We start from the raw sequence: 115,343 nt of genomic DNA, 5'->3' as shown, positions 1-115,343 counted from the left end.
AGCCGGGATTTTCCTCTACCCGCCGGGAACAACTATTCCCAAGGGTTGTTATAAACGCTGATTTCGAATATATTTTTCACCAAAAACCTTAACTTATGGCAAATATTAAACAAACAGTGAAGCTGGGAGTGTTTACCCTGGCAATCATGAATGTGACGGCTGTAGTATCCCTGCGTGGACTGCCCGCCGAGGCCGTGTACGGAATGAGTTCGGCCTTCTATTATTTATTTGCAGCCATTGTCTTTCTTATCCCTACGTCACTCGTGGCTGCGGAACTGGCTGCAATGTTTCAAGACAAACAAGGCGGTGTGTTCCGCTGGGTGGGTGAAGCCTACGGAAAGAAACTCGGCTTCCTCGCTATCTGGGTGCAGTGGATTGAAAGTACAATCTGGTATCCTACGGTACTGACGTTCGGTGCTGTGTCCATCGCTTTCATCGGCATGAACGACGTACACGACATGTCGCTGGCAAACAACAAGTACTACACGCTGGCCGTGGTGCTCGTTATCTACTGGCTGGCAACTTTCATCTCCCTGAAAGGTATGAGCTGGGTAGGAAAGGTAGCCAAAGTCGGCGGTCTGGTAGGTACAATCATCCCTGCCGGATTACTGATTGTCCTCGGCATTATCTACCTTGCCACAGGCGGACATTCCAATATGGACTTCCACAGCAGCTTTTTCCCCGACCTGACGAACTTTGACAATGTGGTGCTTGCCGCAAGTATCTTCCTCTTTTATGCAGGTATGGAGATGGGCGGTATCCACGTGAAGGATGTAAACAATCCGTCCAAAAACTATCCGAAGGCTGTGTTTATCGGCGCACTGATTACGGTGCTTATCTTCGTGTTGGGCACATTCGCTCTGGGTGTCATTATTCCGGCCAAGGACATCAGCCTTACACAAAGTCTGCTGGTAGGTTTCGACAATTACTTCCGTTACATCCATGCTTCCTGGCTGTCGCCGGTTATAGCCGTTGCACTGGCGTTCGGCGTGCTGGCAGGTGTGCTGACATGGGTTGCCGGTCCGTCCAAAGGTATCTTTGCCGTGGGCAAGGCAGGTTATATGCCTCCGTTCTTCCAGAAAACAAACAAGCTGGGTGTACAAAAGAACATTCTGTTCGTACAAGGTGGCGCTGTAACCGTATTAAGCCTTCTGTTCGTGGTGATGCCTTCGGTACAGAGTTTCTACCAGATTCTTTCACAGTTGACGGTGGTCCTTTACCTCATCATGTATATGCTGATGTTCTCCGGAGCCATCGTATTGCGTTATAAGATGAAGAAACTGAACCGTCCGTTCCGTATCGGTAAAGGCGGTAACGGCCTGATGTGGCTTGTAGGCGGTCTCGGCTTCTGCGGCTCACTGCTTGCATTCGTACTGAGCTTCATCCCGCCCAGCCAGATTTCTACCGGCAGCAATACCGTATGGTTCTCCGGACTTATCATCGGCGCACTTATCGTGGTGATTGCTCCGTTCATCATCTACGCTTCCAAGAAGCCGAGCTGGGTTGACCCTAACAGCACTTTCGAACCGTTCCATTGGGAAGAACAACCGGCTGCACAAGTTGCAGACAAAACCGCCACGGCTACGGCAACTGCCGGAACAACCGCTTCGGCCACTGCAAACGAAAGCGTTGCGTCTCCCACGGGCAATGCTCCGTCAGCAAACAACAGCAACAACAGCGGTAAAGCTCCGAACATTCCCCCTAAAGGATAAAGGCAGGCTTGCTGTCATATAATTTTGCCTATAGTGGAAATCCGGTACAATGTACATCAAAAGGATTTTTCACTATAGGCAAAATCGTTTATATCAACTGTCAAACGTCCCAACGCTCGCAAACATTGGCGGCAAGCGTTTCGCATGCCCGCTGATAACCTGTTACCAGTTCGTCCATCACTTCTGCTACCGTCTGTATTCCTTTCTCATTGAGCAAGGCGGAAGCCTGACCTATTTCAAGTTCGCCCTCTTCAAGGTCTCCTTCAAAAATACCGCGTTTGGCACGTCCTTTAGACAAAAGGATACGTAAATCCTCCTCCGTAGCCCCGACAGCCTCAGCCGCCGCTACTGCCTGCTGAAAATTACCGCGGGCCAGACGTACCGGAGATAGTTTCTTCAATAATAAACGGGTATCCCCCTCTTTCAGATGCAGGCAATATTCTTTAAACACTTCGCTGGCTGAGCTTTCTTCGGTCAAAGCAAACCGCGTACCCACCTGAACACCCTCAGCCCCCAAAGCACGCATGGCAAGAATCGCCTCACCGGTAGCAATGCCGCCGGCAGCAATCAAAGGCAGTGAGGTAACTGCACGTACAGCAGGTATCAGGCAAAGCGTAGTTGTCTCTTCGCGCCCGTTATGCCCACCGGCTTCAAATCCTTCGGCCACAATGGCATCTACACCGGCAGCCTCGGCTTTCATGGCAAAACTCGATGACGAAACAACATGCACCACTGTAATGCCATGCTGCTTCAGCCAACCGGTCCATGTCTTGGGGTTTCCGGCAGAAGTAAACACGATACGCACCCCCTCATCTACCACTATCTGCATGATTTCCTCTATCTGGGGATACATTAAAGGAATGTTCACTCCAAACGAATGATGCGTAGCCGCACGGCACTTCCGTATATGCTCACGTAATGTTTCGGGGTGCATGGAACCTGCTCCCAACAAGCCTAAGCCACCGGCATTACTTACTGCCGACGCCAACCGCCAGCCACTGCACCACACCATACCACCTTGGATGACGGGATATTTTATTCCAAACAAAGAAGTTATTCTATTCATTAATTTATCCTTTAAAGGTTTATTTTTATGAAAACAAGAAGCGGAGAAATAAAGTTCAATACTCAAAGCGGAATATCCCTATTTGATAATCGTCTCTTTACGACGGGCAGTTATGGAATCGCCGTAGGTTCTTAATACTTCCAAAGTACGTGCACGGCGTCTGGCAGCTTTCCTGTTCCAGAAATCTTTTGTAAAAGGACGCATGAAATCACCTGCAATGCCACCGCCGCCGACACTTCGCCAACTCCCCACTGCCATATTGTTGGCACGTTCGGTCACCATATAGCGCAAACCGGTAGCTTCTATCTGTTCGATACTCTCACGCGGCCCGGCATCCAACGGACGCTTTGCCCAGTCTGTATAGATTTTGAGTCTGGTCAGTTCGTAGAACGGATTGCCCCGCCATGTATTCTTGTTCACCGTAATCTTCTTCTGATAGACGGGATCCCAGTTGTATTTGGTGTTTGCGGTATAAGGCCGTAAGGTAAGCACTACCTTTTTCTCCGGCATCCGAGGCATTGCGGGTAAGGAAGCATCAAAGTCCATCCACGTCTTACTTACATCAGCCTTTGGAGAGCCCAAAGGAGCATCAACGCCCATTTCCTTCAATACATCCGGATTCAGCTTCATCTCTTCCCCGCCATTCAGCAACCGGTGCAGGCGCAAAGAGTCCTGCGGCGTCCACTCTTGAGCGTAAAGAGGAAAGGCTACCGCACAAAGCAACCCCAAAAAGAGAATAGAATACTTCACCCGATTGTTTTTTTATACCTTACACTTTATACCTAATCTCACCACCACATATAGCTGCTTCCGCAAAGCGGTTCGTCGTAGCAAGGGTCTATAGTCCACATGGTACGCGGATATTTCCGGCCTTCCCACCAACGACGGTAACGGGCGGCTGCATCGAGCACCTCCTCATCGGTCAGAAAGTAGATGCCTTCATAATTCTCGGCATCGGTATGCACCATCTTACACCCCATCGAAGCATTATGTCCCAAACGAATCGTTTCCACCGTCCACAGGATACATTCGCCTAACCGCAGTTTTCCGCCTGCCGAATAGGATACGGGAGCCAACGGAAAAGAAGGTATTACCGTCAAATCCTCGGCATACTTCAGGAGTTCTTCAATATCTTCTTTGGCAAATTTGGGAACATTACTCAGTCCTTCAGGACTTTGAGTAGAGTATTTGCCGGTTTTCAGTTGTTTTACAAACAAATCTACATCCGGATGATTGTAATCCAGCGATTCTTTACCGCAGGATGCAAGCATAAGGCAAGCTGCCATTGCAAGTATCAGATATCCGTATTTATATAGTTTACAGAGAGCATTCATTTCGTTGTTGTATTTAAGGTTAATAAGTCATACGCACTCCACACAAAAGATTCAGGTTCGTAGGGCGTTCCGTCCGCAAGGTTCCGGTTTCGGAGTCCGTACCGAAATGGTGGGAAACCGAAGGCTCGGCAAACAAAGCAAACCGCTCATTCAATCTGTAACGCACCCCTACTCCTGCCGCTACTGACAGTTGAACGGGTTCCGCATTAAAGCCGTTATCCGCAGCGCCGGCAATGCACTTTTCGGCAGTTCCGCCTACAGTGGCATATAAATCGAGTTTGGGAGTACTTGCCAATGTCATATTCAATTTTACGGGAATCCCTAAAGTATGGAGCGTGCGGTCGGCATGCAAACGATTATACAGAATACCCGTTTCCAACGCGAACCGGCTGTTCAGACTACGTTCCACTGTAACGGCCGCCGTCAGCGGCATATTGTAGTCCCCTTTAGGAAGAGAGGTTCCAAGAGCTGCTTTCAACGCCCACTTACGCGATTTCCGGTATTTTAAAGGAGTAGTTGCCTGCTCTTCTTCCGCAGGAACAGCGGAAAAGGTGTCCGAAGCAGAACTTACCCGACCGGTGGCGTTCTGATAAGAACTGCCGGTTTGTGCAACGGCATTATTGTTGAAGTAACTGTCACCGGCCTGCTGCACCCGCTGCCTGATAGTGATGGAAAGCCGGACGGAAACGGACTCGCCCTCAGTTTCCGATTGGGCAGTCATGCCTGCGGGAATTCCATTGACAGGTTGTTTTGTACCGGAATTCCGTACCATCGGGGTTGCCTGATGGATAGATGGAAAAGATTCCTGCACCACATCTCCGTCCAGACTACCTTCCGGCGTCAAAGCAGCCACTTGCGTAAAAGCTTCCTTTATCTCCTCTTTCGGAGAGAAATACCAGAAAGCGGCCGAAGCGGCTCCCAGCACAAATATAACGGATGCGGCGGCTGCCACCCGATAATATTTAGGAGAAAGAACAGCCGCTCTCTTCCGGCCTGCAGCCGAAGATGCCGCGTCTTCCTGCAACTGCTCCCAAAAGCCATCGCGTACCGTCATCTCTGTACCGGACAGACGGCTGCGGAACAATCCGGTTATTTCATCTTTTTCTCTCATATTCAGTATATTCTTTAATTCTTTTTGCTAACATACACTTGGCACGGTGCAACTGCGAGGTAGACGAATGCTCCTTGATATGAAGCAGTTCCGCAATCTCCTTGTGCGACTTCTCCTCGAACACATACAAGTTGAACACGGTACGGCAGCCGTCGGGAAGTTCCGCCACGAACGCCATCAACACTTCCTCTGAAAGCCGGCTTCCGCTTTCGGCAATACTCGCTTCGTCCTGCACATCGGGAAGTTGTTCTTCGTTTACCACCAGTTGGCTGAAACGATGCTTCCGTCGCAGATAGTCGATAGCTTGTGTCACCATCACCCTCGTTACCCACGTGCCCAATGCACATTCACCGCGAAACGTGAAGCGGGTGAAGATTTTGATAAAGCCATCGTGCAAAACATCGTGCGCCGCATCCATATCGCCCGTATAACGGTAGCATACCGCCAGCATCTGCTTGGAATAGAGAGTGTAAAGTTCCTTTCGTGCGGAATCCTTTCCTGCCCGGCAGCCCTCTATCAGTTCTATCTCATTTTCCAATGTCAGTGCTCGTTTTACGGACGCCTCTTCGCGTCGTTTGTTAGTTAGACGCAGCATCCGGCAGAATGCTGCAATAGAATCTCTAAAAAGAAGTTAAAGAATAAGGTTATCCATATCTTTCCGTTTCATCATTTGCCCTTTATAACATAAGAAAAAAGCCTCTCACAGATCTGCCCTGACGGGCAGCATTCCCTATGAGAGGCTTTCTCCTGTATTATATCGCCTTTATCAGCAGGCTTTGAAGCTCATGTCCAATCCTTTTACGGAATGCGTCAAAGCACCTACCGAGATAAAGTCTACGCCGCATTCGGCATAGTCGCGCAGAGTGTCAAAGGTGATGCCGCCGGAAGATTCCGTTTCATAACGGCCTGCTACCATTTCTACGGCTTTCTTCGTCATTTCGGGTGTAAAGTTATCGAACATGATACGGTCTACGCCACCCAAATCGAGTACCTGTTGCAGTTCGTCGAAGTTGCGTACTTCAATTTCTATCTTGAGGTCCTTGCCCTTCTCCTTGCAATATTCCTTGGCACGGGTAATGGCCTTGTCGATACCGCCGGCGAAGTCAACATGATTGTCTTTCAGCAGAATCATGTCGAACAGACCGATTCGATGGTTTACGCCGCCACCTATCTTCACAGCCATCTTTTCTAGAATACGCATGCCCGGAGTCGTCTTACGGGTATCGAGCACACGGGTATTCGTACCTTTCAGCTTCTCGGCATACTTATGGGTCATGGTAGCGATGCCGCTCATACGCTGCATAATGTTCAGCATCAGGCGTTCGGTCTGCAACAAAGACTGCACCTTGCCTTCCACAACCATAGCCACGTCGCCCGGCTTCACTTCAGTGCCGTCATTGATGAATACTTCCACTTTCATGGTGGGGTCGAAACGACGGAACACTTCTTTAGCAACCTCGATACCGGCAAGAATACCGGCTTCTTTAATCAAAAGCTTGGATTTGCCCATTGCCGTAGCAGGAATGCACGAAAGGGTGGTGTGGTCACCATCGCCTATATCTTCGGCAAAGGCCAGGTCAATCAGCCTGTCAATCAATTCTTCTTCCTTATTCATTTGTCTTATCTATTCTTATTTGGTGTATCACATATTTGCCTGCCACTTTTCTAAAGAAACAATTCACCCGGAAGTTTCCGTTCGCGGTTGTCAACGTACCGACTATGAAACTCGACTCATTGCGCTTTCCCTGGTGATTCACCGTAAAACCGCTCACCCGATTACCGGAAAAGAAAGATGCCATCTTTTTCTCTGCCGCTTGGTTGTCGACATTGATTGAACGACTCTCCAGAATCAGTTCCACTTTATCACTCAGATACCCGTTCAGTTCCTGAGAATTTCCTTTTTTAAAGGCGGCGACCACTCCTGCCGGTACGTCTTGTGCCATAAGCGAAACTGTCCAGACAAAGAAGCAGAGCCATAATATTACTACTCGTTTATTCATTTTCACAAGTATTAATGATAGGCAAAGGTAAGCAAATCTTATAAATAACAAGAAAAGAAAAGCGACATTCTCACAGGAAAGGATTATTTTTGCACGAAAATCAGTAATTCATATGAAAATGACCTTGCTCGTCGTAGGACGAACCGTAGAACAGCACTTTATTACAGCCATCAATGACTACATACAGCGCACGCGACGCTATCTCTCGTTCGATATGGAAGTTATCCCGGAACTGAAAAATACCAAAAGCCTCTCCGCAGACGTACAAAAAGAAAAAGAGGGCGAACTGATACTGAAAGCGCTCCAACCGGGCGATGTGGTGGTGCTGCTGGATGAGGGCGGAAAAGAAATGCGCTCCATAGAGTTCGCAGACTATATGAAGCGCAAGATGAACACCGTAAACAAACGGCTGGTTTTTATTATTGGCGGCCCTTACGGCTTCTCCCCCAAAGTCTATGAAGCGGCACACGAAAAGCTGTCTCTTTCGCGCATGACCTTTTCGCATCAGATGATAAGACTTATCTTTGTGGAGCAGTTATACCGTGCCATGACCATACTGAACGGCGGGCCGTATCACCATGAATAAACCGGAAAGCCTCTCCCTAAACAATCTCCTGCAATAGGGCCGGAATTTCGGGAGTGCTGTTTTTAATGACCGTAATACGGCTCTTCCCTTCCGGCGTCAGCGCAAAGTGCATCTGACGCTTATCCGTTTTTCCCACCAGTCGGGTAATCAGCTTCTTGTCCTCTACCGAGCGGATTACCTTGGAAGTATTGGAAGCTGACAGTCCGAGCGCTTCCGCTATCTCGCTGGAGGTGAGTTTGGGCGTATTGAGCAGGGTACACAACAGCATACCCTCATTCAACGACAAGTCAAACTCCTGCATGAATTTTACTTCAAACTCGGCTATCGCCCGGTAAATATCGCGGATTCTACATAAAGTTTCCATTATTCCGTTTATATAAATAGATTCACATTCGCCTTGTCCGCGCGCTCCATATAGGTCGCCACACCGCCTATGGTAACTTCGTCCAGCAATTCTTCGCGCCGGATGCCCATCATATCCATAGACATCTGACAAGCAATAAACTCAACTCCTTGCGCCAACGCCTGAGAACGCAACGATTCCAAAGAATCTATTCCTTTCCGCTTCATCAGGAAGCGCATCATCCTGCTGCCCAAGCCCATCATATTCATTTTGGACAGTTTCAGCCGCAATGAACTGGACGGAAGCATCATACCGAACATCTTTCCGAAAATATCTTTCTCTGTCCGGGGTTTCTGTATCTTCTTCAAGACATTCAATCCCCAGAAGGTGAAGAATATCGACACTTTCTGTCCGGTTGCCGCTGCGCCGTTAGCGAGTACAAAGGTAGCTAAAGCCTTGTCTAAATCATCGCTAAAAAGAATTAAAGTTTTTCCCCGTCCGCCTGCTGCCGGAAGAGACGACGGGCAGGCACAAGCCTCATCGCCTTTTTCAAGCAATACCGTGTAGCGTCCTTTTTCTTCCTTTTTCTCTATCAGCTTGTTGCCCGTAGTGGCACACCAGGCAGAAGCATCACGTGCGAATCCGGCATCGGTCGCCACAATTTCCACCCGCTCGCCCGGAGCGATGCTGTCCATGGCTTTCTTTACCTGCATGATAGGGCCGGGACATTGCAGGCCGCAGGCATTAACCCTCAAAGGCTCTTTGGCAGAACCGCTCTGTGCCGATTGCGACGGAGCGGATGCAGCAGGCTGAGCCGGCGATGATGCCGTAGGAGCAGGAATGGGCGCCACTGCTGTAGAATAGGTCTTATATCCGCCTATCAAGTTGGCCGTATTGCGATAACCGCGTCCTATCAGAATACGTTGTGCCAAATATCCGCGCAAACCTACGGCACAGAAAAGCACGACGGGCTTATCCGCCGGTATTTCCGACAAACGGTCGCGCATCTCGTCCAGCGGGATATTGACAGCTCCCGGAATCGTTCCGAACGAGAATTCTTCAGGGGTACGGGTATCTATCAGCATTACTTCGTCTTTCTTCTCTGCCAGTTCGCGCCAGGAAATAACCGGCATGGCGCCGCTGATAATATTGGAAGCCACGTATCCGGCTATGGCAATAGGGTCTTTTGCCGATGAGAAAGGCGGTGCATAGGTGTGCTCCGTTTCCATCAAATCGTAAACGGTTCCGCCATGTTTGATAAGTCCCGCTATCTGGTCGATGCGCTTATCCACTCCCTCGTAGCCTACGCATTGCGCACCATAGAGTTTTCCGGTTTTCGGATGGAACGTCAGTTTCAAGGTCAGAGGCAACGCATCGGGATAATAACCTGCATGCGAAGCAGAATGGGTTACCGAGCTTTGATACTCCATACCCCATTGTTTCAGACGCTTGGCGGCAAGTCCGGTAGAAGCTACCGTCATATCAAAGACTTTGGCGATGGATGTACCGATAGCTCCTTCGTAGGATGTGGTATTGCCCAAGGCCATATTATCGGCAACGATGCGTCCCTGACGGTTTGCCGGATTGGCCAGATAGTTGAGCCACGGTTTTCCGGTCAGCGGATGGGGATATTCAATGGCATCGCCCACAGCATAGATGTCTTTTACGGAAGTTTCCAAGTGCTCGTCTACCCGGATACCGCCCGTTTCGCCCAACTCCAAACCTGCCTGTTGCGCCAATGCCGTTGCCGGACGCACACCGATAGAAAGCAATACCATATCGGCAGGAATCGTTTTTCCGCTTTTCAGAAAAACGGTAATTCCCTCTTCAGTACGCCGGAAACGGGTAACGCCCTCTTCCAGATAAAGAGAAACGCCTTTTTCGATCAGATGCCGGTGAATAGGTGCAGCCATGGAGAAGTCGATAGGCGCCATAACCTGATTGCCCATCTCTACAACAGAAACCGTAACGCCCGCATGATGCAGGTTTTCCGCCATCTCAAGTCCGATGAAGCCTGCGCCTACTACAACTGCGCGTTTTACTTGCTTGTCTGTGATATAAGCCTTAATCCGGTCGGTATCTTCTACATTGCGAAGCGTAAAGATACCTTCCGAGTCAATGCCTTCCAAAGGCGGTTTCACCGGATTGGCTCCCGGAGAAAGCAGAAGTTTGTCATAGGTTTCTTCATATTCCTTTCCATCTGCTTTACGGATAGTCAATGTTTTCTTTTCCGGATCGATTGCGATTACTTCGTTCTCTACCCGCACATCGATACGGAAACGTTTACCGAATGATGCGGGAGTCTGAACCAATAGTTTTTCGCGATCGGCGATAACACCGCCTATATAATAAGGTAATCCGCAATTGGCATAGGAAATGTATTTGCCTTTCTCCAATAAAATGATTTCAGCTTGCTCATCTATTCTTCTTAACCGGGCAGCAGCCGTGGCTCCACCTGCAACGCCACCGATAATTACATATTTCATATTTCTTTCTTTTTAGTTTGATACTGCAAAGGAAGTAATAATTTCCAATATAAAATAGTTTCCTTAGGAAAATAATGTTAATATACTATTTAATAATATATTATACCTGTATAACAAGAAGAATAAGCTATTATTAAAAACATGCAGTTTAATCATTGCAAGTTATAAAATATAACGAAAAACATAAAAAAAGAGATGCATCCTCTCGGACGCATCTCCATTATAACCATATCATATTCAAAGTCCTTTCTATTCCTACTACATACTACCAGCCCATATTTTCGAGTCCCGCAGCTTTATACCAAGCCATGGAACGGTAAGCCTCAGCAGCTTTGGAATCAACCGAAAGGGGGATATAATGCGTAATGCCGTTTGTTCCTTCCATTGAAAACATTCTTTTGAACATGGAGTAATTTTTATCTGTAGTATTCCAATAGACAATAGAAGCATCAAACACATTCTTCCAAGCAACATAAGCATCGGCATCCAGCCGCATTTCCATCATCTGCGAGAAATCATAGTAACCGACATGTCCTTCTTCCATATCCCGCTTATCATAATCAAACACCGTATTAAAAGAAGGCACGCTTTCGTTGTCCGCGCGCTCCAAGAGTTGCCCTGTCACATCCGCCAAATCATCCAACGCATCTGTCCTTACAGCGCAAATGGAAGTTCCGCCTGTCCAGTTTGCATTCGAGATACCCTCTCCTGCTTTATAATTATCCTTATAATGATTAAAGTAGGCTTCTGCCATTTGTGCAGCCGCGCCCGGTTTAAACATATAAGGAACAACCTTGTCATAAGGAGCGCCCGGACCCGGATTCTCCGTAGGCGAACCGATATAATAATCGGTATAATTACGCACCTCATAAGCCACTTCTACAGACATCATAAAGCATGCGTCAAACATTATAAAGTCAAAGTGAGGCATCCCGTCATCCAATACATCAACAAAGTCAGATATATTCATACGGTTATCCTGCCCCTCTCCTGTATCCTGCCCTATCCAGCGTGTAGAAGCCGAAGGTACCGGATAAGGAATCCAGCCGTCTGCGTGCGACCAGTAAACCAAACCGTAACTGTCTGCCGGATATTCATAGAAAGCACGGTGCATTACCTCCTTCATCACAGAGGCCTTCGTGGATACCTGCTCTGCATACTCCTTGATTATCTCCTTCTCCAAACGCCCTTTCTTGTTTCTAGAGATCCGGAACAAAACTGGTGCTACCCTGTCATCCTGATATACCAGCAAGTTACTGGATGACAAATCAACGGATTCCATGCCTGCAATCATCTCTTCCACATCTTCCTTCGCAAATGACGACAAGTTATTATCCGCTACAATGTAAACAAGCACGGTTCTACTTCCTACCTCAGGTGGCACCGGATCATCATCTTGATTACAAGCCGTAAACAAAAGGAAAAAAGATATGCACAGCAATGTATAAAGCTTCATTCTCATAGGTATCGTATAATTGTTGCAACGCACCGATTACTCTTCCGGCTTCTTAAAACTGAACTTATCCGACGTAATAGCCTGCAACACCATTGTGCTCTTCTTATACTTCGCCTTTACCTTGACAGCTTCCTTTTCCAGTTTCTTTTTATTCTCACTGAAATAGATCATACACGTATAATCGGGTTTCTTCAAATCGTATTCCAGATAGTTTTTCAATTGATAGCTGTACAAGTCACGCTTGGGCAAAAAACCGTTCTTGTCCAGTGCCGTACTGTCCAATACTTGGATTTCCGTACAATACACTACCGAATCATTGAAAGACGCCGCTACGCCAAAAGCATAAACAGGCTTATGGCTTTTCATTGTAAACGCTGTACACAAAGTAAATACGAGCATCACTGCAAATACTATTTTTATGTGCTTCATAACTTCTTTTTGATTGTTTAATGGGGCAAAGATAATAAAAAAACCGGCCATCCACTCTGGACAGACCGGTTTTCTTAATTTCTTTTATTTGTCAGAAACCGATATTCTTATTTATCCCAAATAAGATTTGAGCAATTTACTACGATTACTTTGTCTTAATCTTCTGATTGCTTTTTCCTTAATCTGGCGGACACGCTCACGTGTGAGACCGAATTTGTCGCCGATTTCCTCTAATGTCATTTCCTGCTGTCCGATACCGAAAAACATCTGTATGATTTCTTTTTCCCTATCGGTTAACGTAGAAAGAGCTCTATCAATTTCCCTCGCAAGAGACTCGTTCACCAAAGAGCGGTCGGCCATAGGAGAGTCGTCGTTGACCAGCACATCGAGCAAGCTGTTGTCTTCTCCTTCAACGAAAGGCGCGTCTACCGAAATATGGCGGCCGGAAACCTTCAGCGTATCGGAGATTTTGTCAACAGGGATTTCCAGTTCATCGGCAAGTTCTTCGGGCGACGGGCGACGTTCGTTTTCCTGCTCGAACTTGGAGAAAGCCTTGCTGATTTTATTCAGCGAGCCTACCTGGTTCAAGGGAAGACGCACAATACGCGACTGCTCTGCCAAAGCCTGCAAAATGGACTGACGTATCCACCATACTGCATAACTGATGAACTTGAAACCACGTGTCTCATCGAACTTTTCGGCAGCCTTAATCAGTCCTAAATTACCCTCGTTAATCAAGTCGGGCAAACTCAAACCCTGGTTCTGGTACTGTTTGGCTACAGATACAACGAAACGCAGATTGGCACGTGTCAATTTCTCCAGTGCAACACGGTCACCCTTGCGGATGCGCTGAGCGAGCTCTACCTCTTCTTCGACTGTAATGAGGTCTTCGCGACCGATTTCCTGCAAATACTTGTCAAGAGAAGCGCTCTCTCTGTTAGTGATACTTTTGGTAATTTTTAGTTGTCTCATTCTTATAATACAGATTTGGGTTGCAAAGTTACGACAAATTATTTATTACAACACTAACATGCCGAAACTTTTTCACCTTATTTATACCTTACTTATACAACAAAAAAGATGTCGGCAAGTATTCGCCGACACCTTTCTTTTCATCTTTCTTTGCTTATATTACAATCTTCTTACCTGATTATCATGTTTTTGTTATTCCTGGCTCAAATCAACAGCATAACTTGCACGCTTGCCCGACGGGAACATACCGGTGATAAACAACACTTGTTCGGGAGATTGGGCGGCAGCTTTCAGTACCTGCTCCAGATCCTCTACCGACTTCATCTGTACATTGTTCGCCTTGAGGATGATGAATCCCTTACGGATACCGGCATCTGCCATTTTACCGTTGGACACTCCGGTTACTTCCAAGCCGTAACCCAAGTTAAGTTGTCTCTTCAATTCGGAAGATACAGGTTTGAAAGCTGCACCCAACAGTTCCATTCCGGCATCTTTCACTACTTTCGTATTGCCTTGAGAGTTCTTCAGCGTCAATACAAATTCCTTCTCTTTCTTGTCACGGATTACCTTCACCTTTACTTTATCGCCCGGACGATGCTTAGCCAGCACTTCCTGCAAATCGGTAAACTTATGCACCTTCTTACCGTCAATACCGACGATAACGTCATCCGACTTCAACACACCGGCAGCAGAACCGCCTTCTACAACTTCGGCAATCAAGACACCTTCCTTCACACCGAGTTCGTCGGCTTTCTTCTTCATTTCCTCAGCCAGTCTTTCGTCCATTTGCAGGTCTGTGCCCAGTGTAGTACCGGTAATACCCAGCAAAGCACGCTGTACCGTACCGAACTGCTTCAAGTCCGCTACAACTTTCGTCATGATGCTGGTGGGGATTGCAAAGCCGTAGCCGGAGTATGCACCTGTCGGTGAATACAACATGGCGTTGATACCTACCAGCTCACCTCTTGCATTAACCAGAGCACCACCACTGTTGCCCTGATTGATGGCAGCATCCGTCTGGATGAAAGACTGGATATTCGCAGCCTGTCCGTTGGACGCCGTTGCACCGATGGCACGAGCCTTTGCACTGACGATACCGGCTGTTACGGTAGAGTTCAGGTTGAACGGGTTACCTACCGCCAACACCCACTCACCTACTTTCAGTTCGTCGGAGTTGCCTACCGGTACTGTGGGGAAATCGTCACCCTCAATCTTAATCAGCGCAAGGTCGGTGCTGGGGTCAGTACCGATGATGCGGCCTTTCAACTCGCGGTCATCGTTCAGTTTCACGGTAATTTCATCAGCACCCTCAACCACGTGGTTGTTGGTTACGATATAGCCGTCTTTGGAAATAATCACGCCGGAGCCGAAACCTACGCGCGGCTGGGTCTGTATCTGACGCTGCTGTCCGCGACCGTCACCGAAGAAGAAGTCAAAAATATCCGGCATGCTCTGCACTGTCTGAGTCTTGCTCAACTGTTTGGCACGTATATGTACTACGGCATGAACCGAACTTTCTGCCGCTTGCGTCAGGTCAACAGGCTGCGCATCCGTCGCGTTATAAGCAGCCAACCGTAAATTATTAGGGTTCTGCTGGAACAATTCGCTGAATGTAGCAGACTTTTCCTTATTCTGCATCTTATAAGTGGTAACACCGGCCACTCCTGCACTCAGAACTACAATGGCTGCAACTCCAAGGATGTTTTTTGTTGTCTGTTTCATATTACTTTCTATTTTCTTTAATTGTTAATATTCAAATCTCATTTAACATTCTGACGTTAAAATAACGACAAAAATCGTTCTGTTATTCCGCTTGTCACTCTTTTTTGTTCTCTTTTAACAGTGAATATTTGGGACTTAACAGCGGTTAACGGCAGAAGCTGACAAATTAGCATTTATGCACGATTACTGTCTGTTAAAAGACTGACAGATAGACAAAACAAAAACGCACCATCCGTTTGCCTGTAACGGATGATGCGTTGAGGTTCAACAGATGATGCGTTTCGCCTCAACACATCATCTGTTTTCAAGCTGTATGCCATACCTTAATAATTAAGGTAATCGATGTCCATATGGTAACTCCATTGCGGAAAATAAAGGTTTCCACCTTCCCACTCTACCTCGCCGCGCTGGAAATCTACGGTTTCGCTACGCGGATACTTCTTTTCGGGCACTAACGGCATGCCGTAATCGGTATTTACAATCATGCGCCAGGAGTCGATACCACCCAGGAAGAAATACTCTTCATCGGCATTGCGGGCAAAAGCCGGGATTCCGAACGATTGGTCTACAGGCACCCACCCTACGCCTTCAAAATATACTTCCGCCCAATCGTGCAGGTTCCAAGCACGGGGATGCATCATGAACCCGCTCTGAAAATGTGCGGGAATGCCGCTGATGCGGCATAAGGTTATGAATAAAAGGCTGACCTGACCGCAATCGCCGTGACGGTTGTCCAATACATATTCCGGAATATTCTCAATCGTGGAATACTCGCGGGCAGATGCCCAGGGGAAGTGATCGTTAATCCAACGGAAGATGCGCTTAGCCTTTAAATAAGGATTGGTTTCACCTGCTGCCAACTTGGCAGCCAACTCACGCAGCCGCGGAGAGAAGACGATGTGTTTCTCCCGCTCGGCGGTATACTCTTTATAAAGAGCGGTAGTCGTATCATAAGGCAGAACATCTTCCGCGCGCAGATTATGCCACTCTCCGCAGGATGTATACTCAAATGTTTCGGAGAACACGGTAGGCTCTCCTTGTACCGCACGCTTTTCCATATAGAGCGTGCTATGCCGGCACTCTTGCGGAGAAAGGACATAGTCCGGCTCACTGGCAGAGATGAATTTCACATCCCGCTGCCGGGACTGGTCGGTACGGGGATAAGGCAACCAGCAGCGAACCAGCTTTCCGGCAGGAACGGCATTGGTGTCTACCGTCAGCGTATAAGTGACACGCATCCGCTTGGGAACGACTATCGCCTTGTTTTCTTTCTTCACGGCGGTAATCACTTCGGGCAGATTCTCTTTGTTCACCTTCTCACTTCCGCTTAGAGCAGTGCCCTCTTTGGCTATCTTTATATCATAGCAGGCAGAATCCACACGAAACAGATTAGGACCGGCATTACGGAAATAGCGTTTTTCACCATCCAGAACCATGCACTCCAAAGCATTGGATGCTTCCCACTGCCGCATCTGTTCGTCCGTTACATCAGGAATATACTTTCTGATATAGTCCTTGACCTGAGATTCCGTCAAACAAAAATCCGTAAGCAGACGCTGGTGCAAATCATCATCCCAGCTGTATGGCCTGTTCTCCGGTTTCGTGCTGCAAGCAGAAACAAAAACAAACAAAAAGACAATATATAGCAGATTCTTCATGGATTATATAAGTAAATCAGTTTATATCAGGAGCTCCTGTCATCGTATAATTTCCGTACTTTTATATCTTCACGACTCCAATACCCGGCAAGTCCGGCAGTGTAATCTTTCCCTTTACAACTTCCATTCCCTTGAAACGGTCGTTGGCTATCAGCAAACTGCCGTCCAAATCGGCAAAATCAACTGCCGGAGAAAATTGTGCAGCCGCAGAAATGGCACACGAAGTTTCGGTCATGCACCCCACCATTACTTTCATGCCCAAAGCACGCGCCAGTGTCACCATCTTCCATGCCTCACGCATACCGGTACATTTCATCAGTTTGATATTGATGCCGGTAAAAGCATCTTTCAGCCCTACTATATCCTTTAAGCGTTGGACGGATTCATCTGCAAATACCGGCAACGGACTCTGCCCGGTTACCCACGCGATATCATCCAACTGCTCTTTAGGCATGGGCTGCTCTATCATCACAATGCCTTTCTCTTTCAGCCAGTGAATCATATCAAGCGCATAGTGTTTGTCTTTCCAACCCTGATTGGCGTCAATGGCGATAGGCAGGTCGGTTACCGAACGAATGGTCTCGATCATCTCCTTATCGTTGTCGCGCCCCAGCTTCACTTTCAGGATATTGAACTTCCCGGCACACTCTTTAGTCTTTTCACGCACCACATCGGGCGTATCAATACCGATGGTAAAGGTGGTAGAAGGCGCTTTCTCCTTATCCAATCCCCAGATTTTATACCAGGGGGCCTGCAACAATTTACCCACCAAATCATGTAAGGCAATATCCACCGCAGTCTTGGCCGCCGAATCTCCTGCAGAGAGACTGTCTATATAACTCAGGATATCTTCCAGCCGGAAAGGGTCGGAGAACTGTCCGATAACATCCTGCACTTTCTTCAAGAAAGCCAGTACGCTGTCCATCGTGCCCAATTCGTGCTGCAGATAGGGCGGCATGGAAGCTTCGCCATAACCGATGATGCCGTCATACTCTATTTCTACCTGCACATCGGGAGTGGTGGTGCGCGAATAAGCAGCCACCGTAAACACATGACGCAACCTCAGTTCATACGGAAAGAAACGCAGCTTCATTTTAGGCGTAACGCCACTCTTATTGATATTGAACAAAGCAGGCGCCGCACCCTCACCTGCCAATACGCTATTGATAGCCATACCCGAACCTAAGGCGGCAAAGGCGGCAGTCTTTAAAAAGTCTCTTCTGTTTTGCATGTCATTTATAGTATTCATTGGTTTCCGTTGTGTTTAATCCCTCTTCCTTATTTATATAAGGTAATACGCGCGTAGCGAACAGTAACCGTCCGAGATTGTACTCATCGAACAATTCATCTGCCGGGTCGAAACTGCTGATATGCACATCGCCCTGCGAATGAATGAAACGCTTGCCGCCAATATACATACCCACGTGTACGACCCGTTCTTTACGTTCCGGAGTTGCCTTGCGGCCGAAGAATATCAAATCGCCCGGTTGCAGGTTGGAAAAATCGGCTGCAATGTCTATATGCTCGCCCACATAAGCCTGCTGGGAAGCATCACGTGGTATAATGATGTCGTGCATAAAAAGTATGGTGCGCATGAATCCGCTGCAATCCACGCCTTTCGATGAAGTTCCCGCCCAAAGATAAGGTATCCCCATCATGGTGTGTGCCGTACGGATAATGCCGGCGGCATCCTGCTGCAAGCCGGAACGCCATTTCTTCTCGGGCATGGCTATGGATTTGGAGATGTATCCCCGGCGACCGTCGGGATAGGTCACCTTGTAGAAAGCTCCCTTGCTCCCTTCCCACTTCAAACGGTTGCCGGCCACAACGTCCGAAACCGTTTGTGAAGTTTGGTTCGGTTCGGAATAGACAAAACCGTAATGAGCAGTCACAACGATCTTTTCCGCCTTGTTCCACGCGGCCATTTCTTCTTCGGTCACCGGATGTACACCTACACGATGCACCCAGGCGATATAATTGTCGGGAGTCTGGATACGCACCCAGCCATCGCGCTGCAATACGCGCACTGGCATCCCCATCAGACTCTGTGTCATCATTTCCGATGAGAAATCCGGAGCGACACGCATATTTGCCACAGACACATTGATAATACCGCAGGTTTTGCCTTCCAGCCCCTTCACATCGGGAAGCAGTTCAAGACAGTCCATCACGGCATAGCCTTTTCTTGCCAGTTCCTTCAACAATGCGTTTTTCGCTTCTGCCGAAGTAGTGACGCCACGCAGCATCACATTCTTATCGGAAAAAGAATAATCTACATCCAGCAATGCCACACGCCTGTCCGGTGCAAACTGTTTTTTCAAACTGTCGGTGAGTTGTGCCACCTCTACCGGTATATTACGGTCTCCGGCTTCCGAAGCGACAGCAAAAAGAGTTATAAAGAGAAATACTGCAAAGAATGAGGCAAACTTTTTCATGGACTATACGCATTTGGGAATTATTAATGTTAGCAAAGCTAACAATTTATTCTAAAAGAGATACATATTTTCAGTGTTTTTAAGAAATTACACAAATAAAACACCGATAACGAACAAATCACCGGTCACCTGACGTCAATCACTAAAAAATTCCTATCTTTGCACCCCAAAGCAGTTGGTCGGTCTGTCGCTTGCGCCTCGTGCGCATGAGGAAAGTCCGGGCAACACAGAGCATCCTACTTCCTAACAGAAAGCTGTCCGCGAGGGTAGAGTAACGTAGAAGAAAATAACCGCCATGCCTTCCGGGGTTGTGGTAAGGGTGAGAAGGTGGGGTAAGAGCCCACCGGCCTTGTGGCGACACAAGGGCCGTACGTCTTAGGAGTTGTAAGGTCATGTAAACCGACGTTATGAGAGTTGCTCGCTCCATGTCGGAGGGTAGACCGCTAAAGCCTGTATGGCAACATACGGCTCAGATAAATGACAGACGCCTTGATTTAATTGCTGAATCAGGGAACAGAACCCGGCTTACAGACCGACTGCTTTTTTAAATTAAAAATTAAAAATTGAGAATTAAGAAATAAAGTCCTTTTGGCATACTATCGTTTTTCAATTCTCGATTCTCATTTTTCAATTTAGCATGAACAAGCGCATTGCCACCCTTTGGAAATTCCTGACATACGACATCTGGCGTATTACAGAAGATGAAGTCACTAAAACGACTTTCTCCTTATATAATATTATCAAGACCATTTATCTCTGCATCAACCGCTTTACCAAAGACAGGCTTGTAAACAAGGCATCGGCATTGACATATAGCACTTTACTGGCTATTGTACCTATCCTGGCCATTGTGTTTGCCATTGCACGCGGGTTCGGCTTCGACAATCTGATGGAGAGTCAAATCGTTCAAGGCTTCGGCGGCCCGTCGGAAACAACGGAAGTTATCTTCCAATTCGTCAACTCCTATCTATCTCAAACCAAAAACGGCATATTCATCGGCGTGGGCCTGATCATGTTATTGTGGACGGTGCTCAACCTGATTAACAACATGGAGATTACCTTCAACCGCATCTGGCAGGTAAAAAAAGCAAGAAGCATGTACCGTAAAATCACGGATTACTTCTCCATGCTCCTACTGATACCCCTTCTGCTGGTAGTTTCGGGCGGTCTTTCCATATTTATGAGCACCATGCTGAAGAATGTGACAGACTTCACCCTGCTCGCTCCCATCGGCAAATTCCTAATCCGCCTCATACCTTTTGTGCTGACATGGGTGATGTTCACGGCACTGTATGTTTTCATGCCCAATACAAAGGTGAAACTCAAGCATGCGCTGATTTCGGGCATTCTGGCAGGTACGGCACACCAGGCATTCCAGTTCCTTTATATCAGCAGCCAGTTGTGGGTATCCCGTTACAACGCCATTTACGGTAGTTTTGCGGCACTTCCCATGTTCCTGCTGTGGTTGCAGATATCGTGGACCATCTGCCTTTTCGGAGCGGAACTGACGTATGCCGGACAAAACATCCGGAACTTCAGTTTCGATAAGGATGCACGCAACATCAGCCGCCGTTACCGCGACTTCATCTCCATCCTCATCATGTCGTTCGTAGCCAAACGCTTTGAAAAGAACGAACCTCCCTATACTGCCGAAGACATATCCGAGGAGTGCCAGATACCCATACGCCTGACCAACCAGACTCTTTATGAATTGCAGGAAATCAACCTTCTGCACGAAGTGGTGACCGATGCCAAAAGCCAGGACATCGCCTACCAGCCTTCCATGGACATCAGCAAGCTGAACGTTGCTCTCCTGCTGGACAAGCTGGACACCCACGGCTCCGAGGACTTCAAGATAGACAAGGACAAAGAATTCCACGGGCAATGGGAAACACTGATGAAAGCACGGGAAGAGTACTACAAGAGTGCAAGCCAAGTGCTGCTGAAAGACCTGTAACGGTAGCTTTAATAATGGTTGTATGAAACAACCTTGTCCTTGGATTTCCTGGACTTCTTCCGTTTGTCTTTTGCCGGATAGCCTATCGTGATGTCGAGCAACAGACGTTTATTGGCAGGAATACCGGTAAGCTTCTTAATCTCCTTTTCATCGAACCAGCCCAGGATGCACGAACCCAGCCCCTCGCTTTCGGCAGCCAGCGTAATATGAGCGGTGGCAATGCCGATATCTATCAGAGGGAAATACTTGTCCTTAATCTTGGCGCCCAAGAAAGAAGTGATATTCATGGATTCTTCCACCACCAGAATATGTACCGGAGCATCTTTGGCAAACTTATTCATCCCCAATCCGGCAGTGGCCTTACCCACTTTTACAGCAAGCTCCGGATCGGTGATCACCACAAAACGCCACGGCTGGGCATTGCATGCCGAAGGCGACAGCCGGGCAGCTTCCAAAATACGTTCCAACTTCTCCGGCTCTACCGCACGGGACATATCATAAGCACGGTCGCTTTGACGTGAAGCGGCCAATTGCAAAAAATCATTCATAATAAGATATGAGTTATGAATTATAAATTATGAGTTATAACTCTATTTATACTGTATCATTCTGCTGATATATTTACCGATAATATCGAATTCGAGATTCACTACGCTACCCACCTTGAAAGCGTGGAAATTGGTATGCTCGAAGGTATAAGGGATAATGGCTACCTGAAAGGTATCGTCCGTAGGGTTGCACACGGTCAGGCTGACACCGTTTACGGTTACCGAGCCTTTATCCACGGTGATATAACCGCGCTTCGCCATTTCCTTATCAAAGGCATACCGGAACGTAAAGTAATAGCTGCCTTCGGCATCCTTTATGTCCACACAGGTTGCCGTTTGGTCCACGTGTCCCTGTACGATGTGTCCGTCCAAGCGGCCGTTCATCATCATGCTGCGCTCCACGTTCACTTCATCGCCTACTTTCAACAAGCCGAGATTGGAACGGTCCAGAGTCTCTTTCATCGCCGTCACCGTATAAGTATCATCCGTCATGCTGACAACCGTAAGGCATACGCCATTATGAGATACGCTCTGGTCTATTTTTAATTCATTTACGAACGAACACTTGAAAGTAAAGTGCACGTTTTCTTGGTCTCTGACCATAGCCACCAGTGTGGCACATTCTTCTACTATTCCGGAAAACATAAGTTTGTTACAATTTAAATTTAGATATTACCCGCATTGCGGATGCGACAAAGATACAAAAAGGGTCTCATATAGAAATGAAAAAAAGGAAGCTTTTCACAAAGCCTCCTTTTTCAGTTTTCAATAGGTATTAGTTTTTTTTAAGGTAAAAAGATTGTTTTCAGGATAACGTTGCAAAGATAGCCGCTTTTCAAGATACCAACCAAATTAAAAAACATGTCTTATAACATCTTTTCTGTAATTCTTTTGATTTTATTATCATTTCAAAGCAAATTTCTACATCTGCAATCGTTTTCAATGGGCAAATATAGGGCTATTTTCCATTAAACACTAAAAATATCCTAAAAAGTTGACTATTTCTTATCGTCTGCATAGTGCTCGTCCGTACGTCCGCTATGTTTCAGCACCTTCGCATCGATAAAAAACACTATTTCCTCGGCGATATTCGTAATATGATCGCCGGAACGTTCCAGCTTACGGAAAACACTAACCAGATTCAGACAAGAGAGTGCGCTTTCGGGATGCTTGCCGATATAATCTGCCAGAACAGCAGTGGCATTTGCATTAATTTCATCCAGCAGGTTATCTTTGGCGAATACCGCGGTTGCCAGTTCCTGACTTTCTTCCTGAAGAGCTCTTTTGGCAAGTTCAAGCATAGCCGAAACTTGATTTATCATCTCCTCCAGGCGCAGTTCCTTCACCAGTCCGCTTGCCAGAATCGGTTCCTTGCAATTCAACGCAAAGCGGGCTATGCCTTCGGCGAAATCGCCCAAACGCTCCAGGTTCGTATTGATTTTGAGCATGGCAAGCACAAAACGCAAGTCGATAGCGACAGGATTATAGAGGGCGATGATGTCTTCTATATCACTGTCTATCTTGAGTTCGAAGGCATTGACACGACGCTCGCGCACCAATACCTGCTGTGCCAGCTCGCGATCCAAAGTCAGTACGGCTTCTCCGGCACGGCCGAGCTGATTATACACTAAAGTCCACATTTCGTCTATTTCTTTTTTCAGCAAGACGAGCTCTGATTCGATAAACTGCACCATAATGTTTTTCTATTTCAAAATTATCAATTGCCTAATCATATCACTTGTTCCAACGCATGAAACTGTCCGTACCAAGGCATGGTATCGCCCGTACCACGGCATGAAACTCACTGTACCAAAGGGTGGTAGTGTCTGTACCAACGCGTGGTACGAGAAGTACCATGCCGTGAAATGCCCCGTACCGGCACGTGGTATTTTTTTCATATTGCCTACGTTTTTCCGCGTACAAAGAAACAAAGGAAATATTAAGGCAGTATGACTATCGTTTGAAGGAAATGTTTCAAACATGTTACAAAACCGTTACAATACACACAAACCCGCCGTGTGTAACAAGTATGTAACATACGTTGCTTTAATTCGCATGCAAAAAACTCCGGCTTTCACAAGCCGGAGTCTACGGTTCGTGTCTGCCGCTTTCCGGACAGGAAATCACTAAAAAAGAGCGGATATATTCCCGTGAAATAACGATATACGAAAAAATAGTCGTATTTTTGCACCACTATACGAATAACAATAGCATTATGGCAGAAATAAAAAGCGAAGAAACAAGCGAAAAGAAGAGCCTGAACTTCATTGAACAAATAGTAGAGAACGACTTGAAAGAGGGTAAAAACGACGGAAAGGTACAGACACGTTTCCCGCCGGAACCTAACGGTTATCTTCACATCGGACATGCCAAGGCCATTTGCCTGGACTTCGGCATTGCCGCCGCACATGGCGGGGTCTGCAACCTGCGTTTCGATGACACCAACCCCACCAAAGAAGATGTGGAATATGTGGAAGCCATCAAGGAAGATATTCAATGGCTGGGTTACCAGTGGGGCAACGAATACTATGCCTCCGACTACTTCCAGCAGTTATGGGACTTCGCCATCCGCCTCATCAAAGAAGGCAAAGCATATATCGACGAGCAGACATCCGAGCAGATTGCCGCTCAAAAAGGCACTCCTACCCAACCCGGTGTGGAAAGCCCTTACCGTAACCGTCCCATCGAGGAAACACTCGAACTGTTCCAAAAGATGAATACCGGCGAGATAGAGGAAGGCGCCATGGTGCTCCGTGCCAAAATTGACATGGCAAGTCCCAACATGCACTTCCGCGACCCGATTATCTATCGCGTGGTGAAACATCCGCACCACCGTACGGGTACTACCTGGAAAGCTTACCCGATGTACGACTTCGCTCACGGACAAAGCGACTACTTCGAAGGTGTAACCCACTCCTTGTGTACATTGGAATTCGTTCCCCACCGTCCGTTGTACGACCTCTTTGTAGATTGGGTAAAAGAAGGCAAGGACCTGAACGACCACCGTCCTCACCAATACGAATTCAACAAGCTCAACCTGAGCTATACGCTCATGAGCAAGCGCAACCTGCTGACTTTGGTGAAAGAAGGCCTTGTCAACGGCTGGGACGACCCCCGTATGCCGACTATCTGCGGTTTCCGCCGTCGCGGCTATTCACCCGAGTCCATTCATAAGTTCATCGATAAAATCGGTTATACCACTTACGATGCCCTCAATGAATTTGCCTTGCTGGAGAGCGCCGTACGCGAAGACTTGAACGCACGCGCCACCCGCATATCCGCAGTATTGAATCCGGTGAAGCTCGTCATCACCAATTATCCGGAAGGACAGGTTGAGGAAATGGAAGCCGTCAACAACCCGGAACGTCCGGAAGAGGGCAGCCACAACATCGAATTCAGCCGCGAACTGTGGATAGAACGCGACGATTTCATGGAAGATGCTCCGAAGAAATATTTCCGCATGACTCCCGGACAGGAAGTTCGCCTGAAAAGCGCGTACATCGTGAAGTGTACCGGCTGCAAGAAGAACGATGCAGGAGAAATCACAGAAGTATACTGCGAATACGACCCCGACAGCAAAAGCGGCATGCCCGGCGCTAACCGCAAAGTAAAAGGCACGATTCACTGGGTGAGCTGCGCACACTGCCTGCAAGCCGAAGTCCGCCTTTACGACCGGTTGTGGAAAGTGGAAAATCCGCGCGACGAACTGGCAGCCATCCGCGAAGAAAAGAATTGCGATGCGCTGACCGCCATGAAGGAAATGATAAATCCGGATTCTCTGAACGTATTGCCATGCTGCTATATCGAGAAATTTGCCGCCGGTATGAAGCCCCTCTCCTACCTGCAGTTCCAGCGCATCGGTTACTTCAATGTAGACCGCGACTCTACACCGGAGAAAATGGTGTTCAACCGTACCGTAGGCTTGAAAGATACTTGGGGGAAAATCAACAAATAATATAACATTAATGAGTAAAAAGAACCTGTTGTCCGGAAGAGACAAGGAATTGCAAGAACTTGCAGAACAATACGAAGCAGCGAAAGCTGAGAACAAACCTATCTATCTGGATGCAGACGATTTAGCCGACCTTGCCGACTGGTATGCCATGCACAGAAAAAACAGCCAGGCTACCGAAGTCGTAGAATACGGGCTGAGCTTACACCCCGGCAGTACGCCTCTGTTGGTAGAGCAGGCTTATCTCTTCATGGACGCCCGGGAAAGGGATAAGGCCAAACAAGTGATAGAGGAAATAACCGAAGATTATTCCTCGGAAGTAAAAGTGCTTAAAGCCAATATTCTCTTAGGCGAAGGCAAAATAGATGAAGCGGAACAACTCCTTGACTCCATAGAAGACAAAGAGGACTTGGCCAACATCGTGGACGTATCCTATATGTATATTGATATGGGGTATCCCGATAAGGCTGTACCATGGCTGACAAGGGGATTGGAAAAATATGCCGAGGAAGAAGAGTATCTGGCCGTAACAGCCGACTGTTTCCTGGCACAAGGTCTGAAGGATAAAGCCGAAATGTTCTATAACAAGCTGATAGACAAGAATCCTTATTCAGCCCCTTATTGGTTCGGACTGGCACGTTGCTATTTCGAACAGCAACTGTTTGACAAAGCCATTGAGGCGTGCGACTATGCAATCGTGTCAGATGAAGAATTTGCCGATGCCTATATGATGAAAGGACATGCTTTCTATCAACTTGGAAATGAAGAAAGCGCGCTTGAGAATTATACCCTGGCAGAAAAATATAAAGCCGTCAGCCCCAATTTCCTCCATATGTTCATCGGATTCAATGAAATATCCAAAGGACACTGGGAAGAAGGGTACCGGTATCTTGAATTGGTCATACACAGTAAAGATACCGACTCAACGATGTTGCCGTCTTTATATGCGCATGTAGCGATTTGCCTCTATAACTTAGGCGAAAAGCGTCAGGCCGACCTGTTTTTCAAGAAAGCCCATGAGATAGGCCCGAAAGATGCAGAGCCTTATCTGATTGAGGGAGGTATGTATATGGAAAAAGGAGATTTCGACAAGGCTGTAAAGAAATGGGCTTTGGCTTTAGAGTGTGCCCCGTGTGCCGATACTTGGAATGAAATCGGCATGAGCAGCATGGAAACGGGCCATATACAATATGCCCAAACGGCTTTTGAGCAGGTTAAGAAACTGGAGCCCGACTTCGAGAATATCAACGAGAAGCTGACCGCCCTTTATCTGTTACTTGACGACATGGAGAACTTCCTAAAGTACAACCAGCTTTGCGCACACCCGTTTCAGGCAAAAGACCTGGAAAACATGCTGGATTTGCTGGACTGTAAAAACCGGGATGAAATGATAAAAAGAGTGAAAGAGATATTTGGCGGGTCAGGTTTATTTTAAAGACATAAACAAATTATTAATCACAAGTATTATATATGGAATCATCTGCAGAACTTATCAAATGGGTTTTAGAAAATCTGAATTATTGGGTAGTTACCATCTTCATGACTATCGAAAGTTCATTTATCCCATTTCCATCGGAAGTTATAGTGCCGCCGGCTGCATGGAAAGCGATGACCGATGACAGTATGAATATCTTCCTTGTCGTTATTTTCGCAACCATCGGCGCAGATCTCGGCGCACTCATAAACTACTATCTTGCACGTTGGCTGGGTCGTCCTATTGTCTATAAATTTGCCAACAGCCGTTTCGGGCATATGTGCCTGATTGACGAAGCGAAAGTACGCCATGCCGAAGAGTACTTCAGGAAGCATGGCGCCGCATCCACATTCTTCGGACGTCTTATCCCCGCAGTACGGCAGCTTATCAGTATTCCGGCCGGACTCGCCGGCATGAAATTAGGCTCGTTCCTGCTTTACACAACGCTCGGTGCGGGAATCTGGAACACGATACTGGCGCTGCTCGGCTATTTTATATACCGGTTCACAGACATCAAGACAACCAACGATGTCTATATATTGGCTACGGAATACAGCCACGAAATCGGTTATATCATTCTGGCAGTTGCGATATTCGTTGTAGGTTTCCTGATTTATAAAGGAATAAAACAGAAAAAATAAGAATAAAAAACGGTGGATAAAGACAGCCCTTCTTCATCCACCGTTTTTTTATTGCATAGTTAAGTCCAAAGAGGTTATTTCCTAACTGCCGCAATCGCCTTTTCATAGTCCGGCTCTTGCGTAATCTCCGGTACGAGTTCCGTATAGGCAATCTTTCCATCTTTACCGACAACAATCACCGCCCGCGCCAGCAAACCGCTTAACGGTCCGTCTGCCATACGCACGCCATAGTTTTCATCAAAATCCGAGCAACGGAAATCGGACAAGGGAATTACGTTCTCAATACCTTCCGTCGTACAAAAACGGGCATGTGCAAAAGGCAGGTCCTTTGAAACAGCCAATACCACCGTATCCGGCAAACCGGCAGCCAATTCATTGAATTTGCGTACGGAAGCAGCACAAACGCCGGTATCCAGACTCGGAAAAATATTAAGAATTACATTCTTCCCGTTCAGTTCTTTCAAAGAGAAAGAAGATAAATCCGTCTTTACCAACTCGAAATCAGGAGCGACTGCTCCTACTTTTATAAACTCACCGATAACTTTTACCGGTTGTCCCTTAAATTTTGTTGTAGCCATAATTTTATCAATTTATACAATAGAGAAACAAACGGGATGCTGAAAAAGTTCAATAAAACTTTTCATACCACAGATTGTTATTCCCCCAACGAACTTATAATAATCACTTTTAAATTAAGATTTACATGAAAACAATTTTTGATGAGCTGAAACAGGAAGTAAAAAACTGGTGGGTTTCACTTATTCTCGGCATCCTGTATGTAGCCGTAGCTCTGGGGCTAATGTTCTTCCCTTTTAACGGATATGCCGCATTGAGTATTTTATTCAGCATCTCGATGCTGGTCAGCGGTTTGCTGGAAATTGCCTTTGCAGTAAGCAACCGCCAAAGGGTATCCAGCTGGGGCTGGTACCTGGCAGGAGGAGTCATTGATATGATTTTGGGACTCTACCTGGTGACTTATCCTGTGCTGAGCATGGAAGTCATTCCGTTTATCATCGCCTTCTGGCTGATGTTCCGGGGATTTTCCTCGGTAGGCTATGCAATGGACTTAAAGAGGTACGGGACAAAAGAGTGGGGCTGGTATACAGCATTCGGCATCCTTGCCATCGTATGCTCGCTTATTATCCTGTGGCAACCGACGGTCGGAGCTATCTACGCCGTTTATATGATTTCGTTTGCATTCCTTATCATAGGATTCTTCCGTATCATGCTCTCTTTCGAACTGAAGAATCTGCACAAACGAAGTTTCCGGAACTCTTAATTCGCCACAGATTACACAGATATGTACAGATTAGATATTCTTGAGTAAGCCTCGGACGCTTAAAATCCGTCTGTAATAATCGGCATAATCCGCAGTGAATCACAGCACATCCCGGTTAGAGACTTCCGGTTTATCTTTTATGATGCAGAAAACGGAACATGGTTGTTCTGGACACTCCCATCCGCCGGGCGAGTTCAGAGCAGGATGTTCCTTTCTTCTGCTCTTTAAGCAATTGTTTCTTATTCTCCGCAAGTATCTTCATCTTAGGCATATCCCCCTTTTTACGCCCCAAGTGCTTTCCTTCCTGCTTTCTACGGGCCAGCGCCTCTTTAGTACGCATTGAAATCAGATTACGCTCTATCTCGGCCATCAGTCCGAATGCAAACCCCAGCACTTTGCTGTTAATGTCATTCTGAAAAACGTATCCCTCTTTGGTGCTATACAATATCACCCCCTTTTTTATACACGAATTGAGAATAGTCATAATCTCAAGCAGCGTACGGCTGAGCCGTGATATCTCCGTAACAATCAAAGAATCGCCTGGACGCATCTTATCCAACACCCCCGACAACTTACGTTCTTTACTGCTGACGCTTCCGCTGACCGTTTCCGTATACCATTTGTCAATGCTCATCCCGTTCCTTTCTGCGAAGCGTACAATTTCCTCTCGCTGGTTTTCCAAAAACTGTTTTTCTGTACTTACTCTTAAATAAGCTACTACTGCCATAAATCTTGTTGTTGTTTTATTGGTTTAACGCCGCCAAAGAACGGTTATTCCAATAAAATAGCCAACCGGTCCGTCATATCCTTTGCCAACTGTTTTCAAAATACGGGTTTGTTCCCAAACAGACGCCAAACAGATAAAAAGTTTTGCATTAACATAATCTTCTTCCGGCTATATCAAACTTTTTTCCCCTTTTTCGTTTATCTTTGTACATCCTTTCATGATAAAAAAGGGAAGGGTTTCTTCTGCAAGCCGCAAAAGGCAGGAAGAGGAAACAATCGTTTACTAATTAAAATACTAACTAAAATCAGAAGATTATGGCAATGCATACATGGTTTGAGTGTAAAATCCGTTATGAAAAAACAATGGAAAACGGAATGAACAAAAAAGTTACCGAACCTTATCTGGTAGATGCACTCAGTTTTACGGAAGCGGAAGCACGTATCATCGAAGAGATGACACCGTTTATTTCAGGAGAATTCACGGTATCGGACATCAAACGTGCCAACTACAGCGAACTGTTTCCATGCGAAGAGGAAGCTGCCGACCGTTGGTTCAAATGCAAGCTGGTTTTCATTACATTGGACGAGAAAAGCGGTGCCGAGAAAAAAACGTCTACCCAGGTATTGGTGCAGGCAGCCGACTTGCGTGATGCGGTAAAGAAGCTGGATGAGGGCATGAAAGGCACAATGGCCGACTACCAAATTGCATCGGTAGCGGAAACCGCCATCATGGATGTATATCCGTACAGCGCAGAACCGGATGATAAGCCGGAAGTATAAGAACCTGAAAATTTCATTTCACAGATTATCATATATACGATGAGTATTGCAGAAAACATAAAACAAGTACTGAGCGAACTACCTGATGGGGTGCGGCTGGTAGCTGTTTCCAAATTTCACCCCAACGAGGCCATAGAGGAAGCTTATAGCGCAGGGCAGCGTGTGTTCGGAGAAAGCAAGGTGCAGGAAATGACTGCCAAATACGAGAGCCTTCCAAAAGATATCGAATGGCATTTCATCGGACATCTGCAAACGAATAAAATCAAATATATCGTACCCTATGTTACTCTGATTCATGGAGTGGATTCCTACAAACTCCTTACCGAAATCAACAGGCAGGCAGCCAAGGCCGGACGAACCGTAAACTGCCTGCTTCAACTGCACATAGCACAAGAAGAGAGCAAATTCGGTTTCAGCTTCGACGAATGCCGGGAGATGCTTGCAGGCGATGAATGGAAAAAGCTCGGCAATGTCCGGATATGCGGACTTATGGGCATGGCTACGAATACAGACAATATCGAACAAATCAAAGCTGAATTCCGTTCATTAAACAATTTCTTCCAAGAGGCTAAAGCCACCTGGTTTTCCAATGCAGAGTGGTTTCGGGAGCTGTCAATGGGAATGTCCCATGATTATCATGAGGCCATTGCCGCCGGCAGTACCCTGGTACGTGTAGGAAGTAAAATATTTGGAGAAAGAATATATTAATACCTAATAACTGTTATTATGGCAACATTAGAAACCACCTTTGCAGGGTTAAAACTTAAAAACCCGATTATTATCAGCAGTTCCGGACTTACCGACAGTGCTGCCAAGAACCAAAAGCTTTACGAAGCCGGAGCAGGAGCCATTGTACTCAAGTCTCTTTTTGAGGAACAAATCATGATGGAAGCCGATTGGCTTGGAGATCCCAATATGTATCCGGAAGGAAGCGATTACCTGGTAGGATACATACGCGAACATAAATTGGGCGAATATTTGAATCTGATTAAAGAAACCAAGAAAGTCTGTGACATTCCTGTCATTGCCAGCATTAACTGCTATCAGGATGCGGACTGGATTGAGTTTGCCAGAAAGATAGAAGAGGCCGGAGCAGATGCTTTGGAAGTCAATATCCTTGCTTTGCAAACCGATATACAATATGCTTACGGTTCTTTTGAACAACGTCATATCGACATCTTGAGCCATATCAGGAAAACAGTCAATATTCCTGTTATCATGAAATTGGGAGACAACCTCACCAATCCGATAGCACTCATCGACCAGCTCTATGCCAATGGTGCGGCGGCAGTAGTAATGTTCAACCGGTTCTACCAGCCGGATATCGATATTGAAAAAATGGCTCAAAGTGCCGGAAGTGTCTTCAGCACAGATGCCGATTTATCCAAATCCTTACGTTGGATAGGTATCGCCTCTGCGGCTGTGAGCAAGCTGGACTATGCGGCATCCGGCGGCATACATGCTCCCGAAGGAGTAGTAAAAGCTATCTTGGCGGGCGCTTCGGCAGTAGAGATATGCAGCGCACTCTATCAGAATTCTTACGCCATCATCGAAGAGTACGTCCGCTTCCTGAGCGCATGGATGGAACGCAAAGGGATGGAGAACATCAGCCAGTTCAAAGGCATGCTGAATGTAAGCGACCTGAACGGTATAAACACTTTCGAACGTACCCAGTTCCTGAAATACTTCTCGGCACGCAAATAATAAAAATATGGTATACTAATAAAAACGGATGGTGCTTACCAGTGGGGCATCATCCGTTTTTTATGTCACATTCTTCGCCTTCACCAAGAAAGGCAAAGCAGCAGATATTACATTAAATTACTTGCCAGTTCGCTCAGCTGGCTACGCTCTCCTTTCACCAGATTGACATGGGCAAACAGGTTCTGGTCTCTCATGCGGTCTATCATATAGACAAGCCCGTTGGACTGGCTGTCCAGATACGGCTGGTCAATCTGTTGGATGTCGCCCGTGAATACCATCTTCGTCCCTTCGCCGGCACGTGTTATAATGGTTTTTATTTCGTGAGGAGTAAGGTTCTGCGCTTCGTCGATGATGCAGTAGGTCTCGCTCAGGCTGCGCCCGCGGATAAAGGCGAGGGCTTCAATGACAAGCTGGTCGCTTTTCTGCATATCTTCCAACCTTTTCACTTCGCTTGAGTTAGATGCGAACTGATGCTTGATTACATTCAGGTTATCAAACAGCGGCTGCATATACGGAGCTACCTTCTCATTGGCATCACCTGGCAAGAAACCTATATCTTTATTGGACAATGCAACGATAGGACGCGCCAGCAGGATTTGCTTATAGTCCGTCAGCTTGCCCAAAGCGGCTGCCAGTGCCAACAGGGTCTTACCCGTTCCTGCCTTGCCGGTGAGGGCCACCAGCTTGATGTTCGGGTCATTCAATACCTCGAAAGCAAAACTCTGTTCGGCATTACGCGGTTCGATGCCGTAATTCTTTGTCTTGTTTACACGGCAAACGGAATGGGTAAAAGGATTGTAGCGGGCAAGCACGCTGCTGCGGTCGCTCTTCAGGATAAAACATTCGTTGGGGTGAATAACATCCTTGAAGTCGAATTCGCTGATGTCCAACCCTTCCTTAGAGGAATAGATGCGGTCTATCAGAGTCGGGTCAACCCCTTCGAACACTTCGTTCGACTTTTCAAATATATCCACGTTAATGACCTTGTCGTTGATATAGTCCTCGCACAGCAGACCGATAGAGCGCGCTTTCATACGAAGGTTGACATCCTTGGTGACAAGAATGGATTTCATATTCGGCTTCTTCACGGTCAGCCAGTCAACGACAGAGAGTATCTGATGGTCGGGAATACGTTCCGGGAAAGAGTCGTGCACGCGGGGCGAATCTACCGAACCCGCCACCACGAACAGGCGTCCCAGACCTTCGCCCAGCGGAGCACCTTTGGTAAAAAGGTTATCATCGGTAATCAAGTCGAGCTCACGGACAAACTCACGGGCATTGAAATTTATCTGCTCGTTGCCCTTCTTGAATTTATCGAGTTCTTCAAGCACTACAATGGGAAGATAAATATCGTTCTCTTGAAAATTCTTCAAACAGTTATAATCGTGAAGGATAACATTGGTATCAATCACAAAGTTTTTCTTAGCTCCCATACTCTTTAGATTTAAATAGTTTATACCTCATACCGACAATATAAAATAAAGCAAGCATACACACTTAAATAAAATTGCCTTATCTTTGCCGTTCCTAAAGATAACACTTTAATAAGGAGAAAGGATTGCTTTCCCGTTAATTTTTATAAAAGATGGACTATCAGAACACTTTAACTTACTTATATAACAGCGTACCCATGTTTCAGCAAGTGGGCGGCTCGGCATACAAAGAAGGTTTGGAAAACACGCGCATATTAGACGAACATTTCGGACACCCCCACCGTTCGTTCCGCACAATCCACGTGGCAGGAACCAACGGCAAAGGCTCCTGTTCCCATACATTGGCTGCCATATTGCAGGAGGCGGGATACCGCGTGGGCCTTTACACCTCTCCCCACCTGGTGGATTTCCGTGAACGTATCCGTATAAACGGCTCTCCCATACCCGAAGAGTACGTAGTGCACTTCGTAGAAAAAGAACGTGACTTTTTCGAGCCTCTGCACCCTTCTTTCTTTGAATTGACCACAGCGATGGCATTCCGCTATTTTGCCGATGAGAAAGTGGATGTAGCCGTTATAGAGGTCGGACTGGGCGGCCGGTTGGACTGTACGAACATCATTCATCCGGATTTGTGCATCATAACCAACATAAGTTTCGACCATACCCAGTTCTTGGGCGACACATTGGCAAAGATAGCGGGAGAAAAGGCAGGTATCATCAAACCCGGCATTCCCGTAGTCATTGGCGAAACCACCCCCGAGACCAAACCGGTTTTCCTGCAAAAGGCCGCGGCAGAGAAAGCCCCTGTCGTATTTGCAGAAGAAAGGATGAACAACGATTATCCCGGACTGAAAACAGAGTTGCAGGGACTTTATCAACTAAAAAACACACGCACCATCCTCACAGCCTTGCCATTGCTGAAAGAGGCCGGATACCGCATTGACGAATGGAGCGTGCGCAACGGCTTCGCCCGTGTCTGCGAACTGACGGGGCTAATGGGACGCTGGCAAAAGCTGCAAGAGGCTCCCACCCTGATATGTGATACCGGTCATAATGTGGGCGGCATTACCTACATCGTAGAACAACTGAAACAGCAAACCTACCGCCAGCTCCATATCATCATAGGAATGGTCAATGACAAAGACATCAGCGGTGTGCTTGCCCTGCTTCCCAAAGATGCTGTATACTACTTCACCAAAGCCAGCGTAAAACGCGCCCTTCCGGAAGAGGAGCTGTGCAGGCTCGCTGCCAAAGCAGGCTTGCAGGGAAACTGTTATCCGGATGTTCCCGCCGCCGTAACCGCCGCACAAGAAAAAAGCCACCCCGAAGATTTTATCTTCGTAGGTGGCAGCAGCTTTATCGTGGCAGATTTATTAGCGAACCGCGATGCACTCAATTTCCACTAAGGCGTCTTTCGGAAGCGCCTTTACGGCAACAGCCGAACGCGCGGGAAAGTCTCCCTCAAAGTAAGTGGCATATACCTTATTCATGTCGGCAAACAAAGACATATCCGCCAGGAAAACGGTAGTCTTCACGATATTCGCCATGCTCAATCCTGCCTCTTCCAGAATGTGCTTTACATTCTCCAACGACTGGCGGGCTTGGGCTTCCGCGCCTTCCGCCATTACTCCGGTAGTAGCATTGATAGGCAACTGACCCGATACGAACACCATTCCGTTTGCTTCAATAGCCTGACTGTAAGGGCCGATTGCCCCCGGAGCTTTTTGACTACAAATCACTTTTTTCATAATTTTACTCTTTTATCTGTTCATTATCAAATATATGGTATCTTTTCCTACTATATTCAAAAAAAAAATCAGGAGACTCGTGCAGTATTTCCCAGAATCGTGCATTTATATATACGAATACACGAAAGAAAATTTCATTCATAACCTGTTAATACCTAGACTTAACTTATATTTTAGCATGGGGAAGTTTCCCAAACAAAGGCTCTGCTTGTGAAAGCGGAGCCTTTATTTTGTTAAGTATACCGTTTATTTACAATGCTTTTCAATCAGTCCGTCCACGTTCGGGTCGCCCAATTCCTTTGCCTTGACAAAACTTTGGCACGCTTCCTGCTTCTTTTTCATCTGCAACTGTGCAATTCCCATAAGCCGATAGGCTTCGGCATATTTAGAATCAATAGCCAAAGCATCCTGCAACACTTTCAAGGCTTCTTCATTACGCCCTACACGGATATTGACCACGGCAAGCTCTGCACGGTAGGTCAGGTCTTTCGGACTCAGCTCAATAGCCTTCTCCATATCATTCAGTGCACGCTGGAACTGTTTGGCCTTCAAGGCAGCCTGCTCACGATAATAATAGAACACATCATTCACCTTGCCGTTTACCGCTTTATAATAAGCATCGTAATCAAGCATGGCGGCACGCGCCTGATTCGCGTTCATGCGGGCTTGGGCACGTTCCAACAAGTAAGGGGCGGCTTCTTCCGTGTATGGTTCGGTGAAACGTACCACGCAACTATCCATAAGTGCCAGCACTTCTTCTGCCGGCGCTTTCATCAGTTCCTTTGTCTTGGCTGCACTGAAAAACGTTGCTGCCGACGCTATATCGGACCGATTAACCTTTTCGTAGCATGCCAAAGCTGCCGCATAATCCTGCTTTGCAAACAAAATATCCCCTTCGGTCTGTACATACACCGGAAGCTCCTGAACGGCAATCGCTTTTCTTATTTCATCCACAGCCTTATCGTAAGACCAGTCCTTATAGGGCTTTTCCGGATTACCCAGCATATAATTGTATATTAGTTTGGCACGGTTGTAATATACGTCGTCTTTCTTTTGAGCCACACTCAGGGCTTTATCCATATCCGCCACGACCTTATCCATCGAGGCATCATCCTTGGAGCGGTATATCCGGTTGGTGGCACGGCGCACATAGCCGTCCGCACTGTTCGGATATTCAGCGATGAAATCGTCCAACAGTTCTTCATACTTCTCCGGAGTAACCTGTGAGGAAGCCATGAAGAGAAACACCAGCGCCTGTTCTTCCGTATCGGGCAGTGCTTTCTTAATCCCGATATTCTTTAAAGTCATATCGCTGAAAGAAAATGCAGAAACATTCTGTTCCATGGCAAAATCGGCATCTACCGCATAACATATTGTAGCGGTATCGGCGCCGGATGACTTCTGTGCAAGCGCAAAGACCTGTCCTTCTTCGGTCATCACGGGACAGCTCACCATCTTGTCCTTCAGGCGCAGATTGAGCGTATAGTAGTGATACTTTCCGGAGAATTCATCCGCAGCTTTCACTTGTCCGGCAGTATAGGAACGGTCTTTCTGTGTGGAATAAGGCAGGATATACACATTGGCGCCCACAGCCGGAGCCGCGGTTGCCGGATGCAATGCCGGGACTTTTTTGGTGGATATACCTACACGGAATTTAATGACATCGTACATGTCATTCGCACCCATAATAGAAACTACCGGCATCTGTACGCCTTCCGAATTCACGACCACCGCCCGTTGCGCTCCTTCGAACAAAGAACAATCGGACAAGGCCACACCGTCTTCCGTCACGAAGAAACCGTTTCCGGTATTCAAAATCTTATCATTCTCGCCATAAGTAATCACCGAGAATACGGCACGTTTGGCTTTATCCACCCATTTGGGAGCTTGTGCCATGCTCCACTGTACCTCCAAAAGGCATAGAGCGGAAAGCAGGAAAATCTTCTTTTTCATATTCAGTTCGTTCTTTGTTTCACAGCTTCATAAATCAGGATACCCGCCGCAACGGATACGTTAAGAGACTCAATCGTACCCAGCATCGGAATCTTTACCCATTCGTCGCAAAGTGCAAGGTTATCGTAAGAAACCCCCTTGTCCTCGGCACCCATGATGATACACATAGGACCTGTGTAATCGGCTTTTGTGTAATCGTAATCACCCTTTTCCGTAGCAGCCACTATATGGAAACCGCTGCTTTTAAGAAACTGCAGGGTATCTTTCAGGTTCTGTTCGCGGCATACGGGCAAGGTATGCAACGCACCTGCCGAAGTCTTTACCGCATCGGCATTCACCGTTACACTGTTCTTGGCGGGAATAATAACGGCATCCACCGCCGCACACTCGCAAGTACGGGCTATCGCTCCGAAATTACGCACATCCGTTATGCCGTCCAGCATCACAAACAACGGATTCTTGCCTTCCTCAAAAAGGAACGGCACAAGGTCTTCCGTTTTCTGATAGGTTACGGCGGAGACAAATGCTATCACCCCCTGATGGTTCTTACGAGTAATGCGGTTGATACGCTCTACCGGCACACGTTGTACGGGAATCAAAGTTCCCTTTAGAGCGGCAAACAATTCTTTGGACAAGTCGCTCTGGATATCTTTCTTCACCAATATCTTGTCAATGTCCTTACCTGCCTGAACAGCTTCTATCACGGCACGAACGCCGAAAATCATTTCACTTTTATCTATCATTGTATCTTATTGTTTTTTTTGTTCTACTTTAGCCGGCTAAAGTACTACACTACGATTGTAAACCTCTACTTTACAACCGTAAAGTACTACATTAGTCAGACGATGCCCAACAGTGCCTTGGCATTGTTCAGCGCGGCATCGGTCAGGGTGGCTCCACTCAGCATATGAGCAATCTCCCCTACCCGTTCCTCATCCGTCAAACGGCGGATGTGGCTGTTGGTTTCCGTTTCATTATCCTGTTTATACACCTTATAATGGGCACGTCCGCGGGCAGCTATCTGCGGCAGATGCGTGATACTGATAACCTGGCGGTCGCTATCGCCCATTTTCTGCATAATATCCGCCATGCGGTCGGCTATCTCACCAGAAACTCCCGTGTCTATTTCATCGAACACGATAGTGGGCAGCTTCACCGCTCCGGCTATCATTGCCTTGACAGACAGCATGACACGAGCTATCTCGCCCCCCGAAGCTACCGAAGAAATATTCTGCAAAGCCCCGTTCTTGTTGGCAGAGAAAAGGAAGTTCACCGTATCCGCCCCATGTGCCCCCGGCTCCTTGCGTGTACCTATTTCCACCTGAAAACGGACATTGGGCATGCCCAGCGGTATCAAGCGGGCTGCCATCTGCTTTTTAACCTCGCGGGCTGCGGCGGTACGCAACCCCGTAAGTACCGCTGCCTGCCGCTTCACCTTATTATATAAGGCTTCGCTACGGGCTTTCAACGTTTCAATCTGTTCATCCGATGAAGTGATGTTGGACAGTTTGGCCGCATAATCATCCGCCAGAGCCAGAAGCTCGTCCACCGTAGAGACGCGATGCTTCTGCTGGAGAGTATAAATCAGGTTCAAACGTCCGTTCACCTCTTCCAGCCGGGCAGGGTTAAATTCTATCTCCTCTTCTTTTCCCGAAATCTCCTGAGAAATATCTTTCAGTTCGATGTAGCTGCTTTCCAGCCGTTCGGCAAGTTCACCGGCGGCAGGATATACTTTCTGCAAGCCCGCCATTGTATTCAGGCACTCTTTCAATACGGATAGCAGACCGCCCTCATCGGAGTTCATCGCCTGACCGGCACGGAACAGTCCGGCTTTTATCTCTTCGGCATGGCTCAGCGTATCGGCTTCCTGCTCCAGTTCTTCCTGTTCTCCGGTAGCCAGATGCGCATCCTCCAACTGCTCCAACTGGAAACGGATGTAATCTTCGTCCGCCTTGTTCTTTTCGGACAATGCGACAAGCTGTTCCAAATCCTGCTGCACCTGCTTCCATTCCCGGTGGAGAGAGCGGTATTTACTTAGCTCGTCTTCGTCATGCGCCAGCAAATCCAGCACGCTCAACTGGAAACCTTCCTTGTTCAGGAGCAGGTTCTGATGTTGCGAGTGCACGTCAATCAGCTGTTCGCCAAGCTCCTTCATCTGTACCAGCGAGGCAGGCGTATCGTTGATAAACGCACGGCTCTTGCCCGAAGCATAGACTTCGCGGCGAAGGATACACTCATCTTCGTATTCCAGTTCGTTTTCCTCAAAGAAAGGCTGCATACCATAACCGGCAATCTCAAAACGGGCTTCAATCACACATTTTGCAGCGCCCCGCCTGATGGATTTCACATCGGCACGCTGCCCCAGCAACAGACCGATAGCTCCCAATATGATGGACTTTCCCGCACCGGTCTCACCGGTAATCACCGAGAAGCCGCTACCGAAGTCTATATCAAGCTTCTTGATAAGCGCATAATTCTGTATGTATAGAGAACGCAACATTTTATTAAACAGATAATTGAAAGTTGACAATCAAAAAATATCATTCACGCTTCATCACTTCCGCCAAATGGTCGACGATGTCCGCAGCCACTTCCGCTTTGGACTTCAACGGGTAGTCCTTTTTACCGTTCCGGTCGATAATGCTGATTTTATTGGTATCGTAACGGAAGCCCGCACCTTTGTCATTCAACGAATTAAGCACGATAAAATCCAGGTTCTTACGGTTCAGTTTATCTTCCGCATTATGCTGTTCGTCATTGGTTTCGAGGGCAAAGCCCACCAGCACCTTGCCGGGATGCTGCTTCTTCATCTCTCCCAAATGGGCGGCGATGTCCCGTGTAGGCTTCAGGTGCAATGACATATCACCTGTCTTTTCGCGCTTTATCTTCCTGTCGGCAACCTGCTCCGGCGTATAGTCGGCAACGGCGGCAGCCATGATAACGGCATCCGCATCGTCAAACAAAGAGGTGGCCGCCTCAAACATCTCTCCGGCAGACTCCACACCGAAATACCGGTATACAGGGTAGTGTGTCCGGAGCTGGACGGGTCCCGAAACCAGAATAACCCTTGCTCCTCTTGCCGCACACTCATCGGCAAGCGCAAAGCCCATCTTTCCCGACGAATAATTGCCGATAAAACGCACCGGATCAATCTTTTCGTATGTCGGTCCGGTAGTAATCATTATTGTTTTCCCCGCCAGATCACCGTCCTTAGCGGCAAAGAACTCTTCCAGCCTGCGGATAATGACATCCGGTTCTTCCATTCTGCCCTTGCCTACCAGATGGCTTGCAAGCTCGCCCGTACCCGGTTCTATGATATGGTTACCATACGAACGCAGTGTCTCCAGATTCTTTTGGGTGGACGGATGGGCATACATATCCAGGTCCATTGCCGGGGCAACAAACACAGGAGCTTTTGCCGACAGGTAAGTGGTTATCAGCATATTATCGGCAATGCCATTCGCCATCTTGCCGATAGTGGAAGCCGTGGCAGGAGCTATCAGCATGGCATCCGCCCACAGACCCAAATCCACATGGCTGTTCCAGGTTCCGTCACGCTGCGCGAAGAACTCGCTGATAACGGGCTTGCTGGTAAGGGCAGACAAAGTAATGGGAGTTATAAATTCTTTGCCCGCAGGCGTTATGACAACCTGCACTTCCGCACCCCGTTTTATAAGTCCGCGAATGATATAACAGGCTTTATAAGCGGCAATACTGCCTGTAATGCCGAGTACTATTTTCTTTCCTTTCAGTGGGTTTGCCATGAAATCAAACTACTAATTACAAATTTACTTCTGGGTAATCTCGCGCAGGCGGATTTTAGTCAGCATAGCCTTGGTGTTCAGTGTAAAATCACTGTTCAGTATCCAGCTGTAATAGCCCGGATCGCGTTTCAGCACATCTGCCACCGGCATGCCTTTGTATTTACCGAAATTAAACACTTCCACACCTTTATCATCGTAAACCATGCGTCCTGCAAAGTCAACATTCTTGTTGAAGCTGGAATAATCCGAGAGGAAAGCCACATCGTTCTGCAATTCGGGATAACGGTCCAGTTGCGACATCAGCACCTCGTAAGTGGCACGCGTATCGGCTTCCGCCGTATGGGCGTCTTCCAGGTTCTTGCCGCAATAGAACTTATAAGCGGCAGACAGTGTGCGCTGCTCCATTTTGTGGAAGATAACCTGTACATCCACAAACTTGCGGCGACTCATATCTATATCCACGTCTGCACGCAGAAATTCTTCTGCCAGTACCGGAATATCAAAGCGGTTGGAATTGAACCCGGCAAGGTCGCACCCTTCAATATCATTGGCTATATTGCGTGCCACTTCCTTGAACGTGGGGCATTCTGCCACATCTTCGTCGTAAATGCCGTGAACGGCGGAAGCCTCTTCCGGTATGTGCATTTCGGGATTGATGCGCATGGTTTTGGTTTCCTCGTTTCCGTTGGGATATACTTTGAGATAACAGATTTCTACTATTCGGTCCGAGTTAATGTTTGTACCGGTGGTCTCCAAGTCAAAAAAGACAATCGGATTTTTAAGATTCAGTTTCATGAAGTTTCGTATTTATTTATCTTTTAGGCACGGACTGCACGGAACGGTGCGGTTTCTCTATAAACCCGAACCGTGAAATCCGCGTAACCCGTGCCTAAATAAAAAAATGACAGATTACTATTTCATTAATCATTCAGCATCATCGGCATCAACAGCATCAGCAGGTCTTCGTTTTCTTCCTGCTCTGCCGGAACAATAACACCGGCACGCGAAGGATCCGCCAGCTCGATAACCACTTCATCCGCCGATATATTATTCAGGATATCAATCAGGAAAGTAGACTTGAAACCGATGCTCATCGGATTACCTGCATACTGGCATGTCTGCGTTTCCTCTGCCGAAGTGGAGAAATCGATGTCCTGTGCCGAAATCACAATTTGGTTCTCCTGCATACGCAGTTTGATAAGGCTGCTTGCCTGTGAGGAGAAGATAGACACGCGACGCAACGCACCAATCAGTTGCAGGCGGTCTACCGTCACTTTATACGGATTGTTCTGCGGAATTACGGAGTTATAGTTCGGGTAGCGTCCCTCAATCAGGCGGCATACCATGCGATAGCTTTCCAATGTAACCACGGCATTGCGTTCGTCAAATTCAATGGTCACCGTGCCCTGCTCCTTCGGTAACAGGTTCTTCATCAGGTTGGCAGGTTTCTTGGGCAGGATGAAAGCCGCACGCTCATTGCCTTTGGCGGCCAGCGTCTTGCAACGCACTAACTTATGTCCGTCGGAAGCCACCATTGTAATGTCTTCGGTAGTAATATCGAAATAGATACCGTTCATCACCGGACGAAGCTCGTCATCAGCGGTTGCAAACACGGCGCGGTTGATACCTCCCAGTAACACCTGTGCATCCATTTCCACACGAACGGCATTCTCGCCCAGCATGGCCGATTGCGGAAATTCGTCCGCATTCTGCCCCATCAGGCTGTATTTACCGTTCTGATACTGAACCGTAATCTCCAGAGAACTCGTATTGATGTCAAACGTCAGCGGCTGTTCGGGAATTTCCTTTAAAGCGTCCAACAAAGTCTTGGCAGTCACTGCAAAACGTCCGTCGGCATCACTGTCATTCACTTCTACTGTGGTAACCATCGTTGTTTCACTGTCGGAAACAGTTACCGACAAGGTTCCGTCTTGTAGTTCAAAAAGGAAACAATCCAAAATAGGCAGCGCATTCTTTGAATTAATCACGCGGCTGATAGCCTGCAAATGGCTGGAGAGCGCAGTACTCGAAACGATAAATTTCATATATTCTATGTATTTAAGTTTTAATTTCAGTTCAGTTGTTAACTAACGGACAAAGTTAAAAAAAGAATTCCCTACGGCAAAGAAAAAACAGCCGTTTATTCGTCGCATATCCCTAAAAAATTGTAACTTCGCCGCATCATTTAAAAAGAGTACAATGGAATTTACAGGAAAAATCATCGCTATACTCCAGCCCAGAGGCGGAGTTTCCAAAGCATCAGGTAACGAGTGGAAAGCGCAGGAATACGTAATCGAAGACCACGGGCAATATCCCCGCAAAATGTGTTTCGACGTATTCGGAGCAGATAAAATAGAACAATTCAATATCCAGATGGGTGAAGAGCTGACGGTATCTTTCGACATCGATGCACGTCAGTGGCAAGACCGCTGGTTCAACAGTATCCGCGCATGGAAAGTGGAACGTGTCAGCGCAGCAACGGCAGCGCCTGCACCGGGAGCACCGGTTCCGCCGCCCGCTCCGTCCGCAGCGCCGGAATTCTTATCCGGAGACGCAAAGGACGACTTGCCTTTCTAATTTGAGAATTAAAAATTGAAAAACAGGAATCAGTAAGTTTTATCCGGTAAGAAAAGGAAGGTGTCAAAATACACTTGACGATTTCTTTTAGGCACGGATTATGCGGAAAACACGGATTTCACAGAAAAAGAATAAAGAAAATCTGTGAAATCCGTGTTTTTCACGTAATCCGTGCCTAATAAAAAATAAATAGTAAGCGGATTTAGTTTTGACAAGCCCTCTTTTCTATTTCTCTTATTTTTCAATTCCCTACTTCTTCAAACTCCCCTATTTTCTCTCCTTTATACAGCAAGACGAGATTCGGATACACCACTCCTTCCGTGCAAGTAAACTGTATGGCTATAGTGAAGTGGCGGAAGAAATCGGAATGACGGAAGAAAAAATTCGGAACCAACCACACATAAGTTTCCGGCTGGCGCATCATCTCTTCCATATCCACCATCATGGCAAAGTTATAATAAGGAGAAAGACTACCTACACCTTCCTCGTACACCGAAGTACCATCCAGCACATCCCCGTTCTCCAAAGCGTCCACATAAGCGGAGAGACTCTGTGCATCGGGCGCCAGCAACAAAGCTCCTTTATAGAAGCAGGCGTAGGTGTGAAGCGCGGATTCCGTAATGCCTGTCAGTTGTGTCAATACGGTATTCCGAGGCAACATATACTGCCGGTACTTCCGTGCACGCGGGTATCGCCTGTAGTTCGGATAGGTCCGCTCCACGGCCGGAGCGCCTTTTTCTTCGGGAGTGGCATACAGCAATTTTTGCAGAGCACGTTCTGCCTGCGCTTCATCTTTTACAGCAACGCTCATTACAGCGCAGGGATGCCGGTCGGTAGTATCCTTGGAATGAAACAGGCAAGACATGACATTCTCTCCCGCATACGTTTTCATAAATTCCATCCACTCGCCATCCCGCTTCTTGATATAATCGGAATAGGCAGCCTTAGCATATTCCTGTTGCGAAGTAAAGCCGAATATGGCTTCCAAATCCGAGATTGCCCACTGGTTGTAGAAGAAGACAGATGCCGGAAGCCGTTCTCCCGAAAAATCCTTTATCGGTTCCTGTCTGCGAAGCGCATTGATAAACGTCCGGGCTGTATCCGCTCCGTGACTGATACCGGAACAATAAACGGCTTCTTCATTGAACTTCATGTCAAACTCTGCCCAACTTCCCAGATGCGTCTGCGGACGAATGCCGTCTGTATTCTTGCCCATGCCCACTTCTTTCATGCGTACATACACTGTTGCCGCCACATTGTTACGCTTACCGGCATACATGGTACGGAAAGATGCCATGTCCATCAATGATTGTCCGGAACGGCAGGCATCGATAACCTGCTCTATCAGACGCTTCTGAAAGCTGACAGCCAGAAAGTCAGGGGTGAAATAAGCCGCAAGGAAACGCCCGTCCGCCGTGGGATAGATGCGTATTTCCTCACCGTTGTAATCAAAATACTTGGAAGGAAAAGTACTGGAACAGTATTTACGCACGAAAGACTCCACCAGCTCGTAATCCCCCGCCCCCAGGCTGCAATACAACACCTGATTCAAAGGAGTATCCGGTTCGTGGAAACTGATAAGCATTTTATTCATCTGCCTGCTCAGTCCATGCGGCGTATCACCTACCAATGTATTGAAATACTTCTTCAGGCATACAAAAAGTTCCGATACATACAGGAAATGCTCATCCTTGCTGCAATGCAAGCCGTCGATATCTTCCATCAAATCCGCCATACGGTCTGTCTCAAGTACAGCCGTGGCATCTTGCGGCACTAACGTAAAGAGATTAAAATCCTGCCGGTTTTCCACTGCATTCATTCGCAGAAACGAGTATACGCCAAAACCTGTACACAGCAATACTATGGACACAATAACGGCTATTCGTATAAGGATTCGAATCTTCATGGCATACATTCGTCAACTGTTGGCAAAAATAAACATTTATACTAATAAAACAAAACAAATGTTTCAAAAAGTTTAGAAATCTATTTCCATACCGTCATACGCAAAGTGCACATGGGGCGGCAGTTGGCGGTCGATTTCGGCATGCAGCCCTGCATGATGACTCATGTGGATGAAATAAGTTTCCCTTGCTCCGATACGTTCCGCTGCCGCCAGCGCTTCCGGTATGCTTTGGTGCGTAGAGTGCGGCTGCGGCCGCAAGGCGTTTATTACCAGAACATCCAGTCCCTGTAATTGTTCATACGAAGCATCCGGCATCGTAAGCATGTCCGTTACATACCCCAGCCGCCTGCCGATACGGTATCCCAGGATAGGCAGCCGCCCGTGCATCACGGTAACCGGCAGTATTTCCGTTTCCCGCACGTAGAAAGGCCTGCCCGCTTCCACTTCCTGCAAATAAATGCGCGGCACACCCGGATATTTCTTATCCACAAAGCAATAAGGCATCCGTGCCCGCAGATGAGCAGCTGTGTAGGCATCCGAATAGACAGGTATTTCCGAGAAACGGCAGAAAGGGCGCAAATCGTCCAATCCGCCCACATGGTCGTAATGCTCGTGGGTTATCAGCACGCCGTCTATCCGCTCGTACACGGAAGCACGCAGCATCTGTGTCCTGAAATCAGGACCGCAGTCTATCAATATCACCGCATCGTCCGTATGCAGCAGGGCAGATGCACGCAAACGGCTGTCCCGCGGGTCGGCAGATGTGCAGACCGGGCATGTGCAGCCAATTTCCGGCACTCCGGTAGATGTTCCGCTTCCTAATATAGTCAGTTTCATAAAACAGTGATTGATGATTATCGGTTAATCATTCTATAAAGTTCACTTCCGGACAAATTTCCACTCCGAATTTCTCCTTTACCGAGGCTCTGACAGCATCTGACAGGGCAACCACATCTTTTCCGGTTGCACCACCCAGATTCACAAGCACCAGAGCCTGCTTGTCGTGCACGGCGGCAGGACCTAAGGCCTTGCCTTTCCAGCCGCATTGGTCTATCATCCATCCGGCGGGTATCTTCACCCGTCCGGCATCCACCTCGTAATGAGGCATGGTGGGATACAAGTCCAGCAACGCTTCAAATTGCGCACGAGGCACGATGGGATTCATAAAGAAACTCCCGGCATTACCCAGCACTTTCGGGTCGGGCAATTTGCTTTCGCGAATATCTATAATCACACGGCGCAAAGTGGCTAAGGTCACTGACGGATACCCGGCAAGCTCCTGACGGATTGTACCATAATCCAATGTATAATGCTCCTTCTTGCTCAGTACGAAATTCACGTAAGTCACAAAGACCGATTTCATTTCAGGCTTTTTGAAAAGGCTTTTCCGATAGGCATATTCACATTCGTCTTTCCGGTAGGTACGCTTCTCGCCGCGGATGTTTATAGTCTCCACAGACTCGATGAGGTCTTTCACCTCTACACCGTAAGCACCAATATTCTGTACGGCAGCCGCTCCTACCTCACCGGGTATCAGTGACAGGTTCTCCGCGCCATACCAGCCCTGCTCCACACAGTAAGCTACAAAATCATCCCATACTACACCCGCACCCACACGTACATGCACCTGCCCGTCATCTTCCGCGGTCACTTCTATGCCCCCGATGCGCGAGTGCAGCACCATGCCTTCATAATCTTTCACAAATAACAGATTACTACCGCATCCTATATGTAAAAAAGGAGAAGTGATGCGCCCTTCGGCTATCCATTTCTCCAATTCCTCTACCGAGTGATATTCTGCATATACGGCAGCTTTTACATCAAATCCGAATGTATTGGGTATTCTCATAAGTCTCAAATGCTCGTATCTTCGTATTTATACATCTTCCACTCACCGCCCCGCCTGCGGAAATAGAAAACGTTGGAATATCCGTTGCCGATACCGTTTACTTTCAGGATTTTCGTATTCGAATTATCCTCGTTCTTCTGTCCGTAGTTGATGTTGGACAACTTGTCTGCGGGCAGCGACGGACGGAAAGCATACCACTGGTTCACGTCGAGAGTGGTTTCCAGTATGGCAAACTCATCGTCGGGGTCGATGGTGACAAACTGCAACGGATTGGCAATATGCTCGCTCTGATACAAGCTGTCCGTCACAAAACGGGTATAGAAATCCACAAAATTCTCGCCTTCACCTTCTTCGATATGACGCAAATTTATGGCTTCGAGCATCCACATGCCTCGCTTACGTTCAAAATAATATTTCTTTACCATACGTGTTTTCAGATAAATCCACTCCACCTGTACGGATTTCAATGCAGTGTCGCCCACCATGTCCATGTCGCTCTCACGGTCGAAAAGCAATGTATAATAATTCTGTTTGGTAAACAGGTAGTCGTGCTTCCAGAAGCGTTCCTCTATCTTCGAAGGAGTGTCCCGGTTGTAATAAGGCAAAGGAAACTCCGTCCTTGCCCGTTGCAAAGCCTCGTCCGAAGCATAGTTGAAGATAAAATCGTCAAACAGTTCGTCCGCTTCCAACGGCTCAGGCTCCTCCTTCACTTCTGTCTGTTGCAGCGTATCGGCTTCATGCCCGGCCGAATCCACCATTTCGGTAATGGTAGCAAAGGGATCCATTTTCGTCTTTCTGTTCCCACACGAGAACAGAAAGACGAGTATAAAAAATCCCGTTAGTAATCGTTTCATCCTTTACCGACCTCTACGGTCATTTATTTAATTTTGCTCTTAGTTTTTCAAGCATGTCCACAGTCATAGACTCCAGGTCAAACTGCGGCATCCAGTCCCATTCTTCACGGGCGCAGGAGTCATCCAGCGAATCGGGCCAACTGTCGGCAATGGACTGCTTCAAAGGATCTATCTGATAGGTCATTTCGAAGTCGGGCACATGTTTCCTGATAGCCGCATAAATCATTTCCGGGTCGAAACTCATGGAAGCGATGTTGAACGCATTCCGGTGCTTCAGCCGTTCCGGATCGGCTTCCATCAGCGAGATAGCCGCATTAATGGCATCGGGCATATACATCATATCCATAAATGTACCCGCCTTTACGGGACATACGAACTTCTCACCTTTTACGGCAGAATAAAAGATGTCTACCGCATAGTCCGTCGTACCGCCGCCCGGAGGTGTCACATTGGAAATGATTCCGGGGAAACGTACCGCACGGGTATCCACCCCGTATTTCGTATGGTAATAATCACTTAACAATTCCGTAGTCACTTTTGTTACGCCGTACATGGTACGCGGACGCTGAATGGTATCCTGCGGTGTCTTTACGTGAGGAGTATTCTCTCCGAACGAACCGATGGAACTCGGCGTAAACACGGCGCAACCGTATTCGCGCGCCACTTCCAGCACATTCCACAGCCCGTCGATGCCAATCTTCCACGCCATGGCGGGACGGCTCTCGGCAACTACCGACAACAGGGCTGCCAGGTTATAAATTGTATCAACCTTGAATTGCCTCACCACCACTTCAATAGACTGGCGGTCTGTCACATCGGCTATGGCCGAAGGACCCGAGGATTTCAATTCACCCTGCGGCATGGCGCTCGGAATATATCCGGCTACAACATGGTCATTACCATAGCGCTTGCGCAACTCCAATGTTAGCTCCGAGCCAATCTGTCCTGTGGCTCCAATTACCAAAATATTTTTCATACAACTTATTTATAAGGTATTCTTTCGTTACTGAGTCGCAAATATACACACTTTTTTTTCATTTTTCTATCAAAAAGATATTGTTTATTCCAAGAAAAATGATGTCCTTTGTAGAGCTTCAAATAACGAAGTATTACCTATTAAAATAAAAAGCTATGTACGGTAAAATGAAAGACCATCTCAGCAAAACGCTTGCTGAAATAAAAGAAGCCGGACTCTATAAAGAGGAACGCCTGATTGAGAGTGCACAACAAGCTGCTATCACCGTGAAAGGCAAGGAAGTACTGAACTTCTGCGCCAACAACTATCTGGGATTATCCAATCATCCCCGCCTGATAGCCGCTGCTCAGAACATGATGGAACGTCGCGGCTACGGCATGTCGTCCGTCCGTTTCATCTGTGGCACACAGGACATCCACAAGGAATTGGAAGCTGCCATTTCCGATTACTTCAAGACAGAAGACACCATTCTTTACGCCGCCTGCTTCGATGCCAACGGCGGTGTGTTCGAACCTCTCTTCACCGAAGAGGACGCCATTATCTCCGATTCCTTGAACCATGCTTCCATCATTGACGGCGTGCGCCTCTGCAAAGCCAAACGTTACCGTTATGCCAATGCCGACATGGCAGAACTTGAAAAATGCCTGCAAGAGGCCCAGGCACAACGTTTCCGCATCATCGTAACGGACGGTGTGTTCTCCATGGACGGCAATGTAGCTCCCATGGACAAGATATGTGACCTTGCCGAAAAGTATGATGCACTGGTAATGGTGGACGAATCCCACTCTGCCGGAGTAGTGGGCGCTACGGGACATGGCGTGAGCGAACTGTACAACACCTACGGACGTGTGGACATCTACACCGGTACATTGGGCAAAGCCTTCGGCGGCGCTTTGGGCGGTTTCACCACGGGTCGCAAAGAGATTATCGACCTGTTGCGCCAACGCAGCCGTCCTTATCTCTTCTCCAACTCCCTGGCTCCGGGCATCATCGGTGCAAGCCTTGAAGTATTCAAGATGCTGAAAGAAAGCGACGCCCTGCACGACAAGTTGGTAGAAAACGTAAATTACTTCCGCGACAAGATGACTGCTGCCGGTTTCGACATCAAGCCTACCCAGAGTGCCATTTGCGCAGTAATGCTGTACGACGCCAAACTATCGCAGGTTTATGCAGCCCGCATGCAGGAAGAAGGTATTTATGTAACCGGTTTCTACTACCCCGTTGTACCGAAAGGGCAGGCACGTATCCGTGTACAAATCTCTGCCGGACACAATAAGGAACATCTGGATAAATGTATTGAAGCGTTTATTAAGGTAGGAAAGGAATTGGGAGTGCTGAAATAACTTGATGTTTTTTTAGGCACGGATTACGCGGAATTACACGGAAGAAAGGATAAAGTAAATCCGTGAAATCCGCGTAATCCGTGCCTGAAAATAATAAATGTTTCCGTGTTGCAACACATTCCTATTCTTGCAACATTACCCTATTTTTCATGCAGGCACGGTCATTAGCTCGCGCCCTATTTCACGTATTGTTTCTATTATTTCATCAAAACGTTGTTTAGACGGCTTCTTTGTTCCACTCACATATTGCGCAAACAGACTTTGTGACAAGCCTAACCGACGAGCTACTGCAGAGGCATTCAGTTCAGGATGAGCTATGAATAAGTCATATAAAAGATTTGATTTCTTTTCCCGAAAAAAGCCCTCAAAGCTTAAATCCTCATCCAATTCTCTCCAATGAATACCATATTCACTCACTTCAAAGTTCGCACGCTGTTCAGAAGTAGCAAATTTTAATCTTTAATAATTTGCAAATTCTTCACAAGCTTCCCTACCGTCAATTATACGTATCCATACAGCTGTATCGGTCAACCATACTTTTTCTATTACGTCTTTCATAACTGCTCATCTGGCTTTGTTAAAGAATTTATTCCAATGCTCTGCTATCACTTCTTGATTTTCTTTTTCTTCTCATTACAAATATAGATAATTATTTTATTACCTACCAGAAGAAACACGAAACAATACAATTTCCGGTTTCTAAAACGATAGCTGACAGATAAAAAACGGGTGATAAAGCCCACGCCTTACCACCCGTTACCTTACCGGTTATATTTCTTACTTATTTTCTTTCGCCCAGCTTCGCATCAATAAAGAAGATTCCGGCTGCACCGGCTTTCTTCACCATATCTACGATACCGGCAGCAGTAGCTTCTTCCTCTACCTGCTCGCGAACGAATCCCCACAAGAAGTCTTGGGAAGCCTTATCTTTTTCAGCGGCAGCCACGTCTACAAGAGCGTCGATCATCTTTGATACGCGGCATTCGTGTTCGTAAACCTGTTCGAATACTTCCAACGGAGTACCGAAGTCGTTGGGAACAACGTCAACCTTATCCAGTTTGGCTTTGCCACCACGCTTGATAATATACGATGCCAGCTCACAAGCATGTGCATGTTCTTCAAACGACTGCTTCTTCAACCAGGAAGCCATACCACAATACCCCTCTTTCTCCATATAGAAAGACATTGCCAAATAAAGGTTGGATGACCACATCTCAGCCGTAATCTGCTCGTTAATTGCATTCTGTAATTTTTCTGTTATCATAATTGTATTTATTAAGTAAATTGAAATGATTACAAATATAACAAGAACACATGAATATTGTTTATCCCAATAACATTATTTAGTAAAAAAAGCATAACATAACCTTTCACATATAACAATCGCATTACAATGAAACCGGATTAGGGGGCAGCGGATCTTGCAGAATGGATACAGCATCAAAACAAGGACACACTTTTATCCATTCTTCGGGTTCTATCTCGCCGTTACGATTGAAGTCGGGACTAAGGTCGCGATACCCGCAGAGACGGCTGCCGGGATAATCACGCAGTAACAGCATAACAAGCATACGCAAAGAGTGTTTCTGAAAATCGGTACGAGTATCGGCAGGGTATCCCCGTTCATCCAGCCCACTCTCGCAGCAAATACCTATGCTGTGAGCGTTATAGCCGCGAGCACGCTCCTCGGAATGTTCCAAAGGACGGAGCATCTTTATATCACCGTTCTTGCAGATATAATAGTGATAACCTGCACCGAAGAAGCCCTGGCTCAGGTGGTCTGTTATCAAATCATGTTCGGTATAGCTACGGTCACAGCGGGTAGCGGAACAGTGGATAATGATGAGGTTGGTAAATCTCACGTAACTTAAGTATAAGGTATAAAATATGAAACATAATTAAGCAGACATTGTTTGTACGCCTAAAGCACAGAGAACGGCAGATGCCACTACGATTACGATTTTAAGGAGCTTGTTCCACCAGTTTGATTTTGTTATCATAAGATTTAAATTAAGGGTTTCATTTTTATAAGTTATATTAAAAAACGGACACAAAGGTATACAAAAAAGCGATGTATAATACGTGTCGAATACTCTTCGGGAACAGGCCGCTATCTGCAAGTAAACAAATTTCAGAAAAATGCAGTATATTTATTGCGTGCGGTAATAGCGCACGCAAAGACTGTAAATATTATAAAGCCAACAGATTATGAAAGATTTAACAACCTTTACGCTTTCAGTCATACAGGAACTGGAAGACGAGGGGCGGTTCGGAACCGCCCATGTATACCGCAGCATGCTACGGGCTTTCCAACGGTACTGGGAAAGCGAACATCCAAAAAACGAAATACGCATGCGGAAAGTGTTTGATATCGCCACGATACACAAATTCGAAAGGCACCTGCTGGAGAGGATGCTCAAGCTGAACACCATGTCCACCTACCTGCGCATGTTGCGGGCTGTATACAACCGCGCGCTGCTGGCAGGCCTCACCGGCTACGTGCCCGGACTGTTCAAACATGTATATACCGGAACCCGTGCCGACGTGAAACGCGCACTCCCACCTGCCGAAATGGGACAAGCACTCGACATCTCCGCTTCCTTGCACCGGGAACTCAAAGAAGCGCAGATATGGTTCGCACTGCTCTTCCTCTTGCGGGGAATGCCGTTTGCAGACCTCGCAAGGCTGCGTAAATGCGATTTCAAGGACGGGGTAATTACCTACCGAAGACAGAAAACGGGAAGGCAGATACGTGTACACGTAACCGAAGAAGCCGCTGAGCTTATCCGCCGATGCGCCGACCGCCGCACGGACTCGCCCTACCTGCTCAACATACTGGGGGACGAAAACTGCCGTTTCCCCCTGGGAAGGCGTGAAGAATACCGACATTACCAACAGGTCCTGCGGAGATTCAACCGGAAACTCAAACTGCTGGCGGCAGCCCTCAGACTGGGCAGAAAGCTGTCGTCCTACACCGCAAGGCACACATGGGCAACAACGGCGTTCCACACCAGAGTCGCCGTGGGAGTAATAAGCAACGCACTGGGGCATTCATCGGTAAAGGTTACGGAAACCTATCTGAAACCCTTCGAAAACGAAATGCTGGACAGGACCAATAAAAAAATTATCGCTTACGTGAAGAAATGCAGTATCCGACAAGGATGACAAGGGAGCATTCCATGTATATAACTATGATACAGATTATTACAAAGGGATTACTTTGTAGGTAACGGAGGATATTCCTACCGCAAAAGTAACTATAAAACTTGAAAAACAAAATAAAAAAGATAAAATCTTATCATATACGGCATAAAAGACCGGCAGCAGACAAAACAGAACAAACCGACTTCAACCAATAAAGCAAAGCCCCCCTTGCCGCCTTCCGGTAGGAAAGCGGGAAAACGTCTGTTATATAACTTTATCGGTTATACAACCCGGATGCATATGCGGCAGACGCTTCTGCAGGGTGCCTAAAGGCAATCTTCCGTTACCTACAAAGTAACGGCCGGATACCAACAATCAAACAAACAAGAAAACTACATGATAACGCCCAAAACACAGACTGCCATTGCAGTACTCAAATGCATCTATGCAAGAGACTACGGTACTTGCATAAAACCATACACACTTACAGAAGGGCAGATGCGGGTATTGCTGACACAGCTCACCAATGCCGGACTTATCATCCTGAAAGAAAAGGAACATCCGCTGGAAATACAGTCCTATATTCCTGCTAAAAAAGCCATGGAAATATCCCTGCTGGATATTCTCGAAGCCACGGGAGGACATCTGAACTGCAACAGCCCCATTACCGAGCGGTTCTATGCACAATACGGAAGAGCCGCACAAAAACTCGGAATAGTAAACCAGATAACCAGGATATACCTGAAGGAGATTACACTGACAGATTTATAACAGGAACAAAGAAATTGAGAAGCAGAAAATACATACCGATGCTGATGCTCCTTGCCCTGCTGTCGTGTGCAGGCAAGGCAGGGGCGCAAACCGTTGCCGTGAAAAGCGACCTGCTTACGGGGGGCATGCTCGCCTCGCCCAACCTCGGTGTGGAACTAAAGCTGTCGGAACGTTTCACGCTGGAGGCCGGGGTTTATTACAACCCCTTTCCGGCAGGAGGAGACAAACGCTGGAAACACTGGTTCGTGCAGCCGGAGCTGCGCTACTGGATGTGCCAGCCCTACGGAGGACATTTCTTCGGGGCAGGCCTGATGTACGGCGTGTACAACGTAGCCAAGGCAAGGCTGCCTTTCGGGCTGTTCAAAGGGGTACGTTCCGAAAGATACGAGGGAGACTTTACGGGAGTGGGAATATCATACGGCTATCACTTCATCCTCTCCCCCCGCTGGGGACTGGAGACAAGCATCGGCGTAGGATTCCTGCACACCCGATACGAACGCTACCGCTGCGCGCACTGCGGAGAAAAGACAGGAAGCGGAAACAGGAATTTCATCGCTCCCACCAAAGCCTCCATATCCTTAGTGTATATGATGCAATAATAACAAGATAAATTACAACAGCAAATTGAAAGTATGAAAAACTTAATCCGTATTCCTATGATAATGGCACTATCGGCGCTCTGCTGCCGGGCAGGTCATGCACAGGAATTCTACCGGGGGGAAATGTTCGTCACCGGACAGCAGTTCTCGCTTGCGGACGGGCGTCTAAACATTGACCTCTCAGTCGATTTCGAAGGACTGAGAATGCTCTCGGACGAATCGCTGACCCTGACGCCCGTACTCATCAGCGGGGAAAACGAGCAAGCCCTGCCGGCGGTACTCATCAACGGCAAGGAAAAGCAGAAAGTGTACCAGCGGCAAAAGGAATTTGCCGGAAACGGGCATCCGGCCCCCATACCCGCAGTAGTGATAAGGAACGACGCCAGGATGGCGCGCTCCTTCCGATACCGGGTGGCAGTGCCCTATAAGGAATGGATGAAGGACGCCCGGCTCCTGATGAGAACGCAGGAATGCGCCTGCCACGGCAAACAGGGCAAGGCCTACGAAGACAGGATTGCCGGCAGGCTGAACCTGCCCGAAAACCGCACTTCAGCCTGGGACATGGATACGGACAGGAAATACCTGGCCTGGGTGAACTTCATCGAGCCTGCACCCGGCAAAGACACACTGCATGCAGTGACGGGGTCCATCCCCTACTTTGGCAAAGGGAAGCAGGAAAAAGGAGAGAAAACGCTGGGAGAATTGTCCGAAAGCAAACAGAACTTAGAAATATACCACCGGCTGCGCAATGCTTTGCAGAACATCCGACGGGAAGAGGGAACGGAACTCCTGAAAGTGAAGGTTACAGGATACGGGGCACCTGCCGGAAACCTGAAAAAGAACGAAATGAATGCACTGGCACGCTCACTGAACCTTAAAGCATACCTGCGGGAAAACCGACTTGCAACTGGCATTCCGCTGGAAGTAACCTGGATTCCGGAAGACTGGGACTCCATTGCCGCACTGACAAGACAAAGCGGCATGATGTTCAGGGAGGCCGCCCTAGACCTGATAGGGAGTGTAGACATGGATAAAGGGCGGGAACGAATGCTGATGAAACTTGCCGACGGAAAGCCCTACAGATACCTGGCGGAAAAGATATTTCCCGAAGTTATGCGGGTCGACTACAGGATAGAGTACACCCGCCAGCAGCCGGATGCGGCGGAGAGCCTGAGGATGTCCCGTACTGGAGAACGTCAGACACTGCGCCTGAACGAGCTCTTTGCGGTAGCGGGCAGTTACCCGAAAGGATCTACGGAATACAACGATGTACTCGACCTCACAGCCCGCCTGTTTCCCGACAGCCCCGAAGCCAATATCAATGCAGCGGCCGTGGCACTCACCAAAGGGGAAACGGCCAAAGCGCGGCGCTATCTGGAGAGATTCGCAACCATGCCAATCGCATACAACAACATGGGCATACTCTGCCTACAGGAAGGAAAACGGGACAAGGCGGAAGTATATCTTACCATGGCAGCGGCAGCCGGCATAGAGCAGGCAGACAGGGTGCTGAAAGAGTTGAAAAACAAATAGGAAAGCAAAATGACCGGGAACACCAAAAGTATATTAACCTATAAAACAGGCATACATGAAAACAAACAGCTATTTATGGAGCATGCTGGCAGCAGCAACCTTTACACTAGCCGGATGCGGCAGTGAAGAAAACGGAATAACGGAACCCATGCCGCAGGGAAAGACGGCACAACTCGAACTGCGCCTGACAGGAAGCGGAGTGAACACCAAGGCAACCGGAAGCGCATTGCCTACACAAAACGAAGAGAATACGGTGAAGCGTTTCACCGTCGCCATCTTCAACAGCGACGAATCGGTGAATGCCATACGGACCGTAACCAATAACACCACTCCGGCAACAACCATCAACTGTACTCCGGCAACGAGCTGTACGGGCATCGTGGTAGCCAACGCCCCTACAGACGGTTATTTTTCAGGCGTCCTGAACAAGACCGACTTCCTGAAGAGGACAATTGCACTGGGCGATGCCCAGACCAAGGATTGTCTGCCCATGAGCGGAGACGTAAAAAACGGTGATGGCAACGCCACCTTCACACTGGACGCAGGCATCAACACCGGTATGACAGCCCGGCTGAGCAGGCTCGTTGCAAGAGTGTCCGTAAGCGGCATCAGAACCGAATTTGACCCCAACGGACAGTACTCGGCGGCATCCTACGAACTGAAAAACATCTTTGTGCGGAATGCCGTGAAAGAAGCTGTACCGGGCACGGGAGGATACAGCACCACCAAAATGAGCACACCGGATTATCTGACCGGAAACTACACCGGCTCCAGCGGAACTGTAGCTTATCTGGCAAACTCGGTCACTCCCCCGGTAAGCGTAGGTATCGAGCATAAAACCGACTACTGGTTCTATATACTCCCCAACGAAGAGGCCACCCGTACGGCATTGGTACTGGAAGGAACGTTCAAGAAAAGTGCAAGTGATGCAGGAACCACCATCTATTATCCGATAATCGTCAACAAGAGCCAGACCGGAACAAATATCACCGGAGCTTCGGGCACGGGTACTTCAAACATTGCCCGCAACACGACCTATGCCATCAAGGCAACTATCAAGAATATAGGAACCGATGACCCCACCGGAGAGATAAACCCTACTTCACTCGAACTGACAGTGAGTGTAGCCGACTGGGCACTGAACATCACGCAGGACGTGACATTCGAATAATTACCCGAAACCATAAACAATAATGAAACCTATCCGCACAGCCATACTTACGGCATCGTATGCCTGCCTTGCCTTTCTGCACGTATCATGCGTGCGGGAAGACACCGGAGACTGCATGCAGTACGAAATACACGTGCGGGTAGTGGATGCGGCAGGTAATGATCTCACCCAAAGCGGTGTACTGGAGAAATCGGAAGTGTATCTTTTCGGAGAAAACGGTTTTGTACGCATGGTTCCTGCAGGAGTGTCATCAGACTATCTTTTCGGAAACCACAAAGAAGCACGGCTTACCCTCGTAGCGTGGGGAAACATCAAGGAAGATACCCTGATTACCGCCAAAATCAAACCGGGGACCCTGCTAGAGGAAGCACGCCTGAAACTGAAACAACATGCCGAAGGAAGCCATTTACCTGTTACTGACCTCTTTTACTGCCGCAAGGAGCTGAACAACACCGCTACAAGGAGCATACAAGAGGAAAAAATCACGCTGGTTATGGAAAAAATGACCGCAGGGTTGAGCATACGGACACGCTATCTTGCAGAACGCTATCCGTATCAGGGAGAAACCTATACCTTCATTGTACGGGGAACGGGTTCCGAAGTGGATTTCATGGGAAAAGTAACCGGAGAAAACGCAAGATACAAACCACCAACCTTTACAGATGAGCAAGGAGATGCCTATGCTCCGCCCTTTCGCATATTTCCAACCCAAGAAGAAGAATGTATCGAAGTGGAAATATACAGAGGGCAGGAAAAACTATGCACCATTACGCAGGATAACGAGCTACACCTCTTACGAGCGGAAGCCGGAAAGCAAACTGACATTGAAATAGATTTCAGAAAGACCGAAATAAGAGTATTCGTAAAAGTACTGCCATGGGGAGAAGTGGAACAGGAAACGGAAATGTAAATTAAAGAAAGTATGACAGGGCTATCGGAATATAGAAGCAAATCCGCCGCATTATTACGCATTGTAACCTGTGCGGTAATCGTCCTTGCTCTGCTGGCTTGCGACAATGGGCAACCTGGCACACTGACCGACAATGGCGAAGTAATGCTCACACTCCGCATTTCGCTACCGACGGCAACGGACGGAAGTACCGCCACCCGCGCCATTACATCCAACGAGGAAAATGCAATAGACATAGCCCAACTGAAAGTATTGGTATTCAAGGCAAACAGTTCCACGGAAACGTTCAGCTATGAGGCGCCGCAAATACAGTTACAGGATGGAAAGTACATAGTGACCCTGAAACAAAGCCTGATAGGCGAGAAATACAGACTTGTAGTCATAGCCAATGCCGGAAAGAAACTACCCGTCATTCCGGATAACACTGCCAAAAACGATGTTCTGAAAATGATAACGTTCGATGCCACCGGAATGTGGAATGCAACCGGAACGACAAACTACAGCCGTTTCCCTATGTGGGGAGAAACGACTGCAACGCAAGCCATCACTCCTGCCACATCTTTGGGAAACATCACGTTGCTGCGTTCGCTGGCACGCATAGATGTGGGATGTATGCTAAATGGAGAAATAGCAGCAGGAATAAGCGGATTTACGTTGAAAACAGTCAGCGTGTACCGCACCAAGAATAAAGGCTACGCAGCTCCTGTAAACGGTGGGACAATTACCGATAACGTGGTTGCGTCCGTATCCATCCCCCCGGATGCCGGAACAAACGATGCGCTGACCTACACCTGCACGGACGGCAAATCACTGATACGGACTATCTACGTAGCGGAAACACCGCAAGGAAATGGCAGGGACAATAATGTATGCCTTGTCGTAGGAGGTACTTATGCGGGAAGCACGCATTATTACAGAGTGGACCTTACCAGCAGGGGAAGTTATATTCCGCTAAAAAGGAACTGCCGCTACATCGTGAATATCAAGGCGGTGAACAATGCGGGATATACCACGGAAGCAGCAGCACTTACGGGCGACAAGACATTGGTGATAGCAACAAGTATATCAGCAGAAGCGTGGAGCGGACAGACATCGGCAGGTTCGGGAACAATAACCATGCCTCAAAGTCCGGATCAATGGTAGCAGGTGCAAAAATGACAAACGGTTCATAAACGATTATTTTACCTTAAAAAAAATGAGACGAATGATAAGAAATATGTTATTCCATATATCGGTTGTCCTGCTGATAATCGGGTGCGGAAAATACGAGGACAGCATAGAGAACCCCTCTCCCAACAACATCCTCGTTGAGGTGGAAGCTCCCCAGACAAACGGCTGGAGCACGGAAGAGATTGCCGGCACACGAAGCGGAATAACAAAAACCGTCAAACAAAAAGGAGAATACGACTTGAATATGGAAGTGAGTACACTGTATTACCCCGCAGGATATGCAACCGATGAAGCCGCCACCCGCTGGGCAAACATGGAAGATAACATAACTTTCCGGGTCATAGCTTATAAATCGGCTACCGCCACCGAAATTTCCACTGCAAACTATGCCGGATATGGAGATTATAAGCTGTCGGGAAGCAGCGTACAAACCACAAAGAGCCTTATTCTCCCTATGGGGACTTATACATTCATCGTTTATTCATACGGCAATTCAAGCGCCATTACCACATTTACCAACAGCTCTACAAGTGTTCCCGTAACAAACGGGCAAAATTTTATGACGTATGTAAAAGCTGGAGTTGTAATTAACAATACAGGCAGCAAATATACGTTGAGTAACATCGTGTTCAAACATCATTGTGCACGATACAGAGTACAAGCCATTGCCCAAGCCGAAAGAATGGGAATAATTACGGCATGTACGGGTACAGTGACTCTGCCCAAACATAATGCTACCTATTCTTTCACAAACAATGCACTGACAGCACAAACCGGATCGGGAACGATAAATATCACTTGGAGCAGTCCGAATGCGATGAGTGTGTATAGCAATTACACGTATCTATTGCCGCAAACTTCTGCAAGCGTAACGATAAAATTGAATCTTACCATCGGCAACAAACCATTTAGCAATAGGAGCACAACATTATCCGGAGTGACTCTTAACGCCAATAACACCTATTACAACAACGTTTCATTCACCACAATAGAAGGGTATATTATCGGGGGAAATATTTGGGCAAACGGAAACTTATATTATACAGCAGAAACAAAAAAATATGGTATCTATCCCAATACACTGACATGCAGCAAAGCAAATAATGCTCCGGACTATTTTGTATTCAATAATCCGTTGCCAAATAATCCGGAACTTGTCACAACTTGGTCCGATTCAAGAGACCCATGTCGAAAAGTTGAACCTAATAGCACTTGGAGAACTCCTACTTTACAAGAGTTCAATAATTTGCTTTCCTATGCAAAAGGAGTACCCAAAGATGGATACACAATATACGGAGATGTATTAAAACTCCCATATAGTAGCTTTATGAGATTTACCGACGGACATCCGCACGAACCTTATTTTGATGCCATAGGATACTATCTATGCACTACGTACAACAGACATCTTCAAAATGAATTCATTGGGGGTGAAGACTCTTCAACAGGTGAAATAATAGCTTTTGTTATCCGGTGTGTACGAAATAAATAGCTTAAAATAATAAGAAATCATTGCTTTGTACAAATGAGAATATAGAATTTACATACACAACTTATATTCAACTTCCACTTCCAAAGCATTAAAACGCTCTAAATACCTAAAACAAAAACGTCTGATAAGAATATCTCTTTATTCAAATCAGAAATGTTTTGTTTGTTTGCTGTGCCTTCCCTGCACTGTGAAGTGCGGGGAGCACTATTTTATACAGACCTATATTTTCAAACCCAAAACAACCGTAACAAAGAACTCTTGGATGTTCATTAAAAGGGTAAATCATAACCGCAAGCAAAGTCCTCTTGTACAGACAACTTCCCCATACTATCCAAAAGAGCAATATCTTTAATTTTATTACGAAATAAAGAAAAGCAAGTATTTGCAAATCTAAAGGATAAATTCAAATGATTGTTTTTCCTGTTCCATTTCGTATTGCTTAACAAGGGCATCATAACTTAAAAATGACACACGTTTGTTCAATCGTAAATCATCGAAAGCATGAAAACGCATCTTAGCTTCAAATTCCGGTTTGCGTTTTATATCGGCAACAATAGCCATTCTTACATAGAAATCTTGCAGGTCGTTGAATTTCAGCAAAGAGTTCTGGATGTCCGTAGAATGCTCTATCTCAAAAAATGAATGAGGCATATTGCGTCCGTTAAACCATATCGTATCAATAGTAGCACTGCGCTTTATCAGTTGAGGATAGGAATAAGGCGGCTGTTCTGCAAGAGTAGAAAGTTCGTGTAACTTGTGCCCATCGTAGAATTTCTTGTTTTTATCTTGTTTGGGTACGAAAGTCTGCATGTTACGGAACTTCCCTATTATTAATAGAATACCTTGATAGTAAGTATGGTTGAACATTATAACATCATTTGAATCTTTGTTCTTCTCGGTTTCTACAATAATCCCCCTATCTTCTATTTGTTTTCTATACTTCTCAAGTCCATATAATCCGGGCTTTATCTTATAGATCCCCTTAGTCTGTTGCACAATGCGGCGGATACTGGCAAATGGAGTTTTTGTTTTCCATTCACAGTCGCTTATTTTAAAAACTTCTCTGTTCAGCTCTCCTAAAGTTGCGACTCCACCCAACTTATCTAAGGTTTCTATGACAGCTTCGTATTGTTTCATAACTACATTATTTTATCAACAGTGCAAATAACAGAAACAATAGAACAAGTTAAATACCTGTTCTATTGTTTATTTAAAATTATTACCTACAAAATTCATAACTACCGGCACTCCCCTCAAAAGTAAGCACTCCATCGGAAGCCTGCACCTCGGTCAACGGAATAAAGATGCAACCGTCCTTCTTTACTTGCCAGTTTCCTGCTTTAAGGTCGGTAATGACAAATTTATATGTACCCGTACCGTTAACTGTAAGGGTAAAATCTTTCTGCAGCGGTTCGCTGCTCCTGGCAAAAGTAACGACACGATCGGCTAACTGAACACCTACTATCCGGTCATCCTCAATACGCTGCACTGCGTTCAACCGATTGCATCGGTTATCGGCAACCTGTATCACATTCAGGAAGTTATCGGTAACGGCAGGGGCAACGGGTGAAACTTCTACCCGCCAGGCTCCGCGCTCGTTGGCATTGTCAAGATAAGGGGCTACGGCATCGTTGGGATAGTTAGTGCCGAACACCCAGTTTTCTTTGCCGGGACCGCCAACCTTATCGATACGAAGATTATCTGCCTGAGGTAAAAGGACGGTGTTGTGCAGCATACCGCTATCACCGTCTTTGGTGCGCCGCACGGTGAAAGTATTACCTTCAAGCGTGGGTTCTTCAATGCTATGCAGCAACCAGTATTTGCGGAAATCGGGACTGGAAGCCGATACTTTATCATATACAATAAGTGCGGCAGGCACTGTTTCGGACTTCAGGTTAAGGAATACAAAAGAACGTTTCGCCTCTTTCACTTTCCGGGTATAGGCTTGTGTTATATCCCCCTTCAAATAAGAATAATCGGGAGCCTGCGCGTCAGGACCAAATCCATGAGCCAACACTTTACCTACCGTATATTCCTCGGACAAAAGGCTGTCGAGCGAATTGCAGGTTTTCCAACCTTCGCCGCACATACGCTGCCCGCCGTCATTGGTTGCAAACCGTGTCTTTCCACCCCCGCCATAGTTCCAACAGCCGAACTTTTCGTCAGGATCGTACACCAGCAATGAATTATGGGCAATGGTGCGTTTGAAGTAATTTTTGTTGTTGGGACTGTTATAACCGCCCGAACTACCGCTATAAGCACCGGCATCGATAGCCAAAGGCCCTTTGTGGTAAATCTGGAAACTGCCGCCGTCCATGTGCTGGTGGTTACCCACAAATTGCTCATTAATTTTCATCTCGGCAATCACGCAGTTGGCATCCCAACCGGTACGGGCAATCATCCAGCCATAGGGAGTACCGGAATAACGTGTCAAAGGAAGGTCGTCGGGGGCCTTGCCTTTCAGGGTGTAGTCACGCCACAACAGTTCGTATATCAAACAATGGTTCATGGACTCGTTGCCCGACTTGTCCAACCGGGGATTACGCTCGAACTCATAAGCCAGATATTCATCTTTATAATAACTGGAAGCCAAAAACATAGGCGTCGGCATAGTAAGCAATGCAGGACGATTTTGCGGATAATCATCACCTGCAGGCATCAACACTCCGTCGGGACGCCGGCGGTAGATAATGTCGTAGAGTACGAACCTCGCCGAAGAGCTGTAAATGCTACCGGCTCCCATCTTATCCAGAATCCATAAAGGAAAGAGGTCACAGGCAAAGCGGACATGTACATAATTCGTGCCCTGGTGATAGTTCTGCCCTTCGTAAAAATAGTTGCGTGCCGGGATATAATCACGATAGAGCATGGTAATGACATGATTGTACATATCGGGATATTCATCATAAATGGCAATGCCTGCCGACAGCATATCGCGCATAATCATCCACTCCGACGGATGCCCCGCTATGGGTTGGTTATTGCGTGGCGGATAACCGCATTCCATACTCTTTGCCAGACGGATAAATTCTTTGATATAAGCCTGCTTCTCGGAACTCTTCATCTGGTCGTAGCACCAGTCATATACCATAGCCCCCGTTATCAGCATGGCTCCGCTGGCCCGCGACAAGTCGGAACGAGTGCCGAAAGAGGCACGCTGCAACGTATCGAGCATGGCTGTAATGGCCTTGCGTGCCAAACGTTTGTCACCTTCCAACAGATAGTCAAGGGCTTGCAACTGCACCCGCGATGTAACGCCGCGCATCTCGTAATAATAGCGGAAACCGCGGTTTGTAACGGCAGCTTCTTCCGCCGGAGTGCGGTCTTTGCTCAGCTCTTTCATAAGAGAGAGTGTCTGCTGTGCCTGAGGAGTTTTCAGACGTTCCTTCAACGCGGGTAAATCGGATGAGCGAACATACAAACGGGGATGCGTATGAGGCGGAATCGGTACATTAACTCCCTCTATCTCTTGCCAGGCCACTTCTTTCGGCAATTCCTGCGCCGAAAGACAAAACGAACTAAATATCAGGCTAAGTGAAAAGAAAATCGACTTGTGTTTCATAATGGATTTATATCAGATATTAATGCTGTAAAAATACAACAAAAAAATCAGGTAGCTATAAAAAACAAGCACAGAAACAAAAAGGATGTTCCCGTGCTTGATAAATCATTTAAATCTTGTACTGCGCTTATACCAGCTCGTCCGATGTATAACCTTGCGGCAACTCACGGCAGTTATAACCTGAAGCCATGATTTCACCATAAGCTCCGGCAGAGCGAAGGGCTATAAGGTCGCCACGCTTCACACCGTTCAAATCGACAGCCTTGCCAAAGACATCGGATGATTCGCAGATAGGCCCCACTACATCATAAGTTTGCTGCGGAGCATCGGAAGTAATGTTCTCTATCTTATGGAATGCCTGATAGAGTGCAGGACGAATCAAGTCCGTCATACCTGCATCAAGAATAGCAAACTGCTTATTAGTGCCTTGCTTTACATATAAAACCTTTGCAATAAGCGAACCGCACTGCCCCACGACCGAACGCCCCAATTCAAAATGAAGTGTCTGATAAGAACGGAGTTTCAGGCAGTTATCGTAGGTTTCGAAATAGCTTTTGAAATCGGGTACAGGCTGACGGTTGGGATGTCCGTAATCAATGCCGAGTCCACCACCCACATTAACGTGTTCGATACGTATCTGACGGGCTTCGAGTTTGTCCAACAATTCGTTGACACGATTACACAAAGCCACAAAATCGCCCATATCCAATATCTGCGAACCGATATGGAAATGAAGCCCGATGAACTTGACGTTTTTCATCTCCTGCGCCACGTCTATCACATGGTCCATATCTTCCATACTGATACCGAACTTGTTTTCCGCCAATCCGGTAGTGATGTTAGCATGCGTATGCGCACCTACATTGGGGTTGATACGGAAAGCAACATTGGCTACCTTGCCTTTGGCTGCGGCCAGTTCGTTGATAATTTCCAGTTCGGGTATGGACTCTACATTAAAGCAGAAGATATTATAATCCAATCCGAGATTTATCTCCCAGTCTGCCTTACCCACTCCGGCAAACACAATCTTGTCGGCAGGGAAACCAGCCTTGATTGCCGCACGGATTTCACCGCCGCTCACACAGTCCGCTCCCAACCCGCTCTCACGGATAATAGTCAGAACCTTAGGATTGGCATTGGCCTTTACCGCATAATGCACCGAATAGTTATCGTATCGTAACGCTTCGGTACGGATGCAGGAAAGGGTATCGCGCAGCACCTTCGTGTCGTAATAATAAAACGGGGTACGTAATTCGCGGAATTTGTCAATAGGAAATGTTCCTTTCATATAATTATTATGGGTTATATCTTCGTTTAGTTAAAAAGAGCGCTTTTATCAAGAAAGTAAAAGCGCTCATATCTACTGTTTTCTTTTATTACTCATTGAACAGCGCATCGCTGAGCGACTGCAAAGCCTGTTTCTTATCACATTCACGGATAAGGAAAGAAATGTTATAGTTACTGCCGCCAAAAGAAATCATACGTACCGGTATGTCGCGCATGGCATCGAGCGCTTTGGCTTCAAAGCCGACGTTCTCCCATTCGAGGTCGCCTACCACGCAGATGATACACATATCCTTGTCCACCGTCACCGTACCGTATTTCTTCAAATCGTCCAGAATCTCGTTGAGATGCTTGGTATTGTCGATAGAAACGGATACGCCTACTTCGGACGTACAAATCATGTCGATAGAAGTCTGGTAACTTTCAAAGATTTCAAACACTTTACGCAAGAAACCATGAGCAAGCAACATACGGCTGGACTTGATTTTGATAGCCGTGATATTATCCTTTGCAGCTACAGCCTTGATTTTGCCTTTCTCCGTATCGTTGGAGATGAGTGTACCCGGAGCCGTGGGATCCATTGTATTGAGCAGACGCACGGGGATGTTAGCATACTTGGCGGGCTGGATACAGGTAGGGTGCAGGATTTTTGCACCGAAGTATGCCAGCTCGGCTGCCTCTTCAAAATGAAGATGGCGCACGGGAGAGGTCTTGTCCACAATACGCGGGTCGTTGTTGTGCATACCGTCGATGTCCGTCCAAATCTGGATTTCGGAAGCATTGACAGCCGCACCTATCAGAGAAGCGGTATAATCGCTGCCGCCACGCTGCAGATTGTCTACCTCGCCATAGGCGTTGCGGCAGATAAAACCTTGTGTAATATAAATGTCGGCATTGGGATGCAACTCAAGCTGAACCTGAAGTTTTTCTTTGATGTAAACAGGATCAGGCTCAGCATTTTTGTCCGTACGCATATATTCTAAAGCCGGAAGCAAAACCGACTTCACACCACATTCCTGCAGATAGTAATTCATCATGGCGGTAGAAATCAACTCACCTTGCGCCAGCACTACCTTCTCCTCGAACAGCGTAAAAAGGTCTTTGGTGTAAGAACGGATATAGTCGAAATGAGATTTGATAAGTTCCAGACCTTTCTGCTTATATTCGGGAGTGGCATAAAGTTCATCAATGTGCTGGCGATATTTCGTTTCCAGTCTGTTGATAATCTCGTTAGCACCTTCCGGATTCTTCTTGTACAGATAGTCCGAAATCTCAACCAATGTGTTTGTGGTACCCGACATGGCAGAGAGAACCACAATCTTACGTTCACCATCGGTAATCAATTTGGCCACTTCCTTAATTCGCTGAGCCGAACCTACTGAAGTACCTCCAAACTTTAAAACTTTCATTTTCGTTTCTGTATTAAAATGTTATATAATCTTGTTTATTTCTCTTCTATTGACGACGCAACGGAATACTGCTCCGTTACGTCCGTTATCAAATGGTCGGCACAACGGTATACGCGCCCCGGATATTCCCAAAGCAACTGCATATTGTGCGTAGTCATAATAACCAGCGAACCCGCCTCACTGATACTATGTAAAAGCTGGGTTATGGCAAATCCCGTCTCCACATCCAGATTTCCGGTTGGCTCATCGGCAAGAATTACTTCCGGAGAGTTCAGTACAGCACGGGCTATCACGATACGCTGTTGTTCGCCTCCCGACAATTCATTGGGGTATTTATAACCTTTATTGCTCATACCCACCAATTGCAATACTTCGTTGATACGGTCTTTTATTTCTCCCTTATTCTTCCACCCGGTGGCACGGAGCACGAACTCAAGATTGTCATACACCGTACGGTCGGTAAGCAACTGGAAATCCTGAAATACGATACCCAACTTACGACGCAACTGCGGAATATGCTTGCGCTTGATATGCAACATATCATATCCCAACACTTCGGCATCGCCCGCCGCCACATCCAGTTCACCGTAAAAGGTTTTGAGCAAACTCGTCTTACCCGAACCGACTTTACCGATGAGGTAGACAAACTCTCCCTTATGTAACTCCAAGTTTACATCGTTCAACACACACAACTCCTGCTGGTGTATCTCCACATCTTTATATCGTATCAGCACTTCATCCATAACAACTTAGTGTTTCTTCCAATCCGCACTGTGACGTTCTTCCAGCTCACGTGCCAAATCTTCTATGCGATAACCTTTAGAGGTCAGCAATACGATAAGATGATACAGTAAATCGGCTCCCTCGTATATCAGACGCTCGTCGGTACCGTTGCATGCTTCAATAACAGTTTCAACTGCTTCTTCACCTACCTTCTGCGCCATTTTATTGACACCCGACCGGAACAGGCTGGTTGTGTAAGAGCCTTCCGGCATTTCAGCATGACGCTTGTCGATAAAGTCCTGAAGAAGTTTCAGGAACATAACGGGCTGTTCGTTCTTCTCTCCCCAGCAAGTATCCGTACCCGTATGACAAACCGGACCGACAGGATGTACCTGAATCAGCAAAGTATCCTTGTCGCAATCCTCTTTCATGGAAACCACGTTCAGGAAATTGCCGCTCTCCTCGCCTTTTGTCCAAAGACGATTCTTGGTACGGCTAAAGAATGTTACTTTACCCGTTTCTACCGTCTTATCATATGCTTCCCGGTTCATAAAACCTAACATAAGCACCTTGGCCGTGTCAGCATCCTGTATAATTGCCGGAACAAGTCCGTTCATTTTGTCAAAGTCCAACATCTTTTTAAGTTATAAGTTATGAGTTATTTTGTTGTGAGTTATTGTTATGAGTCGTTTTCATCCGTGCTTCGTGCAGCAGCGAATAACTTATAACTCATAACTTATAACTCCTTATCATCTTCTCATTGCGACTCCTTGGGCGCAAAGATACGATTTTAAATCGGGAATTTTAATTTCTCCGAAATGAAAAACGCTGGCGGCCAAGGCGGCATCTGCTTTTCCTTCCAGAAAGACATCACGGAAGTGCTCTTTCACGCCTGCTCCGCCCGATGCGATAACGGGTATGGAAAGTCTGTCGGCAAGAGCGGCAAGGGCTTCGTTGGCATATCCGGTCTTTACGCCGTCATGGTTCATACTGGTAAAAAGCACCTCGCCCGCACCGCGCTCCTGCGCTTCCTTTGTCCAGGCAAAGAGTTCTTTGTCGGTCTCCACACGCCCACCATTGAGATAACACCACCAACCCTTTTCCGTCTGCTTGGCATCAACAGCCAATACACAAACCTGCGAACCGAAATGCTTGGCTATCTCGTCAATCAGTCCGGAACGGCGAATAGCCGAGGAATTGACGGATATCTTGTCCGCGCCGGCATTCAGAAGCCGGTCTACATCACTCAGTTCATGGATTCCGCCACCTACGGTGAAAGGTATGCTGATGTTGGCGGCAATACGCTTCACCAGTTCGGCAAATGTCTTGCGCCCCTCAAAACTGGCGGTAATATCCAGAAAGACCAACTCATCGGCCCCCTGCTCACTATAAGCACGCGCCAGTTCAACCGGATCGCCTGCATGACGCAGGTTTACAAAATTAGTCCCTTTTACGGTCTGTCCGTCTTTGATGTCAAGACAGGGGATGATTCTCTTTGCTAACACTCTTCTTTTATTTATGATTTTGGATTTATGACTTGATTTACGTTGAGCAACAATAATGAATGCAATGTTACGCAAATTTATATCATAAACGCTTCCAGTTCTTTAAAAGTTATACGCCCTTCATACAATGCCTTACCGAAAATAACGGCAGGTATACCCGTTGCTTCCAGTTGGCGAATATCCTCGGCACAACTCACTCCGCCACTGGCTATAAGGTAAAGGTCGGGATGCGCTTCCAACATCTCTTTATACAGAGATATGGAAGGGCCTTGCAACATACCGTCGCAATTGATGTCGGTACAGATGACTTTACGAACACCTTTCCCGACATAATCTTTCAAAAACGGGAACAATTCGCAAGCACTCTCATCCTTCCAACCGTTGACGGCAATCTTATGGTCTTTCACATCAGCTCCGAGAATTATTCTCTCCGAGCCGTATGTTTGCAACCAGTGACAGAAACGTTCGGGATTCTTTACGGCAATGCTACCGCCCGTCACCATCTGTGCACCGCTTTCAAATGCAATAACCAAATCTTCATCACTCTTCACCCCGCCACCGAAATCTATAACCAAAGAAGTAAGGGAAGCTATCTGCTCCAGCGTGCGGTAATTTACCACATGGTGGGAAACGGCTCCGTCGAGGTCTACCACATGAAGGCGTCGGATACCATGCGCTTCAAGTTCCTTAGCTACTTCTACGGGGTTCTCATTATACACTTTCTTGCTGTTATAATCACCCTGGGAGAGGCGTACGCACTTTCCGTCGATGATGTCAATAGCGGGAATTAACTCTATCATTTCAATTAATTACGAATTATCAAATATCGGATTCTTTCACTATAAGTCCAAAAAGTTCTGCAAGATACGTTCGCCCACACTTCCACTTTTTTCAGGATGAAACTGGGTGGCATAGTAATTATCCTTATGCAAAGCAGCACTGAACGGAAGTATATAATCCGTTACGGCAGCCGTACAATCGTTAACCGGAACATAAAAACTGTGTACGAAATAAACAAATTCTTCTTTCGCAAAGCCTTTGAAGAGACTGCTACTGGTCTGCAAAATCGTATTCCAGCCCATGTGGGGTACTTTATCCTCATGCTTTTGCGAAACAAAGCGTTTCACGTCAACGTCAAAAATACCGAGACAGTCCACATCTCCTTCCTCCGAATGGCGGCACATCAACTGCATACCCAAACAGATACCCAACACAGGCTGACGCAGTTCTTTTATCAGTCTGCCCATTCCGCCGGCATTCAGGAAATTCATGGTTGTTTCCGCTTCACCCACCCCGGGGAAAATGACTTTATCCGCAGCACGTAGAACCTTTTCATCTGCCGTAATCTCCGCCTCAACACCCAAACGCCTCAAGGCATAATCAACCGAACGGATGTTACCTGCATTATATTTGATAACCGCAACTTTCATCAACCACTAATTAAATATTACTGTCTTATTCTTATACGCCAACACCTTACGCTCGATATGCTTCTGAACGGCACGAGAGAGAACGATTTTTTCCAAATCCTTGCCTTTATTCACCAGGTCCTGCACAGTATCCTTATGAGTGATACGCACCACATCCTGCTCGATGATAGGCCCTGCATCCAATTCCGTAGTAACGTAGTGGCTGGTAGCTCCTATAATCTTCACACCACGCTCAAATGCTGCATGGTAGGGTTTCGCCCCTACAAATGCCGGAAGGAAAGAGTGATGAATATTGATGATGCGGTTGGGATAAGCGCCTATCATCTTCTCGGAAATGACCTGCATATAACGTGCCAGTACGATGAAGTTCACCTTGTGCTTGGCAAGCAGTTCCATTTCTTTCTTTTCCTGCTCTTCTTTTGTCTCCTTAGTAATAGGAAACAGATGAAAAGGTATGCCGAAGCGTTCTGCTACATGCTGCAAATCTGGATGATTGCTTATTATAAGAGGTATCTCCACATTCCATTCACCTGCCGTATAGCGCGCCAGCAGATCGAACAGGCAGTGCGACATCTTCGACACGAAAATAGCCATACGCGGTTTGACATCCGAAAAATAAAGGCGAAAACTCATTCCGTACTTCTGCGCATACAATGTTTCAAAATAGTCCTCTATCTTCTCTTGAGGAACCAGAAAGCTTTCCAATTCCCACTCGATACGCATGAAAAAAATATTCTCCACATGGTCTACATATTGATCCAAATAGATAATATTACCTTTGTTTACCGTTATAAAATCTGTTACTTCTGCCAAAATTCCCGGCTGATCGGGACAGTGAAGTAACAGCTTCGCCGTTTTCATCATCCTAAACTCTATTTTTATTGTTCTCTAATTGCAATATTCTTGTCTTGAGTTCGCAAAAATAACGATTTATTGCAAAATAATGAACTTTTCAAACAAGAAGTTTAAAAGTTAGCGAAAATTGTTTCGTTTTCTCTATATATAGATGTCTAATCGCATACTAAATAACATATAAACAGAACATAAACAAGCTGCAAAGAGCAATTTTAAATATTTGTTAAACATTACATCTCTTATTTTTTACAACTTCCTAAATATGAGAACAAAAAGTAAACACAGACAAGAAGACTTGAAAAAAAGTTTATCACAGCTATTGCAGATTCAAAAAAAACGCCTACCTTTGCAACCGCAATCGAGAGAGATAGCAACGATAAAATGAAATGATGGTGCGTTAGTTCAGTTGGTTAGAATACATGCCTGTCACGCATGGGGTCACGGGTTCGAGTCCCGTACGCACCGCTTCTCAAGAAAGCAAAATTAGAAAAAGCTCTGATTCTTAATAGAATTAGAGTTTTTTTATTTGTTTGAGGTGAAGCAGAATATAGCGTTTCTGAGAAGTATGCCAGGTGCAAATTCAGGCTCAGCGGAAATATCTGGTTGGTAAGTTTTAAAATTAGCTATCTTTGCTTACCTTTGTTTTATGAAACCCGCACAACTCCTTCGTGCCATCCTTCCGGATGTGCTTATAGACAACTTTGATATTGTCAATTTCGACAAGAGTGCTGACCGTTTTGATATTTATCTTGATGAAAAAAAAGTTCAACTAAAAGAAGATAAGATCAATCCGGATATCATATCCTATGGTTTTGGTGAGTATCGTACAATCCAAGACTATCCTATTCGTGGTCGCGCCACTTATCTCCATGTTCGTAAACGTAAATGGCTTGACAAATCTTCCAATGAAATCTTCAGTTATGACTGGGATTTATCCGAATTTGACGGTACACGGCTCAATTCTGAGTTCGTCTCTTTTTTAAAAGAAGGAGATTGAATCTACTCCTGTGAGCATCAGTGTGCTTGCGGAACGTTATGGCGTAAAAGGGCAGACTCTTCGTAAACAATACAAGGAGAAAATCAGTGATTACCGGAACTGGGATCAGCTCGAACATGCGCATGACTATCTCCTTTATCCTGAAAATATTGGAGAAAAGCTTTCTTTGGATGAAACTTGCCTGAGCAATGGAGATGTTTATACGATTCTGACCAATAAAGCAGCTAAAGGTCGTAAGGGTGCTTTAGTTGCAATAGTTCGTGGAGTGGCCACAGATGCGGTAAGCGGAATCTTGCGCAGGCTTCCGCACCGGAAACGGCTGTCTGTCAAGACTGTCACTACAGATTTATCTTCAGCCATGATGCTGACAGTCAGAAAGGTGTTTCCTGCCGCAAAGCTGATCAATGACCGTTTTCATGTACAGCAGCTCATGTCTGAAGCTGTTGACCAGTTAAGAATACGCTATCGGTGGAAAGTACTTGATGCGGAAAATCAGGCTATCAGGGAGCATCGCCAAAAGAAGAAAGAAACAAAGAGTAAGGCGGAAAGGGAAAGAATAGGGAAATGGGAACCTGAAAGAATGGAGAACGGAGAAACCCTGCCACAGATAGTAAGCAGAAGCAAGCACATTATACTGAAACACTGGAGCAAATGGAATGAACAGCAAAAGACCAGGGCTGCCATTCTCTTTGATAAATTCCCCAAGCTTCTGGAAGGATACAGCCTTAGCATGAAACTGACAGACATCTTCAACAAGAAGTCAGGTCTCGATGAAGCAAGGCTAAATCTCGCAAGATGGTACAATGAAGTGGAAAAGTTTGACTATATGGAGTTCAACAAGGTACTTGATACGTTTTCAAACCATAGTACGACCATCATAAATTATTTTGAAGAACGATTGACAAATGCTTCAGCGGAGTCGTTCAATGCTAAAATCAAAGCTTTTCGAAGCCAGTTAAGAGGGGTGGCTGATCTGAAATTCTTCATGTTCAGACTGGCTAGGCTATACGCTTAAAAGAAAGCTTGCCAACCGGGGAAATCCGCTGACCCCAAATTCAGGGTCCTTTTAGGAGCAAGTGAAAAAGCACCTGAAACGCATAATAATCGGAATAGTCCGAGATAACGGATGGGCTGACTTTTACCCCTTGCCGGAAAGCGCAAGAGGCTATTCCGAAAAGAGGAAACCTGCCTGACTTTTCTGACTTCAGATAGAATCTTTTTATCCCCAACACTCATAACAATTCATTTTCTGCTGCTTACCAAAACAATATCGTCCCGATGTTTCACAACACCGGGACAACACTACAACATTTTTACGAGAACACTATCTCTTAAACATTATCAATACTAACTTTACACAACTATAAGCTTGGAATAATTCAGTTAGTCTACATCTTAGGACATAAAATTCCGAACAAATGCTGTGCCAAAATTAGAATTACAAGATAGAAAACTAAATATCAACAAGATAGAAAACAATAGTCTTTCATCTTAATGTGGAATTGTGGAATATTAATGTGGAATTATAGTATAATTTTCCACAATAGCGCAAAAGCCATCAGTATTATATAACTGATATTAAACCACTTACCTTTTTATACCATTTTTGGCACAGCCTTTGTTATACTATCATTGAAACCTACAGTAGATTTGTAAGATAGAAACCAAAGTGTTAATTAGAACGTATTAGTAAAAAAGGTAAAAAGATATTCTGATCTCTCATTCATAAAACTCTTGTAACATTATGCTTTCATTCCGGGCTGTGAAGTACCGGAATGATTTTTTCAATATCCCTGCTTCAAACTTGCGCAACGCTTCAAATGTCATTCGTGTCTTTCTTTTCAAGAGCAACCACTTTATTATAAGAATAGTGCCATACCTGACAGCACAATTGTTAAAATCGCATTTTTCATAATTATTTATTTTTCTGTTGTCTCTTATTTGTCACTTCTTCAGTATAGCCTCCGGTGCATCTTCTTTTAATGAAAGCACGTTCCCGCCATACAGTTTTGAAATTAAAAAAAGAAAGTACACTGTAATACAGAAATCCGAGACATATTGGCACATAAGGCTTTTCAACAAACAATCCTCCGGCACGTACTTCACGGGTATAGGATGCCGATTCGGAAAAAGCTGTTCCTAAGCTGAAAGAAGGAATGACAGATTCTGCACATACCACCGATACCGTCAACACAAAATAAACGGCCAAGGCAATCATCGATTGTCTGACTACCCGCTGCTTGACCGATTTACTGACATTGAAAAAAGCGAAACGCATTCTGTTGAGCACAGTTGCAAGGTAAAGAATGATGATTGTATAATCCCCCTCCCGCATTGAATGCCCAAATGCAAATGCAAAAAGCCCATACAACGGAATAAACAGCCGTATTGAAGCCTTGAGCGGCATAGCTGCCATAAAAAGTCCCGAATGCACCATAACAAATTCAAATGCCATCAGGATTGCCAGCGAATATACCTTATAGGCATCATCCGGTCCGGCAAACAACCATAAATATAAGTATTGGCAGGCAATCAAGGCTGTCTGTGCCACTTCTACATATTCACAAGGTCTGTCTATACGTTCTATGATATTCATAATTCAGCCCTCATTTTACTTATTTTTCTCAAAGCAAATCTATTGAATTCTTTCTTATAGAGTCATACTTTTTCACTAATTTCGTTTTCACTTCTTATCCGCTCTTTCCCTATAATCATCCGGAACAAAGACAAACCTATTTCTCTACCGGATGTAATTCAATTTTAAATATAGTACAAAGTTTTAAACTATAAGCACTTGCTTTAAATTATTTCAAGAAAAAGCATGAAAAGCATCTGTATGATGCTCTGTTTACTATATCATGAGGTTGAAAAGAACCGGATAACGGAAGAATTACTTTTGTGTATGCAACATGAAGAGGGCGCACAGGAAAAGATTGAAGCATATAGTAACGTTCAGAAAAAGGCGCTCGTTGATTGGGCTAATTCTGCAAAAACAGAACAAACTAAAGCAGACCGTATTACCAAAATCATTATCATGGCGATGAATGGAGTTATCGGATATATTTGATAACCTTGGCTGGCACTCCCCCTACGATTGCATCCGCCGGAACATCTTTTGTCACCACCGCCCCGGCTGCCACCACCGCATTATCGCCAATCGTCACGCCTTGCAGAATAGTGGAATTTGAGCCTACCCACACATTCCTGCCAAGTATAATAGGTGCAGGATAAGTCGTATGGCGGTCTTCGGGAGCAAGCCCGTGGTTGAGGGTTGCAAAAACGACGTTATGCCCTATCTGGCAACCGTCTCCCAATGTAACCCCACCGTGATCCTGAAAATGACAGCAGGCATTGATAAATACGTCATTACCGATTTCAATATTCTTTCCGAAATCCGTATAAAACGGCGGGAACACCCGCAGTGAGGGTGGAACGGGCTTTCCAAAGAGTTCGGAGAGCAATGCTCTCACCTCATCCGGAGCATGGAAAGATGCATTCAGTTTGAATGTGATGCGTCTTGCCTCATTGCTCATTTCATCCATAAAACGATGTATATCTTCCGTGTCAAGAGCTTTTCGTGTCTTTACATATTCTAAAAAATTATCAAGTGTCATGGTTCTGAATATTACATAGATTACACTGCAAATGTAAATGAATGGCGGCAGCGCTCGTGTGAATGAATTACGGACATTTGTAACCTATTTACTGTTTCTGTGCGGAGAGGTGTACTACATATGCTTTTATTCTCTACATTTGCGTAGAACTAAAGAACAATACCTTATGAAAGAAGTTATTAAACTGGACACGGTAGACCAATACAACCGACTCTTCGGACTCGAAACACTACACCCGCTGGTAAGTGTGGTAAACCTGTCGGAAGCCACCAGATTTCCAACGCATTTCACGATGAACTACGGGGTGTATGCCCTTTTCCTGAAAAACGTCAAATGCGGAGACATCCGTTATGGCCGGCAGATTTACGATTATCAGGAAGGAACGGTCACCAGCTTTGCCCCGGGACAGGTGGTTGAGGTGGACATGCCGCAAGGAGTACGGCCGAACGCCCACGGCCTGCTGTTTCACCCCGACTTGATTAAAGGAACTTCTTTAGGACAAGACATCAAACATTATTCATTCTTTTCGTACGCCTCGGCCGAAGCCCTGCACCTATCCGAAGAAGAAAAAAGCATATTCACAGATTGTCTGGAGAAAATAAGAATGGAACTCCAACATCCGATCGACAAGCATAGCAAACGTCTGATTTCACGGAACATCGAACTGCTGCTGGATTACTGCATGCGCTTCTACGAAAGACAATTCATTACCCGTTCGGAAAGCAACAAAAGCGTACTGGTAAAATTCGAAGCCTTGCTCGACGATTATTTCCAAAGCGACAAACCGCAAACGGACGGACTGCCTTCCGTAAAATACTTCGCCGACAAAGTGTTCCTGTCACCCAACTACTTCGGTGACCTGATAAAGAAAGAAACCGGAAAAAGCGCACAGGAATACATCCAAACCAGAATGATTGACATAGCCAAAGAGATGATTGCAGGAACGGAAAAGACGGTCAGCCAGATTGCCTATGAACTGGGATTCCAATATTCGCAGCATTTCAATCGCATCTTCAAGAAGAATACGGGATACACACCCGGAGAATACAGAAAGCTGCAAATATAAAGGATACCGATAAGATTATCCTTATGAAAAAAGAAATACTGAATATAGAGACCGTACATCAGTGTAACTGTTGTATGGGCTGCAAGACGCTGCATCCGTTGGTAAGTGTCGTTGACCTATCCGAAGCCAATCTGGAGCAGCGTACCATCCGATGTGATTTCTATACGATTATCCTGATAGAAGGGGAAGCCGGAAAACTTATGTACGGACGCAAATACTACGACTATTCCAACGCCACACTGATATTCCGTACGCCGGGCGAGTCCATTAAGCTGGATATAGACAATATGCTTGCTCCAAAAGGGCGAATGCTGGCTTTTCATCCGGATTTAATGGCGCACACTGCATTGGGGAACCACATCGGAGACTATTCCTTCTTTTTCTACAAACCGAACGAGTCGCTGCATCTTTCATCGCGCGAAAAGATGAAAATCACAGAGTGCATCCACAATATCGAAGAAGAACTTCGGCATGCCATAGACCGCCATAGCAAAACTTTGATATCGCGCCATATCGAGCTATTGCTGGATTATTGTGCGCGCTTCAACGAACGCCAGTTCATTACCCGTTGCGAGGCCAATAAAATAATTCTGCACAAAATCCATTCACTTCTGAACGGATACATCTTGTCCGGCAGGCTGGAAGGCGGTGCGATGCCCACAGAAGAATATTGTGCAGACGCTCTTCACTTGTCACCTTGCTATTTCCGCGACCTGCTCAAGTTCGAGACCGGAAAAAGCATGCACGAATACTTTCAACTGATGCGGCTGGACATGGCTAAGAAGATGTTGCGGAACAAGGATTATACGGTCGGCATGACAGCCAGGAAGCTGGGATATGCAAACTCACAGCACTTCACCTGCCTGTTCAAGAAGATAACGGGAATGACACCGACGGAATATAAATATGCCCAGAATTAAAAAGGATTATCTTGCCGGCATTGGCACAAAACAAACGCCACAAACGGTTAAATCGCACGAATATACTGCAAACATTCCCGAATATTTTAAAATACTCCAAACCAAGTGCCTTTACCGATTGTTGTCCCCCACATAACTCTAAAACTTAACTGATATGATTAATTATGTGGATAAAATGGCGGATGCCCTGGTGGATGTGCTAAAGTATTCGAACCAGGATGTGGAATGGGTGGAGCCCGATGACATGAAACCCAATGACGGCGTACAGCCCGAATGGTTCTATCCTGCCATAGAAAATGCGGAGTATTCCGAAATTACCGCTATCCTGCAATATACCCAGCAGGAAGCCGTCTTTGAAGATGAAATCGGCGAACTGATGCTGGGCATCGCCTTGGTGGAAATGAAGCATTACGCACACATACGGGACGCCATCGTAGCACTGGGCGGTACACTTCCCAAACCGTATGACAGCAAGAACGTCAATATAGGCGAAACACCCGTCGAAGCGCTCATCCTCGCCGCGCATTCGGAAGTGGCCACTATCGGGTTCTACAAGTCGGTGAAGGAACGAATTACCGCAAGTACACCAACCGCAGACATTGCCCGCAAGCTGCTGACAAAACTGATTGCGGACGAAAGCCTTCACCTCAAACTGCTTACCCGGCAACTGAAGGTCATGGCAGGTAACGACAAGAAGTATGACGAACTCATGAAGAAGATACTGGACTGACAAAGTATTACCGTTTTTCTCAATAATTCATTACCTTTGCAGCAAAATTACAAATAAACGAATCAAAACAATAGGGAACAATGAGTGTACACGATTTATGCTGCATCGGTTATATTACACAAGACAAGATAGTTACCACCAAGAACACGATATACATGCCGGGCGGCACTTCCTTTTACTTTGCGCATGCCATCAAGCATCTCGACCCGAACGGCTTTTTATTGGTCACATCCCTTGCCCACACGGAGATGAACGTTGTGGAAGACATACGGAAAGAAGGCATTGAGGTAAAGGCTCTGCCCAGTGCCCGTTCCGTCTGCTTTGAAAACATATACGGAGAAAACCAGAACGAACGTACGCAACGCGTCACGGCAAAGGCCGACCCGTTTACAATGGAAGGCCTGCAGGACGTCAATGCACGGATTATCCACCTGGGCAGTCTGCTTGCCGACGACTTTTCATTGGACGTCATCAAATACCTGTCGGGCAAAGGCCTGCTATCGGTAGACGTTCAGGGGTTCCTGCGCAAGGTGGACAATGAAAAGGTGCTGCCCGTAGACTGGCCGGAAAAGAGAGAAGCCCTGAAGCACATCCATATCTTAAAGGCCAACGAAACCGAAATGGAAGTCCTTACCGGCTGCAAAGAGCCTCACGAAGCCGCCCTGCTCATTGTAGACTGGGGTGTGAAAGAAGTGCTGCTGACGTTGGGAGACAAAGGTTCGCTGATATATGCCAAAGGACAGTTCCATGAAATTCCCGCCTACTCCGCCCTGCAGATAGTGGATGCCACCGGATGCGGAGATACTTATATGGTGGGTTATCTGTATATGCGGAACAAAGGCGCATCCTATCGGGAAGCAGGCTGCTTTGCCGCTGCCATGTGCACCATCAAGCTGCAAACACACGGACCATTCTGCGGAACAGAGGCTGAAATCAGAAGGATAATCAATCCTGCATAAAAGACAACAAACGTTTCATTAAGGAGAAACTTCGGTTTCCCCTGATGAAAACAATAATTTCCCCTGATGGAAACGGAAGTTTCCTCAGGAGAAACTAAAAGTTCCCCGCCGTGGAACAAGTCGTTCCCCACCGGGAAACGGTTTGTTTCACGGTGGGGAACATATCTGCCGAAACCTTAGCCACGTCCGGAGAAAAGGATGCAGGCAAAGTAAGGCCTGAAAGAGATACAAATTATAGGTAGAGCAAAGAGCTGCCCTTATCGGTTCGGTGCGGCTTTAGCCTTGCGGCCGATACGCCGTATCCACAGATAATAGCCCGTCAGCGGAAGCGTTCCGCCCAGCAATGCGGCAATGAATGTCAGTACACGGGTAAACATACCTCCCCAACTGCCCACATGCACGGAATATATCCAGCCGCGTATCCTGCCCGAAGCATCGGCATCCTTATACAAGGCGGTTCCGGTGATTTCGCCGTTGCTCGGATTAAAGGTATAACGGTCGGAAGCCCGCTGATTGCCGAAACGTTCAAAAGATACGGTGGCAGAACCATTGGAAACCGTAATCTGTTTATAGCCGTTGTTACGTTCTTTCAGTTCCTCATAAACCTGTTGCCAGCAAGCATATGAAGTAGCAGCCGCTTGCGGGGCATCGTGATGCCCCGTCCCTTGTTTGGCCTCTACTCCAAATACCTTATAAAAGCTTGCGCGATACCAGGGGAAAGACCATGTAAGCCCGGTCAACGCCATTGCCAGAAGCAAGACAAGCGCATACATGCCTCCCGCCACGTGCAAATCGTGCCAAAAGCGGAACCGGCCTTTATCGGCGACAATCTTCAGGCTGTTCTTCAGGGCTTTCTTTGTGCGGGGCCACCAGATGACAATGCCCGAAACCAGTACGAACACGAACATCAGCGTACTTACCCCCACAACCATCTTGCCCCAGAATATTCCGCCGTCCGGCTTCATGCTGTCCAGCAGCCAGCGGTGCAGGCGAAACATGGTGAGGAAGAACGGCGCACGCTCATACCTGCCTTTTACCTCACCGGTATATTGGTCTACATAAACGGATGCCCGCCGCGGTTTCGACAGACTGACCCGACAGGCACGTTCCGCATCGGAAGAGATGGAGATGCCTGTAACAGCAACACCGTCCGGCAGTGTTTCGGAGACTTTCTCTATCAGGTATTCCACGGGAAGCGGAGCGCCGCTTACCTTTTCCACATAATAGAGGTCGCGCCTGCACAGCTCCATTACTTCGTCTTCAAATACCAGCGCAGCTCCCGAAAAGCAGATAACCGTAATAATCAGCCCGAAAGGGACAGACAGCCACAGATGTATTTTACGAAATGCTTTCTTCATTGCAGTCAGTTAAGAGGGCTCAACTTGCCGATACCTGTAATCTGCGTAGCCTCTACCGTAACACCTTTTGTGGCAGTGGCGCTGGACGGGTCTATCTTGTAAACAGCCGGATGGCCGTCGGTGGTAGTCACAGCCATATAGGCATAACCGTTCTCCGTATACGGAGTGTTGCCGAAGCCGGAAATCAGGTCTGCCGACGGAAGACCGGTGACATAGGTAAGTTTCTTGCTTTCCGCTTTGAACACAGCCAGTTCTTTGGCTTCAAAGCCCGTCTCCGTCAGAGGGCGGTCGTACATCAGCAACAGGAAATAATCATCTGCAATATGCCAGCAACGCAGGAAGGATTTTCCGCCGCTCTGTTTCTCCAGGTCGCAGTAGTAGCTGTCGAAGTCTTCCCGGCCATTGGGGATGCGTACCACACCTGCCGGCAAGACTGTCTGCTGGCGGGCATCCTTCATCGTCTTGGCATAGCTTGGAGAGAATACGTAAATATCACCGTTGCCGGCTTCCCAGATAGTCTGGTAATATTGGGATTTGAAACGGCCGCAGGCATAACTGATTTTATCCGTACTGATAAGTTTCTTCGTTATCATCGTAGCATCATCAAAGATTGCCACCCAGCATTCATTGGGATACTGTGTCCACTGCAATTCACCTTTCTTATACGAGCTGCTGTTGGAACCGCCGTCTTCGGTCTTTACCAAATCCTCATTGCCCGGCAATATATACTTACCGCCGTCTACGGCAGCGCCATACTGGCTCAGCCCCATGGGAACGGCTGCACTGTATATCTTGTTGTTATGCTCCTGAATTCCGGCCAATGTCACGAACTCGCCGTTGCCCAGGAAATTCTCGGACTGGTAGGCCTTGTTTTTCGTATCGTTGGTGTTGAAGGTTTCGTCCGCTACATCCAGGTAAGAGAGCAGGAAGGTTTTAGGCAGATACAGGTTGCCGTCGGCATACTCCGCAGGTCCGTCACCGGTAGAGGCGGTTATGATATACTTATCGTAGATGCCGTAGGTAGTGAATCTCTTCACTGCAAACTCTCCCGAACGCGCCTGCACTTCGTGGTTGGAGTTCATGATATAAGAACGGGTGGTTCCGGCACTTCCCTGATTGTAAGTCAGTCCATAGAGATACCGGTTCTTGTAGAACACCCATTGGGAAGCGCCGTCGTTGACGAGTCCGTTGTTGATGGTAGAAACAGAGCCTTCGTCCAAAGTCTTGGAAGTCAGCAATACGTTAGTCGTATTGCTCGAAGCGGTGACAGAGGAAGCGATCACGAAATCGCCTTTGGTTCCATTATTGTTTCCACCGCCCGGCACCTCCGTATCCGTGCAGGATGTCAATGCCGTTCCTGCCATCGCAGAAGTGAGAAGTACGGCTGATAAAAGATTCTTTTTCATGTTGTTTTGTTTTATTATATTACACTAATCGTTATTGATTCATGGTTTCAATTGCCGAAGTATACGCGCACCTTTCCATAGAATGCCCGTCCGGCTTTCTGCAGACTGAAGTTGTCGTACAGTTGCTCGTCCGTAAAGTTCCGGCACTCGAACGAGAGGTTGTAGCGTCCGCTACGGAGACTGTAGGAAAGGCTCAGGTTGTGGGAGAACTGGCTCGGAACCACGTAGTCGCCCTTGTTCGAACCGATTTTGGAAGAATAATAGGTAAAGCTGTGCAAGTACTGGTTGTCGTAAGATACAGTCAGCGCATTGCCTTTTTTCCAGAGGTCGCGCCAGTAGAAGGTCACATCGGAATCGGCAAAAATATAAGGCAGGTTGGGCATGCGTTCCTTATAAGCTATATTCTCCGCACTGCCGGATATGGAAGTCTTCATATTGTCGCACACGTTCATCTGCGTGAAGTTGCCGCCCACACTCAACCACCTGCCAAAGCCGTAGCGGGCGGAGATGTTATATCCCTTCGTCAGCACCTTGCCGTAATTGACGTAAGTGGCTGCGGACTTGCCGCCGCTCAGGTCGGTGATGTTGCGCTGGATGTAGTCTTTGGTGTTACGGTAGACAAAGCCGCCTTCCACGTACACGGAATGTTTGCCGAAAGTCTTGTTATAGCTCAGGTTCAGGTTGATGTTGTCGCTGTTCTCCGGCCGGATGCCGATGTCGCCCATTTCCAGGTCCTCATTGCCGAACATCTCTTCGATGGTGGGCAGGCGGTAGGCCTTTTCATAGGACAGCTTGGCTTGCAGTCCCGGCAGGATGAAGTAAGTGCCCGCCGCTCCATAGCCTACGGAATGTACGCTGCGGGTGGTGCGTACATAGTCGTTCTGATTGGCATCCGTAGCCACAGGTCCGGCGACAAACTGGTTGTAATACTTGCCGAATACGGATAAGTTCCAGTCTTCGGACGGCATCAGGCGGTAAGAGAGGCCGGAGATATTCTTGCGGGTCTCCTTGGCAATGGCATCCGACTGCTCTTCTTTGGCAAGCAATGAAGTATTGGAACGGCTGAAAGCATTCAGCACGTGGTTGAACGTCAGCGTGTGCACCCTGCCGAGGCGGTAATTGGCGGTAAACGTACCGTTCCAGTTATTGTTGTCGGCGCGCGAGTGCTGGTAGGACTGCTCTCCGGGAGAGTTCAGCGGCTTCCTTTCCCCGTACCAGTTGTACTTATAGGAAGCGGTATCCACATTGGTCGTCAGGTTCTTGTTGTAGTTGACGGTCAGCACTACATCCAGTCCCTTCGCAAACAGGTTGCGCTTGTTATACTCCAACGAAGGCATCAGCGAATGTCCCTTGCGGTGTTTCTGTCCGTACACGATGTCCTGCCGCACGCCGGTCTGTACATCCTGGTACATATTGGAGTAAGTGAAACCGAACATCAAACGGTCCGCCCACTTCTTGTCGATAACGCCTACCTTGCCGATAACCGCTTCATTGTGGTAAGTATCGTTGAAGCGCCGTACGCGCACCTTCTTGTCACGGTCTATCCTGCCCGTTTCAAAGTCCTCCACCGGGGAGTCGATGCGGTAGTCATTGTCCGAATAGTTCTGAAACGCGTTGATTTCGTACGTAAAACCGTTCTTGAAAGTCTGCCCGAAGTGCACGTTGGACTTATGCGTATTGAACGAACCGTACGAGTAGGACGCATCCAGAAACCAGCGGCGGCGTTTCTTGTTCGTAACGATATTGATAACCCCGCCGATGGCATCCGTACCGAATCCCACCGGCACTACGCCCTTGTACACCTCGATGCGGTCGGCAAAATTCACGGGGATATTGTTCAGCGCAAAAGAGCTTCCGACGCCTTCTTGCGGCACGCCGTCTATAAAGACCTTTACATGCTTCCCGCTGAAGCCGTCCAGCATGAGCTGCATGTCCGACCCTACCCCGCCCGACTCGCGCAGTTTCATTCCCGGCGCTTTGGTCAGTGCATCGCTCAGGTTCCTGGTAGTGTTCTGCAACTCTTTCGTATCCACTGCCACGGCGTTGAATGCCGACCGCTTGACACGGCTCACGCCCGTCGATACCACCGTTACTTCGTCCAGTTGCTGAGTTTCGGGGGTGATTGTGACATTCTGCCTCACCCTTTGCCCTCTGACCAGCGTCACCGGTTTCTCTACGGTTTTATAACCGACGGCCGACACCACCAGCGTATAGTCGCCCGCAGGCGCACTCACATGATAGATACCTTCCTGATTGGTTATTCCCCCGTAACCGGTCCCTTTCAGATAGACCGTTGCAAAATCCACGACTTCTTTCTCCGTAGACAGGATTTTACCTGAAATCATCGTCTTGCCCGGTCTCTGCGCATATACAGGAAAGGCACATGCCGTCAAGAAGAAAAATAATAAACTAAATATGGCTGTTTTCAATTTGAAGTGATTGTTAAGTTGTTACTAATACCGTATGCAAAGGTCATTAGAAAAAAGCAACCTCACAATCACCTCTTTTAGGTAATTATACCAACGCCATGCTAAGAAAGTATCACACCCGCAATCGCTATTGATAGGTATATTCCACCATTCTATTCGCGGTTCATCAAGCGATGTTCCGCCATTTTTTCGTACTTCGTGCCGGGACGTCCATAGTTTGCATAGGGATAAATGGAGATGCCGCCGCGCGGGGTGAAGATGCCCGTAACCTCAATGTACTTGGGATTCATCAGACGGATGAGGTCTTTCATTATAATATTGACGCAATCCTCGTGGAAAGCGCCGTGATTGCGGAAACTGAAGAGATAGAGCTTCAGACTCTTGCTCTCCACCATTTTCACATCGGGAATGTAGCTGATGCGGATTTCCGCAAAATCGGGCTGTCCCGTTATCGGGCAAAGGCTGGTGAACTCCGGGCAGTTGAAACGTACCCAGTAATCGTTACCGGGATGTTTGTTGTCGAATGCCTCCAGCACTTCGGGAGCATAATCCTGCTTGTACTCTGTCTTTCTTCCTAATAAGGAAAGTTGGTCTTTTAATTCGGTCATATTACAATCGGTTTATAATCGGTTCTGTTTCCTTTGTGGTATAATACATTCGTCATTTTCCCGCCAGATACTTCTCCAGCCCCTCTCTGCGGAGCTTGCATGCGGGGCAGTGTCCGCAGCCGTCGCCGGGAATGCCGTTGTAACAGGTCAGCGTTTCATGACGAATCAGGTCGAGCACTCCCAGTTCATCCGCCAGCGCCCAAGTCTCGGCTTTGTCAATCCACATCAGCGGAGTATGGAGTACGAACTGCTCGTCCATGGCAAGGTTGAGCGTTACGTTGAGCGATTTGATAAATGCGTCCCTGCAATCGGGATACCCGCTGAAATCCGTTTGCGACACACCCGTCACGATGTGGTTGATACCCTTTTCGCGGGCATAGACGGCGGCAATGCTGAGGAAGAACAGGTTGCGCCCCGGCACAAAGGTATTCGGAACGCTGTCTGCCGGCTTCTCCCGGTCCATCACCATATCGGGGTCCGTCAACGAATTATGCCCCAACTTGCCGATGAAGGAAACATCCATTACTTCAAACTCCACTTCCGCTTTACGCGCTATCTCCCGCGCAAGCTCCACTTCCTTCTGATGCTTCTGCCCATACAGAAAGCTCAACGCATATACTTTCCTGAACTCACGCTTTGCCCAAAACAGGCAAGTTGTCGAATCCTGCCCACCGCTGAATACGACCAATGCTGCTTCTTTATTCACCTTATTATATATTTATGACAACCTCTACTACTTAAATTTCACTGATTTTCCACACCTTGTAAGAAATCCCCTCGTCGTAGACATCGCTACCGTCTATCCTTTTAATGGCTTTCACCACCCGGATGGTCACCGGCAGTATTATCACCTCGTACATGGATTTCAGTACAATCTGGGTGCACATCATCAGCAGCAATTCCTGCCATGCGATAATGCCTCCGAACGCCACCGGAAAGAATATCAGCGAATCGGCCGTCTCGCCCACTACCGTGGACCAGATGGCACGTGCGGAAAAATGACGTCCGCCGCTCGCCACTTTCATGCGGCTCATGACGTAGGCGTTCAGAAACGAACCTACCAGAAATGCCGTCAGGCTGGCGGCAACAATGCGCGGCGCCATACCGAACACGAAGTTGAAATGGGGCGCCCCGTCCCAAAAGGGAGCGGCAGGCAGTGCCACGGCAATCAGTCCCAACATCACCACAAAGAAGTTCATGGCGAAGCCGCTCCAGATAATCAGGCGCGCCTTGCGGAAGCCCCACACCTCGGCAATGCAGTCGTTGATGATATAAGAAACGGGAAACACTAACAGTCCGGCAGTAACGGTAATGCCGAAAACCTGGATTACTTTTGTCTCGAGAAGATTGGCCGCTATCAGACAGACATTGAACAGAATGCCCAGCAGCATAAAGGGTACAGATACTTTTTGCTTCATATTCCTGTTTTTTACGTGGTGTTCTAGAATACACGACCGCTATTCGCGGCATCATACATGTAACTAATGATTTCACTCTTGTTAAATCGGGTGCAAAGATACGCTTTCTTCCGATGACTGCAAAACCATTTTAAATTTAAGTTGTTCAAAGCACATTCACCAAAACCTAACTTAAATGAAAACAATCTTAAAAACAATGTTTCTGTTGTGCGGTGCGGCACTGTCTGCCCTCGCAGTCCACGCACAGAAAAAAGTGATTATCGAGGATGAGTCTCCCAAAGGTGTCGTATTGGTCACCATAGACAAAGCGGGCGACGAGATAATCCGCATCATGAACGAGTCGCAAATGCCCTACATCCACGAACCGCAGGCGCCCCGCTTCCTGCTGACGGACAGAAAAGGGAAGTTCGCCCTGGGCATCGGCGGCTATGTACGCGCCACGGCAGAGTACGACTTCGGCGGCATCGTCGACAACATCGACTTTATCCCCGCCTACATCCCCAACGGGAGCAAAATCAGAAACCAGTTTCAAATGGATGCCAGCACGTCCACCATTTTCCTGAAACTGGTGGGGCATACCAAGATTCTCGGCGACTTCGTGGTGTACACCGCCGGCAACTTCCGCAACGGTTCCAACAAAGGCTTCCAACTGCGCAATGCCTACGTGTCTTTCCGCGACGTGACGGTAGGCTACACCTACGGCGGCTTCATGGACCTGGGCGCAATGCCTTCCACCATCGACTTCCAGGGGCCTAACGGAGCCACCTTTTACCGCGCCACCCAAGTGTCATACACCTACAAAGGGCTGAAAAACTTCCGTTTCAACGCCTCTGTCGAAGTGCCTGCGGTAGACGGCACAACCAACAACGAGCTTGACATCGCACAACAGCGCATGCCCGACTTCACCGCTTATGCGCAGTACGGCTGGAACAGCAAAAGCCATGTGCGCGTAGGCGGACTTATCCGCAGCATGACCTACACCAGCACCCTGAGCGACAAGGCGCATGCCGTTACCGGCTTCGGCATACAGGCATCCACCACCTTCAATCTGGGCAAACAATGGCAGGTGTTCGGGCAAGCCACCTACGGGAAAGGCATCGGGCAATACCTGAACGACCTCAGCAACCTGAACGTGGACATCGTTCCCAATCCCGATGAAGCAGGCAAAATGCAAGCATTGCCGATGCTGGGCTGGTATGCCGGACTGCAATACAACATCAGTCCGAAAGTGTTCCTTTCAAGCACATACAGCATGTCACGCCTCTATTCCGAAAACGGGTATCCTGCCAACGAACCGTCCACTTACCGCTATGGACAATATTTCGTAGCAAACCTGTTCTGGAATGTCACCCCAAACATGCAGGTAGGTGCGGAGTATCTGCGCGGCTGGCGTACGAACTTCGACAATTCCACCAACCATGCCAACCGCATGAACCTGCTGGTGCAATATTCCTTCTGAAACCTGCACGGAAATCCGTAAAAGGAAAGAAATAAAAGCCCTAAAGGCATAAGACAAAGAGAGGATGTGCCAGCCGAATTTGCGACACATCCTCTCTTACGTATATAAAGGATTATGAAAGATCAGAAGCGATAGTCTATGCTGAGGCCGAATACCTTGTTGGTACGGCTGTACACGTTTGTACCGGGCAGATTTGTGCCCTGATAATTTTGACCGGTTTTGGTATAATCCTCATAGTTGGTCCACATATAGCCCACATTCAAATCGGCTCTTTCCGAAAGCTGTAACTTCGCACCTACACCCAGCGAGTAGGAATCGCACGAGAAACTTGTGTCGCTCTGATAGTCATCGGACAAACCATAATCGGTGAACTGCACACCGCCGCTCAGGGTCAGTCTTTTGATAACATCCCACTCTATACCGGCCAGATACTCGTTTGTCCCTTTCGTCAGGAACTTCTGTTTGCCACCTGCCATGCCTGCGTTCTTATCGTCGTAGAAGTGATACTCCACCGATGCGCGCAGCACAGGAAGGAACTCATAGGCAGCAGCCACCGAAAGCATGGCGGGAATGTCGTTCGGCGTATTTACACCGTGTTTGTAGTCCTCCAGCTCACTTTCGGGAGCGCCTATCATACGTAGCGAATTTATCTTCGTGTTATTTTCAATATTCAGATTGGCCTTGAACTCGTATTTCGCACCAATCGTCAGTTTGCCGAACTTGGCATCCAAACCGATAACCGGAGTAAATCCCCAACCGGTCTGGCTGCAATCCAGGTCGATGCCGATAAGCTCGGTTCCAACGGGTATCGCCCCACCGGTGGGCAAAGGCAAATCAACGGCCGCACTGGCATTCAGCGCACCTTTGTAACCACCCGTAAAGTAGTTCATGCGCCCGCCTGCAAAGGCAGACAGCCAGTCCGTTATCTTATAGGTCAGCCCCAACTGCACGGAGTAGATATACTGCTTGCCGTCCATGTAGCTGTTCAGTGTATAGGCTTTGCCCGGAATACCCTGTTGCAGCAATCCGCCTATCACCATGGCATCGAACATGGACAAGCCGTCATCGAACGAAGCTTTTCCGCCTCCACCGGTAATGCCGAAGAAACCGGAGATGGTCCAGTCGCCCTTCTTATAAGCGGCAAACACACTGGGAATGACAGGCGCAGAAGCCTTGCCTTCATAATATTTGTCCAGCCCCAAAGCCTCGCACGAAGCATCGATATTTCTTGTCTGGAACGCACTCTGAATACTCAAGGATGTATAAAACCCGTCTTTCGGCAGGAAAGCCAGACCCGCAGGGTTGGACAAGGCAGCATCCACACTGGTGGTGTTTGCGCCGCGCGACAGCATACGAAGAAAGGCAGGGTGTTGATTTGTATTTGTCAGGAGACCTCCTGCAAAAGTTGGAATTGAAACGATTAACATCGCAATGCTAATCAAAGAAATTTTTCTCATCTAAATCTTTTTTATTGTTTTCGGGCGCAAAGGTACAATAATATTGCACATAAATAACAATTTTGCGCATTTAATTTAGGAGAACCGAAGAATTTAATTGAAAAAATCAACAGTTTCTACTGAAACATTCACCAATATTCATGCTGAAACAGACAAGGGATTGCTCCATTTGCCGTCCCTGCCGCTTGCATATACTGCCCCTATGCCCAAAGGGAAAAGCAGCCGATGCCAAATCGTTCCACCATGGGGTAAATTTCATTCCACCACGGAGAAAGTTCCGTTCCACCATGACGGAACAAAACTTTCTCCGTGTCGGAACAACATAGCGCTTGCTATCGCCGGCACTCATCATCCGGATAACAGATTATGGGCACAACCTGCCGGATATATCCCGAACATTCTTACCTTTGCGCACGTTATATTCTTTGTGCATGCCGCCTTTTAACAAATGCAGAAAGTGCACTTATACGAAGCGCATCCGTCATGCACACTTAATAACCTGCGAATATTCACCAAAACTTAAAATCTCATGGCATATACTATTGCATTCTTCGGCAGCAAGCCCTACGACGAGGCTTCATTCAATGAAAAAAACAGCGGATACGGTTTTGAACTCCGCTATTACAAAGGACACCTCAACCTGAACAACGTGATACTGACGCAGGGCGTGGATGCCGTGTGTATCTTCGTAAACGATACTGCCGACGCGGAAGTTATCCGGCAACTGGCGGCAAACGGAGTGAAACTCCTTGCCCTGCGCTGCGCCGGATATAATAATGTAGACCTGAAAGCGGCAGCGGAAAACGGCATCACCGTGGTGCGCGTCCCCGCCTACTCCCCTTACGCGGTAGCGGAATACACCGTTGCCCTCATGCTCTCCCTCAACCGGAAGATACCCCGCGCCACCTGGCGCACACGCGACGGCAACTTCTCCCTGCACGGCCTTTTGGGATTCGACATGTATGGCAAAACGGCAGGTATCATCGGCACAGGTAAAATAGCCAAGAAGTTAATCGCTATCCTGCGCGGTTTCGGCATGAACATCCTCGCCTACGACCTGTATCCCGACTACAATTTCGCCCGCGAGCACCAGGTGGTATACACCACGCTGGACGAACTGTACCGCAGCTCGGACATCATCTCCCTGCACTGCCCGCTCACGGAGCAGACCAGATACCTGATTAACGACTACTCCATCAGTAAGATGAAGGACGGCGTAATGATTATCAACACCGGCCGGGGACAGCTCATCCATACCAATGCCCTGATAGAAGGACTGAAAAACAAGAAAATCGGTTCTGCCGGGCTGGATGTGTACGAGGAAGAGAGCGAATATTTCTACGAAGACCGGTCGGACAAGATTATCGACGATGATACGCTGGCACGCCTGCTGTCATTCAATAATGTAATCGTGACTTCCCACCAGGCATTCTTCACGCGTGAAGCCCTTGCCAACATCGCATCCACTACCCTGATGAATATAAAGGACTTCATGGAACACAAGAAACTGGAAAACGAGGTCAGACTGTAAAAAAGCGTTTATAGAACATTAATCATCCACGGCTCAAACTTTCAGGCCCGCCTGCTTGTTACACACAGATAAACCACTAAAAAGACAGATTATGAAAAAAGTAACAGACAAAGCCGAAAGCCGTGGACGCTCTTCGTATGACTGGCTCGACAGCCGCCATACATTCAGTTTTGACAAGTATTACAACCCCCGCCGCATGAATTTCGGCGCCCTGCGCGTTCTGAACGACGACCGGATAGCTCCGGGAAAAGGCTTCGGAACCCATCCGCATAAGAACATGGAGATCATCTCCATTCCCCTGAAAGGCAAGCTGAAGCATGGCGACAGCAAACAAAACAGCCGTACCATCACCATAGGCGACATCCAGACCATGAGTGCAGGCACGGGCATCTACCACAGCGAAATGAATGGAAGCGATACCGAACCGGCAGAGTTTCTCCAAATCTGGGTAATACCCGAAAAGCTGAATACCCCGCCCGCCTATCAGGATTATGACATCCGTCCCTATCTGCACAAGAACAAGCTTTCGCTTATCGTATCGCCCGACGGCAATGCTCCTGCCGGGATGCTGCAACAGGCATGGTTCTCCATCGGAGAAGTCGAGGCCGGAAAGAAGCTGGGATATCACCTGCACCAGTCGCACGCCGGCGTGTACATCTTCCTCATAGAGGGCGAAATAAAGGTAGACGGCACAGTGCTGTCCCGCCGCGACGGTATGGGAGTATACGAAACCGACAGTTTTGAGTTGGAAACGCTGCAAGATTCGCATATCCTGCTGATTGAAGTCCCGATGTAGGACTTTTGCATAAAATAACAGCCAAACCGGAAGTTTGTGTGGTGTTTTTTGTAATATTGCGCTATAATTGAAACCGTACAATGAAACTTGATTATATTTACCACAGCGGCTTCGCGATTGAAGCGGACGGAATAACGGTCATTATCGATTACTACAAAGACTCCTCGGAAGAGGCGCCGGACCGGGGGATCGTACACGACCATCTGCTAAAGAAGCCGAGAACGCTCTACGTGCTTTCCTCGCATTTCCACCCCGACCATTTCAACCGCGACATCCTTTCATGGAAGGAACAGCGGCCCGATATCCGGTATATCTTCTCCAAAGATATTCTGAAACACCGGCGTGCCACGGCGGAAGATGCCGTTTACATAAATAAGGGGGATGTCTACGAAGACGAAAATATCCGTATCGAAGCCTTCGGCTCCACCGATGTAGGCATCTCTTTCCTGATAGATTTGCAAGGCGTCCGCCTGTTCCATGCCGGCGACCTGAACAACTGGCATTGGAGCGAAGAGTCTACTCCGCAGGAGATACGCAAGGCGGAAGGCGACTTTCTTGCAGAGATAAAGAACCTGCAACAAAAGGCTCCCCGGGTAGATATAGCCATGTTTCCGGTGGACAGCCGCATCGGAAAAGATTACATGCGCGGTGCGGAACAGTTCGTGGAACGGATAAAAACCGCTATATTTGCACCTATGCACTTCGGTGAGGATTACCGGGGCGGTAACGCTTTCCGCACCTTTGCCGAAAGCCGGGGTTGCCGTTTCCTTACAATCTCCTGCCGGGGTGAGAGTTTTGACATTACTAAATAAAACATAGCATTATGAAAAATTTAACACAGGTTCTTATTGCGCTGTTCTGCCTTTGCATGCCTGCCCTGCTGCATGCCCAGAGGGATGACAGTAAATATCTGGCCGGCGCTGTTCCGGAAGTGGACGGCAAGGTAGTATTCACCAAAGATTTCAGTATCCCCGGAATGTCTCAAGACACAATCTACTCCCGCCTGTTGAGGTGGATGGATGCACGTCTGGCAAAGAACGGGAATAACAGCCGCGTAGTCTTTTCCGACAAGGAGAAAGGACAGATTGTAGGCATCGGCGACGAATGGATTGTGTTCAGCTCCACCGCATTGTCACTGGACAGAACGAAAATTCTTTATCAGCTCACCGTCACCTGCCAACCGGAAAAATGTGTTTTTGAAGTAGAGAAGATACGTTTCAACTACCGCGAAGGAAAAGAGAAATATACCGCCGAAGAATGGATTACCGACAAGTACGCCTTGAACAAGTCTCAAACCAAACTGGTGCGCGGACTTGCCAAATGGCGCAGAAAGACTGTGGACTTCGTCGATGCCCTCTGCATTGAGGTAACGGAAGCCTTAAGCGCCAGCACCGCCGCCCAAGCTCCTGTAGAGGAAAAGAAAGAAGAAAAGAAAGAGACAAAGGCGCTCGTCAATTCGGGTACAACGGTAATTGCCCCCAAAACGCAAGTTACAGTAGAGACTCCCAAGGCCACCGCTACAACACCGGCTACGGCTACGGTTACGGTTGCCGCCGCACCGCAAACCAATGTACAGGCTGCACAGAACGCCTATAAAGAGGTAGCCCCGGATGCAGTTCCCGCCGATGCCATCCAAACCGGCAACGGCAAGCTGGTGATTGTAATTGGCGAAGAACCTTTCAATATGACGATGATGACTGCCAATGCCGGCGGCTCGTTAGGCAAGATAGCAGGCAACAAGCCGGTAATCTTCACCATTCTGTCACCGGAACAGCCTTATGCACAAATGGAAGCAGCCCAGAGTTATACCGTACGCTTCTATCCCAACGGACAGACAGAGCCTTCCGTCATTCTGGAATGTAAGAAAGTGCCGTCACAAGCCCCGATAGAAGGTATGCCGCGTACATACATCGGCGAAATCCTGAAAGCAAAAATTAAATAAACCGATATATAAACCTAAAAAAGTAACAACAGTGGAAATAAAAAGCAAATTCGACCATTTTAATATAAACGTCACCAACCTGGAACGCAGCATCGCTTTCTACGAACAAGCATTGGGACTGAAGGAACATCATCGGAAAGAGTCGTCGGACGGCTCTTTCACACTGGTCTATCTCACCGACGGCAGCACGGGTTTTCTTCTGGAACTGACCTGCCTGAAAGAACATCCCCAAGCCTACGAACTGGGCGAGAACGAAAGCCATCTCTGCTTCCGCGTGGCCGGAGACTATGATGCAATCCGCCAATATCACAAGGAAAACGGCTGGGTATGTTTTGAAAATACCGCCATGGGACTCTATTTCATTAACGACCCCGACGATTATTGGATTGAGATACTGCCCGCCAAGTAAATTGTACGGCATACTTTGCAACAAGAGGATTACTATTAATTACTTAATACATCAACAACGTGAGTATAGAAGAAGCAATGATGGGCGGTATTGTTTTCAAAGGCAAGAAAGAGAAGCCTAAAGAAGAAAACAAAATCAAGACCAAAGCCAAGAAAAAGACCTATATCACCGGCCTGCATGGTTCCGGTGCGGCGAAAATGAAAGCCGAAATCCGCAGGAAACGCGCGAACAGGCATAAAGGAAAATAATAATTATTTTTTCAGATAAGAAGGTGTAAGTCCCGTTGGGAAAAACTTACACCTTTTTTTTTATACCATACCTACCCGAATTACAGAGAAGCATTGAAAAATTATCCAATCAAAACGCTATTTAGATATATTACATTAAAAAAAGTCTGATAAATAAAAGAAAGTTAATGACAAGTTTTGTTTTTATACAAACAATATATATCTTTGGCATCGCAAACAAACAAATAATATTAAAAAGAAAGTGATTTTATCACAAGAGTATAAAAAAAAGCACTACTTTTTTTTATCCAGAAAACTTGTAGTGTGTTTTCTTATATCAATAACTTTGAATAACACATATGCCCAGGTGCAACGCGGCAAGAAAGACGATGCGAAAGCCGAATTAATATCTTTCAAAGACCGTTGGGGTATCAAGACAAATGCTGTTGACTGGTTATTGACCGTTCCTAATATTGGCGTAGAATTTGACTTGGGCAATACCATCCGGAACAAACGTACAATCGGTGCCAATATAAAGTGGAACTGGAACACCTCGCAAAAGTACACCCCATCCCTTATTTTCAATGTATTCGATGCACGGGTAGAGTGGCGTCAGTATTTTCGCACCCGTAAAAGAGGCGGCGTCACCAAAGATGCCAATCTGATGACACGTCTCAAGGAAACCGTATTCACCACCCAGCGCAAGAATCCGCGCCAGGAACGCGCTTACTACTGGGGCGTATATGTCAACGCCGCCAGCTACAACTTTAAAATCGGTAAGGAAGGCAAGCAGGGTAACGCCTACGGAGCCGGCATCAGCGTGGGATATACCGCTCCGCTTTACGGCTACCGCAACAATTACATAGACCTGGAATTGGGAGGTTCCGCCGGACTGCTTTACACCTCATACGATGTTTATACGCACGATGCGGAAAGCGACTGTTACCCGCGCATAGCGGAGAAATGCAAAAGCGGGCACATCGTGCCGTTCCCTCTGATAACGGATTTACGCGTGGCTTTCGTTTACCGGTTCATGTCGGCAGGCAGCAAGTATAAGGAATCGGTGTACCGCCGTGTACAGATACGCGACTTCGCCCGCCAGGCACTTAATGAAAAGATAAATAAGATGCGCGAACGCATCGACTCCATCAACAATGCGGTACGGAAACAAGGTTTCAGCCGCCCGGACAGCCTGCTTACCAAAGAAGAGCTGAAACAATGGAAGCTGATGCAGCAAGAGCGCAAGGAACTCGCTTTGAAAGAAGCTGCCGACAAACTGCGCAAACAGGTAGCCGATTCTCTGGGCATACAACTTAGCGATACACTCACTTCCGAACAGGAAAAGACCATACGCAAGGCACTGAAAGTACGTGAAGACCAATTGAAGCAGAAAGCCGAAACACAAGATTCTGCCAAACGTGGCAAACGTGCTGCCAATGCCAAGAAAGCCAAACTGCATACCAAGGAAAAGAAAGAAAAGAAAGATAAAGACTCCGGGAAAAACCGGAAAAAAGACGGAAAGCCGGAAGCGGAAGCCGCCAACAAAGAAAAGGGAGATGCTTCCGGTGAAGAAGATGATGAAAAGGAGGATAAAGGATGAAGAACAAGACACTGACATACCTTGCCCTCAGCCTGCTGTGCTGCATCTGTGCCTGCACCTCGGTAGACCTCTGTCCGGAAGCGGAACATCCGCACATCACCGACATGCGTGTACGGCTCAACTGGGGCGACATCAGCAAAGATGAAATTCCGGCAGAAATGCACATCGTAGCAAGCCGTATCATAAACACCTGGCGCACCCGCGGCATCATCAACACATCCATAGACCCTGCCACAAACAATAATATAACACAACAGGAAACGTCTTCCGACACCCGGACTGCTTCAAATACAAAAGAAAATTCGGAAGATAACTCAATAGAGAGTCCGGAAGAAACCGCTTCTTCTTTTTACTTGCGCGGAGGTGAGTACAACATTTTTATCATCAACGAGCAGTATGCGGATGTTCCGGCACAGACAGGCGATACGGAGCAGTCCCCTACTCCTATTATCAGCATAGAAAATCTGGACAATTACATCCACGACAATAAGGTAAGCGTGAAAGACCTTTATCTGCAAATCAGCAGTATGGGCAATGAAAAGCCCGATATCGTAGAGGGCAATGACCTGCCCGATTTCAATCCTGACGATGAATACCTGCAGGAAATAAAGTCGCCCATATTCTATGCGGTGCAAAAGAACATAAACATCCAAACCGGACAACCGACCATCCTGGATTTTGATATGCAACGCATCAGCCAGCGTATCAATATCGTCTTCAATATCCGCACCGAAGGAAACATAAAAAGAGAAGACCTCGCGGCGCCCATCATCGAATTGTCCGGCGCTTGCGGACGCTTCAACATCGCCGACGCCTGTCTGGACACCACCCGCCTCTACCGGATGGCACATCAGGTACAACCGGACGAGTTTACGCAAACCGGAGAGGGTACTTACCGATGCGTGGTCCATTTCCACACCCTCGGTGTCATCCCCAGCGCGGCAAAAGGACATCTCAACGGACCGGGCATCCTGCAAGTTGCCTTGCAGGTATCTACTCCCCAACTGGATTCTTCCGGTACACCGGTAGTGGATGAGGAAGGCAATCCCGTGAAAAACAGCCGCTACATCTACGGCGCCATCAATCCCTATGACGAACTGACCGCAGCACAACTCATTGAAGTGCGCGACGGCAAAATATACCTGCGTTACAGCAAAGAAGATGTAAACATCGAAATCACAACGCCTTTAGTAATAAAGGCCGACCAGATAGTACCCAACGATACCGGCATGGGATGGCAACCGCACGATCCCACCAATCCGGACGATGACATAATAATAGAGATATAAAGATGAAACGCCTGACATATAGCAATAGCATGCAAAAGCGGAGACACCGGCACAAACTTATTCTGCCGTTATGGTGCATACTGCTGCTTGTTACCGGTTGCGGTAATCTGTACACCGGCGACGAGTCGCTCTATGACCCCAATCATCAGGACAACCAGGGCGACCAGACGCAACTGCCCGTCATGGTAGCATTCAGCGACCCTATATATAATGTATTGACACGCGGTACGGGAGTGCTGGATCCCACAGACGAAACAAACTTCAGCAAACGCATAGCCGACGGCACTTTCTTCGTATACGCATTCCGGCGCGACAATCCCAACGGAATGACCTATGCCCATCGCCGGGCCGAAGATGCCGACCGGCGCTATTGCCTCATCGACGGCAGTCTGGACGAAATCTCCGCCGAAGAATGCACGGCACTGGGACTCACCGCCGAGCAATGCAAACTGCACGGCAAACGGGCGGCTTATGCAGGAAACGGCTCGTTCATTAACTGGAAAAGTTCCGGCTACATCCCCTATTACAATTTGCAGGAAGAATTCGATGCCTTCAACTTCTTTGCTTATTACTACGACGATGCGCAAGTGGGCGAAGTGAAGCGCGAAGCAGACCGTATCTGTTTCGATGTCACCGTAGACGGCTCGCAAGACCTGATGTGCGCCGCTGCCGCCGACCTCAAAGCGCTGATAGAAGACGTGGAAAACGGGCGAAAGATAGCTGCCGACTACAGCGAACAGGCTGCCCGTCTGAAACAGCTCGGCGCCGACGAACGTCAGCTCATGCGCAGCTGCTATTACGGCACGTACACGGCACGCCGCAACATCTGGCCCATAATCCGCATGAAGCATCAGCTTTCATACGTCAAGTTAAAATTCTATCCTGCCAGCAAAAGCACGAAAGACATCGTTTACATCACGGGTGTCTGGATAGAATGCGTCAACAAAGGCGTTTTCACTGTAGCCTCGTCCGACCCTGCAAACGTAGGCGTCCATTTCCCCACAGAGGGAGAACGGGGGAAATTACCGGCGCGTGATGCAGAGGGAAAAGAAATAGCATGGACCGATGAAGAAGGAAAATCACTCTATCCGATGCAAGTAAGGGAAGAAGATGCGGACAAGGAAGTAAACCAGCGTCCGGCAACAGACGGCGGGGTTTTCCTGCTGCCGCCGGGCAACAATGCCACGCTCCTTATAAATACGGTATATTATCCCGACGCAACCGGGAGTGAACCCTATATCACGACTTTCAGCTACGACTTAAAGGATGCCGTGTACAATAAAGACGAAAACGGCGCTTATCTCTCCAGTGGATTTATGGGCGGACGCGAATATAACATCAGCGCCTATATATACGGTCCGCAGGATATAAAGCTGAATGTACAGGCTGCCTCGTGGGTAAACGGTGGAGATATAGAGATAGGAGAAGAATAAAATTGAGACAGACAGAGATTTATATATTTTCTTTTATTAATTAAAAATTCAATGAAGTATGAAAAAGCAATTTTTCTATGCAGCAATGGCGCTCGCAGTAATGAGCAGCTGTTCAAAGGACAATGATCCGGGTATCGGTAATCCGGACGGCAACAATGACAAGGCAGTGATTGCATTAGGCGTGGACGTACCCACGGTTACGGCCCTCAGCAGAGGAACCGGCTCTGTGGGCGATGTAGAAGGCGAGAACAACAAGTGGAACAGCCAACAACTGTATATCCACATGGTAGACAGAGCCACCGGCTTAGAAGCCGAAGAAGGTGCTGAAGGAGCAAAAACTCCGATTCTCGATAACGCAACTCTCCAGTTCAGAGCCCCCAAAGCAACCGAAGGCAATAACGGTGCAATCAGAATCTATAACAATTATGTAGAAGATACCGACAACGGCGTGATTCAATACAAATACTACCCGACCAACGGCACCTATACATTCTACGGTTATCATGTTGACGATGCAACCCACGATGATGCAACCATTACGGCAGATGAGAAGAAAGTGAAGAATGTAACAATCAACGGTACTCAAGACCTATTGGCAGCCAGTACCATAGATATGGCCGAGAATGATGCTTCCAATGACCAAAGTTTATATAAAGACATAGCTACCACGCTAAGCGGCGAGTGGACGGAACTTATGAAATACCAGTTCGGCGCCCGTACAGCCCGTAAAGGCATTGTTCCTGTCCTGAAATTCAACCATCAGCTGGCTCGTTTGAAGTTTTTCGTAAGGGCAGGCAGTGAAAGCGCAGCCGGCTATAAATATGAAGCCAGCAATTGGGTGGAACGCAAAAGCACTGACGGCCAGGATAAGACACTCGGTATGCAAGTTACTAAGATTACCTTGAAAGACATGGTAAATGTTGTCGACATGGATCTGGCTACTACGACTTCCGCAAGAAACGGAGCCTCCACCGCTCCTTTTGTTGTATGCAGTAAAGATGTTGATAACAAAAACAAGTTAGACCCGGACAAAGGTTTAATCACTCCGGTAGTGCCCAAGTATCCTTACGGCCACGAAAATATTCCGGCAGATAGTGACCCCGACGCTAAAGGAACTCAAGTGGGTGAACCTGTAATGTTTTTCCCTAACGGAAACATCAGCTTGTCCATAGACCTTAAACAATACGTAGAAGATACAAAAGACGAAACAGACGGTGACAAGATTACATACAAAGAAGTTGAGAAGCTGGATACTCCCTTAATCATCGATCAGTCCAAGATTTCAAAAGATGTGAAAGAATTCAAGGCCGGTGCTTCTTACAACGTATACATTACAATCTATGGCTTCGAAAAGATAGAGGTTACCGCAGTGCTGACCGCATGGGAAGACGGTGGTGACATTGAAACCGATATCGAAGACGGAAAATAAGAACCGGCTCCTCTATCGGAAAATAACTCCTGAGGACAATCCAACTACCAACGGGCGGTACGAGAACTACCAACCGTTGGTACTTGAAATACCAAAGCATGGTACAGGAGCTACCAACTGTTGGTACGGAAGCTACCAAACGTTGGTACAAGGAATACCAAAGCATGGTACCGGAAGTACCATACCGAGGAACATAGGAGAGCAACGATATGTTTAACCAATTACTCACTACAATCATGAAAAAGAATTTATGGATGCTGGCAGCCGCCCTTTGCATGACAGCCTGCTCGCAAAACGAGGATATCGTAATAGAGCAACCGGTCAGCGACAACGACTTCGAATCGCCGGACGGACAGCTAATCATCCAATTGGGTGGAATAGAGACACGTATAGGAGCCAGCGTAGGCGTAACACGCGCACCGCTGGATAAGCTATACGATGAGGCAGAAGGCGCTACTACCCGATTGGGCATTTTCGCCCTTGCCACCAATGACGCTACAACCAGCACCGCCATTACCGATGCCAACAGAACCGCAGCATGGGGCGATACGGAGAACTACGGAATTCTGCTGAACAATATACAGGCAGCAGTAACCGCCTGGCCCAAGCAAGACGGCTCCGACGTAAAGCCGGACGGTTTGGAAAATGACCTGGCACAGAAAATCACATTATATAAAGGCAACGCCGCAAACGGTGTGTACTACTACCCGATGCAGAAGAAATACGACTATAGCTTCTACGGCTACGCCCCTTATCAGGAAGGCCAAACCATAAGTGCCGCAAAGCCGGAAATAACATTCGCCCGTTTCGACGGCTCGCAGGACATCATCTGGAACAATGCCACCGCCGGAGAGATAGCGCCAAACAGCATTTACCTGAAAAAGGATGTAAAGAACGATGCTTCCCTGACCGGCTATAAAGCCCAATACATCCGCCAGTTGAAGTATCACCACGAACTGAACCGGACAGCCTCTGAAAAGTTACAGGACTATCCGTGGATACCCAACATCAACTTCGAGCACCAACTGGCACAGTTGCGTTTCTCCGTGATTCCCGCCACCGAGCAGTCCGAAGAGGACAGAACAGCCGTCCAAAACATGAAAGTGAAGAATATCACCATCAAAAGCCACGGCACAACGGCCACCCTCAACGTTCTGACCGGGAAACTGACCTTTACCGACAACGGTTCCCTGCTTATGCGGGAAGCCACCGACGACGGCAAAGGCAATATTACTTTTACGGACGACAATGCCGACGGAACCGTCGAAGTTCCCAAAGACATTTATGTCCAGAAATACGAAGGCGGACAATATACGCTTAACGGCGTGTCAAGCGCCAACCCGCTGATACAAGGCTATCTGATGGTGAAACCGGACATGGAACAATTCCTGATGGACGTCACCATCATGGCTCCCGATGCCAGTGGAGTGCCGCAAGACCTGATTGTACGCGACATCCCCGTCAATGCTCCCGCTCCCGCCCTCGATTCAGGCAAAAATGACAATTTGTTCTATGCCGGCTATTACTACAACGTACGTATCGGCATCTACGCCACCCAACAAATCAACGCTACCGCCACTTTAGCTACCTGGAAACCGGGCGGTGACTCCGTAGACGTACCCATAGAGTAAAGGCGGAAAGCACCCGCATAAAAACAGAAGAAGTGTAATGAGTAAAAAGAGAAACATATCGTACCTGTTCGGCCTCGCATTCCTGTTATTGGCAGGATGCGACACAGACACTGCCACAGTTCCTCTTCCCGATGACGGGGAGAGGGCTGTGGAAGTGCGGCTGAGGGCATCGGTATGCACCGTAGAGACTACCGTCGGCCGGAGCGTCATTGAAGGCACGGCCCTGAATACAGGAGATGAAATAGGTATATTCCTGATGAGAGACAGTAATTTCAGCACCCCATACTTGCAGAATCTTCCCTATCAATATGCAGAGGGCGGACAACTGAGTTTGCAGCCGGAAGGAACAAAAGTGTACTACCCTGCCCGGCAGGACACGCTCTATCTGTACGGTTATTATCCTTATACGGAAACAGCCGCTGCAGATGAAAACGGTAAAGTATCCATTCCCGTTACCGCCGCTCTGGAAGCAAAGGACGCCACAGACTACCTTTACACCGGTGAAACCAAAGGCAGCAAGAAAGCGGCTGCAACCGCAGCAGGCGTTGCTGTCTCCTTGAAACATGCCTTGGCACGGCTACGCCTCAACATATCCACCGACCGCCCCGAATATACGGCGGACTCATACCCGGTGTTGCAAAGCATTGGTTTTACCACCCGTGAGGGACAAACAGGGACAATGGACCTGCAAACAGGCGACATCACATCCGACAATCCGGACACCGGTACATCCGTCAGCTCCGATTACCGGAACGAAGCATCCCCGCTCAACCTTATCCCCGGAACACCCGGCATTCAAAAGGATTATCTGCTGCTGCCATACGGGCATGAGACTATCAGTGCGCTCCGCCGCTTGACATTCAGCATAAAAGAGCCGGACGGAAGCGAAAAAGACATCGTAGTGTTCGACGAAGCCGATGCCGGTGCAAACACTCCCCCGCTAATCGTACTGGAAGCCGGCAGCATAACCACCCTCAACATCCTATATACGCAAAACATGGCTGCAAAAGCTTCCGTAAACGACTGGAACAAGGGTACGGAACATACATTTCAATAGAACGGAACTTACAAATCCCAACCAACAAAACGCTAAAAACCGATATGCCGAAAACCAATCACCATACACTCTCTTTAAGCAGCATCTTCTTTCTGCTGCTACTTTGCAGTTTCCCTACCCTGCACGCCCAGCAACTGGCAGTAAAGACCAACGGCCTGATGCTTGCCGCCATGGCTCCCAACATCGGCTGCGAATTCGTTGTGGGCGAACGGAGCAGTATCGACATCTCGGCTTTCGGCGCAGTCAACATCTACGGCAACAAAGCCAAAATGATAGGTCTTCTGCCCGAATACCGCTATTGGTTTAACGGACGCCCCATGACACGGGAATTTGTGGGAATAGCCGCTCTCGGCGTGTCCTACGACATCACATGGGGAGACCGCATCTATCAGGGCGATGCTGCCGGCGCCGGGATTACCTTCGGCTATGCGCTGAACCTGAACCGACGCCTCAACGTAGAGTTTTACGGCGGATTCGGCGCCGTGTACTTCAAGCAAAAACAATACTACAAAAACGATAACATAGAGGACTACACCGACGGAACGGCACAAGCCAACGCCAACGGTTACAAACTGCTGCCTATCAAAATAGGTGTCTCCATATCCTATATCTTCAAATAAAGAATAACCGCCATGAAAAATTTCATCATAACATCAGCCGTTTGCATTGCTATGATTTTATCTTCCGCATCAAGCATGGCGCAACAAATCACTATCGTGTCCGGCAAAGTGCTGAACCTGCCCGAAGGTGAAAAAAAGCCGCGCCCCTTCCCCATGGGAGAGACCGTGCGTATTTTTGCTTTCAATACCGTGGCCTCGGCACGCGATGCCCTGAAAGCACTTGAAACCGGCGGTGGCGGAACATTACTCTTCGACGCCGATGCCGTGGCGGGCGCCGACGGATACTATGAAATACGTGTAGCGGAAAACGGCGCGCTAATCTTTAACGTGCAAATGAAAAACGAACTGCGCGAGGTGAATTACAAACAGGAGATAAACGCCAACATCGACGGCGGCATCGCTCTTGAGGAGGTGGAAGTTGTGGCAGAAAACCCAAACCCGCAACCCCGGCCCGTAGCCGGGAAAATAGTGGGCAACAAACTGATTGTAAACAACTCGGTAGCCATTCCCAGCAATTACGGCGCGCCCAACCGCCGGCTCATCATGCAACCTTATATCATGGACTGTACCACCGAAGAGATAGTGAGCTACATGGACCCGACAGTCATGGACGGCCCCGAATACGGACTGACGCAAGACCGCCGCATGGCCTACGACATCAGGAACGACAAACTGGCTCCCTATATCAATACCCGCCGCCAACTGGATGCCACACGCTTCAACCTGGACATCAACGACTCGGTACCCGTACCCGACCCCAGACACATTTACAGTGTATTGTCCAAAGTTATTATAGCAGACTATACCCACCCTACATACGAAGCGGAATGGAAAATGACTACCTGCAAAATAAAACGCCCGTTGCAGTTTCTGGAGTTCTCGTTCCCCGATTTTGAATTAGACCCCGATAAATACAAGGAAACGCCCCGGCGCGAACGCCGGAATACGGCAGGCAATATTTCGCTGACATTCCTTGTGGGCAAGGCTGAGCTGGATCCTGCCGACTCTGCCAACACAGTGCAGATGAACAAGTTGCAGGAAGACCTGATGAACATCGTAAACGGTGAGGGCACCACACTGAAAGAATTTAAGATAACCGGCGTATCGTCTCCCGAAGGACGCTATGCCAGCAACCTTGCGCTTGCCAAGCAACGAACGGCTTTCGCCCTACGGAAAATCACTTCGGTAATACCTGCCGCCAAATGGAGCCGGGTATACAAACATCCTACGGAAACCCGTGTTGCCACTTGGAATGAAGTGGCCGATTTACTGGAACGGGACAGCCTCACTGCGGAAGCGCGGGAGATAAGGGAAATCATCGGAAAATATAAGAATCCGGATGCGCAGTTTGCCGCCGTATCGCGTCTGCCCTACTACTCCACCATCATCAAAGAACGGCTGCCCAAACTACGCACCGTACAGTACGAATACAAACATGAAATATTCCGTGAACTGAATCCGGATGAAATATTGGACAAATACTTGCACGACCCTCAATACGCCGATGGCAAAAAATCGTTTACCCGATACGAGTACTGGCATTTGTTCCGGATGATAAAAGCCCCGGAAGAAGCGGAGAAACTTTATCGGCGCGCTTACAGGGAAACAATGGCCTACGACACGAAAGGGAAAGAAAAGCCGTGGATTCTGGCAGCAAACAACCTTGCAATAGCGCTGCTACGCAGGGATACTTTCGACGTAGAGATACTGAAACCCCTGATTGACCTTAAGCGGAAAGTGAACATGGTGGACTCTTTCAATGACGGTATCAGCATAACCAAGACTGAGGTAAACCCCGAAACAATCGTCGCCAACCAGCTCGCAATGTACATACGCGCCTATAACTTTGAAGAGGCCAGCATCCTTGCCGACAAACTTCCGGATACCGAACGCTTCCAGATGATAAAGGCATTTGCCAACTGTCTGGGCGGATACTACGACTACCGGGGTGCAGCCACCGTAAAGGAGGGCGAGGAACGTAAAAAAGTATTCAAATTGGTAAAGGAGTCGTCACCGCTCAATAATATTGTAATGTGCATGGCTATGGAAACGGACAATTACAACAAAGAAGCACAGAAAGCATTGGAAGAACTGCCTGAAACGGCCATGACTAAATACATGAAACTGGTGATTTACATCCGGGAAAAGAAACTGTATGAATGGAGCTACGATAACGCCCTCGACTTTGACGAAGCCTGCAAGAAGTTGGAAGAAATCGTCAAACTGGATGAGAAATACTACAAAATAGCCGTTAACGACGGTGAAATCAGTAAGGAATTTATGGAATATTACGACCAGGGCGACTGGAAACTTTATTAAACGGATATGGAGAGTTGAACATCATGAAGAAACCACTGATTATATTGATTGTACTGCACACACTGATACCTTTTGCCTTTGCCCAACAGCAAGCGGGCAATAATCCTTCTCCGGCAACGCATCCTAAAGATACCGTCGGCATAGGATTCGATGCTACCCGGCAGATGTTCCAAAGGCGTTACCAGCATCCGGATGCAGTGCCTTTCGACACACTATGGAAAAACAATGTATATATCTCCTTGTTTGGCGGCATGGACAAAATGATTCCGCGCGGAAACACGGATTTCAACACCGGTCCCGTGGGCGGTATCGCCGCCAATTGGCAGTTCGCCCCCGCCCATGCCCTGCGTGCCTCATTGCTGGCGGGTAACTTCTCGCGCAAAATAGACAACGAAACCCTATTGCGTTTCGGACTGCAGGCGGATTATCTGCTGAATGTATCATCCTACGTCAACGGCTACAATCCCGGACGTATCTTCGAGTTCCTGACCGTAGCGGGAGTCGGCTATCAATTATCTTCACTGGCAGGCAGAGTGGAACATGTGGCCGACCTGCATTTAGGTTTCCAACTGAAACTGCACCCTACCGCACATGTGGACTTTTATCTGGAACCCCGTTTCACCATTATGAGTGACGGCATAGACCATTCCTTTCAAAAGAACTGGCATAAATATGACATGACCTACGGTGCGACCGTAGGAATGAACTACCGCCTGAAAGCATGGAAGCCCTTCGGCAAAATGCGCATACTGGAAGGCAATCATTTTTTGGACAATACCTTTCTCAGCATCGCTGCCGGCGGGCAGTTTCAAGCTTCCCGCCTGACAAGTGAAATGGGACTGACAAACTCCATCGGCCCGCACATCAGCCTGTCTGCCGGCAAATGGCTGATACCGGCATTCGGCTTACGGCTGTCGGCATTCAAATCGGCCGATACCTGGCATAAGAAAGTAATCGCCTCTTCGGCGAGTTCGGCCGGTGAAGAGTTTTATGAGATGTCCGCATACGCCGGGGGACGCCTGGAAGGTATGCTGGATGCCACTTATTTTTTTAACGGCAGGCAACTCAATCCCAAATTCTCCGTCAATGTATTGGCGGGCGGTGAACTGGGATATATTCAAAAAGAAAATGGTTATCGGCCCGCAAAAGGCGGATATACGGGATTTACAGGCGGCTTGCAATTTAAATACCGGCTTTGGGGCGATGTTTCTTTATTTGCAGAGCCACGCACCAGTCTGGCATCCTATTCATTAAAGACCAATGAAAAGGAAGAAGGCAGATACGTAGCCAAAAAGTTCACAGACAATCTGTACAGTATCAATATAGGTATAGAGATACAACGTACCGATGAAGAAAACCGTATGGCACGCTCTTTAAACCGTGATTTGTTTAAGCCTTCTTTCTTTGTAAGCGGCGCAATCGGTTTCTCCGTTCCCATACAAATGAAGCGGTATGAACCGAAACGCTACTTCGACTACATGGCCACGATAAGTGCAGGACGCATTTTCACCCCATTGTCATCACTCCGTTTAGCAGCGGATTACGGACCTCTGTCCACAGACCGGAAAGGGAAAACCTTGGAATATGATATGGCAAGCGGAAGCCTTGACTATATGCTGAACCTTACCAATCTGATGACGGGATATGACCCCGAACGCAAATACGACGTACAGCTATCTGCCGGAATAGTGGCTTCTATGCGGATGAAACATGAGAACCGCTTCTTTATCGGCGGAGAAGCGGGACTGCAAACATCTTACCGGGTGGGTCGCCGCTTCAAGGTATTCCTCGAACCCCAAATCCGCATTTATGGCAAGGAACTGCTAATACAGGATAATGTGCAGGGGAGCGACATCATGATGTCGCTAAATGCCGGAACAAGCTTTTCGTTCTAAACGGGAACAGGTTATTTCAGAAGTTCATCAATCTTCTTAACCAAAGCCGAGAACTCTTCCGGATTATAAAGGCGGGTGAGCATCACGATGCGTCCTTCCCTATCAATCAATACATTACGGGTAATACCAGCTTGGCGCAACGCATATTTGGCGAAAATATCAGCCCCCGGGTCCAATCCCAACGGATAGGTAACGCCCGTGGACTTGCCAAAAGCTATGACTTTATTCAACGGCTCGTCACGGTCGATGCCCATTAACATGAAATCCGGATCGGACTTATGCTTCTGCCATATATCCTTTTCGATAAAAGGCATCTCCTTACGGCATACACCACACCAGCTTGCCGTAAACTGCAACATAACCACCTTGCCACGGAAATCGGAAAGCGTAACGGTCCTGCCGTCTGTCAGCGTAACGGTAAAATCGGGAGCCACCTGCCCCACTTTCACAATATAACCGGTATCGTCTGCCTCTGCTTCCTGCGCCATACCTACCATGCTGCACAATGCGAATAGGCCAAGTACCAATGATCTGAGTCGCTTCATTTTTCTTTGTTTTTAAGTATTCATAAATAGATTTCCTGTCGCAAAAGAAACTAATTAGGCATAACAAAACAAATAGAGTATGAACTCTTTGCAAATATTTAACTCATACCCCACACGAAATGCGCGGATTTACACAGACAGCATCTAATGACCGTTCAGTCATTCATAAACCGTCTTGTGTAAATCCGCGCAACTTATATTCAAAGCCTTACCGCTCCGAAAACCCGTTCCTTAGATATTGGGTTTTATGTCCAACTTCACGGGCTTAATCATGTTTTCGGGCTTCAGGATAGTATCCAAATCTTCTTTGGAAAGAATGTTGTGTTCCAGAACCAGTTCATAGACACCTTTTCCCGTTGCAAGAGCTTCTTTGGCTATCTTGGTAGAATTTTTATAACCGATAACCGGATTAAGAGCCGTAACCACACCGATGCTATCGTGTACATATCTGCGGCATACTTCCTCATTAGCGGTAATACCGTCGATACAGAGTGTGCGCAGGGTATCGAATCCGTTCATCAGCAAATCGGCAGACTCAAAACAACATTGCGCCATTACGGGTTCCATTGCATTCAGCTCCATTTGAGCTGCTTCGCCACTCATAGCCACACAAAGGTCGTTGCCGATTACCTTATAGGATATCTGATTCATTACCTCAGGGATAACCGGGTTGACCTTACCCGGCATAATGGAAGACCCCGGCTGCATGGCAGGCAGATTGATTTCTCCCAATCCGCAACGCGGACCGGATGCAAGCAGACGAAGGTCATTGCATATCTTGTTCATCTTCACCGCAACTCTTCTCATAGCCGAGGAGTAGCCTACAAGGCAAGAAGTATCCGAAGTAGCTCCCACTAAGTCACCGGACAGTTTCACGTCCCATCCGGTAAGCTTCGACAAAGCCTTCACGCATTTCTCCGCATATTCCGGTTCTGCCGCAATACCCGTGCCGATGGCGGTAGCTCCCATATTGACCGTAAGGAATTCCTCCGCCGCAAAGTTCAGGTTCTTTATCTCATTGCGCAAAATGCTGGCAAATCCGTTGAATGTCTGTCCAAGAGTCATGGGCACAGCATCTTCCAACTGCGTACGTCCCATTTTAATGATGTGTTTAAACGCTTCGGCTTTGCGTTGGAACGCATTGATCAACTCCTCAAAATGTTTCATAAGTTTGAGGTGGGTATAATACATTCCTATATGTATGGCAGTAGGATAAGCGTCATTGGTGGACTGCGAGCGATTGACATGATCGTTCGGTGAGCAGTATTGGTATTCGCCGCGTTTATATCCCATGATTTCAAGCGCGCGATTAGCTATTACCTCATTGGCATTCATATTGGTAGTGGTGCCTGCTCCCCCCTGAATCATGTCTACCGGGAACTGCTCGTGGTGCTTGCCTTCGAGTATCTCCTTACAGGCTTTAAGGATAGCATCCGTTTGCTGCCCGGTAAGCAGACCAAGTTCGGAATTGGCAATGGCTGCTCCCATTTTGGTAATGGCAAGAGCGTTGATAAACAAAGGATATTCGTTCAGATGAAATTTACTGATACGGAAATTCTCGATACCTCTGAGAGTCTGTACTCCATACATGGCGCTTTCCGGTATTTCACGGCTGCCGATTAAATCGCTTTCTGTGCGAGTTTTTGTAGATAGTTCTTCTTTCATAATATATGTTTATTAACTATTTCAATAAGCGGTCATCAAAGAATAACCAAAGATAGCATAAATTGTTTTGTAAACAATAATACTTATTATTAGGTTAACAACATTTAATACAAGCCTTTTTATACACATATTACTATATATAATATGACAAAATGTAAGAATACACAGGATTATCACCCCAAACCACTAAACAGTTAATATATGCTTAATTTAGAAAATATAAAATAATAAATACAACAAATTCACCCCCTATTATTGTTATATAAGGGATTATTTTAGAAATTAGCCAATAGTAGAGAACATAACAACCTTATCTAATTTTTTAAATAATAAGTATATGGTTTTACAATTATTATTTGTACTGACCGCTATTATCATAGGTGCACGCTTAGGCGGCATAGGTCTCGGAGTAATGGGCGGCGTAGGTTTGGGCATACTGACTTTTGTATTTGGCTTACAACCCACTGCACCACCGATAGACGTAATGTTGATGATAGCCGCCGTTATTTCCGCAGCTTCCTGCATGCAGGCGGCCGGCGGACTTGATTACATGGTAAAGTTAGCAGAAAAACTGCTGCGCAAGAACCCGTCTCAGGTTACTATCCTCAGCCCCATCGTCACCTACCTGTTTACTTTCGTAGCCGGTACAGGACACGTGGCATACTCGGTTCTTCCCGTCATTGCCGAAGTTGCAACCGAAACCAAAATCAGACCTGAGCGTCCGCTGGGTATCGCTGTCATCGCTTCACAGCAGGCTATCACGGCAAGTCCCATTTCGGCGGCTACGGTTGCACTGCTCGGTCTGCTTGCCGGATTCGACATCACTTTATTCGACATACTTAAAATAACGATTCCGGCAACAATTCTCGGCGTACTGGTAGGCGCATTGTGCTCCATGCGCGTGGGAAAAGAACTGATTGACGACCCGGAATATCAAAAACGTATGGCAGAAGGCTACTTCGACGGTAAGAAAGTGAAAATCGACGATGTAACAAACAAACGCCATGCTATGATTTCGGTACTCATATTTATCCTTGCCACGGCATTCATCGTTCTTTTCGGCTCATTCGAAGGGATGCGTCCTTCTTTCCTGATTGACGGAAAAACAGTTTCCTTAGGGATGTCCGCCATTATCGAAATCATCATGCTTTCGGCTGCCGCCCTCATTTTGCTGGTAACTAAGACAGACGGAATAAAAGCAACACAAGGCTCTGTCTTCCCGGCTGGAATGCAGGCTGTAATCGCCATCTTCGGCATTGCCTGGATGGGCGATACGTTCCTGAATGGAAATATGGCGCAACTCACCGCCTCTATCGAAGGTATCGTACGCCAGATGCCCTGGCTGTTCGGCATCGCTTTGTTCGTCATGTCTATCCTGCTGTACAGTCAGGCAGCCACAGTACGTGCTTTAGTACCGCTGGGCATTGCTTTGGGCATATCGCCATATATGCTGATAGCCATGTTTCCTGCCGTAAACGGGTATTTCTTCATCCCGAACTACCCTACCGTAGTTGCAGCCATCAACTTTGACCGTACGGGAACCACCCGAATCGGTAAATATATACTCAACCACTCTTTTATGATGCCGGGTATCGTCTCTACGGCAGTTGCCATAGCCTTGGGATTATTATTCATACAATTTTTCTAAGCATATTTACCTTTAACCTATTTTTTAATTCAAACAAATTAAGTTATGAAAAGATTAGAAAAACTCAGCATGGTAGCCGTTATGCTACTGCTTTCCGTCACAATGGCTTTCGCTCAGCAGAAGCCTAACATCCATATCCTTGCCACCGGCGGAACCATTGCCGGAACCGGAACATCTGCAACCGCCACCAACTATACTGCCGGACAAGTAGCCATCGGTACGCTGCTCGATGCCGTACCCGAACTTAAAAACATAGCTAACGTAACCGGCGAACAAATTGTCAAGATAGGTTCACAAGACATGAACGATGATGTATGGCTGACTCTTGCAAAGAAAATCAACCAGCTTCTGAAACGCTCTGACATCGACGGCATCGTAATTACCCACGGAACCGATACGATGGAAGAAACGGCCTATTTCCTCAACCTGACGGTCAAGAGCGACAAACCGGTAGTTCTGGTCGGAGCAATGCGCCCCTCTACCGCAATCAGCGCCGACGGACCTCTTAACTTATACAATGCCGTCGTTGTGGCCGGAGCAAAAGAGTCCAAAGGGAAAGGTGTTTTAGTGGCAATGAACGGAAGCGTGCTTGGTGCTGCAAGCGTATTGAAGATGAACACTGTTGACGTGCAGACCTTCCAAGCTCCCAACGCGGGTGCACTCGGTTATGTACTGAACGGCAAGGTCACGTATAATATGTCGTCTGTAAAGAAACACACCACCCACTCGGTATTTGATGTTACCAATCTGAACTCACTCCCCAAAGTGGGAATTGTCTACAGCTATTCAAACATCGAGGCTGACATGGTGACCCCGATGCTAAGCAATGGCTATAAGGGTATCATCCATGCAGGAGTAGGCAATGGAAACATTCACAAGAATATATTCCCCGTATTAACGGAAGCCCGCAAAAAAGGTATTCTCGTAGTCCGTTCGTCAAGAGTGCCGACGGGTCCCACTTCGCTCGATGCAGAAGTAGACGACGCACAGTATCAGTTTGTCGCATCACAGGAACTGAATCCCCAGAAAGCACGTGTCCTGCTGATGCTTGCACTGACCAAAACCACCGACTGGAAACAGATTCAGGAATATTTCAACGAATATTAAAAACAGATAGAAATGATAAAGAAACTCACATTTATACTTCTGGCTGCGGGCTGTACACAAATCATGTACGCCCAAAGCACGGAGAAGAACGAGAAGTTCCTTGAAAACAAGACCCTGTTTGAAGAACTCACCAATGTAAAGAAAAAACAAGATAAGTTCAACTTATTCCTCAATATGCAGGGCAGCTTCGATGCAAACTTCCGCGACGGCTTCGAAGAGGGAGCTTTCAAAATGAGGCAACTCCGCATTGAAGCCAAAGGAAATATCAACAACTGGCTTTCATACCGATACAGGCAACGGCTGAACCGCTCGAACGACAGTAGCGGCAACATAGACAACCTTCCTACTTCCATCGACATTGCAGGGATAGGTGTGAAACTGGGAAAAGGATTTTCTATTTTTGCCGGTAAGCAATGCACCGCATACGGCGGTATCGAGTTCGACCTGAATCCTATCGAGATATATGAATACAGCGATATGATTGAGAACATGAGCAACTTCATGACCGGTTTGAACATCGGATATGACATCAATGCCCACCAGCAGTTGAACCTGCAAATACTGGACAGCCGCAACGGCTCTTTCAACAAGACGTATGGAGTTGAAACCGAAGACGGCGAACAGCCTGCCATAGAATCGGGCAAGCTGCCGCTCGTATACACCCTGAACTGGAACGGTAATTTCAATGACATATTCAAGACACGCTGGTCCGCCTCTATCATGAATGAAGCAAAGGACAAGAATCTTTATTATTTTGCATTCGGTAATGAATTGAACTTGAATAAGTTCAACATGTTCCTCGACTTCATGTACTCCAAAGAAGGTATCGACCGCAAGGGTATCATGACAGGGATAACGGGCAGTATGGAAGGACACAATGCTTTCGATGCCGGATATTTTTCAATGGTAACCAAGTTGAATTACCGTTTCCTGCCTAAATGGAACGCTTTCGTAAAAGGAATGTATGAAACAGCATCTCTCACCAAACAGCAGGGAGATTTGGAAAAAGGCAAATACCGCACCGCATGGGGTTATTTTGCCGGTGTGGAGTTCTAGGGTCAATGTAAAAACCTGAGGGGTAATATTTGTAAAAATCCTATCTTTGCATAAAACTAACTCAGAAATCTTATGGACAACAACGGCTACCGTCTCCTTCTTCCTGAAGGGACATTGGATTATTTCATCATCTCGGACGTAAAGGAAAGCGCATCGGAAATAGTGATTTATTTAGAAGAAAAGAATGAAGTTCCTAAAGAATACGCAGGAATGAAAGTTGAGAGCAAGGGTTTTTTACGAACCTGTTGTGGTTCAGGATTTCCCCATACGCGGCAAGAAGCTTTTTCTGAACGTGCGCCGGCGCAGGTGGGTTGTCAAGGATGAGAACCGTTACGTGAGCCGTGACTGGAAACTGGTTGCCGGTGGTAGCCGTATGACGCATGAATTTGCG

General features: G+C 47.3%; 106 protein-coding genes, 1 tRNA gene, 1 other RNA gene and 3 pseudogenes (1 of these 111 only partly in view). 52 read left to right on the top strand and 59 right to left on the bottom strand.

Annotated features, from left to right (window positions below):
• Positions 1-95 precede the first annotated feature (95 nt).
• Complete coding sequence (gene gadC, locus NQ565_RS09930; RefSeq protein ID WP_005653339.1) at positions 96-1,712, top strand: putative glutamine/gamma-aminobutyrate antiporter GadC; 1,617 nt, start codon at positions 96-98, stop codon at positions 1,710-1,712.
• A 100-nt stretch (positions 1,713-1,812) separates the two neighbouring features.
• On the opposite strand, the gene NQ565_RS09925 is transcribed toward gadC, so the two are convergent.
• The 7 genes from NQ565_RS09925 to NQ565_RS09895 form a co-directional block, all read right to left on the bottom strand.
• Complete coding sequence (locus NQ565_RS09925) at positions 1,813-2,778, bottom strand: NAD(P)H-dependent flavin oxidoreductase (RefSeq protein ID WP_005653342.1); 966 nt, start codon at positions 2,776-2,778, stop codon at positions 1,813-1,815.
• A 78-nt stretch (positions 2,779-2,856) separates the two neighbouring features.
• Entirely contained in the window at positions 2,857-3,528 is a 672-nt protein-coding gene (locus tag NQ565_RS09920; RefSeq protein WP_005653343.1) for a DUF4858 domain-containing protein, read from the bottom strand.
• A 38-nt stretch (positions 3,529-3,566) separates the two neighbouring features.
• Positions 3,567-4,112: a DUF4943 family protein gene (locus tag NQ565_RS09915; RefSeq protein ID WP_005653345.1), complete on the bottom strand. Its 546-nt coding sequence runs from the start codon at positions 4,110-4,112 to the stop codon at positions 3,567-3,569.
• Positions 4,113-4,131: 19 nt separating this feature from the next.
• Positions 4,132-5,223: a porin family protein gene (locus NQ565_RS09910; protein WP_005653346.1), complete on the bottom strand. Its 1,092-nt coding sequence runs from the start codon at positions 5,221-5,223 to the stop codon at positions 4,132-4,134.
• On the bottom strand, positions 5,207-5,818 hold the full coding sequence (locus tag NQ565_RS09905) for an RNA polymerase sigma factor (protein WP_005653348.1): 612 nt from the start codon (positions 5,816-5,818) through the stop codon (positions 5,207-5,209). The genes NQ565_RS09910 and NQ565_RS09905 overlap by 17 nt, the downstream gene beginning before the upstream one ends.
• 171 nt (positions 5,819-5,989) lie before the next feature.
• Positions 5,990-6,838 carry a carboxylating nicotinate-nucleotide diphosphorylase gene (gene nadC, locus NQ565_RS09900; RefSeq protein ID WP_005653350.1) on the bottom strand — a complete coding sequence of 283 codons (849 nt, stop codon included), beginning with the start codon at positions 6,836-6,838 and terminating at the stop codon, positions 5,990-5,992.
• Positions 6,831-7,223 carry a DUF4783 domain-containing protein gene (locus tag NQ565_RS09895; RefSeq protein ID WP_005653352.1) on the bottom strand — a complete coding sequence of 131 codons (393 nt, stop codon included), beginning with the start codon at positions 7,221-7,223 and terminating at the stop codon, positions 6,831-6,833. The genes nadC and NQ565_RS09895 overlap by 8 nt, the downstream gene beginning before the upstream one ends.
• Before the next feature lie 112 nt (positions 7,224-7,335).
• Between NQ565_RS09895 and rlmH the strand changes: the two genes are divergently transcribed.
• Positions 7,336-7,809, top strand: coding sequence for a 23S rRNA (pseudouridine(1915)-N(3))-methyltransferase RlmH (gene rlmH, locus NQ565_RS09890; RefSeq protein ID WP_005653354.1), 474 nt, complete (start codon positions 7,336-7,338; stop codon positions 7,807-7,809).
• Between the two features lie 16 nt (positions 7,810-7,825).
• Here the strand turns inward: rlmH and NQ565_RS09885 are convergent, their stop codons facing one another.
• The 9 genes from NQ565_RS09885 to NQ565_RS09845 all read right to left on the bottom strand — a co-directional run bounded on the left by NQ565_RS09885 (position 7,826) and on the right by NQ565_RS09845 (position 19,310).
• Positions 7,826-8,173, bottom strand: a complete 348-nt coding sequence (locus NQ565_RS09885; protein WP_005653356.1) for a MarR family winged helix-turn-helix transcriptional regulator — start codon at positions 8,171-8,173, stop codon at positions 7,826-7,828.
• An 8-nt stretch (positions 8,174-8,181) separates the two neighbouring features.
• Positions 8,182-10,638 carry an FAD-dependent oxidoreductase gene (locus NQ565_RS09880; RefSeq protein ID WP_005653357.1) on the bottom strand — a complete coding sequence of 819 codons (2,457 nt, stop codon included), beginning with the start codon at positions 10,636-10,638 and terminating at the stop codon, positions 8,182-8,184.
• A 265-nt stretch (positions 10,639-10,903) separates the two neighbouring features.
• Positions 10,904-12,100 (bottom strand): clostripain-related cysteine peptidase, encoded by a 1,197-nt coding sequence (locus NQ565_RS09875; RefSeq protein WP_005653359.1) that lies wholly within the window; start codon positions 12,098-12,100, stop codon positions 10,904-10,906.
• A 30-nt stretch (positions 12,101-12,130) separates the two neighbouring features.
• Positions 12,131-12,523: a hypothetical protein gene (locus tag NQ565_RS09870; RefSeq protein WP_016662114.1), complete on the bottom strand. Its 393-nt coding sequence runs from the start codon at positions 12,521-12,523 to the stop codon at positions 12,131-12,133.
• Positions 12,524-12,634: 111 nt separating this feature from the next.
• Positions 12,635-13,495, bottom strand: a complete 861-nt coding sequence (locus tag NQ565_RS09865; RefSeq protein ID WP_002561589.1) for a sigma-70 family RNA polymerase sigma factor — start codon at positions 13,493-13,495, stop codon at positions 12,635-12,637.
• A gap of 192 nt (positions 13,496-13,687) precedes the next feature.
• The gene (locus NQ565_RS09860) at positions 13,688-15,217 is read right to left on the bottom strand and encodes a trypsin-like peptidase domain-containing protein (RefSeq protein ID WP_005653415.1); all 1,530 of its coding nucleotides are present in this window, start codon (positions 15,215-15,217) and stop codon (positions 13,688-13,690) included.
• A 323-nt stretch (positions 15,218-15,540) separates the two neighbouring features.
• A complete protein-coding gene (locus tag NQ565_RS09855) occupies positions 15,541-16,875 on the bottom strand; it encodes a transglutaminase-like domain-containing protein (protein ID WP_005653418.1) in 1,335 nt (444 codons plus the stop codon).
• A gap of 61 nt (positions 16,876-16,936) precedes the next feature.
• Positions 16,937-18,106: a dipeptide epimerase gene (locus NQ565_RS09850; protein ID WP_040315600.1), complete on the bottom strand. Its 1,170-nt coding sequence runs from the start codon at positions 18,104-18,106 to the stop codon at positions 16,937-16,939.
• A 1-nt stretch (position 18,107) separates the two neighbouring features.
• Positions 18,108-19,310 (bottom strand): C40 family peptidase, encoded by a 1,203-nt coding sequence (locus NQ565_RS09845; RefSeq protein ID WP_005653422.1) that lies wholly within the window; start codon positions 19,308-19,310, stop codon positions 18,108-18,110.
• Positions 19,311-19,481: 171 nt separating this feature from the next.
• Here NQ565_RS09845 and rnpB point away from each other — a divergent pair.
• Positions 19,482-19,854, top strand: an RNA gene (rnpB, locus tag NQ565_RS09840) — RNase P RNA component class A.
• 93 nt (positions 19,855-19,947) lie between these two features.
• Positions 19,948-21,267, top strand: coding sequence for a YihY/virulence factor BrkB family protein (locus NQ565_RS09835; protein WP_005653424.1), 1,320 nt, complete (start codon positions 19,948-19,950; stop codon positions 21,265-21,267).
• Between the two features lie 8 nt (positions 21,268-21,275).
• Here NQ565_RS09835 and NQ565_RS09830 read toward each other — a convergent pair whose 3' ends face one another.
• From NQ565_RS09830 to phoU, 3 genes are all read right to left on the bottom strand, one after another.
• Complete coding sequence (locus tag NQ565_RS09830) at positions 21,276-21,815, bottom strand: nitroreductase family protein (protein WP_005653426.1); 540 nt, start codon at positions 21,813-21,815, stop codon at positions 21,276-21,278.
• A 42-nt stretch (positions 21,816-21,857) separates the two neighbouring features.
• On the bottom strand, positions 21,858-22,460 hold the full coding sequence (locus tag NQ565_RS09825; RefSeq protein WP_005653428.1) for a riboflavin synthase: 603 nt from the start codon (positions 22,458-22,460) through the stop codon (positions 21,858-21,860).
• 353 nt (positions 22,461-22,813) lie between these two features.
• Complete coding sequence (gene phoU, locus NQ565_RS09820; RefSeq protein WP_005653429.1) at positions 22,814-23,509, bottom strand: phosphate signaling complex protein PhoU; 696 nt, start codon at positions 23,507-23,509, stop codon at positions 22,814-22,816.
• 521 nt (positions 23,510-24,030) lie between these two features.
• Here phoU and NQ565_RS09815 point away from each other — a divergent pair.
• Genes NQ565_RS09815 through NQ565_RS09805 form a run of 3 tightly spaced genes read left to right on the top strand, consistent with a single transcriptional unit; the run spans position 24,031 to position 27,882 of the window.
• Entirely contained in the window at positions 24,031-25,770 is a 1,740-nt protein-coding gene (locus tag NQ565_RS09815) for a glutamine--tRNA ligase/YqeY domain fusion protein (RefSeq protein ID WP_005653433.1), read from the top strand.
• 10 nt (positions 25,771-25,780) lie between these two features.
• Positions 25,781-27,202, top strand: coding sequence for a tetratricopeptide repeat protein (locus NQ565_RS09810; RefSeq protein ID WP_005653435.1), 1,422 nt, complete (start codon positions 25,781-25,783; stop codon positions 27,200-27,202).
• A 35-nt stretch (positions 27,203-27,237) separates the two neighbouring features.
• A complete protein-coding gene (locus tag NQ565_RS09805; RefSeq protein WP_005653437.1) occupies positions 27,238-27,882 on the top strand; it encodes a DedA family protein in 645 nt (214 codons plus the stop codon).
• A gap of 74 nt (positions 27,883-27,956) precedes the next feature.
• On the opposite strand, the gene tpx is transcribed toward NQ565_RS09805, so the two are convergent.
• Entirely contained in the window at positions 27,957-28,460 is a 504-nt protein-coding gene (gene tpx, locus NQ565_RS09800; protein WP_005653439.1) for a thiol peroxidase, read from the bottom strand.
• A 125-nt stretch (positions 28,461-28,585) separates the two neighbouring features.
• On the opposite strand from tpx, the gene NQ565_RS09795 reads away from it, so the two are divergent.
• On the top strand, positions 28,586-29,161 hold the full coding sequence (locus NQ565_RS09795) for an HdeD family acid-resistance protein (RefSeq protein ID WP_005653442.1): 576 nt from the start codon (positions 28,586-28,588) through the stop codon (positions 29,159-29,161).
• Positions 29,162-29,291: 130 nt separating this feature from the next.
• Here NQ565_RS09795 and NQ565_RS09790 read toward each other — a convergent pair whose 3' ends face one another.
• A complete protein-coding gene (locus tag NQ565_RS09790) occupies positions 29,292-29,888 on the bottom strand; it encodes a master DNA invertase Mpi family serine-type recombinase (RefSeq protein ID WP_005653444.1) in 597 nt (198 codons plus the stop codon).
• A gap of 314 nt (positions 29,889-30,202) precedes the next feature.
• Here NQ565_RS09790 and NQ565_RS09785 point away from each other — a divergent pair, with 314 nt between their 5' ends.
• The 3 genes from NQ565_RS09785 to NQ565_RS09775 are packed head-to-tail and all read left to right on the top strand — an operon-like array spanning position 30,203 to position 32,371.
• The gene (locus NQ565_RS09785) at positions 30,203-30,667 is read left to right on the top strand and encodes a DUF4494 domain-containing protein (protein ID WP_005653445.1); all 465 of its coding nucleotides are present in this window, start codon (positions 30,203-30,205) and stop codon (positions 30,665-30,667) included.
• A gap of 39 nt (positions 30,668-30,706) precedes the next feature.
• Entirely contained in the window at positions 30,707-31,375 is a 669-nt protein-coding gene (locus NQ565_RS09780; RefSeq protein ID WP_005653446.1) for a YggS family pyridoxal phosphate-dependent enzyme, read from the top strand.
• An 18-nt stretch (positions 31,376-31,393) separates the two neighbouring features.
• A complete protein-coding gene (locus tag NQ565_RS09775; protein WP_005653448.1) occupies positions 31,394-32,371 on the top strand; it encodes a dihydroorotate dehydrogenase-like protein in 978 nt (325 codons plus the stop codon).
• 107 nt (positions 32,372-32,478) lie between these two features.
• Here the strand turns inward: NQ565_RS09775 and NQ565_RS09770 are convergent, their stop codons facing one another.
• The gene (locus NQ565_RS09770) at positions 32,479-33,804 is read right to left on the bottom strand and encodes a PhoH family protein (protein WP_005653450.1); all 1,326 of its coding nucleotides are present in this window, start codon (positions 33,802-33,804) and stop codon (positions 32,479-32,481) included.
• Positions 33,805-33,956: 152 nt separating this feature from the next.
• Here NQ565_RS09770 and NQ565_RS09765 point away from each other — a divergent pair, with 152 nt between their 5' ends.
• Positions 33,957-35,210 carry a bifunctional folylpolyglutamate synthase/dihydrofolate synthase gene (locus tag NQ565_RS09765; RefSeq protein WP_005653451.1) on the top strand — a complete coding sequence of 418 codons (1,254 nt, stop codon included), beginning with the start codon at positions 33,957-33,959 and terminating at the stop codon, positions 35,208-35,210.
• On the opposite strand, the gene NQ565_RS09760 is transcribed toward NQ565_RS09765, so the two are convergent.
• The 7 genes from NQ565_RS09760 to dnaN form a co-directional block, all read right to left on the bottom strand.
• Positions 35,178-35,552, bottom strand: a complete 375-nt coding sequence (locus NQ565_RS09760) for a RidA family protein (RefSeq protein WP_005653452.1) — start codon at positions 35,550-35,552, stop codon at positions 35,178-35,180. The two genes, NQ565_RS09765 and NQ565_RS09760, sit on opposite strands and share 33 nt — an antisense overlap.
• A gap of 246 nt (positions 35,553-35,798) precedes the next feature.
• Positions 35,799-37,505, bottom strand: a complete 1,707-nt coding sequence (locus tag NQ565_RS09755; RefSeq protein WP_005653454.1) for a tetratricopeptide repeat protein — start codon at positions 37,503-37,505, stop codon at positions 35,799-35,801.
• 2 nt (positions 37,506-37,507) lie between these two features.
• Positions 37,508-38,248 carry a 23S rRNA (guanosine(2251)-2'-O)-methyltransferase RlmB gene (gene rlmB / locus NQ565_RS09750; protein WP_005653455.1) on the bottom strand — a complete coding sequence of 247 codons (741 nt, stop codon included), beginning with the start codon at positions 38,246-38,248 and terminating at the stop codon, positions 37,508-37,510.
• Between the two features lie 95 nt (positions 38,249-38,343).
• Positions 38,344-40,005: a DNA repair protein RecN gene (gene recN / locus NQ565_RS09745; RefSeq protein WP_005653456.1), complete on the bottom strand. Its 1,662-nt coding sequence runs from the start codon at positions 40,003-40,005 to the stop codon at positions 38,344-38,346.
• A gap of 40 nt (positions 40,006-40,045) precedes the next feature.
• Positions 40,046-41,269 (bottom strand): bifunctional phosphopantothenoylcysteine decarboxylase/phosphopantothenate--cysteine ligase CoaBC, encoded by a 1,224-nt coding sequence (coaBC, locus tag NQ565_RS09740; protein WP_005653457.1) that lies wholly within the window; start codon positions 41,267-41,269, stop codon positions 40,046-40,048.
• 24 nt (positions 41,270-41,293) lie between these two features.
• Entirely contained in the window at positions 41,294-42,064 is a 771-nt protein-coding gene (locus NQ565_RS09735) for a 3'-5' exonuclease (RefSeq protein ID WP_005653458.1), read from the bottom strand.
• A gap of 125 nt (positions 42,065-42,189) precedes the next feature.
• A complete protein-coding gene (gene dnaN, locus NQ565_RS09730; protein WP_005653459.1) occupies positions 42,190-43,314 on the bottom strand; it encodes a DNA polymerase III subunit beta in 1,125 nt (374 codons plus the stop codon).
• A 154-nt stretch (positions 43,315-43,468) separates the two neighbouring features.
• On the opposite strand from dnaN, the gene NQ565_RS09725 reads away from it, so the two are divergent.
• Positions 43,469-43,846, top strand: a complete 378-nt coding sequence (locus tag NQ565_RS09725) for a DUF3127 domain-containing protein (protein ID WP_005653460.1) — start codon at positions 43,469-43,471, stop codon at positions 43,844-43,846.
• 241 nt (positions 43,847-44,087) lie between these two features.
• On the opposite strand, the gene NQ565_RS09720 is transcribed toward NQ565_RS09725, so the two are convergent.
• The 5 genes from NQ565_RS09720 to NQ565_RS09700 all read right to left on the bottom strand — a co-directional run bounded on the left by NQ565_RS09720 (position 44,088) and on the right by NQ565_RS09700 (position 49,431).
• Positions 44,088-45,752: a hypothetical protein gene (locus tag NQ565_RS09720; RefSeq protein WP_040315601.1), complete on the bottom strand. Its 1,665-nt coding sequence runs from the start codon at positions 45,750-45,752 to the stop codon at positions 44,088-44,090.
• Between the two features lie 72 nt (positions 45,753-45,824).
• A complete protein-coding gene (locus tag NQ565_RS09715; RefSeq protein WP_005653464.1) occupies positions 45,825-46,589 on the bottom strand; it encodes an MBL fold metallo-hydrolase in 765 nt (254 codons plus the stop codon).
• A 28-nt stretch (positions 46,590-46,617) separates the two neighbouring features.
• Positions 46,618-47,601, bottom strand: coding sequence for a UDP-N-acetylmuramate dehydrogenase (murB, locus tag NQ565_RS09710; protein ID WP_005653465.1), 984 nt, complete (start codon positions 47,599-47,601; stop codon positions 46,618-46,620).
• Positions 47,602-47,606: 5 nt separating this feature from the next.
• A complete protein-coding gene (locus NQ565_RS09705; protein WP_005653467.1) occupies positions 47,607-48,455 on the bottom strand; it encodes a DUF4348 domain-containing protein in 849 nt (282 codons plus the stop codon).
• Between the two features lie 19 nt (positions 48,456-48,474).
• A complete protein-coding gene (locus NQ565_RS09700; RefSeq protein ID WP_005653469.1) occupies positions 48,475-49,431 on the bottom strand; it encodes an NAD-dependent epimerase/dehydratase family protein in 957 nt (318 codons plus the stop codon).
• Between the two features lie 155 nt (positions 49,432-49,586).
• Here NQ565_RS09700 and kbl point away from each other — a divergent pair, with 155 nt between their 5' ends.
• On the top strand, positions 49,587-50,774 hold the full coding sequence (gene kbl / locus NQ565_RS09695) for a glycine C-acetyltransferase (RefSeq protein ID WP_005653471.1): 1,188 nt from the start codon (positions 49,587-49,589) through the stop codon (positions 50,772-50,774).
• A gap of 147 nt (positions 50,775-50,921) precedes the next feature.
• Here kbl and NQ565_RS09690 read toward each other — a convergent pair.
• From NQ565_RS09690 to NQ565_RS09675, 4 genes and pseudogenes are all read right to left on the bottom strand, one after another.
• Positions 50,922-51,221: pseudogene (locus NQ565_RS09690) on the bottom strand (DUF2442 domain-containing protein); the annotation flags it as partial.
• Between the two features lie 334 nt (positions 51,222-51,555).
• A complete protein-coding gene (locus NQ565_RS09685; RefSeq protein WP_005653478.1) occupies positions 51,556-52,038 on the bottom strand; it encodes a ferritin in 483 nt (160 codons plus the stop codon).
• Between the two features lie 124 nt (positions 52,039-52,162).
• Positions 52,163-52,636, bottom strand: a complete 474-nt coding sequence (locus tag NQ565_RS09680) for an N-acetylmuramoyl-L-alanine amidase (RefSeq protein WP_005653479.1) — start codon at positions 52,634-52,636, stop codon at positions 52,163-52,165.
• Between the two features lie 36 nt (positions 52,637-52,672).
• A complete protein-coding gene (locus tag NQ565_RS09675) occupies positions 52,673-52,774 on the bottom strand; it encodes a smalltalk protein (protein ID WP_155817345.1) in 102 nt (33 codons plus the stop codon).
• Positions 52,775-52,982: 208 nt separating this feature from the next.
• Here NQ565_RS09675 and NQ565_RS09670 point away from each other — a divergent pair, with 208 nt between their 5' ends.
• From NQ565_RS09670 to NQ565_RS09635, 8 genes are all read left to right on the top strand, one after another.
• Positions 52,983-53,939: a tyrosine-type recombinase/integrase gene (locus NQ565_RS09670; protein ID WP_005654336.1), complete on the top strand. Its 957-nt coding sequence runs from the start codon at positions 52,983-52,985 to the stop codon at positions 53,937-53,939.
• A 375-nt stretch (positions 53,940-54,314) separates the two neighbouring features.
• The gene (locus tag NQ565_RS09665; protein ID WP_005654337.1) at positions 54,315-54,689 is read left to right on the top strand and encodes a hypothetical protein; all 375 of its coding nucleotides are present in this window, start codon (positions 54,315-54,317) and stop codon (positions 54,687-54,689) included.
• A gap of 44 nt (positions 54,690-54,733) precedes the next feature.
• Positions 54,734-55,288: a DUF3575 domain-containing protein gene (locus NQ565_RS09660; protein WP_117902714.1), complete on the top strand. Its 555-nt coding sequence runs from the start codon at positions 54,734-54,736 to the stop codon at positions 55,286-55,288.
• Positions 55,289-55,321: 33 nt separating this feature from the next.
• Positions 55,322-56,821 (top strand): DUF3868 domain-containing protein, encoded by a 1,500-nt coding sequence (locus NQ565_RS09655; RefSeq protein ID WP_259829698.1) that lies wholly within the window; start codon positions 55,322-55,324, stop codon positions 56,819-56,821.
• 55 nt (positions 56,822-56,876) lie between these two features.
• Entirely contained in the window at positions 56,877-57,992 is a 1,116-nt protein-coding gene (locus NQ565_RS09650; protein WP_259829689.1) for a fimbrial protein, read from the top strand.
• Positions 57,993-58,014: 22 nt separating this feature from the next.
• Entirely contained in the window at positions 58,015-58,902 is an 888-nt protein-coding gene (locus NQ565_RS09645) for a FimB/Mfa2 family fimbrial subunit (protein ID WP_005652615.1), read from the top strand.
• Positions 58,903-58,914: 12 nt separating this feature from the next.
• Complete coding sequence (locus tag NQ565_RS09640; RefSeq protein WP_005652617.1) at positions 58,915-60,045, top strand: hypothetical protein; 1,131 nt, start codon at positions 58,915-58,917, stop codon at positions 60,043-60,045.
• A 61-nt stretch (positions 60,046-60,106) separates the two neighbouring features.
• On the top strand, positions 60,107-61,564 hold the full coding sequence (locus NQ565_RS09635; RefSeq protein WP_005652619.1) for a hypothetical protein: 1,458 nt from the start codon (positions 60,107-60,109) through the stop codon (positions 61,562-61,564).
• A gap of 390 nt (positions 61,565-61,954) precedes the next feature.
• Here the strand turns inward: NQ565_RS09635 and NQ565_RS09630 are convergent, their stop codons facing one another.
• The 10 genes from NQ565_RS09630 to purU all read right to left on the bottom strand — a co-directional run bounded on the left by NQ565_RS09630 (position 61,955) and on the right by purU (position 72,341).
• Positions 61,955-62,701 carry a hypothetical protein gene (locus tag NQ565_RS09630; protein ID WP_005652623.1) on the bottom strand — a complete coding sequence of 249 codons (747 nt, stop codon included), beginning with the start codon at positions 62,699-62,701 and terminating at the stop codon, positions 61,955-61,957.
• A gap of 82 nt (positions 62,702-62,783) precedes the next feature.
• Positions 62,784-65,126, bottom strand: a complete 2,343-nt coding sequence (hepB, locus tag NQ565_RS09625; RefSeq protein ID WP_005652625.1) for a heparin/heparin-sulfate lyase HepB — start codon at positions 65,124-65,126, stop codon at positions 62,784-62,786.
• A 127-nt stretch (positions 65,127-65,253) separates the two neighbouring features.
• Complete coding sequence (lysA, locus tag NQ565_RS09620; RefSeq protein WP_005652626.1) at positions 65,254-66,414, bottom strand: diaminopimelate decarboxylase; 1,161 nt, start codon at positions 66,412-66,414, stop codon at positions 65,254-65,256.
• A gap of 88 nt (positions 66,415-66,502) precedes the next feature.
• Positions 66,503-67,819: an aspartate kinase gene (locus NQ565_RS09615; protein WP_005652628.1), complete on the bottom strand. Its 1,317-nt coding sequence runs from the start codon at positions 67,817-67,819 to the stop codon at positions 66,503-66,505.
• Positions 67,820-67,854: 35 nt separating this feature from the next.
• Entirely contained in the window at positions 67,855-68,562 is a 708-nt protein-coding gene (locus tag NQ565_RS09610) for a cell division ATP-binding protein FtsE (protein WP_005652630.1), read from the bottom strand.
• Positions 68,563-68,568: 6 nt separating this feature from the next.
• Positions 68,569-69,177: a bifunctional phosphoribosyl-AMP cyclohydrolase/phosphoribosyl-ATP diphosphatase HisIE gene (gene hisIE / locus NQ565_RS09605; RefSeq protein ID WP_005652632.1), complete on the bottom strand. Its 609-nt coding sequence runs from the start codon at positions 69,175-69,177 to the stop codon at positions 68,569-68,571.
• Positions 69,178-69,291: 114 nt separating this feature from the next.
• Positions 69,292-70,047 carry an imidazole glycerol phosphate synthase subunit HisF gene (gene hisF / locus NQ565_RS09600; protein ID WP_040315556.1) on the bottom strand — a complete coding sequence of 252 codons (756 nt, stop codon included), beginning with the start codon at positions 70,045-70,047 and terminating at the stop codon, positions 69,292-69,294.
• A gap of 77 nt (positions 70,048-70,124) precedes the next feature.
• Entirely contained in the window at positions 70,125-70,847 is a 723-nt protein-coding gene (gene hisA / locus NQ565_RS09595; protein ID WP_005652635.1) for a 1-(5-phosphoribosyl)-5-[(5-phosphoribosylamino)methylideneamino]imidazole-4-carboxamide isomerase, read from the bottom strand.
• Between the two features lie 39 nt (positions 70,848-70,886).
• Positions 70,887-71,477, bottom strand: a complete 591-nt coding sequence (gene hisH, locus NQ565_RS09590) for an imidazole glycerol phosphate synthase subunit HisH (protein ID WP_005652637.1) — start codon at positions 71,475-71,477, stop codon at positions 70,887-70,889.
• 6 nt (positions 71,478-71,483) lie between these two features.
• Positions 71,484-72,341: a formyltetrahydrofolate deformylase gene (gene purU / locus NQ565_RS09585; protein ID WP_005652639.1), complete on the bottom strand. Its 858-nt coding sequence runs from the start codon at positions 72,339-72,341 to the stop codon at positions 71,484-71,486.
• Between the two features lie 382 nt (positions 72,342-72,723).
• On the opposite strand from purU, the gene NQ565_RS09580 reads away from it, so the two are divergent.
• From NQ565_RS09580 to NQ565_RS09570, 3 genes are all read left to right on the top strand, one after another.
• Positions 72,724-72,797, top strand: a tRNA-Asp gene (locus NQ565_RS09580).
• A 181-nt stretch (positions 72,798-72,978) separates the two neighbouring features.
• A complete protein-coding gene (locus tag NQ565_RS09575) occupies positions 72,979-73,329 on the top strand; it encodes an ISAon1 family transposase N-terminal region protein (RefSeq protein ID WP_005652161.1) in 351 nt (116 codons plus the stop codon).
• A 10-nt stretch (positions 73,330-73,339) separates the two neighbouring features.
• Positions 73,340-74,344 carry an ISAon1 family transposase gene (locus NQ565_RS09570; RefSeq protein WP_040315553.1) on the top strand — a complete coding sequence of 335 codons (1,005 nt, stop codon included), beginning with the start codon at positions 73,340-73,342 and terminating at the stop codon, positions 74,342-74,344.
• A 900-nt stretch (positions 74,345-75,244) separates the two neighbouring features.
• On the opposite strand, the gene NQ565_RS09565 is transcribed toward NQ565_RS09570, so the two are convergent.
• Positions 75,245-75,925, bottom strand: a complete 681-nt coding sequence (locus NQ565_RS09565) for a hypothetical protein (protein ID WP_005652645.1) — start codon at positions 75,923-75,925, stop codon at positions 75,245-75,247.
• Positions 75,926-76,150: 225 nt separating this feature from the next.
• Here NQ565_RS09565 and NQ565_RS09560 point away from each other — a divergent pair, with 225 nt between their 5' ends.
• Positions 76,151-76,396 carry a YdeI/OmpD-associated family protein gene (locus tag NQ565_RS09560; protein ID WP_005652647.1) on the top strand — a complete coding sequence of 82 codons (246 nt, stop codon included), beginning with the start codon at positions 76,151-76,153 and terminating at the stop codon, positions 76,394-76,396.
• Here NQ565_RS09560 and NQ565_RS09555 read toward each other — a convergent pair.
• The gene (locus NQ565_RS09555; protein WP_005652649.1) at positions 76,380-76,943 is read right to left on the bottom strand and encodes a DapH/DapD/GlmU-related protein; all 564 of its coding nucleotides are present in this window, start codon (positions 76,941-76,943) and stop codon (positions 76,380-76,382) included. The two genes, NQ565_RS09560 and NQ565_RS09555, sit on opposite strands and share 17 nt — an antisense overlap.
• A 166-nt stretch (positions 76,944-77,109) precedes the next feature.
• On the opposite strand from NQ565_RS09555, the gene NQ565_RS09550 reads away from it, so the two are divergent.
• The 4 genes from NQ565_RS09550 (at position 77,110) to NQ565_RS09535 (ending at position 80,618) form a co-directional block, all read left to right on the top strand.
• Positions 77,110-78,009, top strand: a complete 900-nt coding sequence (locus NQ565_RS09550) for a helix-turn-helix domain-containing protein (protein WP_005652651.1) — start codon at positions 77,110-77,112, stop codon at positions 78,007-78,009.
• A 23-nt stretch (positions 78,010-78,032) separates the two neighbouring features.
• Complete coding sequence (locus NQ565_RS09545) at positions 78,033-78,929, top strand: helix-turn-helix domain-containing protein (protein ID WP_005652653.1); 897 nt, start codon at positions 78,033-78,035, stop codon at positions 78,927-78,929.
• A gap of 154 nt (positions 78,930-79,083) precedes the next feature.
• Complete coding sequence (locus tag NQ565_RS09540; RefSeq protein WP_005652656.1) at positions 79,084-79,659, top strand: ferritin family protein; 576 nt, start codon at positions 79,084-79,086, stop codon at positions 79,657-79,659.
• A gap of 80 nt (positions 79,660-79,739) precedes the next feature.
• Positions 79,740-80,618 carry a PfkB family carbohydrate kinase gene (locus tag NQ565_RS09535; protein WP_005652658.1) on the top strand — a complete coding sequence of 293 codons (879 nt, stop codon included), beginning with the start codon at positions 79,740-79,742 and terminating at the stop codon, positions 80,616-80,618.
• A 257-nt stretch (positions 80,619-80,875) separates the two neighbouring features.
• Here NQ565_RS09535 and NQ565_RS09530 read toward each other — a convergent pair whose 3' ends face one another.
• The 6 genes from NQ565_RS09530 to NQ565_RS09505 form a co-directional block, all read right to left on the bottom strand.
• Entirely contained in the window at positions 80,876-81,976 is a 1,101-nt protein-coding gene (locus NQ565_RS09530; RefSeq protein WP_005652662.1) for a PepSY-associated TM helix domain-containing protein, read from the bottom strand.
• 5 nt (positions 81,977-81,981) lie between these two features.
• On the bottom strand, positions 81,982-83,382 hold the full coding sequence (locus NQ565_RS09525) for a DUF4374 domain-containing protein (protein ID WP_005652665.1): 1,401 nt from the start codon (positions 83,380-83,382) through the stop codon (positions 81,982-81,984).
• Between the two features lie 47 nt (positions 83,383-83,429).
• Positions 83,430-85,727, bottom strand: a complete 2,298-nt coding sequence (locus NQ565_RS09520; protein ID WP_005652666.1) for a TonB-dependent receptor — start codon at positions 85,725-85,727, stop codon at positions 83,430-83,432.
• Between the two features lie 236 nt (positions 85,728-85,963).
• A complete protein-coding gene (queF, locus tag NQ565_RS09515; protein WP_005652668.1) occupies positions 85,964-86,419 on the bottom strand; it encodes a preQ(1) synthase in 456 nt (151 codons plus the stop codon).
• A 52-nt stretch (positions 86,420-86,471) separates the two neighbouring features.
• Positions 86,472-87,125 (bottom strand): 7-cyano-7-deazaguanine synthase QueC, encoded by a 654-nt coding sequence (gene queC / locus NQ565_RS09510; RefSeq protein WP_005652670.1) that lies wholly within the window; start codon positions 87,123-87,125, stop codon positions 86,472-86,474.
• Between the two features lie 31 nt (positions 87,126-87,156).
• Positions 87,157-87,837, bottom strand: coding sequence for a queuosine precursor transporter (locus NQ565_RS09505; RefSeq protein WP_005652671.1), 681 nt, complete (start codon positions 87,835-87,837; stop codon positions 87,157-87,159).
• Positions 87,838-88,012: 175 nt separating this feature from the next.
• Between NQ565_RS09505 and NQ565_RS09500 the strand changes: the two genes are divergently transcribed.
• Positions 88,013-89,296, top strand: coding sequence for a DcaP family trimeric outer membrane transporter (locus NQ565_RS09500; RefSeq protein WP_005652674.1), 1,284 nt, complete (start codon positions 88,013-88,015; stop codon positions 89,294-89,296).
• A 122-nt stretch (positions 89,297-89,418) separates the two neighbouring features.
• On the opposite strand, the gene NQ565_RS09495 is transcribed toward NQ565_RS09500, so the two are convergent.
• The gene (locus tag NQ565_RS09495; protein WP_005652676.1) at positions 89,419-90,753 is read right to left on the bottom strand and encodes an OmpP1/FadL family transporter; all 1,335 of its coding nucleotides are present in this window, start codon (positions 90,751-90,753) and stop codon (positions 89,419-89,421) included.
• 97 nt (positions 90,754-90,850) lie between these two features.
• Between NQ565_RS09495 and NQ565_RS09490 the strand changes: the two genes are divergently transcribed.
• From NQ565_RS09490 to NQ565_RS09410, 17 genes are all read left to right on the top strand, one after another.
• Positions 90,851-91,198 (top strand): hypothetical protein, encoded by a 348-nt coding sequence (locus NQ565_RS09490; RefSeq protein WP_005652677.1) that lies wholly within the window; start codon positions 90,851-90,853, stop codon positions 91,196-91,198.
• 84 nt (positions 91,199-91,282) lie between these two features.
• Positions 91,283-92,284, top strand: a complete 1,002-nt coding sequence (locus NQ565_RS09485) for a 2-hydroxyacid dehydrogenase (protein WP_005652680.1) — start codon at positions 91,283-91,285, stop codon at positions 92,282-92,284.
• Between the two features lie 91 nt (positions 92,285-92,375).
• Positions 92,376-93,080, top strand: coding sequence for a pirin family protein (locus NQ565_RS09480; protein ID WP_005652683.1), 705 nt, complete (start codon positions 92,376-92,378; stop codon positions 93,078-93,080).
• Positions 93,081-93,160: 80 nt separating this feature from the next.
• Positions 93,161-93,892 carry an MBL fold metallo-hydrolase gene (locus NQ565_RS09475; RefSeq protein WP_005652685.1) on the top strand — a complete coding sequence of 244 codons (732 nt, stop codon included), beginning with the start codon at positions 93,161-93,163 and terminating at the stop codon, positions 93,890-93,892.
• Between the two features lie 11 nt (positions 93,893-93,903).
• Positions 93,904-95,022: a DUF4468 domain-containing protein gene (locus NQ565_RS09470; protein WP_005652686.1), complete on the top strand. Its 1,119-nt coding sequence runs from the start codon at positions 93,904-93,906 to the stop codon at positions 95,020-95,022.
• 31 nt (positions 95,023-95,053) lie between these two features.
• Positions 95,054-95,431 (top strand): VOC family protein, encoded by a 378-nt coding sequence (locus NQ565_RS09465; RefSeq protein ID WP_005652687.1) that lies wholly within the window; start codon positions 95,054-95,056, stop codon positions 95,429-95,431.
• Positions 95,432-95,490: 59 nt separating this feature from the next.
• A complete protein-coding gene (locus NQ565_RS09460; RefSeq protein WP_005652688.1) occupies positions 95,491-95,679 on the top strand; it encodes a hypothetical protein in 189 nt (62 codons plus the stop codon).
• 241 nt (positions 95,680-95,920) lie between these two features.
• The gene (locus NQ565_RS09455; RefSeq protein WP_005652689.1) at positions 95,921-97,258 is read left to right on the top strand and encodes a DUF3575 domain-containing protein; all 1,338 of its coding nucleotides are present in this window, start codon (positions 95,921-95,923) and stop codon (positions 97,256-97,258) included.
• Positions 97,255-98,547: a hypothetical protein gene (locus NQ565_RS09450; protein WP_005652690.1), complete on the top strand. Its 1,293-nt coding sequence runs from the start codon at positions 97,255-97,257 to the stop codon at positions 98,545-98,547. The genes NQ565_RS09455 and NQ565_RS09450 overlap by 4 nt, the downstream gene beginning before the upstream one ends.
• A 2-nt stretch (positions 98,548-98,549) precedes the next feature.
• Positions 98,550-99,980: a hypothetical protein gene (locus NQ565_RS09445; RefSeq protein WP_016662167.1), complete on the top strand. Its 1,431-nt coding sequence runs from the start codon at positions 98,550-98,552 to the stop codon at positions 99,978-99,980.
• A 58-nt stretch (positions 99,981-100,038) separates the two neighbouring features.
• Positions 100,039-101,409 carry a fimbrillin family protein gene (locus tag NQ565_RS09440; protein WP_005652692.1) on the top strand — a complete coding sequence of 457 codons (1,371 nt, stop codon included), beginning with the start codon at positions 100,039-100,041 and terminating at the stop codon, positions 101,407-101,409.
• A complete protein-coding gene (locus tag NQ565_RS09435) occupies positions 101,381-101,626 on the top strand; it encodes a hypothetical protein (RefSeq protein WP_139168213.1) in 246 nt (81 codons plus the stop codon). Before NQ565_RS09440 ends, NQ565_RS09435 begins: the two co-directional genes overlap by 29 nt.
• Positions 101,627-101,645: 19 nt before the next feature.
• Entirely contained in the window at positions 101,646-103,040 is a 1,395-nt protein-coding gene (locus NQ565_RS09430) for a fimbrillin family protein (RefSeq protein WP_040315554.1), read from the top strand.
• 37 nt (positions 103,041-103,077) lie between these two features.
• On the top strand, positions 103,078-104,097 hold the full coding sequence (locus NQ565_RS09425; protein WP_005652694.1) for a fimbrillin family protein: 1,020 nt from the start codon (positions 103,078-103,080) through the stop codon (positions 104,095-104,097).
• 44 nt (positions 104,098-104,141) lie between these two features.
• On the top strand, positions 104,142-104,717 hold the full coding sequence (locus NQ565_RS09420) for a DUF3575 domain-containing protein (protein ID WP_005652695.1): 576 nt from the start codon (positions 104,142-104,144) through the stop codon (positions 104,715-104,717).
• Between the two features lie 75 nt (positions 104,718-104,792).
• Complete coding sequence (locus NQ565_RS09415) at positions 104,793-107,036, top strand: hypothetical protein (protein WP_005652696.1); 2,244 nt, start codon at positions 104,793-104,795, stop codon at positions 107,034-107,036.
• Positions 107,037-107,059: 23 nt separating this feature from the next.
• The gene (locus NQ565_RS09410) at positions 107,060-108,931 is read left to right on the top strand and encodes a hypothetical protein (protein ID WP_005652698.1); all 1,872 of its coding nucleotides are present in this window, start codon (positions 107,060-107,062) and stop codon (positions 108,929-108,931) included.
• 11 nt (positions 108,932-108,942) lie between these two features.
• Here NQ565_RS09410 and NQ565_RS09405 read toward each other — a convergent pair whose 3' ends face one another.
• Both NQ565_RS09405 and NQ565_RS09400 read right to left on the bottom strand, forming a co-directional pair.
• Positions 108,943-109,476 carry a TlpA family protein disulfide reductase gene (locus tag NQ565_RS09405; protein WP_016662172.1) on the bottom strand — a complete coding sequence of 178 codons (534 nt, stop codon included), beginning with the start codon at positions 109,474-109,476 and terminating at the stop codon, positions 108,943-108,945.
• A gap of 231 nt (positions 109,477-109,707) precedes the next feature.
• Positions 109,708-111,141, bottom strand: coding sequence for an aspartate ammonia-lyase (locus tag NQ565_RS09400; protein WP_005652703.1), 1,434 nt, complete (start codon positions 111,139-111,141; stop codon positions 109,708-109,710).
• Between the two features lie 337 nt (positions 111,142-111,478).
• On the opposite strand from NQ565_RS09400, the gene NQ565_RS09395 reads away from it, so the two are divergent.
• The 4 genes and pseudogenes from NQ565_RS09395 to NQ565_RS09380 all read left to right on the top strand — a co-directional run.
• Positions 111,479-112,789 (top strand): anaerobic C4-dicarboxylate transporter family protein, encoded by a 1,311-nt coding sequence (locus NQ565_RS09395; protein WP_005652705.1) that lies wholly within the window; start codon positions 111,479-111,481, stop codon positions 112,787-112,789.
• A 45-nt stretch (positions 112,790-112,834) separates the two neighbouring features.
• Complete coding sequence (ansB, locus tag NQ565_RS09390; RefSeq protein ID WP_005652708.1) at positions 112,835-113,896, top strand: L-asparaginase 2; 1,062 nt, start codon at positions 112,835-112,837, stop codon at positions 113,894-113,896.
• 15 nt (positions 113,897-113,911) lie between these two features.
• Positions 113,912-114,949: pseudogene (locus NQ565_RS09385) on the top strand (porin); the annotation flags it as partial.
• A gap of 75 nt (positions 114,950-115,024) precedes the next feature.
• A pseudogene (locus tag NQ565_RS09380) lies at positions 115,025-115,343 on the top strand (ISAon1 family transposase N-terminal region protein); it runs 24 nt beyond the window's last position.

The sequence above is a fragment of the Bacteroides stercoris ATCC 43183 genome (assembly GCF_025147325.1).
Lineage (GTDB): Bacteria > Bacteroidota > Bacteroidia > Bacteroidales > Bacteroidaceae > Bacteroides > Bacteroides stercoris.
This window is presented reverse-complemented; position numbering and strand designations above follow the sequence as displayed.

Bases quoted from the DNA above. Each gene is read 5' to 3' on its own strand.
- NQ565_RS09925 (WP_005653342.1), bottom strand. From the start codon at position 2,778: ATGAATAGAATAACTTCTTTGTTTGGAATAAAATATCCCGTCATCCAA.
- purU (WP_005652639.1), bottom strand. From the start codon at position 72,341: ATGATGAAAACGGCGAAGCTGTTACTTCACTGTCCCGATCAGCCGGGA.
- NQ565_RS09785 (WP_005653445.1), top strand. From the start codon at position 30,203: ATGGCAATGCATACATGGTTTGAGTGTAAAATCCGTTATGAAAAAACA.
- NQ565_RS09420 (WP_005652695.1), top strand. From the start codon at position 104,142: ATGCCGAAAACCAATCACCATACACTCTCTTTAAGCAGCATCTTCTTT.
- NQ565_RS09430 (WP_040315554.1), top strand. From the start codon at position 101,646: ATGAAAAAGAATTTATGGATGCTGGCAGCCGCCCTTTGCATGACAGCC.
- NQ565_RS09795 (WP_005653442.1), top strand. From the start codon at position 28,586: ATGAAAACAATTTTTGATGAGCTGAAACAGGAAGTAAAAAACTGGTGG.
- gadC (WP_005653339.1), top strand. From the start codon at position 96: ATGGCAAATATTAAACAAACAGTGAAGCTGGGAGTGTTTACCCTGGCA.
- NQ565_RS09655 (WP_259829698.1), top strand. From the start codon at position 55,322: ATGAAAAACTTAATCCGTATTCCTATGATAATGGCACTATCGGCGCTC.
- lysA (WP_005652626.1), bottom strand. From the start codon at position 66,414: ATGAAAGGAACATTTCCTATTGACAAATTCCGCGAATTACGTACCCCG.
- ansB (WP_005652708.1), top strand. From the start codon at position 112,835: ATGAAAAGATTAGAAAAACTCAGCATGGTAGCCGTTATGCTACTGCTT.
- NQ565_RS09760 (WP_005653452.1), bottom strand. From the start codon at position 35,552: ATGAAAAAAGTGATTTGTAGTCAAAAAGCTCCGGGGGCAATCGGCCCT.
- hepB (WP_005652625.1), bottom strand. From the start codon at position 65,126: ATGAAACACAAGTCGATTTTCTTTTCACTTAGCCTGATATTTAGTTCG.
- nadC (WP_005653350.1), bottom strand. From the start codon at position 6,838: ATGAATAAGGAAGAAGAATTGATTGACAGGCTGATTGACCTGGCCTTT.
- NQ565_RS09915 (WP_005653345.1), bottom strand. From the start codon at position 4,112: ATGAATGCTCTCTGTAAACTATATAAATACGGATATCTGATACTTGCA.
- NQ565_RS09635 (WP_005652619.1), top strand. From the start codon at position 60,107: ATGATAAGAAATATGTTATTCCATATATCGGTTGTCCTGCTGATAATC.
- hisA (WP_005652635.1), bottom strand. From the start codon at position 70,847: ATGATAGAGTTAATTCCCGCTATTGACATCATCGACGGAAAGTGCGTA.
- NQ565_RS09440 (WP_005652692.1), top strand. From the start codon at position 100,039: ATGAAAAAGCAATTTTTCTATGCAGCAATGGCGCTCGCAGTAATGAGC.
- NQ565_RS09850 (WP_040315600.1), bottom strand. From the start codon at position 18,106: ATGCAAAACAGAAGAGACTTTTTAAAGACTGCCGCCTTTGCCGCCTTA.
- NQ565_RS09495 (WP_005652676.1), bottom strand. From the start codon at position 90,753: ATGAGAAAAATTTCTTTGATTAGCATTGCGATGTTAATCGTTTCAATT.
- hisIE (WP_005652632.1), bottom strand. From the start codon at position 69,177: ATGTTGGACTTTGACAAAATGAACGGACTTGTTCCGGCAATTATACAG.
- NQ565_RS09805 (WP_005653437.1), top strand. From the start codon at position 27,238: ATGGAATCATCTGCAGAACTTATCAAATGGGTTTTAGAAAATCTGAAT.
- NQ565_RS09545 (WP_005652653.1), top strand. From the start codon at position 78,033: ATGAAAAAAGAAATACTGAATATAGAGACCGTACATCAGTGTAACTGT.
- NQ565_RS09450 (WP_005652690.1), top strand. From the start codon at position 97,255: ATGAAGAACAAGACACTGACATACCTTGCCCTCAGCCTGCTGTGCTGC.
- NQ565_RS09725 (WP_005653460.1), top strand. From the start codon at position 43,469: ATGGAATTTACAGGAAAAATCATCGCTATACTCCAGCCCAGAGGCGGA.
- NQ565_RS09395 (WP_005652705.1), top strand. From the start codon at position 111,479: ATGGTTTTACAATTATTATTTGTACTGACCGCTATTATCATAGGTGCA.
- NQ565_RS09560 (WP_005652647.1), top strand. From the start codon at position 76,151: ATGAAAAGCATCTGTATGATGCTCTGTTTACTATATCATGAGGTTGAA.
- NQ565_RS09650 (WP_259829689.1), top strand. From the start codon at position 56,877: ATGAAAACAAACAGCTATTTATGGAGCATGCTGGCAGCAGCAACCTTT.
- NQ565_RS09565 (WP_005652645.1), bottom strand. From the start codon at position 75,925: ATGAATATCATAGAACGTATAGACAGACCTTGTGAATATGTAGAAGTG.
- NQ565_RS09905 (WP_005653348.1), bottom strand. From the start codon at position 5,818: ATGCTGCGTCTAACTAACAAACGACGCGAAGAGGCGTCCGTAAAACGA.
- NQ565_RS09865 (WP_002561589.1), bottom strand. From the start codon at position 13,495: ATGAGACAACTAAAAATTACCAAAAGTATCACTAACAGAGAGAGCGCT.
- NQ565_RS09410 (WP_005652698.1), top strand. From the start codon at position 107,060: ATGAAGAAACCACTGATTATATTGATTGTACTGCACACACTGATACCT.
- NQ565_RS09415 (WP_005652696.1), top strand. From the start codon at position 104,793: ATGGCGCAACAAATCACTATCGTGTCCGGCAAAGTGCTGAACCTGCCC.
- NQ565_RS09535 (WP_005652658.1), top strand. From the start codon at position 79,740: ATGAGTGTACACGATTTATGCTGCATCGGTTATATTACACAAGACAAG.
- NQ565_RS09520 (WP_005652666.1), bottom strand. From the start codon at position 85,727: ATGATTTCAGGTAAAATCCTGTCTACGGAGAAAGAAGTCGTGGATTTT.
- coaBC (WP_005653457.1), bottom strand. From the start codon at position 41,269: ATGGCAAACCCACTGAAAGGAAAGAAAATAGTACTCGGCATTACAGGC.
- NQ565_RS09675 (WP_155817345.1), bottom strand. From the start codon at position 52,774: ATGATAACAAAATCAAACTGGTGGAACAAGCTCCTTAAAATCGTAATC.
- NQ565_RS09505 (WP_005652671.1), bottom strand. From the start codon at position 87,837: ATGAAGCAAAAAGTATCTGTACCCTTTATGCTGCTGGGCATTCTGTTC.
- NQ565_RS09880 (WP_005653357.1), bottom strand. From the start codon at position 10,638: ATGAAATATGTAATTATCGGTGGCGTTGCAGGTGGAGCCACGGCTGCT.
- NQ565_RS09660 (WP_117902714.1), top strand. From the start codon at position 54,734: ATGCTCCTTGCCCTGCTGTCGTGTGCAGGCAAGGCAGGGGCGCAAACC.
- NQ565_RS09845 (WP_005653422.1), bottom strand. From the start codon at position 19,310: ATGAAAAAGTTTGCCTCATTCTTTGCAGTATTTCTCTTTATAACTCTT.
- NQ565_RS09555 (WP_005652649.1), bottom strand. From the start codon at position 76,943: ATGACACTTGATAATTTTTTAGAATATGTAAAGACACGAAAAGCTCTT.
- NQ565_RS09885 (WP_005653356.1), bottom strand. From the start codon at position 8,173: ATGGAAACTTTATGTAGAATCCGCGATATTTACCGGGCGATAGCCGAG.
- NQ565_RS09860 (WP_005653415.1), bottom strand. From the start codon at position 15,217: ATGAAACAGACAACAAAAAACATCCTTGGAGTTGCAGCCATTGTAGTT.
- dnaN (WP_005653459.1), bottom strand. From the start codon at position 43,314: ATGAAATTTATCGTTTCGAGTACTGCGCTCTCCAGCCATTTGCAGGCT.
- NQ565_RS09855 (WP_005653418.1), bottom strand. From the start codon at position 16,875: ATGAAGAATCTGCTATATATTGTCTTTTTGTTTGTTTTTGTTTCTGCT.
- NQ565_RS09870 (WP_016662114.1), bottom strand. From the start codon at position 12,523: ATGAAGCACATAAAAATAGTATTTGCAGTGATGCTCGTATTTACTTTG.
- tpx (WP_005653439.1), bottom strand. From the start codon at position 28,460: ATGGCTACAACAAAATTTAAGGGACAACCGGTAAAAGTTATCGGTGAG.
- NQ565_RS09475 (WP_005652685.1), top strand. From the start codon at position 93,161: ATGAAACTTGATTATATTTACCACAGCGGCTTCGCGATTGAAGCGGAC.
- NQ565_RS09615 (WP_005652628.1), bottom strand. From the start codon at position 67,819: ATGAAAGTTTTAAAGTTTGGAGGTACTTCAGTAGGTTCGGCTCAGCGA.
- NQ565_RS09400 (WP_005652703.1), bottom strand. From the start codon at position 111,141: ATGAAAGAAGAACTATCTACAAAAACTCGCACAGAAAGCGATTTAATC.
- NQ565_RS09780 (WP_005653446.1), top strand. From the start codon at position 30,707: ATGAGTATTGCAGAAAACATAAAACAAGTACTGAGCGAACTACCTGAT.
- recN (WP_005653456.1), bottom strand. From the start codon at position 40,005: ATGTTGCGTTCTCTATACATACAGAATTATGCGCTTATCAAGAAGCTT.
- NQ565_RS09715 (WP_005653464.1), bottom strand. From the start codon at position 46,589: ATGAAACTGACTATATTAGGAAGCGGAACATCTACCGGAGTGCCGGAA.
- NQ565_RS09765 (WP_005653451.1), top strand. From the start codon at position 33,957: ATGGACTATCAGAACACTTTAACTTACTTATATAACAGCGTACCCATG.
- NQ565_RS09665 (WP_005654337.1), top strand. From the start codon at position 54,315: ATGATAACGCCCAAAACACAGACTGCCATTGCAGTACTCAAATGCATC.
- NQ565_RS09875 (WP_005653359.1), bottom strand. From the start codon at position 12,100: ATGAGAATGAAGCTTTATACATTGCTGTGCATATCTTTTTTCCTTTTG.
- NQ565_RS09895 (WP_005653352.1), bottom strand. From the start codon at position 7,223: ATGAATAAACGAGTAGTAATATTATGGCTCTGCTTCTTTGTCTGGACA.
- NQ565_RS09445 (WP_016662167.1), top strand. From the start codon at position 98,550: ATGAAACGCCTGACATATAGCAATAGCATGCAAAAGCGGAGACACCGG.
- NQ565_RS09815 (WP_005653433.1), top strand. From the start codon at position 24,031: ATGGCAGAAATAAAAAGCGAAGAAACAAGCGAAAAGAAGAGCCTGAAC.
- phoU (WP_005653429.1), bottom strand. From the start codon at position 23,509: ATGGTGCAGTTTATCGAATCAGAGCTCGTCTTGCTGAAAAAAGAAATA.
- NQ565_RS09645 (WP_005652615.1), top strand. From the start codon at position 58,015: ATGAAACCTATCCGCACAGCCATACTTACGGCATCGTATGCCTGCCTT.
- NQ565_RS09425 (WP_005652694.1), top strand. From the start codon at position 103,078: ATGAGTAAAAAGAGAAACATATCGTACCTGTTCGGCCTCGCATTCCTG.
- NQ565_RS09700 (WP_005653469.1), bottom strand. From the start codon at position 49,431: ATGAAAAATATTTTGGTAATTGGAGCCACAGGACAGATTGGCTCGGAG.
- rlmH (WP_005653354.1), top strand. From the start codon at position 7,336: ATGAAAATGACCTTGCTCGTCGTAGGACGAACCGTAGAACAGCACTTT.
- NQ565_RS09685 (WP_005653478.1), bottom strand. From the start codon at position 52,038: ATGATAACAGAAAAATTACAGAATGCAATTAACGAGCAGATTACGGCT.
- kbl (WP_005653471.1), top strand. From the start codon at position 49,587: ATGTACGGTAAAATGAAAGACCATCTCAGCAAAACGCTTGCTGAAATA.
- NQ565_RS09500 (WP_005652674.1), top strand. From the start codon at position 88,013: ATGAAAACAATCTTAAAAACAATGTTTCTGTTGTGCGGTGCGGCACTG.
- NQ565_RS09720 (WP_040315601.1), bottom strand. From the start codon at position 45,752: ATGAAGATTCGAATCCTTATACGAATAGCCGTTATTGTGTCCATAGTA.
- NQ565_RS09525 (WP_005652665.1), bottom strand. From the start codon at position 83,382: ATGAAAAAGAATCTTTTATCAGCCGTACTTCTCACTTCTGCGATGGCA.
- NQ565_RS09790 (WP_005653444.1), bottom strand. From the start codon at position 29,888: ATGGCAGTAGTAGCTTATTTAAGAGTAAGTACAGAAAAACAGTTTTTG.
- queF (WP_005652668.1), bottom strand. From the start codon at position 86,419: ATGACCGAATTAAAAGACCAACTTTCCTTATTAGGAAGAAAGACAGAG.
- murB (WP_005653465.1), bottom strand. From the start codon at position 47,601: ATGAGAATACCCAATACATTCGGATTTGATGTAAAAGCTGCCGTATAT.
- NQ565_RS09540 (WP_005652656.1), top strand. From the start codon at position 79,084: ATGATTAATTATGTGGATAAAATGGCGGATGCCCTGGTGGATGTGCTA.
- NQ565_RS09485 (WP_005652680.1), top strand. From the start codon at position 91,283: ATGGCATATACTATTGCATTCTTCGGCAGCAAGCCCTACGACGAGGCT.
- NQ565_RS09835 (WP_005653424.1), top strand. From the start codon at position 19,948: ATGAACAAGCGCATTGCCACCCTTTGGAAATTCCTGACATACGACATC.
- NQ565_RS09630 (WP_005652623.1), bottom strand. From the start codon at position 62,701: ATGAAACAATACGAAGCTGTCATAGAAACCTTAGATAAGTTGGGTGGA.
- NQ565_RS09470 (WP_005652686.1), top strand. From the start codon at position 93,904: ATGAAAAATTTAACACAGGTTCTTATTGCGCTGTTCTGCCTTTGCATG.
- NQ565_RS09810 (WP_005653435.1), top strand. From the start codon at position 25,781: ATGAGTAAAAAGAACCTGTTGTCCGGAAGAGACAAGGAATTGCAAGAA.
- NQ565_RS09770 (WP_005653450.1), bottom strand. From the start codon at position 33,804: ATGGGAGCTAAGAAAAACTTTGTGATTGATACCAATGTTATCCTTCAC.
- NQ565_RS09755 (WP_005653454.1), bottom strand. From the start codon at position 37,505: ATGAAAAAGAAGATTTTCCTGCTTTCCGCTCTATGCCTTTTGGAGGTA.
- NQ565_RS09480 (WP_005652683.1), top strand. From the start codon at position 92,376: ATGAAAAAAGTAACAGACAAAGCCGAAAGCCGTGGACGCTCTTCGTAT.
- NQ565_RS09830 (WP_005653426.1), bottom strand. From the start codon at position 21,815: ATGAATGATTTTTTGCAATTGGCCGCTTCACGTCAAAGCGACCGTGCT.
- NQ565_RS09705 (WP_005653467.1), bottom strand. From the start codon at position 48,455: ATGAAACGATTACTAACGGGATTTTTTATACTCGTCTTTCTGTTCTCG.
- NQ565_RS09735 (WP_005653458.1), bottom strand. From the start codon at position 42,064: ATGAAACTGAATCTTAAAAATCCGATTGTCTTTTTTGACTTGGAGACC.
- NQ565_RS09640 (WP_005652617.1), top strand. From the start codon at position 58,915: ATGACAGGGCTATCGGAATATAGAAGCAAATCCGCCGCATTATTACGC.
- rlmB (WP_005653455.1), bottom strand. From the start codon at position 38,248: ATGATAGATAAAAGTGAAATGATTTTCGGCGTTCGTGCCGTGATAGAA.
- NQ565_RS09910 (WP_005653346.1), bottom strand. From the start codon at position 5,223: ATGAGAGAAAAAGATGAAATAACCGGATTGTTCCGCAGCCGTCTGTCC.
- NQ565_RS09670 (WP_005654336.1), top strand. From the start codon at position 52,983: ATGAAAGATTTAACAACCTTTACGCTTTCAGTCATACAGGAACTGGAA.
- NQ565_RS09575 (WP_005652161.1), top strand. From the start codon at position 72,979: ATGAAACCCGCACAACTCCTTCGTGCCATCCTTCCGGATGTGCTTATA.
- NQ565_RS09775 (WP_005653448.1), top strand. From the start codon at position 31,394: ATGGCAACATTAGAAACCACCTTTGCAGGGTTAAAACTTAAAAACCCG.
- NQ565_RS09610 (WP_005652630.1), bottom strand. From the start codon at position 68,562: ATGGATGAAGTGCTGATACGATATAAAGATGTGGAGATACACCAGCAG.
- NQ565_RS09550 (WP_005652651.1), top strand. From the start codon at position 77,110: ATGAAAGAAGTTATTAAACTGGACACGGTAGACCAATACAACCGACTC.
- hisH (WP_005652637.1), bottom strand. From the start codon at position 71,477: ATGAAAGTTGCGGTTATCAAATATAATGCAGGTAACATCCGTTCGGTT.
- NQ565_RS09825 (WP_005653428.1), bottom strand. From the start codon at position 22,460: ATGTTTTCCGGAATAGTAGAAGAATGTGCCACACTGGTGGCTATGGTC.
- NQ565_RS09530 (WP_005652662.1), bottom strand. From the start codon at position 81,976: ATGAAGAAAGCATTTCGTAAAATACATCTGTGGCTGTCTGTCCCTTTC.
- NQ565_RS09405 (WP_016662172.1), bottom strand. From the start codon at position 109,476: ATGAAGCGACTCAGATCATTGGTACTTGGCCTATTCGCATTGTGCAGC.